This is a genomic window from Pseudomonas sp. DR 5-09 (assembly GCF_001655595.1).
Classification (GTDB): Bacteria; Pseudomonadota; Gammaproteobacteria; order Pseudomonadales; family Pseudomonadaceae; genus Aquipseudomonas; species Aquipseudomonas pharyngis.
On record NZ_CP011566.1, the window covers coordinates 1208283 to 1322451 of the forward strand.

103 protein-coding genes and 1 pseudogene (1 of these 104 running past the window's edge) are annotated in these 114169 nt (G+C 60.4%); 76 read left to right on the top strand and 28 right to left on the bottom strand.

Going from position 1 to position 114169, the window contains the following annotated elements:
* Positions 1–118: 118 nt before the first annotated feature.
* The 4 genes from PDR5_RS05340 (at position 119) to PDR5_RS29100 (ending at position 3355) form a co-directional block, all read left to right on the top strand.
* On the top strand, positions 119–841 hold the full coding sequence (locus tag PDR5_RS05340; RefSeq protein ID WP_064593682.1) for a tellurite resistance TerB family protein: 723 nt from the start codon (positions 119–121) through the stop codon (positions 839–841).
* 81 nt (positions 842–922) lie between these two features.
* A complete protein-coding gene (locus PDR5_RS30015; protein ID WP_237233804.1) occupies positions 923–1282 on the top strand; it encodes a hypothetical protein in 360 nt (119 codons plus the stop codon).
* Positions 1198–1914, top strand: a complete 717-nt coding sequence (locus tag PDR5_RS05345; RefSeq protein WP_237233805.1) for a formylglycine-generating enzyme family protein — start codon at positions 1198–1200, stop codon at positions 1912–1914. The genes PDR5_RS30015 and PDR5_RS05345 overlap by 85 nt, the downstream gene beginning before the upstream one ends.
* Positions 1915–2362: 448 nt before the next feature.
* The gene (locus tag PDR5_RS29100) at positions 2363–3355 is read left to right on the top strand and encodes a formylglycine-generating enzyme family protein (protein ID WP_082934359.1); all 993 of its coding nucleotides are present in this window, start codon (positions 2363–2365) and stop codon (positions 3353–3355) included.
* A gap of 38 nt (positions 3356–3393) precedes the next feature.
* On the opposite strand, the gene PDR5_RS05355 is transcribed toward PDR5_RS29100, so the two are convergent.
* The 4 genes from PDR5_RS05355 to PDR5_RS05370 form a co-directional block, all read right to left on the bottom strand.
* Positions 3394–5898, bottom strand: a complete 2505-nt coding sequence (locus PDR5_RS05355; protein ID WP_082934360.1) for a LysM peptidoglycan-binding domain-containing protein — start codon at positions 5896–5898, stop codon at positions 3394–3396.
* Positions 5899–5917: 19 nt separating this feature from the next.
* Positions 5918–6751 carry a DUF4123 domain-containing protein gene (locus PDR5_RS05360; RefSeq protein WP_064593688.1) on the bottom strand — a complete coding sequence of 278 codons (834 nt, stop codon included), beginning with the start codon at positions 6749–6751 and terminating at the stop codon, positions 5918–5920.
* Positions 6748–8823, bottom strand: a complete 2076-nt coding sequence (gene tssI / locus PDR5_RS05365) for a type VI secretion system Vgr family protein (RefSeq protein ID WP_064593692.1) — start codon at positions 8821–8823, stop codon at positions 6748–6750. The genes PDR5_RS05360 and tssI overlap by 4 nt, the downstream gene beginning before the upstream one ends.
* 131 nt (positions 8824–8954) lie before the next feature.
* The gene (locus PDR5_RS05370) at positions 8955–9470 is read right to left on the bottom strand and encodes an Hcp family type VI secretion system effector (RefSeq protein WP_039767797.1); all 516 of its coding nucleotides are present in this window, start codon (positions 9468–9470) and stop codon (positions 8955–8957) included.
* Between the two features lie 526 nt (positions 9471–9996).
* On the opposite strand from PDR5_RS05370, the gene PDR5_RS05375 reads away from it, so the two are divergent.
* The 14 genes and pseudogenes from PDR5_RS05375 to PDR5_RS05445 all read left to right on the top strand — a co-directional run bounded on the left by PDR5_RS05375 (position 9997) and on the right by PDR5_RS05445 (position 25301).
* Complete coding sequence (locus PDR5_RS05375; protein WP_039769604.1) at positions 9997–11619, top strand: methyl-accepting chemotaxis protein; 1623 nt, start codon at positions 9997–9999, stop codon at positions 11617–11619.
* On the top strand, positions 11619–12155 hold the full coding sequence (locus PDR5_RS05380) for a chemotaxis protein CheW (RefSeq protein ID WP_064593700.1): 537 nt from the start codon (positions 11619–11621) through the stop codon (positions 12153–12155). Before PDR5_RS05375 ends, PDR5_RS05380 begins: the two co-directional genes overlap by 1 nt.
* Positions 12152–13429 (top strand): CheR family methyltransferase, encoded by a 1278-nt coding sequence (locus PDR5_RS05385; protein ID WP_064593703.1) that lies wholly within the window; start codon positions 12152–12154, stop codon positions 13427–13429. Before PDR5_RS05380 ends, PDR5_RS05385 begins: the two co-directional genes overlap by 4 nt.
* Positions 13426–14109, top strand: a complete 684-nt coding sequence (locus PDR5_RS05390) for a chemotaxis protein CheW (protein WP_007954679.1) — start codon at positions 13426–13428, stop codon at positions 14107–14109. The genes PDR5_RS05385 and PDR5_RS05390 overlap by 4 nt, the downstream gene beginning before the upstream one ends.
* The gene (locus PDR5_RS05395) at positions 14106–16400 is read left to right on the top strand and encodes a hybrid sensor histidine kinase/response regulator (RefSeq protein ID WP_064593706.1); all 2295 of its coding nucleotides are present in this window, start codon (positions 14106–14108) and stop codon (positions 16398–16400) included. The genes PDR5_RS05390 and PDR5_RS05395 overlap by 4 nt, the downstream gene beginning before the upstream one ends.
* Positions 16397–17252: pseudogene (locus tag PDR5_RS05400) on the top strand (chemotaxis response regulator protein-glutamate methylesterase). The gene PDR5_RS05395 and the pseudogene PDR5_RS05400 overlap by 4 nt, the downstream one beginning before the upstream one ends.
* A gap of 48 nt (positions 17253–17300) precedes the next feature.
* The gene (locus tag PDR5_RS05405; RefSeq protein ID WP_011332645.1) at positions 17301–18302 is read left to right on the top strand and encodes a response regulator; all 1002 of its coding nucleotides are present in this window, start codon (positions 17301–17303) and stop codon (positions 18300–18302) included.
* A gap of 106 nt (positions 18303–18408) precedes the next feature.
* Positions 18409–19504, top strand: a protein-coding gene (gene prfB / locus PDR5_RS29615) for a peptide chain release factor 2 (RefSeq protein WP_102621447.1) whose coding sequence is annotated in 2 segments (ribosomal slippage) — positions 18409–18480 and positions 18482–19504 — 1095 coding nt in all. Because the reading frame shifts where the segments join, the coding sequence is not laid out codon by codon here.
* Between the two features lie 69 nt (positions 19505–19573).
* Positions 19574–21076, top strand: coding sequence for a lysine--tRNA ligase (gene lysS / locus PDR5_RS05420; protein WP_039769614.1), 1503 nt, complete (start codon positions 19574–19576; stop codon positions 21074–21076).
* 118 nt (positions 21077–21194) lie between these two features.
* Positions 21195–21899 carry a TetR/AcrR family transcriptional regulator gene (locus PDR5_RS05425; protein ID WP_011332647.1) on the top strand — a complete coding sequence of 235 codons (705 nt, stop codon included), beginning with the start codon at positions 21195–21197 and terminating at the stop codon, positions 21897–21899.
* Positions 21900–22045: 146 nt separating this feature from the next.
* Positions 22046–22600 (top strand): hypothetical protein, encoded by a 555-nt coding sequence (locus PDR5_RS05430; RefSeq protein ID WP_064593709.1) that lies wholly within the window; start codon positions 22046–22048, stop codon positions 22598–22600.
* 33 nt (positions 22601–22633) lie between these two features.
* Positions 22634–23911 (top strand): flavohemoglobin expression-modulating QEGLA motif protein, encoded by a 1278-nt coding sequence (locus tag PDR5_RS05435; protein WP_064593712.1) that lies wholly within the window; start codon positions 22634–22636, stop codon positions 23909–23911.
* A gap of 149 nt (positions 23912–24060) precedes the next feature.
* Positions 24061–24975, top strand: a complete 915-nt coding sequence (locus PDR5_RS05440; RefSeq protein ID WP_064593715.1) for an alpha/beta hydrolase — start codon at positions 24061–24063, stop codon at positions 24973–24975.
* Entirely contained in the window at positions 24972–25301 is a 330-nt protein-coding gene (locus PDR5_RS05445; protein WP_011332651.1) for a hypothetical protein, read from the top strand. The genes PDR5_RS05440 and PDR5_RS05445 overlap by 4 nt, the downstream gene beginning before the upstream one ends.
* A gap of 67 nt (positions 25302–25368) precedes the next feature.
* Here the strand turns inward: PDR5_RS05445 and PDR5_RS05450 are convergent, their stop codons facing one another.
* The 3 genes from PDR5_RS05450 to PDR5_RS05460 form a co-directional block, all read right to left on the bottom strand.
* Positions 25369–26163 carry an OmpA family protein gene (locus tag PDR5_RS05450; RefSeq protein ID WP_039769619.1) on the bottom strand — a complete coding sequence of 265 codons (795 nt, stop codon included), beginning with the start codon at positions 26161–26163 and terminating at the stop codon, positions 25369–25371.
* 55 nt (positions 26164–26218) lie between these two features.
* Positions 26219–26623, bottom strand: coding sequence for a DUF4398 domain-containing protein (locus PDR5_RS05455; RefSeq protein ID WP_011332653.1), 405 nt, complete (start codon positions 26621–26623; stop codon positions 26219–26221).
* A gap of 365 nt (positions 26624–26988) precedes the next feature.
* Positions 26989–27333: a hypothetical protein gene (locus PDR5_RS05460; protein ID WP_011332654.1), complete on the bottom strand. Its 345-nt coding sequence runs from the start codon at positions 27331–27333 to the stop codon at positions 26989–26991.
* 214 nt (positions 27334–27547) lie between these two features.
* On the opposite strand from PDR5_RS05460, the gene ppc reads away from it, so the two are divergent.
* The 7 genes from ppc to PDR5_RS05495 all read left to right on the top strand — a co-directional run bounded on the left by ppc (position 27548) and on the right by PDR5_RS05495 (position 34847).
* Positions 27548–30178 (top strand): phosphoenolpyruvate carboxylase, encoded by a 2631-nt coding sequence (gene ppc / locus PDR5_RS05465; RefSeq protein WP_064600693.1) that lies wholly within the window; start codon positions 27548–27550, stop codon positions 30176–30178.
* Between the two features lie 288 nt (positions 30179–30466).
* A complete protein-coding gene (adk, locus tag PDR5_RS05470; protein WP_064593717.1) occupies positions 30467–31117 on the top strand; it encodes an adenylate kinase in 651 nt (216 codons plus the stop codon).
* Between the two features lie 93 nt (positions 31118–31210).
* On the top strand, positions 31211–31885 hold the full coding sequence (tsaB, locus tag PDR5_RS05475) for a tRNA (adenosine(37)-N6)-threonylcarbamoyltransferase complex dimerization subunit type 1 TsaB (RefSeq protein WP_064593720.1): 675 nt from the start codon (positions 31211–31213) through the stop codon (positions 31883–31885).
* A gap of 230 nt (positions 31886–32115) precedes the next feature.
* The gene (locus PDR5_RS05480; protein WP_007954720.1) at positions 32116–32424 is read left to right on the top strand and encodes a hypothetical protein; all 309 of its coding nucleotides are present in this window, start codon (positions 32116–32118) and stop codon (positions 32422–32424) included.
* The gene (locus tag PDR5_RS05485; protein ID WP_039769627.1) at positions 32424–33284 is read left to right on the top strand and encodes a DUF72 domain-containing protein; all 861 of its coding nucleotides are present in this window, start codon (positions 32424–32426) and stop codon (positions 33282–33284) included. Before PDR5_RS05480 ends, PDR5_RS05485 begins: the two co-directional genes overlap by 1 nt.
* A gap of 31 nt (positions 33285–33315) precedes the next feature.
* Positions 33316–34152: an isocitrate lyase/PEP mutase family protein gene (locus PDR5_RS05490; RefSeq protein WP_064593723.1), complete on the top strand. Its 837-nt coding sequence runs from the start codon at positions 33316–33318 to the stop codon at positions 34150–34152.
* A 2-nt stretch (positions 34153–34154) separates the two neighbouring features.
* Positions 34155–34847, top strand: coding sequence for an extensin-like domain-containing protein (locus tag PDR5_RS05495; RefSeq protein WP_064593726.1), 693 nt, complete (start codon positions 34155–34157; stop codon positions 34845–34847).
* A gap of 4 nt (positions 34848–34851) precedes the next feature.
* On the opposite strand, the gene PDR5_RS05500 is transcribed toward PDR5_RS05495, so the two are convergent.
* Positions 34852–35466 (bottom strand): hypothetical protein, encoded by a 615-nt coding sequence (locus PDR5_RS05500; protein ID WP_064593729.1) that lies wholly within the window; start codon positions 35464–35466, stop codon positions 34852–34854.
* 93 nt (positions 35467–35559) lie between these two features.
* On the opposite strand from PDR5_RS05500, the gene PDR5_RS05505 reads away from it, so the two are divergent.
* A complete protein-coding gene (locus PDR5_RS05505; RefSeq protein WP_064593732.1) occupies positions 35560–36342 on the top strand; it encodes a class I SAM-dependent methyltransferase in 783 nt (260 codons plus the stop codon).
* A 46-nt stretch (positions 36343–36388) separates the two neighbouring features.
* Here PDR5_RS05505 and PDR5_RS05510 read toward each other — a convergent pair whose 3' ends face one another.
* Complete coding sequence (locus tag PDR5_RS05510) at positions 36389–37024, bottom strand: TetR/AcrR family transcriptional regulator (protein ID WP_007954739.1); 636 nt, start codon at positions 37022–37024, stop codon at positions 36389–36391.
* 94 nt (positions 37025–37118) lie between these two features.
* Here PDR5_RS05510 and PDR5_RS05515 point away from each other — a divergent pair, with 94 nt between their 5' ends.
* Together PDR5_RS05515 and PDR5_RS05520 are read left to right on the top strand one after the other, a co-directional pair.
* Positions 37119–38219, top strand: coding sequence for an efflux RND transporter periplasmic adaptor subunit (locus PDR5_RS05515; protein WP_064593735.1), 1101 nt, complete (start codon positions 37119–37121; stop codon positions 38217–38219).
* 6 nt (positions 38220–38225) lie between these two features.
* Positions 38226–41294, top strand: coding sequence for an efflux RND transporter permease subunit (locus PDR5_RS05520; RefSeq protein WP_064593737.1), 3069 nt, complete (start codon positions 38226–38228; stop codon positions 41292–41294).
* Between the two features lie 681 nt (positions 41295–41975).
* Here the strand turns inward: PDR5_RS05520 and PDR5_RS05525 are convergent.
* The 3 genes from PDR5_RS05525 to plsB are packed head-to-tail and all read right to left on the bottom strand — an operon-like array spanning position 41976 to position 45646.
* Complete coding sequence (locus PDR5_RS05525) at positions 41976–42665, bottom strand: DUF4197 domain-containing protein (RefSeq protein WP_064593740.1); 690 nt, start codon at positions 42663–42665, stop codon at positions 41976–41978.
* A 26-nt stretch (positions 42666–42691) separates the two neighbouring features.
* Entirely contained in the window at positions 42692–43090 is a 399-nt protein-coding gene (locus PDR5_RS05530) for a YbaY family lipoprotein (protein ID WP_064593743.1), read from the bottom strand.
* 51 nt (positions 43091–43141) lie between these two features.
* Positions 43142–45646 carry a glycerol-3-phosphate 1-O-acyltransferase PlsB gene (gene plsB / locus PDR5_RS05535; protein WP_064593746.1) on the bottom strand — a complete coding sequence of 835 codons (2505 nt, stop codon included), beginning with the start codon at positions 45644–45646 and terminating at the stop codon, positions 43142–43144.
* Between the two features lie 237 nt (positions 45647–45883).
* On the opposite strand from plsB, the gene PDR5_RS05540 reads away from it, so the two are divergent.
* A complete protein-coding gene (locus PDR5_RS05540; RefSeq protein WP_007954750.1) occupies positions 45884–46093 on the top strand; it encodes a cold shock domain-containing protein in 210 nt (69 codons plus the stop codon).
* Between the two features lie 122 nt (positions 46094–46215).
* On the opposite strand, the gene PDR5_RS05545 is transcribed toward PDR5_RS05540, so the two are convergent.
* The 4 genes from PDR5_RS05545 to PDR5_RS05560 all read right to left on the bottom strand — a co-directional run bounded on the left by PDR5_RS05545 (position 46216) and on the right by PDR5_RS05560 (position 51319).
* The gene (locus tag PDR5_RS05545) at positions 46216–46593 is read right to left on the bottom strand and encodes a hypothetical protein (RefSeq protein WP_039769649.1); all 378 of its coding nucleotides are present in this window, start codon (positions 46591–46593) and stop codon (positions 46216–46218) included.
* A gap of 75 nt (positions 46594–46668) precedes the next feature.
* Positions 46669–47478, bottom strand: a complete 810-nt coding sequence (locus tag PDR5_RS05550; RefSeq protein ID WP_064593749.1) for a putative RNA methyltransferase — start codon at positions 47476–47478, stop codon at positions 46669–46671.
* Positions 47478–48629 (bottom strand): succinyl-diaminopimelate desuccinylase, encoded by a 1152-nt coding sequence (gene dapE / locus PDR5_RS05555; protein ID WP_064593754.1) that lies wholly within the window; start codon positions 48627–48629, stop codon positions 47478–47480. The genes PDR5_RS05550 and dapE overlap by 1 nt, the downstream gene beginning before the upstream one ends.
* A gap of 98 nt (positions 48630–48727) precedes the next feature.
* The gene (locus PDR5_RS05560; RefSeq protein WP_064593757.1) at positions 48728–51319 is read right to left on the bottom strand and encodes a glycosyltransferase; all 2592 of its coding nucleotides are present in this window, start codon (positions 51317–51319) and stop codon (positions 48728–48730) included.
* 274 nt (positions 51320–51593) lie between these two features.
* Between PDR5_RS05560 and tcdA the strand changes: the two genes are divergently transcribed.
* Positions 51594–52412, top strand: coding sequence for a tRNA cyclic N6-threonylcarbamoyladenosine(37) synthase TcdA (gene tcdA / locus PDR5_RS05565; protein ID WP_039769652.1), 819 nt, complete (start codon positions 51594–51596; stop codon positions 52410–52412).
* A 25-nt stretch (positions 52413–52437) separates the two neighbouring features.
* Here tcdA and PDR5_RS05570 read toward each other — a convergent pair whose 3' ends face one another.
* The 4 genes from PDR5_RS05570 to PDR5_RS05585 all read right to left on the bottom strand — a co-directional run bounded on the left by PDR5_RS05570 (position 52438) and on the right by PDR5_RS05585 (position 55621).
* Positions 52438–52842, bottom strand: a complete 405-nt coding sequence (locus PDR5_RS05570) for a SufE family protein (RefSeq protein WP_064593760.1) — start codon at positions 52840–52842, stop codon at positions 52438–52440.
* Positions 52839–54044 carry an aminotransferase class V-fold PLP-dependent enzyme gene (locus PDR5_RS05575; RefSeq protein WP_064593763.1) on the bottom strand — a complete coding sequence of 402 codons (1206 nt, stop codon included), beginning with the start codon at positions 54042–54044 and terminating at the stop codon, positions 52839–52841. Before PDR5_RS05575 ends, PDR5_RS05570 begins: the two co-directional genes overlap by 4 nt.
* A gap of 148 nt (positions 54045–54192) precedes the next feature.
* On the bottom strand, positions 54193–55227 hold the full coding sequence (gene dapD / locus PDR5_RS05580) for a 2,3,4,5-tetrahydropyridine-2,6-dicarboxylate N-succinyltransferase (protein WP_007954762.1): 1035 nt from the start codon (positions 55225–55227) through the stop codon (positions 54193–54195).
* A 31-nt stretch (positions 55228–55258) separates the two neighbouring features.
* Positions 55259–55621 carry an ArsC family reductase gene (locus tag PDR5_RS05585; protein ID WP_003222107.1) on the bottom strand — a complete coding sequence of 121 codons (363 nt, stop codon included), beginning with the start codon at positions 55619–55621 and terminating at the stop codon, positions 55259–55261.
* A gap of 181 nt (positions 55622–55802) precedes the next feature.
* Here PDR5_RS05585 and PDR5_RS05590 point away from each other — a divergent pair, with 181 nt between their 5' ends.
* The gene (locus PDR5_RS05590) at positions 55803–57434 is read left to right on the top strand and encodes a Na+/H+ antiporter (protein WP_064593765.1); all 1632 of its coding nucleotides are present in this window, start codon (positions 55803–55805) and stop codon (positions 57432–57434) included.
* 22 nt (positions 57435–57456) lie between these two features.
* Here the strand turns inward: PDR5_RS05590 and PDR5_RS05595 are convergent, their stop codons facing one another.
* The 5 genes from PDR5_RS05595 to map all read right to left on the bottom strand — a co-directional run bounded on the left by PDR5_RS05595 (position 57457) and on the right by map (position 63980).
* Complete coding sequence (locus PDR5_RS05595; RefSeq protein ID WP_064593769.1) at positions 57457–58131, bottom strand: hypothetical protein; 675 nt, start codon at positions 58129–58131, stop codon at positions 57457–57459.
* A 178-nt stretch (positions 58132–58309) separates the two neighbouring features.
* The gene (locus tag PDR5_RS05600; RefSeq protein WP_064593776.1) at positions 58310–59044 is read right to left on the bottom strand and encodes a peptidase M12; all 735 of its coding nucleotides are present in this window, start codon (positions 59042–59044) and stop codon (positions 58310–58312) included.
* A gap of 167 nt (positions 59045–59211) precedes the next feature.
* A complete protein-coding gene (dapC, locus tag PDR5_RS05605; RefSeq protein ID WP_064593779.1) occupies positions 59212–60411 on the bottom strand; it encodes a succinyldiaminopimelate transaminase in 1200 nt (399 codons plus the stop codon).
* Between the two features lie 43 nt (positions 60412–60454).
* Positions 60455–63157 (bottom strand): [protein-PII] uridylyltransferase, encoded by a 2703-nt coding sequence (locus PDR5_RS05610; protein ID WP_064593782.1) that lies wholly within the window; start codon positions 63155–63157, stop codon positions 60455–60457.
* A 40-nt stretch (positions 63158–63197) separates the two neighbouring features.
* Entirely contained in the window at positions 63198–63980 is a 783-nt protein-coding gene (gene map / locus PDR5_RS05615; RefSeq protein ID WP_039769663.1) for a type I methionyl aminopeptidase, read from the bottom strand.
* Between the two features lie 374 nt (positions 63981–64354).
* On the opposite strand from map, the gene rpsB reads away from it, so the two are divergent.
* From rpsB to ispD, 23 genes are all read left to right on the top strand, one after another.
* A complete protein-coding gene (rpsB, locus tag PDR5_RS05620; protein WP_008052780.1) occupies positions 64355–65092 on the top strand; it encodes a 30S ribosomal protein S2 in 738 nt (245 codons plus the stop codon).
* 190 nt (positions 65093–65282) lie between these two features.
* Positions 65283–66146 carry a translation elongation factor Ts gene (gene tsf / locus PDR5_RS05625; RefSeq protein WP_064593783.1) on the top strand — a complete coding sequence of 288 codons (864 nt, stop codon included), beginning with the start codon at positions 65283–65285 and terminating at the stop codon, positions 66144–66146.
* Between the two features lie 211 nt (positions 66147–66357).
* Positions 66358–67101, top strand: a complete 744-nt coding sequence (gene pyrH, locus PDR5_RS05630; protein WP_011332683.1) for a UMP kinase — start codon at positions 66358–66360, stop codon at positions 67099–67101.
* Positions 67098–67655, top strand: a complete 558-nt coding sequence (gene frr / locus PDR5_RS05635; protein WP_011332684.1) for a ribosome recycling factor — start codon at positions 67098–67100, stop codon at positions 67653–67655. The genes pyrH and frr overlap by 4 nt, the downstream gene beginning before the upstream one ends.
* Before the next feature lie 14 nt (positions 67656–67669).
* On the top strand, positions 67670–68425 hold the full coding sequence (uppS, locus tag PDR5_RS05640; RefSeq protein ID WP_007954779.1) for a polyprenyl diphosphate synthase: 756 nt from the start codon (positions 67670–67672) through the stop codon (positions 68423–68425).
* Positions 68425–69231, top strand: coding sequence for a phosphatidate cytidylyltransferase (locus PDR5_RS05645; protein WP_064593785.1), 807 nt, complete (start codon positions 68425–68427; stop codon positions 69229–69231). Before uppS ends, PDR5_RS05645 begins: the two co-directional genes overlap by 1 nt.
* On the top strand, positions 69228–70418 hold the full coding sequence (gene ispC, locus PDR5_RS05650) for a 1-deoxy-D-xylulose-5-phosphate reductoisomerase (RefSeq protein WP_064593787.1): 1191 nt from the start codon (positions 69228–69230) through the stop codon (positions 70416–70418). Before PDR5_RS05645 ends, ispC begins: the two co-directional genes overlap by 4 nt.
* 53 nt (positions 70419–70471) lie before the next feature.
* A complete protein-coding gene (gene rseP / locus PDR5_RS05655) occupies positions 70472–71824 on the top strand; it encodes a sigma E protease regulator RseP (RefSeq protein ID WP_064593789.1) in 1353 nt (450 codons plus the stop codon).
* A gap of 74 nt (positions 71825–71898) precedes the next feature.
* The gene (gene bamA / locus PDR5_RS05660; RefSeq protein WP_039769675.1) at positions 71899–74289 is read left to right on the top strand and encodes an outer membrane protein assembly factor BamA; all 2391 of its coding nucleotides are present in this window, start codon (positions 71899–71901) and stop codon (positions 74287–74289) included.
* A gap of 45 nt (positions 74290–74334) precedes the next feature.
* The gene (locus PDR5_RS05665; protein ID WP_003222140.1) at positions 74335–74838 is read left to right on the top strand and encodes an OmpH family outer membrane protein; all 504 of its coding nucleotides are present in this window, start codon (positions 74335–74337) and stop codon (positions 74836–74838) included.
* 3 nt (positions 74839–74841) lie between these two features.
* Complete coding sequence (gene lpxD / locus PDR5_RS05670) at positions 74842–75897, top strand: UDP-3-O-(3-hydroxymyristoyl)glucosamine N-acyltransferase (RefSeq protein WP_064593791.1); 1056 nt, start codon at positions 74842–74844, stop codon at positions 75895–75897.
* Between the two features lie 106 nt (positions 75898–76003).
* Complete coding sequence (gene fabZ / locus PDR5_RS05675; protein ID WP_003222142.1) at positions 76004–76444, top strand: 3-hydroxyacyl-ACP dehydratase FabZ; 441 nt, start codon at positions 76004–76006, stop codon at positions 76442–76444.
* Positions 76441–77217 carry an acyl-ACP--UDP-N-acetylglucosamine O-acyltransferase gene (gene lpxA, locus PDR5_RS05680; protein WP_007954792.1) on the top strand — a complete coding sequence of 259 codons (777 nt, stop codon included), beginning with the start codon at positions 76441–76443 and terminating at the stop codon, positions 77215–77217. The genes fabZ and lpxA overlap by 4 nt, the downstream gene beginning before the upstream one ends.
* A gap of 2 nt (positions 77218–77219) precedes the next feature.
* A complete protein-coding gene (lpxB, locus tag PDR5_RS05685; protein ID WP_064593792.1) occupies positions 77220–78350 on the top strand; it encodes a lipid-A-disaccharide synthase in 1131 nt (376 codons plus the stop codon).
* Between the two features lie 11 nt (positions 78351–78361).
* The gene (rnhB, locus tag PDR5_RS05690) at positions 78362–78988 is read left to right on the top strand and encodes a ribonuclease HII (RefSeq protein ID WP_064379016.1); all 627 of its coding nucleotides are present in this window, start codon (positions 78362–78364) and stop codon (positions 78986–78988) included.
* A gap of 76 nt (positions 78989–79064) precedes the next feature.
* Positions 79065–82586: a DNA polymerase III subunit alpha gene (dnaE, locus tag PDR5_RS05695; RefSeq protein WP_039769683.1), complete on the top strand. Its 3522-nt coding sequence runs from the start codon at positions 79065–79067 to the stop codon at positions 82584–82586.
* 139 nt (positions 82587–82725) lie between these two features.
* Positions 82726–83673, top strand: a complete 948-nt coding sequence (locus tag PDR5_RS05700; protein WP_011332694.1) for an acetyl-CoA carboxylase carboxyltransferase subunit alpha — start codon at positions 82726–82728, stop codon at positions 83671–83673.
* Between the two features lie 146 nt (positions 83674–83819).
* Positions 83820–85148, top strand: coding sequence for a tRNA lysidine(34) synthetase TilS (tilS, locus tag PDR5_RS05705; protein WP_064593794.1), 1329 nt, complete (start codon positions 83820–83822; stop codon positions 85146–85148).
* Positions 85149–85422: 274 nt separating this feature from the next.
* A complete protein-coding gene (locus PDR5_RS05710) occupies positions 85423–87054 on the top strand; it encodes a CTP synthase (RefSeq protein WP_011332696.1) in 1632 nt (543 codons plus the stop codon).
* Between the two features lie 5 nt (positions 87055–87059).
* Positions 87060–87905: a 3-deoxy-8-phosphooctulonate synthase gene (kdsA, locus tag PDR5_RS05715; protein WP_007954807.1), complete on the top strand. Its 846-nt coding sequence runs from the start codon at positions 87060–87062 to the stop codon at positions 87903–87905.
* A gap of 156 nt (positions 87906–88061) precedes the next feature.
* Positions 88062–89351 (top strand): phosphopyruvate hydratase, encoded by a 1290-nt coding sequence (eno, locus tag PDR5_RS05720; RefSeq protein ID WP_064593797.1) that lies wholly within the window; start codon positions 88062–88064, stop codon positions 89349–89351.
* A gap of 171 nt (positions 89352–89522) precedes the next feature.
* Positions 89523–89801: a cell division protein FtsB gene (ftsB, locus tag PDR5_RS05725; RefSeq protein WP_003222158.1), complete on the top strand. Its 279-nt coding sequence runs from the start codon at positions 89523–89525 to the stop codon at positions 89799–89801.
* Positions 89798–90505 (top strand): 2-C-methyl-D-erythritol 4-phosphate cytidylyltransferase, encoded by a 708-nt coding sequence (gene ispD, locus PDR5_RS05730; RefSeq protein WP_064593799.1) that lies wholly within the window; start codon positions 89798–89800, stop codon positions 90503–90505. The genes ftsB and ispD overlap by 4 nt, the downstream gene beginning before the upstream one ends.
* Here ispD and PDR5_RS05735 read toward each other — a convergent pair.
* Positions 90502–91398, bottom strand: a complete 897-nt coding sequence (locus PDR5_RS05735) for a LysR substrate-binding domain-containing protein (RefSeq protein ID WP_007954817.1) — start codon at positions 91396–91398, stop codon at positions 90502–90504. The two genes, ispD and PDR5_RS05735, sit on opposite strands and share 4 nt — an antisense overlap.
* 116 nt (positions 91399–91514) lie before the next feature.
* Here PDR5_RS05735 and PDR5_RS05740 point away from each other — a divergent pair, with 116 nt between their 5' ends.
* The 8 genes from PDR5_RS05740 (at position 91515) to rpoS (ending at position 98721) form a co-directional block, all read left to right on the top strand.
* On the top strand, positions 91515–92627 hold the full coding sequence (locus PDR5_RS05740; RefSeq protein ID WP_007954819.1) for an S-(hydroxymethyl)glutathione dehydrogenase/class III alcohol dehydrogenase: 1113 nt from the start codon (positions 91515–91517) through the stop codon (positions 92625–92627).
* A 55-nt stretch (positions 92628–92682) separates the two neighbouring features.
* The gene (gene fghA, locus PDR5_RS05745) at positions 92683–93528 is read left to right on the top strand and encodes an S-formylglutathione hydrolase (protein ID WP_064593801.1); all 846 of its coding nucleotides are present in this window, start codon (positions 92683–92685) and stop codon (positions 93526–93528) included.
* A gap of 43 nt (positions 93529–93571) precedes the next feature.
* Complete coding sequence (gene ispF / locus PDR5_RS05750; RefSeq protein ID WP_064593803.1) at positions 93572–94045, top strand: 2-C-methyl-D-erythritol 2,4-cyclodiphosphate synthase; 474 nt, start codon at positions 93572–93574, stop codon at positions 94043–94045.
* Positions 94042–95100, top strand: a complete 1059-nt coding sequence (truD, locus tag PDR5_RS05755) for a tRNA pseudouridine(13) synthase TruD (protein ID WP_064593805.1) — start codon at positions 94042–94044, stop codon at positions 95098–95100. Before ispF ends, truD begins: the two co-directional genes overlap by 4 nt.
* Positions 95088–95837 carry a 5'/3'-nucleotidase SurE gene (gene surE / locus PDR5_RS05760; RefSeq protein WP_064593809.1) on the top strand — a complete coding sequence of 250 codons (750 nt, stop codon included), beginning with the start codon at positions 95088–95090 and terminating at the stop codon, positions 95835–95837. Before truD ends, surE begins: the two co-directional genes overlap by 13 nt.
* Before the next feature lie 41 nt (positions 95838–95878).
* A complete protein-coding gene (locus PDR5_RS05765; protein ID WP_170844894.1) occupies positions 95879–96514 on the top strand; it encodes a protein-L-isoaspartate(D-aspartate) O-methyltransferase in 636 nt (211 codons plus the stop codon).
* 211 nt (positions 96515–96725) lie between these two features.
* Positions 96726–97607 carry a peptidoglycan DD-metalloendopeptidase family protein gene (locus PDR5_RS29105; protein ID WP_082934363.1) on the top strand — a complete coding sequence of 294 codons (882 nt, stop codon included), beginning with the start codon at positions 96726–96728 and terminating at the stop codon, positions 97605–97607.
* A gap of 106 nt (positions 97608–97713) precedes the next feature.
* Positions 97714–98721 (top strand): RNA polymerase sigma factor RpoS, encoded by a 1008-nt coding sequence (gene rpoS / locus PDR5_RS05775; RefSeq protein WP_007954831.1) that lies wholly within the window; start codon positions 97714–97716, stop codon positions 98719–98721.
* 489 nt (positions 98722–99210) lie between these two features.
* Here the strand turns inward: rpoS and fdxA are convergent, their stop codons facing one another.
* Positions 99211–99534 carry a ferredoxin FdxA gene (gene fdxA / locus PDR5_RS05780; protein WP_007908827.1) on the bottom strand — a complete coding sequence of 108 codons (324 nt, stop codon included), beginning with the start codon at positions 99532–99534 and terminating at the stop codon, positions 99211–99213.
* 163 nt (positions 99535–99697) lie between these two features.
* Entirely contained in the window at positions 99698–102280 is a 2583-nt protein-coding gene (mutS, locus tag PDR5_RS05785) for a DNA mismatch repair protein MutS (RefSeq protein WP_064593811.1), read from the bottom strand.
* Between the two features lie 210 nt (positions 102281–102490).
* On the opposite strand from mutS, the gene PDR5_RS05790 reads away from it, so the two are divergent.
* The 14 genes from PDR5_RS05790 to PDR5_RS05855 form a co-directional block, all read left to right on the top strand.
* Positions 102491–103228 (top strand): LexA family transcriptional regulator, encoded by a 738-nt coding sequence (locus PDR5_RS05790; protein WP_064593813.1) that lies wholly within the window; start codon positions 102491–102493, stop codon positions 103226–103228.
* A 523-nt stretch (positions 103229–103751) separates the two neighbouring features.
* Entirely contained in the window at positions 103752–104090 is a 339-nt protein-coding gene (locus tag PDR5_RS05795; protein WP_064593815.1) for a phage holin family protein, read from the top strand.
* A gap of 74 nt (positions 104091–104164) precedes the next feature.
* Positions 104165–104686, top strand: coding sequence for a hypothetical protein (locus tag PDR5_RS05800; RefSeq protein WP_064593817.1), 522 nt, complete (start codon positions 104165–104167; stop codon positions 104684–104686).
* 3 nt (positions 104687–104689) lie between these two features.
* Positions 104690–105298 carry a phage baseplate assembly protein V gene (locus tag PDR5_RS05805; protein ID WP_064593819.1) on the top strand — a complete coding sequence of 203 codons (609 nt, stop codon included), beginning with the start codon at positions 104690–104692 and terminating at the stop codon, positions 105296–105298.
* Between the two features lie 14 nt (positions 105299–105312).
* On the top strand, positions 105313–105645 hold the full coding sequence (locus tag PDR5_RS05810; protein ID WP_007954853.1) for a hypothetical protein: 333 nt from the start codon (positions 105313–105315) through the stop codon (positions 105643–105645).
* Entirely contained in the window at positions 105642–106637 is a 996-nt protein-coding gene (locus tag PDR5_RS05815; protein ID WP_064593821.1) for a baseplate J/gp47 family protein, read from the top strand. The genes PDR5_RS05810 and PDR5_RS05815 overlap by 4 nt, the downstream gene beginning before the upstream one ends.
* The gene (locus tag PDR5_RS05820) at positions 106634–107269 is read left to right on the top strand and encodes a phage tail protein I (protein WP_064593823.1); all 636 of its coding nucleotides are present in this window, start codon (positions 106634–106636) and stop codon (positions 107267–107269) included. The genes PDR5_RS05815 and PDR5_RS05820 overlap by 4 nt, the downstream gene beginning before the upstream one ends.
* Positions 107270–109993, top strand: a complete 2724-nt coding sequence (locus tag PDR5_RS05825) for a phage tail-collar fiber domain-containing protein (RefSeq protein WP_237233808.1) — start codon at positions 107270–107272, stop codon at positions 109991–109993.
* Positions 109993–110529 carry a DUF4376 domain-containing protein gene (locus tag PDR5_RS05830; RefSeq protein WP_082934365.1) on the top strand — a complete coding sequence of 179 codons (537 nt, stop codon included), beginning with the start codon at positions 109993–109995 and terminating at the stop codon, positions 110527–110529. Before PDR5_RS05825 ends, PDR5_RS05830 begins: the two co-directional genes overlap by 1 nt.
* A 101-nt stretch (positions 110530–110630) precedes the next feature.
* Complete coding sequence (locus PDR5_RS05835; RefSeq protein ID WP_064593825.1) at positions 110631–110816, top strand: hypothetical protein; 186 nt, start codon at positions 110631–110633, stop codon at positions 110814–110816.
* 2 nt (positions 110817–110818) lie between these two features.
* Entirely contained in the window at positions 110819–111985 is a 1167-nt protein-coding gene (locus PDR5_RS05840) for a hypothetical protein (protein ID WP_064379034.1), read from the top strand.
* Positions 111985–112491 (top strand): phage major tail tube protein, encoded by a 507-nt coding sequence (locus tag PDR5_RS05845; protein ID WP_007964324.1) that lies wholly within the window; start codon positions 111985–111987, stop codon positions 112489–112491. The genes PDR5_RS05840 and PDR5_RS05845 overlap by 1 nt, the downstream gene beginning before the upstream one ends.
* Positions 112492–112644: 153 nt before the next feature.
* Positions 112645–113226, top strand: coding sequence for a phage tail assembly protein (locus PDR5_RS05850; protein ID WP_064593827.1), 582 nt, complete (start codon positions 112645–112647; stop codon positions 113224–113226).
* 128 nt (positions 113227–113354) lie between these two features.
* Positions 113355–114169: the beginning of a phage tail tape measure protein gene (locus tag PDR5_RS05855; protein ID WP_064593828.1), read on the top strand. The gene runs 1387 nt beyond the window's last position; only the first 815 of its 2202 coding nucleotides appear in the window; the start codon lies at positions 113355–113357; its stop codon lies beyond the right edge, outside the window.

Genomic DNA, 114169 nt, shown 5'->3' on the forward strand with positions numbered 1-114169 from the left:
CGAAGGGCTGCCGTGGGCCAGGCAACATCTGGAAGCACACTCGCAACCAGGTGACGGGCACTTTCGAACTAGGCTGAGGGCCTTATTGATCCGGATAACCCCTGTTTGGAGACGGAACATGAACACCCGTGGATTGCTCGATCAACTCCTCAAGTCCGGCCAGGATCTGTTGCAGAACAAGGCGGGCGGGGCGCAGAACAAACCGGCGGCCGGTGGTTTGGGCGGCTTGCTGGGCGGATCTTCCAGTAACGGCGCACTCGGCGGCTTGCTGTCGGGCGCAGGCGGCGGTGCCCTGGCGGCCGGCGCCATGGGCCTGCTGCTGGGCAGTAAAAAGGCCCGTAAGGTTGGCGGTAAAGTCGCCCTCTACGGCGGCCTCGCCGCCCTGGGCGTGATCGCCTACAAAGCCTATGGCAACTGGAACGCCCAGAAAGGCACCGCCCCACAAAGCGAACCGCAAACCCTCGATCGCCTGCCACCGGCGCAAGTCGAACAACACAGCCAGGCCATCCTCAAAGCCTTGGTCGCCGCCGCCAAGGCCGACGCCCACATCGACGACCGCGAACGCCAACTGATCGAAGGCGAATTCACCAAGCTCGACAACGATCAGGAACTCAAGCACTGGCTCCACGCCGAACTCAACAAACCCCTCGACCCCACCGACGTCGCCCGCGCGGCAAGCACGCCGGAGATGGCCGCCGAGATGTACGTGGCGAGCGTGATGATGGTGGATGAGGAAAACTTCATGGAGAAGAGCTATCTGGATGAACTGGCGCGGCAGTTGAAGCTGGAGCCGGGGTTGAAGGTGGAGTTGGAGAGGCAGGTGAGGGTGGCTTTGGTGTAAGCGGAGGTATTCAGGTTTTTATGAGACAGGGCAGGGGATGTTAAGGTTTGGCCTTTGACGCACCTTATAAGGATATTGCCCGTGTTACGTCAGTTTTTGCTCGCCCTCCCGGCCATGTTTTTTCTGGCCGGTTGCGGGGCCGAGTCCGGCTCATTGCCCGTCAGCATGAGCCTGACACTGGAAAAAGTCGCGTCGATTGCGGAAACTATTAAAACCAAGTATCCGAACCTGTCCAGCGAGATGCGCGAAAAGGTCCTCAACACTGTAGTTCAGTCGATTGACAACATGGTGTTTGTCGAAGGTGGCCAGTTTGATATGGGCGACTTTGGATGGGCTTGCGAATACGATGAAAAAATGTGTGTACGTGGCCTTGCGGGCAAGAGCCGGAGCAGCTTTGTCAAATCAGTCGTAACGGTGATGATGACTTTGTTCATTCGGTAAATTTAAGCTCTTACTATCTCTCTAAATATCAAACTACTGTGCGTGATTTTGATGTGTTTTTTACAGCGCAGGGCAAGGAGGTGTTTGATGTTAAATTTCGAGAGAGAGAAGAGTTAAAGAGTATGTATTCTCCCAAGCTTCCTGCTCCGACCAAGACATGGCAAGAAGCAAAGAACTACTGTTTGTGGATAGGTGGTATTAGTGGTTATGCAGTAGATCTGCCAACCGAAGCGCAATGGGAATTTGCTGCCAGGAGTCGGGGTGCGCATATATTGTTTACAACTAATAGTGGAAGTCTGGATTACGGTAAGAATTTTCCGATTGAAGGGGTGGGGGAGACGTTCTTCGTTGATAGGTTTCTTCCCAATTCGCTAGGTCTTTATAATATGTCCGGCAATGCAACCGATTGGGCAAATGATTGCTATGGCAAGGACTACTATGAAAACTCTCCAGTCGATAATCCGCAAGGCCCAGAAACCGGGAAGCAGAAAGTAAAGCGCGGCTCAAATTACCCGGAGGCGCCATTGTCGGCCGCTGCTGTTGTTAGGCGCTGGCCTGAGAATCCAAATGAGGAAGCGTATTATCCGGGCACGAGTTTTCGCTGTGCAATTCAAACAGATAAGCCGCTTTAAACAACAAAAGGCGAAGGATTTATTTTAAATGTGTCAATCAGTCACCTTTTTTATCGTCGAAGTCCTTGTGGCCGCTGACTAAGCCGACAGCCTCATCAATGGTCACGCACGTCAACTGATCGACGAATTCACCAAACTCGACAATGATCAGCAACTCACACCCTGGCATCACACCAAACCCAATCACCCCTTGAGCCTGCCGACGTTGCGCATGGCGAACACGCCGGAGATTGCAGGGGAGGTGTATGTGCCGAGCGTGATGATAGGAATGGAGAGGTGGTATCTGGATGAGCTGGCTCGGCATTTGAGCTGGGGCCGGGGTTGAAGGTTGAGCTGGAGAGGCAGGGAAGGGTTGGCTTTGGTGTAAGCAGAGGTATTCAGGTTTTTGTGAGATACGGCAGGGGATGTTAAGGTTTGGCCTTTGACGCACCTTATAAGGAAATTGCCCGTGTTACGTCAGTTTGTGCTTGCCCTCCCGGCCCTATTTTTTCTGGCCGGCTGCGAGGCCGAATCCGGCCCATTGCCAGTCAGCAAGAGCCTGACACCGGAAAAAGTCGCGTCGATTGCGGCGACCATCAAAACCAAGTACCCCGACCTCTCTACCGATCTGCGTGAAAAGGTCCTCAACACCGTAGTGCAGTCGATTGACAATATGGTGTTTGTCGAAGGTGGCCAGTTTGATATGGGCGACTTTGGCTGGGCTTGCGAATACGACGAAACGGATGTTTGCACCTGGCCTTGCGGGCAGAAGCCCGAGCAGCTTTGTAATATCAGTCCAAATGGCGATGACGATTTTGTGCATTCGGTTAAATTGAGCGGGTATTACCTTTCTAAGTTTCAAGCTACTTTGAGAGATTTTGATCTGTTTTTCGTAGTGAATAATAAACCGTTGTTTGATCAGAAGTATCGAGAGCGTGAAGACTTAAAGTTTCGTTATCAGCCGGATTTACCTGCCCCTACTCAAGACTGGCAAGAGGCCAGCGACTATTGTCAATGGCTTGGCGACCTTAGTGGTTATGCAGTGAGACTGCCAACTGAGGCGCAATGGGAATATGCTGCTCGCAGTCGTGGGCAGCATTTGTTATTTCCTACAGATACTGGGAGTTTAGATTATGGAAAAAATTTTCCTCTTGAAGATGAGGAGAATAATTTCCCAGTTGATCGCTTTGCACCTAATTCTCTAGGTATATACGGTCTTTCCGGCAACTCAACTGATTGGGTTAGCGACTGGTACGGAAAATACTATTACAAAAACTCTCCTCATGAGAATCCACTAGGACCAGAGTTCGGTACTCAAAAAATCAGACGTGGCTCAACTGTTTTAGAAGCTCCATTATCTGCTGCTCCAATGATTCGTCGTTGGGCTGCAAGCTCTCCACAGAAATATCATACGAGTGATACGAGCTTTCGGTGTGCAGTTCAAACAGATGGGCCTCTGTAATTTTCGTGACTTTGTGGGCGCCCTTTTGGGCGCCTTTTTTAAGCTAGACCGTTATATAAATTACTTCTCTTTGCAGCGATCAACGTCTTTTCTTTTCGCCATGGTAGGCCGGGATTCCATGCGAGCATCCCCGCTGGCCTGCTTGTTGACTCGTTATTGACTGCCAAGGACTTGATGAAGCGATTGAACTGTTGTTGTTCGGCTCCGTCGAGTAATGCATTAATTCGATTTAAGCTCTTCATGGGTTCGACTTTTTCTCCACCTTTCGAGCAGTGCTCAAGTACTTGGATGAAATGCCGCCAGCTACTGAGGTGTGAAAGCAGAAGGATAACAGCCTTTTCTTGATCCTCTGCCCAACTCTCAACAAAGCTTTCAGTCAAAAGATAAATCATTGGGCCAATTGTTTCGGGAGGCAGAATATTTAGAGGGATTCTTTTGTTGTTGACATTTATGGCTTGGTTTTTGAGCAGGTAACTGGCCATTTTTTGTGCTTCTAGTTTCGTGGCTTCGCGGTTTTGCCACCAGGTCGCCATATCTCGCGCGCTGTCAGAGAAAGCCTTACCCAGTGCTTCTCCGGGATGAGTAACTATTTGGAAGAGACCTCTAGCTATGTAGTTGAAAGCATCTTTTGTTACTGCTAGTTGGTAGTGGAAGTCAGCTTTGGATAATGCGCTGCACAGCACATATGCTAAATCTCCAATTTTTTCTATATCTAAAACTGTACCAAAGCCACCACCTGCACCCGGTCCAAAAACTAAGCTTGCCTTGCAATTAATTGCCAATCGGTCTGCGCGAATTTCAATCCCAAAATCAAAACTCGCCCCGATTCCAAGTGCGACATTCCCCTCCGCCTTGATTTCCACCAGACTCGACCAGTCCGTACTCCCACTGTCATTCGCCTGTCCGGGCGTGATCTTGCCCACGCCTTGTTTGGTGGAATCAAGCCACTTCAATGTTCCGGTTACGGTTCCGCCACCTTGAACGCCCGCGAATGCGTTGCCCTTCAGGCCGAGGCTGCCACCGCGTTTCTTGTCGACGGCCAGGTCGGGCGTACTCAACAGCGCGGTCACACCGGAGGCTTCTGCTTCCTTGGGTTTGTATTGGGCTTTGGCACCTGCCTGGCCTTGCGCGGTGGCGCCAAGGAAGCAAGACAATTCCACCTTGCCGTCGAGCCGGAAGATGCCTATGTCGCTGACCACTTCCTTGCCTTCGGCATTGCGGTACGGCATGCGCACCACGTAGCCACCCTGGTCGGGAAAGTAGCTCTTGAGTGCAACGGAGCCTTCGGCCAGAGAGATTGCTGCGCTGCCTTTGACGCCGAGTTCGATGTTGCCTTTGCCGGGTTCCCAACTGTTGATACCGGCACTGGCCGTGGCGGCAAAACGGAACGCGTGGGCTTCGGCCGACACGGCGTACATCGCAGAGTCCGCTTCGTTGGAGGTCCAGGAGCATTCTTTGTGCAGTGCGTTGAGCAGGTTGTCGTCCTTGCTCGTCCACGATGTGAATTTGGCTTCCAGGCTGCCCAGAGGGCTGGTTTTGCGACCATCAGTGACCGCCGTACGGATGTCTTTGATCAGATCCTTGGCCAGATTCTTGTCCAGTGGTTTGCCTTGCATCACCCTGGTAGGGACTTTGACACTCCAGGTGAGTTGTTCTCGGGTGCGTACCGGAATGTAGTGGCGGCGAGACGGGTCACGGAAGGAAATGTATTCGACCACCGTAATCCCGGTTTTGACCTGCTTGCCTTTCTGGGTGTCCGAGGCTTTCCCTTTGCCATGTTTGATGTCTGGTGCTGCACCGTTGGCACTGGTGGAGCTGTCGCCGGCTTCGGCTTTGCCTTGTGCGGCAATCCGGTTGCGCAGTGACTGAATCTCCGCGTTGAGCTCGGCAACTTTTTTGGCTTGCAGGCCTTCCCAGTTGGTCTCCAGATAGTTGCCTTCGAACGCGGGCTGCGGCTTGTAGCGCTGATACCAGTCACGGGCCTTTTGCACGGTCGCCAGTTGGCCTTGCAGATCCTCCTTGCGCTCGATGACAGTTTTCGGTTTTTCCACCGGGGGAGGGGAGCGTTGCAGCAGGCCTGCTTCCTCGGCCTTCGCGTTCCAGTCATCTTTGACACAACGCGAGCAGGAGCACCCCGCCTGAGGATCCTTGGTCTTGGCGCATTTGCTGGCTTCGGTCGCCTTGGCCAGATTCTGATGCAGCTCGTCCATGAGTTTTTTGACGAGGTCGCTCTGCTGCTTGAGGTCTTTCGACTCTTTTTCAGTCAGTACGTAAAAGTGTTCATCTCCGGTGATGTGTACGACATCGACCAGTTCGTCCTTGCACTCGACGGCACCTTTTACAGCCGTTGTGCTTTGGTTGTCGGCGTGTTTGGGTGGCGGCAGGGCTTTTGCTGCAGGTAATTTCAGAACCCAGCCGACCTTGATGTGATTGGGATCTGTGATGATCGGGTTCAGTCCCCGAAGATCCGCCACGGAGCATTTGTTGGCGGCGGCAATGCTGCCAAGAGTGTCGCCGCTCTTAACGGTGTAGGTGTCGCTCATTGCGCATCGTCCTTGTGATTCACAGGCTTTCCAATTGCATCAACTTGTCGCCTAGCGCGACGTCGTCACGCGCCAGTAATTCGGCGGCCGGTGACTGATCCCAGAAACTGTCGCCACGCTGGATGGCGACTCGAAGCCATCGCTCCTGGTCGGCCATTTGCTCGTAGCCCATGTCCTGTCCGGCCAGCAATTGGCGGTGGACGAATTCGACGGCGTCCTCCGTGGGCAAGACTTCCTGATAATCGTCGGCAAAACGGGTCGCAATGACCTTTAGCCTGCCCTGCTCGATCAGCGCCTGGCGCTCCGGGCTCAAATGCAGCCAGCCCGGAGCCTGAGTTTCCGTTGAAGCGCTTTGAGGCGACTTGGCGTAATACCGCCAGCCGATCTCATTGCGCCAGGCTATGCCACTGAAGGGGCCGATGAATTGGGCTTTTTCAGCTTCGCTGAGGCTGAATAGCAGAGGCTCCAGCCAGCGCGGTTCATAGAAGCGCATCATTTGCTGAGGGTCTTCATCGGTTTTCACGGTCAGCAGACTGCGCCAGTGTTCAATGCCCTGATCCAGCAAGGCCGGATCACTCAACCAGGCGACACACCCTGCATCGGATTGCTCCAGCAGTTTGCTGGCGTAACTCGCAGCCGAATGCTTTTCCGGGTACATGACTACGTAGGGGCCAGCAGGCTGGAGCTCGGCGTAAGGCGTGTTTGTAAACAATGGAATACAGCTGGGCCTGGATTGTTCTTCACCTCGAAACAGGTGGCTCAGCAGGTCCGGATCAAAACTGCGATCCAGAATCAGGCACATTGCCCCGGTTGTCGTAGGCTGCTCGAAAGGTGACTGGATGGAGGTAATCATGCTGACGCTCCCGTCTGGTGAACCGGACAGCACCCGGTCGCGTCGAGATGACATGACGGCGTCGGCAACAGCACGCCTGCCTTTGACTGTGCCTTGAAGGAGCCGAGGGAGGGTTTGACGACTTGGCCAGCCTTGTCCGCATCCGCCTGTTTCAGCACGCCCGGCATCAGTGGGGCGGCGCCGGTGCCGCTGCCCGGTCCACCACCGGAGTTGATGTTGATCGCCGGCCCGCTCATGGTCACGCCGCCGCCATCGATCTTGATGAAGCTGCCACCGCCTACCAGCGTCAGTTCGGCCCCGGCTTCCAGCACCACCTTCATGCCGCTGCTGAGGTGAATTTCCTGGCCGGCGTCGATGAATTGCCCGGTGCCGATCTTGATGTGCTGGTTCACGCCCACGGTCAGGTGGTCGTTGGCGCGTGCTTCGACTTTGCGGTCTTCGTAAACCGTGTGGTGTTCTTCGGCCTTAAATTCCGTGTAGCTGTTCTTTTCCACGACGTCGTGGCGTTCGTTGCCGACGCGGATTTTCTGGTCGTGTTCGATGTTTTCGTCCCAGTCGCGCTGGGCATGGAGGAAGATCTGTTCCTGGCCTTTCTTGTCTTCGATGCGCAGTTCGTTGAAGCCGCCGCCACCCATCGAGCTCAGGGTCTTGAAGGTGGTGCGGGTCTTGTTCGCCGGCAGGGCGTAGGGGACGGTGTTTTCCTTGTGGTACAGGCAGCCGCTGATCAGCGGCTGGTCGGGGTCGCCTTCGAGGAAGGTCACCAGCACTTCCATGCCGATGCGCGGGATGGCGATGCCGCCGTACTGGGCGCCGGCCCAGGCGCTGGAGACGCGCAGCCAGCAGCTGGTCTTGTCGTCGGCCTGGCCGTCGCGGTCCCAGTGGAACTGGACTTTCACGCGGCCGTATTCGTCGCAGTGGATTTCTTCGCCTTTTGGGCCGGTAACCACGGCGCTCTGGCTGCCGAGGATGCGCGGTTTCGGGTGGCGCAGGGGCGGGCGGTTCGGCACGTCCCACGGGGTGGCCTGAAAGCGGTTGCGGTAGCCCTGATGGAAATCGTCTTTGAGCGCGGTGGTGTCGCTGGTGACCGACTCTTCCAGCACTTGCGGCTGCTTGCCTTCGTGCAGGACTTCGGTGAGCAGCCACAGGTCATTCCACTTGGCCTTCGGGTGTTCTTTGAGTGCGAGGAAATGGCCGCTGACCAGCAACGGCTGGTCGCTCTTGCCTTCGGCGAGCTGGAAGTCGCTGCGGTGGCGTTCGAGGGCGCGTTTGGCCAGGTGCTTGCCGCGCTCGCGGTCGACGAAACGGCCCGGGTAATCGTAGTCCTCGAGGTCGGGCAGGGCGTCGCCGCGGTTTTCGCTTTCCAGCGTCAGGCGCGGTTTTTCGAAGTCGTAGTCGCGGCGGGTGGTGCGGCTGGTACGGGTTTCCAGGCGCAGGTCGAAGCGTTTGATCACCGGGTTGCTGGCGACCATGCCGGAGTCCTGCTGATAGGCCACCGGCGCCAGTTTCTTGAACACCGTCTGGTCGTCGCCGAACACCAGTTTGTGGCCCGTGGCGCTGTGCTGGAAGTGGTAGTGAATGCCTTCTTCTTCGCACAGGCGCTGGATGAAATGCAGGTCCGATTCGTCGTATTGCACGCAGTAAATGCGGTCGGGGTAGATCGAGCCGGTCTGGAAGGCGTAGGCGTTGCCCTGGATGCCGTGTTCTTCGAGCACCTTGCCGATGATTTTCGGCACGCTGAGGTTCTGGAAGATCCGCTGGTTGATCCGGTGCGCCAGGTACGCCAGTTGCGGGCGCAGGGTCACGGAGTAGCGCGTCAGGCGCTTGCCGGAATCGCCTTGCGCGGCGCGGTAGATCAGGCCGTGGATACCGCTGCCGTCGGGCGACAGCTGCAGGAAGGCCGGTTTGTGCAGCAGGGTTTCGAGGTCCAGCGACGGCTGCTCACTGACCAGCTCCACCTCGAACACAAAAGGCTGGCTGATGGCTTCCCGACCGGTGAGGGTAAACACCTGGAAATCGGCGGAAAGACCTTCGATGGTCAGGGCAAAGTGGGTTTCATTGGCCGGCGCGAACATCCCTTGTTCCTCGTGCTGTACAGCGGCGTTCGTCGATTACCGTCAAGCGGTTCAACGCACGCGAAATTCTGGAGGGGCGTAAACAACATCGACCAGCAGAGCTGGCCGATGCTTGTAACGATCAGCCGTAATTAAACGACTGGAGCACGCCAGTCATCGGAACCCGAAGTACCGGATACTTCGTGGGTCCAGGTGATTTTGCGGTAGGTGAACTGCACTTCTTCCAGGTGGGTGAAGTGGGCGTTCGATGGATCCTGGCAGTTGTGCATCTTGTTGTTGATGGCGACGATGATCGCGTCTTCCAGTTTGGTGGTGTAGTAGTGCTCTTGGGTACCTTGAGCCGAAGTGCGGTACCACTGGATAACGATTTCGCTCATGCGCTCGCCCGAGGTCAGGGCAGCTTGCAGCAGTGGCGAAGCCTTGTCGTAGACCTTGGTGATGATCACTGGCTTGTGAACGCGCTGACCGGTTGGCTGACCGGATTGCGGGTCACGCGGGATGATCACGTCGTGGCTGAAAGCCTGAACCATAACCTGGTCTTCGTGGCCTTCCTGGTAGGTGTTGCCAACGGAGTCGGCGGTGAAGGCGCCGGCAGTGATCAGGCCTTGTTTTTCGCCGGTAACCGACATGTACGCTGGTGTTGCCATGGGATGCTCTCCTTGCGGATAAAGTTAGGGTGCCCGGGAGGCGAAATCGCCCGGTGGGTGCCTGACTGTTATCAAGGAGCGTGCCAGCTTTTGCCACGTCCCCGGGAGCCGGGGACTTCACCGCTCTGGCTCGCGTGTTTGAGCGTTTTTTGAACAGCGATGAAAGCAAAAGTGCGCAACTTCTTGCGCAGTACTGCGCAAGAAGTTGCGCACTCGGCTACAGGCGACGGTAACCGGGGGCTGTAGCGAAATAAGGCGGCGATTTCGCGAATCAAGTGCGCAAGAAGTTGCGCACCATGGCACATGGCTACTGCCTCTTCGGATCATCTAAAACTGAAATGACCAATCCATCGCCCCTTTTTGCCATTGCGTCACTGGCACGCCACCCTCCGATTCCTTGAAAGTCCCAGTCCAGAGCCCGTCGTGTTTTATGACCGGAAGGCCTGGGCGCGGCAAACCGTCTTATAAATGAAACACCGCCCTCAGCTATACTCCCCCGCATTTCGACCCGCCCCGAGGACTGACTGTGAAGAACTGGACGTTGCGCCAACGCATTTTGGCGAGCTTTGCGGTGATTATCGCCATCATGCTGTTGATGGTGGTCGTCTCGTATTCGCGGCTGCTGAAAATCGAAGCCAGTGAAAACAGCGTCCGTGACGACGCGATTCCCGGCGTCTATTACAGCTCGATGATTCGTGGCGCGTGGGTCGACAGTTATCTGCAAACACAGGAACTGCTGGGTCTCAAGGAAGGGCAGGGCGTCAGCAGTGAAGATGCGGCCGATTACAAGGCTTTCGAATCTCGGCTTCAGGAACAGATGGCCAATTATCGTGGCACGGTGGTGACGGACGAGGACAAGCTCGAATTCGCGGCGTTCGAGAAATATCACGACGCCTACCTGAAAATTCAGGATGCGGTGCTCGATCTGCACAAACGCAATCTGGAAGCCGACGCCGTCAAGCTGTTCCACGAACAACTGACTCCGACCTGGTACTCGGGCCGGATGAAGCTCAACGACATCATTGGCGAGAACAAGAAAGTCGCTGACAAGGCCATGGCCAACATTGATGAGGCCGTGGCGGCGGCCAAGGTCAGCATGTTCGTCTCGCTGCTGGTGGCCGTGCTGGCGGCCGGTTTCTGCGGTCTGCTGCTGATGCGCGCGATCATGGCACCGATGAACCGCATCGTGCAGATCCTCGACATCATGCGCACCGGCGATTTGAGCAGCCGCTTGAACCTCGACCGCAAGGACGAGTTCGGTGCCGTGGAAACCGGCTTCAACGACATGATGACCGAGCTCACCTCGCTGGTGTCCCAGGCCCAGCGCTCGTCGGTACAGGTCACCACCTCGGTGACCGAGATCGCCGCCACCTCCAAGCAGCAACAGGCGACCGCCACCGAAACCGCTGCGACCACCACTGAAATTGGCGCGACATCCCGCGAAATCGCGGCAACCTCTCGCGACCTTGTACGCACCATGACTGAAGTCTCCACCGCCGCCGATCAGGCCTCGGTGCTGGCCGGTTCCGGGCAACAAGGCCTGGCGCGGATGGAAGACACCATGCACTCGGTGATGGGCGCGGCGGATCTGGTGAACGCCAAACTGGCGATCCTCAACGAGAAGGCCGGCAACATCAATCAGGTGGTGGTGACCATCGTCAAGGTCGCCGACCAGACCAACCTGCTGTCCCTGAACGCCGCGATCGAAGCGGAGAAGGCTGGTGAATATGGCCGTGGTTTCGCGGTGGTCGCCACTGAAGTGCGGCGTCTGGCGGATCAGACTGCTGTCGCCACTTATGACATCGAACAGATGGTCCGCGAGATCCAGTCGGCGGTGTCCGCCGGGGTGATGGGCATGGACAAGTTCTCCGAGGAAGTACGGCGCGGCATGGCTGAAGTGCAGCAGGTCGGCGAGCAACTGTCGCAGATCATCCATCAGGTGCAGGCGCTGGCGCCGCGGGTGTTGATGGTCAACGAAGGCATGCAGGCCCAGGCCACCGGCGCCGAGCAGATCAACCACGCGCTGGTGCAGCTGGGTGATGCCAGCAGCCAGACCGTCGAATCGTTGCGTCAGGCCAGTTTCGCCATCGACGAACTGAGCCAGGTGGCCGTGGGCCTGCGCAGCGGCGTTTCGCGATTCAAAGTCTGATGAGCGAAATCACCGCCAAACGCAGCGCTGCGCCGGTGGCGAAGCAGGCGTTGTTCCTGCTGTTTCGCATCGGCAGCGAACGCTACGCCTTGCGTGCCACGGAAGTGGCCGAAGTGCTGCCGCGCCTGCCGTTGAAGCCGATTGCCCGGGCGCCGCACTGGGTGGCGGGGGTGTTCGCCTACCGTGGCACAGTGGTGCCGGTGATCGACCTCAGTGCCCTGACCTTCGGCCATCCTGCGCAAGCGCGCACCAGCACACGACTGGTGCTGGTGCATTACCGAGCGGATGACTCGCAACCCTCGCAATGGCTGGGCCTGATCCTCGAACAGGCCACCGATACCCTGCGCTGCAACCCGGCTGATTTCCAGCCGTACGGCCTCGACAATCGTCAGGCGCCGTACCTGGGCCCGGTGCGTGAGGATGCGCAGGGGCTGGTGCAGTGGGTGCGGGTCAACGACTTGCTGGACGAGTCGGTGCGCACGTTACTGTTCCCGACACCGCCGCTGGATCCGGCGCGGCTTGAGGAGCAGCCATGAGCAGCGACCAGCGCTTCTTCGATTTCCTCAAGGAACGCATCGGCCTCGACGTCGCTTCGGTCGGGCCGGCGATCATCGAACGGGCCGTGCGCCAGCGCATCACCCTGTCGCAAACGGTGAATGCCGATGAGTACTGGCAGACCCTGCAAGGCTCGCGGGATGAACAGCAGGCGCTGATCGAAGCGGTGATCGTCCCCGAGACCTGGTTTTTCCGTTACCCGGAATCCTTCGCCACGCTGGGCAAACTGGCGCGCAAACGCCTGGGTGAACTGAACAACATGCGTGCGCTGCGCATCCTCAGCCTGCCGTGTTCCACCGGTGAAGAACCCTATTCGATTGCGATGGCCTTGCTCGATGCCGGCCTCAAGCCCCATCAGTTCAAGGTCGATGGCATGGACGTCAGCCCCTTGTCAGTGGACAAGGCGCGGCGGGCGCTGTACGGCAAAAACTCGTTTCGCGGCCAGGAACTGGACTTTCGCGAGCGGCATTTTTTCGCCGAGAACGAGGGCTTTCGGGTGAATGAAATCGTCCGCGAGCAGGTGCGCCTGCAGGTCGGCAACGTGCTCGATCCGTCATTGCTGGTCAACGAGCCGCCGTTCGATTTCGTGTTCTGCCGCAACCTGCTGATCTATTTCGATCAGCCGACCCAGCAGCAGGTGTTCGCCGTGCTCAAGCGCCTGACCCATGTCGATGGCGTGCTGTTTATCGGCCCGGCCGAGGGCAGTCTGCTTGGGCGGCTCGGCATGCGTTCGATCGGGATTCCACAGTCTTTCGCCTTCAGCCGTCACAGCGATCCACAACCCGAACCGTTACCGATGCCGACCGCGATTGCGCTGCCGTTGCCTGCGCGCCAACCGCTGCGCAGCACGCCACCGCCGCCGGTGCGCAACCGTCCGTTTGCTGGCGTGACGCCTTTGCCGGCGACGGCTAAGAGCACCAACCCCGAAGCGGCGACCTTGCTGGCCAACATCGCCGCCCTGGCCAACGAAGGCAAAAGCGCCGAAGCCCGGTCCGCGTGCGAACAGTATTTGCGCAGCCATGAGCCGGTGGCCCAGGTGTTTTACTGGCTCGGCCTGCTCAGCGATGTCGCCGGCAGCGCCTTCGAAGCCCAGGGCTTTTACCGCAAAGCGTTGTACCTCGAGCCGCAACACCCCGAAGCCCTGATGCACCTGGCCGCCTTGCTGCAAGCCCAGGGCGACACGGCCGGCGCCAGACGATTGCAGGAGCGCGCCGCCCGCAGCGACCGCACCGCCGACAGTGAGCGTAAACGATGATCCCGTCCGACACCTTGAACGTCACCCACGAAGACGCCCGGGCCATCGACGATTGCTGGAACCGCATCGGCATCCATGGCGACAAGTCCTGCCCGCTGCTGGACGAGCACATCCATTGCCGCAATTGCTCGGTGTATTCCGCCGCCGCCACGCGCCTGCTCGACCGCTATGCGTTGCAGCAGGACGAGCGCGATCCGGTGGCGACCCAGGTCGAAACCGAGCTGAAGACCCGGTCGCTGCTGATGTTCCGCCTCGGCGAAGAATGGCTCGGCCTGGCCACCCGCAGTCTGGTGGAGGTCGCGCCGTTGCAGGCGATTCACTCGCTGCCGCACCAGCGCTCCCGGGCCTTGCTCGGCGTGGCGAACGTGCGCGGTGCGCTGGTGGCGTGCCTGTCGCTGGTTGAACTGCTCGACCTCGACAGCAACGCGGCCCCGGCGACCGGCGCGCGGATCATGCCGCGCATGCTGATCATCTCGGCCCAGGGCGGGCCGGTGGTGGTGCCGGTGGACGAAGTCGACGGGATTCACGCCATCGACGAGCGAATCCTCGACGCCGCGTCGCGGTCCGGCGCACAGGCCAGCGCCAAATACACCCGAGGCGTGTTGCCTTTCAAAGGTCGCAGCCTGCGTTGGCTGGATGAAGAACAGTTGCTGTCCGCCGTGTCCCGGAGCCTCACATGACCCCCGAGCAAATGCGCGACGCCTCCTTGCTCGAGCTGTTCAGCCTCGAAGCCGAAGCCCAGACCCAGGTGCTCAGCGCCGGGCTGCTGGCGTTGGAGCGCAACCCGACCCAGGCCGATCAGCTCGAGTCGTGCATGCGTGCGGCGCACTCCTTGAAAGGCGCGGCGCGGATCGTCGGCATCGACAGCGGCGTCAGCGTCGCCCACGTGATGGAAGATTGTCTGGTCAGTGCGCAGGAAGGACGGTTGTTCCTGCGTCCGGAACATATCGACGCGCTGTTGCAGGGCACCGACTTGCTGATGCGCATTGCCACCCCGGCCAACGGCCCGCAACCGGCGGACATCGAGGCTTATGTGGCGTTGATGGGCGGATTGCTCGATCCGACGGCGCCGCCACTAGTGCCCGCCGCTGCGAGTGCGCCGCTGATGGCTGAGTTGCAGCTTCAGCCACCGTCGGTGGCGGAGCCTGCGCCGGTTGAAATCCCGGTCGAGGTTGCCGAACCGGAACCCGCGCCGCGCAAGAGCAAACGCGCCACCGAAGGTGGCGAGCGGGTGCTGCGGGTCACCGCCGAACGTCTGAACAGCCTGCTCGATCTGTCGAGCAAATCCCTGGTGGAAACCCAGCGCCTCAAGCCGCACCTGGCCACGATGCAGCGCCTCAAGCGCATGCAGAGCAACGGTCTGCGGGCACTGGAGAGTCTCAATGTGCACCTCAAGGAACATGCCCTGAGCCTTGAAGCTCAGGAAGCGCTGGAGGATGCGCGGCGTTTGCTCGCCGAATCCCAGCAACTGCTGGCAGAAAAAAACGCCGAACTCGACGAGTTTGCCTGGCAGGCCAGCCAGCGCGCGCAAGTGCTTTACGACACCGCACTGGCCTGCCGCATGCGGCCGTTCGCCGATGTGCTGTCCGGGCAGGTGCGGATGGTGCGCGACCTCGGTCGCAGCCTCGGCAAGCAGGTACGGCTGGAGATCGAGGGCGAGAAGACCCAGGTCGACCGCGATGTGCTGGAGAAACTCGAAGCCCCGCTGACGCACCTGCTGCGCAACGCGGTCGATCACGGCATCGAAACCCCACAGGAACGCCTGCTCAAGGGCAAGTCCGAGGAAGGCCTGATCCGTCTGCGCGCCTCGCATCAGGCCGGTTTGCTGGTACTGGAACTGAGCGACGACGGCAACGGCGTGGATCTGGAAAAGGTCCGCCGCAGCATCGTCGAGCGCCAGTTGTCGCCCGCGGAAACCGCCGCCCAGTTGAGTGAAGAAGAACTGCTGACCTTCCTGTTTCTGCCGGGTTTCAGCCTGCGGGACAAGGTCACCGAAGTGTCGGGTCGCGGCGTCGGCCTCGATGCCGTGCAGCACATGGTCCGCCAGTTGCGCGGCGCGGTGGTGCTGGAGCAGACGGCGGGCGAGGGCAGCCGTTTCCATCTGGAGGTGCCGCTGACCCTGTCGGTGGTGCGCAGCCTGGTGGTGGAAGTCGGCGACGAGGCCTACGCTTTCCCGCTGGCGCACATCGAGCGCATGTGCGACCTGGCGCCGGAGGACATCGTGCAGGTCGAAGGGCGCCAGCATTTCTGGCACGAGGGCCGACATGTCGGGCTCGTCGCGGCCAGTCAGTTATTGCAACGTCCGGCCAGTCAGAACAGCGGCGATACGCTGAAAGTCGTGGTCATCCGCGAGCGCGATGCGATCTACGGCGTGGCGGTCGAGCGCTTCATTGGCGAGCGCACGCTGGTGGTGCTGCCGCTGGACGAGCGGCTGGGCAAGGTGCAGGACATTTCCGCCGGGGCCTTGCTCGACGATGGCTCGGTGGTGCTGATCGTCGATGTCGAAGACATGCTGCGGTCGGTGGACAAACTGCTCAACACCGGGCGTCTGGAGCGCATTGCCCGCCACGGCCATCAGGCGGCAGAAGCCGCGCGCAAGCGGATTCTGGTGGTCGACGACTCGCTGACCGTGCGCGAACTGCAACGCAAGCTGCTGCTCAATCGCGGCTACGACGTCGCCGTTGCGGTGGACGGCATGGACGGCTGGAACGCCCTGCGCTCCGAGGATTTCGATCTGCTGATCACCGACATCGACATGCCGCGTATGGACGGCATCGAGCTGGTCTCGCTGCTGCGCCGCGACAACCGTCTGCAATCGCTGCCGGTGATGGTGGTGTCCTACAAGGATCGCGAGGAAGATCGCCGCCGTGGACTGGACGCCGGGGCCGACTATTATCTGGCCAAGGCCAGTTTTCATGACGATGCCCTGCTCGACGCAGTGGTTGAGCTCATCGGAGGAGCGCGGGCATGAAGATCGCAATCGTCAACGACATGCCCCTGGCGGTGGAGGCCCTGCGTCGCGCGCTGGCCTTCGAGCCGGCGCATCAGGTGCTGTGGGTCGCCAACAACGGCGCCGAAGCGGTGCGTCTGTGCGCGGAAAACACCCCGGACCTGATCCTGATGGACCTGATCATGCCGGTGATGGATGGCGTCGAGGCCACCCGGCGGATCATGGCCGAGAGCCCGTGCGCGATCGTCATCGTCACCGTGGACCGCCAGCAGAACGTGCACCGGGTGTTCGAAGCCATGGGCCATGGCGCGCTGGACGTGGTCGACACCCCGGCCATCGGCGGTGGCAATCCTCAGGAAGCGGCGGCGCCGCTGCTGCGCAAGATCCTCAACATCGGCTGGCTGATCGGCGAGAAAACCGCCCGCTCACGTCCGGCACCTGCGACACCACGCAGTGCCGCCTCGCGCCAGCGGCCTGGACGTGCGTCTGGCCCGCGAAGGCGAACCGCCGCAGGCCGGCGCGGTGCTGCTGGCCGGCACCAACCACCATATTCGTTTGCTCAAGAACGGCACGCTGGCCTACACCGCCGAGCCGGTCAACGAGATCTACCGCCCCTCGATCGACGTGTTTTTCGAAAGCGTCGCCAATTACTGGAACGGTGACGCAGTAGGGGTTTTATTGACAGGGATGGGACGCGACGGGGCGCAAGGGCTTAAGCTCATGCGCCAACAGGGTTACCTGACCATCGCGCAGGATCAGCAAAGCAGTGCGGTGTACGGCATGCCCAAGGCCGCAGCGGCCATCGACGCGGCCGTAGAAATCCGTCCACTGGAAAAGATAGCGCCACGATTGCTGGAGATATTCCCCAAATGAATACGTCCATCGGCAATCCTGGCCCCCGCAGCACTCAGGTGACCGCCCATGAATGACTTACAGATCGATGACATCAAAACCGACGAGAACGCCGCCATGGTGTTGTTGGTGGACGATCAGGCGATGATCGGCGAAGCCGTGCGCCGTGGGCTGTCGAATGAAGAGAACATCGACTTCCACTTCTGCTCCGACCCGCATCTTGCCGTGGCCCATGCGGTGCGGATCAAGCCGACCGTGATCCTGCAGGATCTGGTGATGCCGGGCCTCGACGGTCTGAGCCTGGTGCGCGAATACCGCAATCACCCGGCGACCAAGGACATTCCGATCATCGTCCTGTCGACCAAGGAAGACCCGCTGATCAAGAGCGCGGCGTTCTCCGCCGGGGCCAACGATTACCTGGTGAAACTGCCGGACAACATCGAGCTGGTGGCGCGGATCCGCTATCACTCGCGCTCCTACATGACATTGCTGCAACGGGACGCGGCCTACCGCGCGTTGCGGGTCAGCCAGCAGCAATTGCTCGACACCAACCTCGTCCTGCAGCGACTGATGAACTCCGACGGCCTGACCGGGCTGTCCAACCGCCGGCACTTCGACGAATACCTGGAACTGGAATGGCGCCGCTCGTTGCGCGACCAGAGCCAGTTGTCGTTGCTGATGATCGACGTCGATTACTTCAAGTCCTACAACGACACCTTCGGCCACGTCGAAGGCGACGAGGCCTTGCGCAAGGTCGCTACGGCAATCCGCGAGGCCAGTGCCCGGCCGTCCGATCTGCCGGCGCGTTATGGCGGCGAAGAATTTGCGCTGGTGCTGCCCAACACCTCGCCGGGCGGGGCCCGACTGGTGGCGGAAAAGCTGCGCCAGACGGTCGCGGCGCTGAAGATTCCGCACAATGCCCCGGCCGAAGGCTCGAGCCTGACCATCAGCATCGGCCTGGCGACGATGGTGCCGGAGTCGGGCAGCGACTGCCGGTTGCTGATCTCGGCGGCGGACCGTGGCCTGTACCTGGCCAAGAACAACGGGCGCAATCAGGTGGGGATCGAATGAACCATCGGGTTCATTCGCCGCAAGAGCCGCCGGACGGGCTGCCGTGACAGCTTGATTACGTTATACTCGCCGGCTTTCAAAAGTTCGCCAACGAGTGCTGCCCGTCATGGAAATCAACCCGATCCTGAACACCATCAAGGACCTGTCCGAGCGCTCCGAAACTATTCGGGGGTATCTTTGACTACGATCAAAAGCATGAGCGTCTGATCGAAGTCAATCGCGAGCTTGAAGATCCTGCCGTCTGGAACAAACCTGAATACGCCCAGGAACTGGGCCGCGAGCGCGCTGCGCTGGCGCAGATCGTCGATACCCTCGACGAACTGAACGGTGGCCTGGCCGATTGCCGCGAGCTGCTGGACATGGCCGTTGAAGAGAACGACGAGGGCGCGGTCAACGACGTCGTCGAAGTCCTTCAAGGTCTCGAAGAGTCGCTGTCCAAGCTCGAATTCCGCCGTATGTTCAGCCACGAGATGGACCCGAACAACGCCTACCTGGACATCCAGGCCGGTTCCGGCGGCACCGAAGCCCAGGACTGGGCCAACATCCTGCTGCGCATGTACCTGCGCTGGGCCGACAAACGCGGTTTCGACGCGACCATCATGGAGCTGTCGGCCGGTGAAGTCGCCGGGATCAAGGGTGCGACCGTGCACATCAAGGGCGAATACGCCTTTGGCTGGCTGCGTACCGAGATCGGCGTGCACCGTCTGGTGCGTAAGAGCCCGTTCGACTCCGGCAACCGTCGTCACACCTCGTTCTCCGCGGTTTTCGTCTCGCCAGAGATCGACGACAAGGTGGAAATCGAAATCAACCCGGCAGACCTGCGGATCGACACCTATCGTTCCTCCGGTGCCGGTGGTCAGCACGTAAACACCACCGACTCGGCCGTACGTATCACCCACGTACCGACCAACACCGTGGTGAGCTGTCAGAACGAACGTTCCCAGCACGCCAACAAGGACACCGCCATGAAAATGCTGCGGGCCAAGTTGTACGAGCAGGAAATGCAGAAGCGCAACGCCGCGTCCCAGGCCCTGGAAGACACCAAGTCGGATATCGGCTGGGGTCACCAGATCCGTTCGTATGTGCTCGATGCGTCGCGGATCAAGGATCTGCGCACCAACATCGAACGCAGTGACTGCGACAAGGTACTCGACGGCGACATCGACGAATACCTGGAAGCCAGCCTGAAATCGGGGCTGTAAGCTTTCAACCGACCTCAAGTCCCCCGTCGCCGGCGGGGGCAACGAACCTGTGATGGAAAATTTAAAGACATGAGCGACCTACAACTCGATCCGCAAGCCCTGCAACAGGAAGAAAACTCCCTGATCGCTCTGCGCAAGGAAAAGCTTGCTGCCGAGCGCGCCAAGGGCAATGCCTTCCCGAACGACTTCCGCCGCGACAACTACTGCGATGCGTTGCAGAAACAGTACGCGGACAAGACCAAGGAAGAGCTGGCAGAGGCTGCGATCCCGGTCAAGGTTGCTGGTCGCATCATGCTCAACCGTGGCTCGTTCATGGTGATCCAGGACATGACCGGTCGCATCCAGGTCTACGTCAACCGCAAGACTCTGTCCGAAGAAACCCTGGCCGCGGTGAAAACCTGGGACATGGGCGACATCATCGCCGCCGAAGGCACCCTGGCCCGTTCCGGCAAGGGCGACCTGTACGTCGAAATGACCAGCGTGCGCCTGCTGACCAAATCCCTGCGCCCGCTGCCGGACAAGCACCACGGCCTGACCGACACCGAACAGCGCTACCGTCAGCGCTACGTTGACCTGATCGTCAACGAAGACGTGCGCCAGACCTTCCGCGTTCGCTCGCAAGTGATCGCGCACATCCGCAGCTTCCTGATGAAGCGCGACTTCCTCGAAGTCGAAACGCCGATGCTGCAGACCATTCCTGGCGGCGCCGCAGCCAAGCCGTTCGAAACCCACCACAACGCGTTGGACATGGAAATGTTTCTGCGTATCGCGCCGGAGCTGTACCTCAAGCGTCTGGTGGTTGGCGGCTTCGAAAAAGTGTTCGAGATCAACCGCAACTTCCGTAACGAAGGCGTTTCGACTCGTCACAACCCTGAATTCACCATGTTGGAGTTCTATCAGGCTTACGCCGACTACGAAGACAACATGGACCTGACCGAAGAACTGTTCCGCGAACTGGCGCAGCTGGTTCTGGGCAGCACCGACGTGCCGTACGGCGACAAGGTGTTCCACTTCGGCGAGCCGTTCGTGCGCCTGTCGGTGTTCGACTCGATCCTCAAGTACAACCCAGAGCTGACAGCCGATGACCTGAACGACATCGACAAGGCTCGCGCCATCGCCAAGAAGGCCGGCGCCAAGGTGCTGGGCTTCGAAGGTCTGGGCAAGCTGCAGGTGATGATTTTCGAAGAGCTGGTCGAGCACAAGCTGGAACAGCCGCACTTCATTACCCAGTATCCGTTCGAAGTGTCGCCGCTGGCTCGTCGCAACGACGACAACCCGAACGTCACCGACCGCTTCGAGCTGTTCATCGGCGGCCGTGAAATCGCCAACGCCTACTCCGAGCTGAACGACGCGGAAGACCAGGCCGAGCGTTTCATGGCGCAGGTGGCCGACAAGGACGCCGGCGACGACGAAGCCATGCACTACGACGCCGACTTCGTTCGCGCGCTGGAGTACGGCATGCCGCCGACGGCCGGTGAAGGTATCGGCATCGACCGTCTGGTGATGCTGCTGACCAACTCCCCGTCGATCCGCGACGTGATCCTGTTCCCGCACATGCGGCCGCAAGCGTAAGTGTTTCAATAAAAAAGCCGCCTGAAATGGGCGGCTTTTTATTGCCTGTCTGGTACAAACGTATCAAATGGTTAATTTTGAAGAAAACAACAGAGGTATGCCTGTCGTGATCGGTGCAATGGCTCAAGAGGGTGCAGCGGGAATCGCCACTGCGGTCGCTGAAAGTGTTCAGTACCAGGGCCGCAAGGCCAGCCGGCAGGGCAGTGAACAGCGTCGACAGGACATTCTCGATGCGGCGATGCGCATTGTCGTGCGCGACGGCGTACGCGCCGTGCGTCATCGGGCGGTGGCCGCCGAGGCCGGTGTGCCATTGTCGGCCACCACGTATTACTTCAAGGACATCGATGACCTGCTCACCGATACCTTCGCCCAGTACGTCGAGCGCAGCGCGGCCTACATGGCCAAGCTGTGGATCAACAACGAAGGCCTGTTGCGTGAAATGGTGGTCAGCGGCGACGGCAGCCCGGAGTCGCGTTCGCAACTGGCCGACGATATCGCGCGTTTGATGGCTGATTACGTGCATCGGCAACTGGTCAACCGTCGCGAGCATTTGATGGCCGAGCAGGCGTTCCGTCAGGAGGCGCTGCTCAACCCGCGTCTGGCGGAACTGGTGCGTTCCCATCAGCAGATTCTGTTGCAGGGCACCTGCCAGTTGTTCCAGGTATTGGGCTCACGCGAGCCACAGCAGGATGCCAAGGTGTTGACGGCGATTATCGGACGGATGGAATATCAGGGCCTGCTCAACGACGCCGAGCCTTTGGCCGAAGAGGACATGCTCGGCATTCTGACGCGCTATATGCACCTGGTACTCGCGTCGGTGTAACACCAAACCTGTGGGAGCGAGCCTGCTCGCGAATGCGGTCTGACATTCAACATCTTTGTTGCCTGACACCCCGCATTCGCGAGCAGGCTCGCTCCCACAAGGGATCACGGCGATTTTCAGGGCCGTGTATTCATAGGGAGTGTCGAATGAAAGCCTGGCGTGGCGTGCTGATCGCCTTGTCGTTCCTGCTGCTCAGCGGATGTCTGGTGACCTTCAAGGAGCCGCTGCCCGCCAGTGAACCGGCGCCCAAGGGCCTGCTCGGCCAATGGTCGAGCACCAATGCCTGGGGCGAGCCGATGAATCTGGAGCTGACGCGCCTGGGCAACGACCGCTATCAGGCGGTTGCTTATTTCAAAGCCAAACCCCGGGAGCGTGAAGCCTATCCGTTCACGGTGTCGCGCCACGGCAACCGCTGGTACCTGTCGGCGAAAGTGCCGGCGCAATACGGCGGGCACTTCACCATCGCCGGCTTCGAGATCACCGACAAGCGCGAACTGGTGATCTACAACCTCGACCTCGAACAGATCAACCAGGCCATCGCCCAGAAAGCCCTCGACGGCCAGGGCTTCCAGACCGATGACGGCGAGGGCGTGCAGGTCGACAGCCCGCTTGAAAAGGTCTTTGCTTACCTCGACGACCCGGCCAATTCCGACGTTTTCGTCGAAGCGGCGCGCTATCAGCATCAGGCCAAAGCCAAATAATTCAGTTCGTCACGTTTTCTACAGGAGTTTCGGGTGGACGATTACCAGCAGACGATACGCATTCTGTCCGATCGCATAGTGCTGGCGCAGACGCCGATCCGCGTGCTCGACGCGGTCAAGTGGGACGAGAACATCCGCAAGGGTTTCCTCAAGGCCAAGGGCAAGGAATTGCCGGCGGTGGATCGCGACTACTACCTCAACCGGCCGCTGTCCTTCGACTCAAGCAAGGTGAAGCTGGAATTCCAGAACATCGAGCGCGACATCACCCGTCAGCTCGGCCAGTTCAACCCGGTCGGCCAGATCATGCGTCGCATGTGCAAGGAATACCGGATGGTGGTGCGCATGCTCGAAGCGCGCGGCACCGAGGATTTCGGCCTGATTTCCCAGGAACTGTACGGCGCCGCGTCCGATGCGTTCCACGCCGGTGACCCGACCCTGGCCGACCTCGGCCTGATGATGTCGGACTATCTGAACAACATCGACGGCCGTGGCGACCTGAAGGACGAACCGAAGATCCTCACCGCCAAGGACGCCGTGCACCTGCTGCAAACCCGCCTGAACAAGGTGTTCGGCGAGGCCGAGGAAACCATCCGCGTGTTCGAGTCCGACGGTATCGTCGCCGATGCGGCGGCGGGTGCTGACTACATCAAGATCCGCACCGACGCGATGTTCAACGACCGCGACGTGCGCGCGCTGGAAGTCCACGAAGGCCTAGTGCACGTCGGCACCACGCTCAACGGTCTGAACCAGCCGATCTGCACCTTCCTGTCCAAGGGGCCGCCTTCGTCGACGGTGACTCAGGAAGGCCTGGCGATCCTGATGGAAATCATCACCTTCGCCTCCTACCCGAGCCGCCTGCGCAAACTGACCAACCGCACCCGCGCCATTCACATGGTCGAGGAGGGCGCGGACTTCCTGCAGATTTTCGAGTTCTTCCGCGAGCAGGGCTTCGAGATGGCGGAAAGCTACGGCAACGCCAGTCGGGTTTTCCGTGGTTCGACGCCGACCGGTCTGCCATTTACCAAAGACTTGTCCTACCTCAAGGGCTTCATCATGGTTTACAACTACATTCAGTTGGCCGTGCGTAAGGGCAAGCTCGAGCAGATCCCGCTGTTGTTCTGTGGCAAGACCACGTTGGAAGACATGCGAACCCTGCGTCAGCTGGTGGACGAAGGATTGGTGGTGCCGCCGAAGTACCTGCCGGACCAGTTCCGCGACATGAATGCGTTGTCGGCGTGGATGTGCTTCTCCAACTTCCTCAATCACTTGAGCCTGGACCGGATCGAAGCGGATTACTCCAACATCCTGTAACCAACCAATATTCCTTGTGGGAGCTAGCCTGCTAGCGATGGCGGTCAACGTTCAAAAGTGAAGTTGCCTGACACGCCGCCATCGCGAGCAGGCTCGCTCCCACAGGTTTGATCTGTGTTCCAACCAGAATTTTTGCGAGGTTTCACCGGATGAGAATCCTCGGCATCCTTTGCCTGCTCCTGACCCTCGACGGTTGCAGTTCCTTGCTGTTCTACCCCGAACCGGGTCAGCTTTTCACGCCAGAAAAGGCCAAACTCGAATACCGCACCGTCACCCTGACCACCGCCGACGGCCTCAAGCTGAATGCCTGGTGGCTGCCGGCCAAACCCGGGGTTGAGGTCAAGGGCACGGTGCTGCACCTGCACGGCAACGGCGGCAATTTGCCGATGCACCTGGGCGGGAGCTGGTGGTTGCCGAAGAACGGCTATCAAGTGCTACTGGTGGACTATCGCGGTTACGGTTTGTCCGAGGGCGAACCGAGCCTGCCGGCGATCTATCAGGACATTGATGCCGCCTTCGCCTGGCTGGACAAGGCGCCGGAGGTCAAAGGCAAACCGCTGGTGCTGCTGGGCCAGAGTCTCGGCGGGGCAATGGCCGTGCACTGGCTGGTGCAACATCCGGAAAGGCAAAAACAGCTCAAGGCCCTGGTACTCGACGGCGTGCCCGCCAGTTACCGCAGCGTCGGCCAATACGCCCTCAGCACCTCATGGCTGACCTGGCCGTTTCAGGTGCCGCTGTCATGGCTGGTGCCGGACAGCGACAGTGCGATCAACGCCATGCCGCAGCTCAACGGCGTGCCGAAACTGATCTTCCACAGCCTCGACGATCCGCTGGTGCCCCTTTCCAACGGCATCCGTCTGTATCAAGCTGCGCCGCCACCGCGTGTGCTGCAGCTGACTCGGGGCGGGCATGTGCAGACCTTCGGCGACCCGGTCTGGCGTCAGGTGATGCTGCGCTACCTCGACGATCCCGAACACTTCAACGGCCTGCGCCGCCTCGGCGAGATCCCGAATTATCCAACACCCCCGAATTCTGAAGACGAACCACCAGAGAGTCCGCAATGAGTGAAGAACGTAACGCCATCCCGCTGATCATCACCGGCATCTGCAGCATCCTCGGCACCGTCGGCGCCCTGTGGTACTACGGCTACCTGCACTTCGCCAAACCCGAGGATGCGTTGCTGCTCAACGACTTCACCATGCTCAAGACCGTTCCCGGCGAAGACTACAAGGTCTCCCTGACCCCGGCGCCGCAAGTGGCGCAATGCATCGATGGCGTGCTGGTGCTGTTCGACACCGAACAGAAAGGCCTGACCGGGGTGCTGGTCAACAGTCAGAAAAAGGCTGTGCGCTGCATGGGCCAGGAGACGCCGCAGAAGCTCGAAGAGTAAATCTGCGACGGACAAAAAAGCCCCGCCTGATCACTCAGGCGGGGCTTTTCATTTACCGCTCAGCGAATCAGTGCGCGGTCGAGCTAACGGCCGAACGCGGCATCACTGGCTGGTTGTCGTTGGAAATGGTCACTTCCACGCGACGGTTCATCGCACGGCCCGAGACCGAGGTGTTATCCGCCACCGGGTATTCCTTGCCATAACCCTGTACGACGATACGCGACGGGTCTACACCCATCTTGATCAGCGCAACCTGCACCGAAGTCGCGCGACGCTCGGACAGCGACTGGTTGTAGCTCGCGGTACCGGTGCTGTCGGTGTAGCCCTCGACGATCACTTTACGATCAGGGTTTTCCTGGAGGAACTGCGCCAGTTTGTTGATGTTCACCAGACCGCTGGATTTCAGGTCGGCCTTGTTGGTGGCGAACAGCACATCACCGAAAGTCACCAGCGTGCCGCGATCGGTCTGCTTGGCGTTGAGGCTGTCCTGCAGCTGTTTGATCTGCTGATCGCGGGCATCCAGACGGGCCTGGGCACGTTGGGCGGCGGCGTTCTTCAGGTTGTTTTCAGCGGTGCGCAGAGCGATGGTCTGCTTGGCCACTTCTACGCGCTGGTTAGTCAGATAAGCCAGTTGATCGACCTTGGCGGCGTCTTCTTTATCCAGATAAGCCTTGTCGGCCTTGTCCAGATAGTCGCTGGCGTCCTTAGTTTCCAGCGCTGCGACCTTGCTTGCCTGCGGGTTGGCCTGCAGGCCGGCGTAGTTGGTGCGTGCCTGTTCCAGGTTCGGGTTGGGCGGCGTGGAGCAGGCAGCCAGGGCAACGCTTGCAGCCAGGAGAGCGGGGATCATCAGTTGTTTACGCATAATCGTTCGTCCTTTATATCGATAAGAGTTTCAGCCTTGCGGTCGGGATGCGCGCTTACTGCACTGGGCGCTGACTTTCCTGACGCAGTTCCTGAACACCTTTCTGGGAATCCTTCACAGCCAGTTCGGCCTTGGCTGCCTGAGCCTTGCGTTCGGCAACGCGGGCATCCCACTCGGCCTGCTCGGACAAGCGACGGGCTTCGTCATACTTCTTGTCGTGCATGGCGATTTCGGCTTGCTTCAGCTTGTCCTGAGCCTGCTTCATCTCCACGGCGGCGAACTCGGTACCGCCAGCGCTGACCGCGCTGTTGACTGCCGATTGAGTGACGGCGTATTGCTCGGTCGGTGGATTGCCGGCACAACCGGCCAGCACGAAGCTGGTGCCGATGGCCAGAGCAGCCAGTTTCAGACCGCGCAGGTGGGAGAACGAGGTTTGGGTCTTCATGGTCTTCAACTCCATTGGTTAACTCCTTGGAAGCTTCGAAATCCATCCTGGTCGAGGAGTGACAACCGTCATGTGTCAGCGCGTTTTGAAACGCTCGTTCCAGGCGTGGTTACCTGTTCCGACCGAAGGCATTTTTCAAAAGTTCAGAAAAGATGGCCCATCGCCAAAAAAAACTTTGACCGAACGGACAGGGCTCTAAACCGGGAACTTTGGCGGTGGGCAGAGGTACGCGCGGGCGAGAAACGGCGCAAAAGCGGAGGGGGGACACAGTCCCTGTGGGAGCTGGCTTGCCAGCGATGAGGCCATCAAATACAGCACATGTGCTGCTGAACTGACGCCATCGAGGGCAAACCATTCCCACCGTTCTGAAGGGTCAGGAATCAGTGTTTCTGCTTCCCGGCAGCAGCCGACAAGTCATGTAGATGACGCCGCGACAACGCGAGAAAACGCGGGGTCGGGCCGACATCCTCATACAGCGGATCGCCTTCTTCGTCGGTGGCGACCACGGTCGAGCCTTTCACATACGGCAGGCTCGCTTCGAACTCCTCGAGGGCGGCGCCGATCAGCTCGCCGAGCAGTTCTTCGGCATGGCGTTTGGGGTACATTTCGGCAATCGCCGCCAGCCGTGCGGCGGCTTCCACGTCCAGATGAATCGTGTAGCCGGTATCGGTCAGGCGACCCTTGGCGGTTTCTTCCCAATGCTGGGCGAGTTCACGGATTTTCATAAAAACCTCATGTCGCACCTGCTCATGGCAGGTCTTGGTGAGTGTCCGGCGTCTGCCGGCGGCAAGCCGTTGTGCGGCTTACTGTTGAGACTAGCTTCAACCCTCAAGGTTTAAAGTCCCTTCGTCGTCTGCTTGTAAGAAGCGTTCCAGAGCGGCACTCTCTGTTCATCCACTCACTTGCGATCCGTCACCGATTACTGCTGGAGAGATGCTGATGACCGATATTGATGCACGCTTGCGCGAAGACGTTCACCTGCTCGGTGAGCTGTTGGGCAACACCATTCGTGACCAGTACGGCGAGGCGTTTCTCGACAAGATCGAGCAGATTCGCAAGGGCGCCAAGGCCGACCGGCGCGGCTCGATGGACGCCGAACTCAGCGCCAGTCTCAATCAATTGAGCGAAGACGAACTGCTGCCGGTGGCGCGGGCCTTCAACCAGTTTCTCAACCTGGCGAACATCGCCGAGCAGTACCAGCTCATTCATCGCCGGGAAGAGACCCAGGCCGCGCCGTTCGAGTCCCGCGTGCTGCCGGAACTGCTCGCCCGCCTGCGCAACGAAGGGCACAGCGCCGAATCCCTGGCCCGGCAACTGGCGCGGCTGGAAATCGAACTGGTGCTCACCGCGCACCCGACCGAAGTGGCCCGGCGCACGCTGATCCAGAAGTACGACGCGATTGCCGCGCAGCTCGCGGCTCAGGATCATCGCGACCTGACCACGGCCGAACGCGAGCAGATCCACAACACCCTGCAACGCCTGATCGCCGAAGCCTGGCACACCGAAGAAATCCGCCGCACCCGGCCGACTCCGGTGGACGAGGCCAAGTGGGGGTTTGCGGTGATCGAGCATTCGCTGTGGCAGGCGATTCCCCACCATATGCGTAAGGCCGATCAGGCGCTGTTCGCCGCCACCGGTTTGCGCTTGCCGCTGGAAGCCGCGCCGATCCGCTTCGCTTCGTGGATGGGCGGCGACCGTGACGGCAACCCGAACGTGACCGCTGCCGTGACCCGCGAAGTGCTGTTGCTGGCACGCTGGATGGCGGCGGATCTGTACCTGCGTGACGTCGATCACCTGGCCGCCGAACTGTCGATGCAGCAGGCCAGCGAAGCGCTCAAGGCCCGGGCCGGCGACAGTGCCGAGCCGTATCGGGCAGTGCTCAAACAATTGCGTGAACGGCTGCGCGCCACACGTAACTGGGCTCATGCATCTTTGACGGCGACCACGCCGGCGCCTGCCGATGTGCTGCACAACAACCGCGACCTGCTCGATCCGCTGGAGCTGTGTTTCAACTCGCTGCACGAATGCGGCATGGGCGTGATCGCCGACGGGCCGTTGCTCGATTGCCTGCGCCGGGCCGTGACCTTCGGTCTGTTCCTGGTGCGACTCGATGTGCGTCAGGACTCGTCCCGCCATAGCGCGGCCATGACCGAAATCACTGATTACCTCGGCCTCGGCAAATACGAGGAGTGGGACGAAGAACAGCGCATCAGCTTCCTGACCCGCGAACTGCAAAACCGTCGGCCGTTGCTGCCGGCGCATTTCAAACCCTCGGCCGACACCGCCGAAGTGCTCGCCACCTGCAAGGAAATCGCCGCCGCGCCGGGCGCTTCGCTGGGCTCCTACGTGATCTCAATGGCCGGTGCCGCTTCCGATGTGCTCGCGGTGCAGTTGCTGCTCAAGGAATCCGGCGTACTGCGGCCGATGCGCGTGGTGCCGCTGTTCGAAACCCTCGCCGACCTCGACAACGCCGGCCCGGTGATCGAACGCCTGTTGCTGCTGCCGGGGTACCGCGCGCGCCTGCAAGGCCCGCAGGAAGTGATGATCGGCTATTCCGACTCGGCCAAGGACGCCGGCACTACCGCCGCGGCCTGGGCGCAGTACCGGGCGCAGGAGCGGCTGGTGGAAATCTGCCGCGAGCAACAAGTCGAACTGCTGCTGTTCCACGGTCGCGGTGGCACCGTGGGCCGTGGCGGCGGCCCGGCGCACGCGGCGATTCTGTCGCAGCCGCCGGGTTCGGTGGCCGGACGTTTCCGCACCACCGAGCAGGGGGAAATGATTCGATTCAAATTCGGCCTGCCGGACATCGCCGAGCAAAACCTCAATCTGTATCTGGCGGCGGTGCTCGAAGCGACCCTGTTGCCTCCGCCGCCACCGACTCCCGAATGGCGGCATCTGATGGACGAACTGGCCGCCGACGGCGTCGCTGCTTACCGTGCGGTGGTGCGGGAGAATCCGCAATTCGTTGAGTATTTCCGCCAGTCCACACCGGAGCAGGAGTTGGGCCGCTTGCCATTGGGCAGCCGTCCGGCCAAGCGCCGTGCTGGTGGCATCGAAAGCCTGCGGGCGATTCCGTGGATCTTCGGTTGGACCCAGACCCGCCTGATGCTGCCGGCCTGGCTCGGCTGGGAAACCGCACTGAACAATGCGCTGGAGCGCGGCGAAGGCGAGTTGCTGGGGCAGATGCGCGAGCAGTGGCCGTTCTTCCGCACCCGCATCGACATGCTGGAAATGGTGCTGGCCAAGGCCGACGCCGATATCGCGCTGTCCTACGACGAGCGTCTGGTGGAGCCGGAGTTGCTGCCGTTGGGTGCGCACTTACGCGACCTATTGTCGCAGGCCTGTTCCGTTGTCCTCGGCCTGACCGGTCAGTCGCAGCTACTGGCACATAGCCCAGACACCCTGGAATTCATCCGTCTGCGCAACACCTACCTCGACCCGCTGCATCTATTGCAGGCCGAGTTGCTGGCGCGTTCGCGGCAGCAGAATGTCGAGCAGGGCAGCCCGGTGGAACAGGCGTTGCTGGTGTCTGTGGCGGGGATTGCCGCCGGTTTGCGAAATACCGGCTAAGGTTTTCTGCGTGGGGCGGGGCACCCGGGGCGAACCTCGGGTGCCGTTTATTGACTGTAGGAAAAATGCGGTCAGGCGACAGTTAATGATGGGGTTGCGACTTGGGGAACCGCGTCGCAAGGTCGCGGCGGGCGCCGGTTTCTCCGACTTTTGGCGTCTTGTGTGGGCGCAGCCTGCTGTGTATCTTGATCAGCCTTTGGCCGTTTGGGCGGCCACGACCCGTTTTATGAGATTGGCCCCACGAGGCGAATCCATTGTTTTTTATATAAAAAATTGAGGAGCACATCGATGCGCGTCATTCTGCTGGGAGCTCCCGGGGCCGGTAAAGGTACTCAGGCTAAGTTCATCACCGAGAAATTCGGCATTCCGCAAATCTCCACCGGCGACATGCTGCGTGCTGCGGTCAAGGCCGGCACCGAGCTGGGCATCAAGGCCAAGAGCATCATGGATGCCGGAGGCCTGGTGTCGGATGACCTGATCATCGCGCTGGTCAAGGACCGTATCGCTCAAGCCGATTGCGCCAAGGGTTTCCTGTTCGATGGCTTCCCGCGCACCATTCCTCAGGCTGAAGCGCTGGTGACTGCCGGTGTCGAGCTGGACGCCGTGGTCGAAATCGCCGTTGAAGACGAAGAAATCGTTCAGCGTATCGCCGGTCGTCGCGTTCACGAGGCCAGCGGCCGCGTTTACCACATCGTCTACAACCCGCCGAAACTGGCCGGCAAAGACGACATCACCGGCGAAGAGCTGGTGCAGCGCAAGGACGACACCGAAGAAACCGTGCGTCATCGCCTGTCGGTCTACCATTCGCAGACCAAGCCGCTGGTGGAGTTCTACCAGAACCTGTCCGCCAAAAACGGTGGCAAGCCGAAGTACAGCCATATCCCTGGCGTCGGTTCGGTTGAAGCGATCACTGCCAAGGTGCTTGAAGCCCTGAGCTGAAAAACCTGATCCGCTGCATCATCCACGGCCCGCTTGCGGGCCGTAGTTGTTTATACTGGCGCACTTTTCCCCACCTGATTTACGGACACATCGATGAGCACCTTGCTGGCCCTGGACACCGCGACTGAAGCTTGCTCCGTTGCCTTGCTGCATGACGGCAAGGTCACGAGCCATTACGAGGTGATCCCGCGCCTGCACGCGCAGAAACTGCTGCCGATGATCCAGCAACTGCTGGCCGACGCCGGCACCACCCTGCAAGCGGTGGACGCCATCGCCTTCGGCCGTGGCCCGGGCGCATTCACCGGTGTGCGGATTGCCATCGGCGTGGTGCAGGGCCTGGCGTTCGCGCTGGATCGCCCGGTGTTGCCGGTGTCGAACCTGGCCGTGCTGGCGCAACGGGCTTATCGCGAACACGGCGTGAGCCAGATCGCGGCCGCCATCGATGCGCGCATGGATGAGGTGTATTGGGGCTGCTACCGCGAGACGGCCGGGGAGATGCGTCTGGTCGGCGCCGAGGCGGTGCTGCCGCCGGAAGTCGCTGCGCTGCCGGACGATGCTTCGGGTGACTGGTTCGGTGCCGGCACGGGCTGGGGTTATGGCGAACGCATCGCTGTAAACCTGAGCGGATCCGATGCCGGCATGCTGCCCCATGCCGAAGACCTGCTGACCCTGGCGCGATTTGCCTGGGAGCGCGGTGAAGCGATTCCGGCAGACGATGCCCAGCCGGTTTACCTGCGCGACAAAGTGGCCACCCCCAAGGCTCGTTGATCTTCGAAATCAAGTTTTCCCAATCGCGAGCAGGCTCGCTCCCACATGAGTGTCGCAAATCATGTGGGAGCGAGCCTGCTCGCGATGCGCTCATCGGCAAACGCCAATCGTCCGTTTCTAACCCCGCGCTTTAAACCTTTTGTCTTTTATGTGTTCTAGTTATCACTCGGCGATTTGCTAAGTCGGTCAGGTGCCGCTAAATTGCCATCATCGATACCGAGCATGACTTTATGCGTATAGACGGCGTTTCCACTCATTCCTACCCCATCAAGCGCAAGCCTCGCAAAGGCAATCCGGCGCTGGATGAGTCCGTCGACGATATCGACGGCGAGCTGGAATTCCCGACCGAAGAGCAACTGGCTGCCCGTGCCGCCAAAGCCACCGCGCAACGCCTGAGCAATCTGCCCGCCCGTCAACAAGACATGATTTATCACCGCGCGATGAAGAAAAGCGTGGCTATGGCCCTGGCCAGCTACCTGAGCACCGCCGGTTTTGTCGATTGGGATGCAGACGTGCTGGGCCTCGATCTGTACATCTGATGGATTTGCCTTACTACCTCGGTTGCCCGTCCTGGAGCGAAAACGCCTGGCGCGAGTATCTGTATCCGGTAGACGCCAAGACCTCCGATTTCCTCGGACTCTATTCACAAGTGTTCAACGCCGTGGAAGGCAACACGACCTTCTACGCCAGCCCGTCGCCGGCCACCGTGCAGCGTTGGGCCGAGGTGATGCCGGAGCACTTTCGCTTCACTGCCAAGTTTCCCGGTGACATCAGCCACAGCGGCGATTTGCGCGATCAACTGACTGCCGCCGAAACCTTCCTCCAGTTGCTCAAGCCGCTCGGTGAGCGCGTCTCGCCAATGTGGCTGCAACTGTCGAAAAGCTTCACCCCGCACCGCTTGCCGGAGCTCGCCGCGTTCATCGATGCGCTGGATTGTCCGCTGGCGGTGGAAGTGCGCCACGAACAGTTCTTCGCCAAGGGTGAGAGTGAGCGACTGCTCAACCGGCTGCTGCTGGATCGCGGTGTGGAGCGCATCTGCCTCGATCCGCGCGCACTGTTCAGTTGCCTGTCCACCGAATCGTCGGTGATCCACGCCCAATCGAAAAAGCCCCGCGTACCAACGCGTCCAGCAGCGTTCACTCAATTCCCGCAGGTGCGCTTCATCGGCCATCCGGAGCTTGAGGCCAACGACCCGTTCCTGGTGCCGTGGGTGGCTAAAATCGCCGAGTGGATCGAAGAGGGCCGCACGCCGTACATCTTCCTGCACACCGCCGATAACATTCTGGCGGCGAAGCTGGCGCAACGTTTTCACGCACAACTGATGCAACGTTTGCCTGGCCTGCGACCTTTGCCTGAGCTATACAGAGAACCCGCCGCCGAGCAACTTGGCCTGCTCTGAGGCGGAATTTTTCCTGCCCAGGAGCCTGCCGATGGATGCCCAAGCCCGTCAACAACAAGCCCGTAAAGCCGAAGCCTTCAAAGCCCTGCACGAACGCCCCGGGATTTTCGTGATTCCCAATCCGTGGGATGCCGGTTCCGCGAAGATGCTCGCCAGTCTCGGCTATCAGGCGCTGGCGACCACCAGCGCCGGTTATGCGTTTTCCCAAGGCAAGCCCGATGGTGGCCTGAGTCTCGACGATACGCTGGCCAATGTCCGGGCGATTGTCGCGGCCACGGATTTGCCGGTGGCGGTGGATCTGGAAAACGGCTTCGCCGACGCCCCGGCCGAATCGGCACAAAGTCTGATTCGCGCCGCCGAGGCGGGCGCCGTGGGTGGCTCGATCGAAGATGCCACCGGCCGGGAAGACTCGCCGATCTACTGCTTCGAACACGCGGTGGCACGGATCGAAGCCGCCGTCGCTGCCGTGCGCACCTTGCCGTTTCCCTTCACCCTGACCGCTCGAGCGGAAAACTACCTGCACGGCAATCCCGATCTCAACGACACCATCCGCCGCTTGCAGGCCTTTGCCGAAGCTGGCGCCGATGTGTTGTACGCGCCGGGCCTGCGCACCGCCGAAGAAGTCCTCGCGGTAGTGCGCGCAGTGGCGCCGAAACCGGTCAATGTGTTGATGTCCGGCGGCTTGAAACTGACCGTGCAGGAGCTGGAAGAAATGGGCGTGAAGCGGATCAGCACCGGCTCGGCGCTGGCACTGGCGGCATTGGGTGAGTTTTTCCGCGCGGCTGAAGAAATCCAGCAGTCCGGCACCTTCACCTTCACCTCCCGTTCGATGCCGTACGCCAAGGCCAATCAATTCTTCAAGGGATGAGCATGGGGCGCTGGCTGCTGTTAGCAGGCCTGCTGATCATCGGTGGCGGGCTAATCGGCGTCTGGCGCGGTTGGCTCGATGTGCCGCCGCAGTGGAACCCGTGGGCGCCACTGGACGTGCAGGCGACGCCCAACTGGCTCACGGGCTACAAGTTGATGCGCCTGCGCAGCGATCCGGCCCTGTGCGCACAGGCGCTGGGCAGCTCTGGCCTGAGGGTTTCGCCACAGGCCGACAGTCCCGATGCCAAATGCCCGCTGATCGGCGCTTTGCGCGTGCAGGGCGGCGGGGTGGGGCTCAGCAGCAGCTTTCTCGCCAGTTGCCCGTTGGCCGTGGCGTTCGCGATGTTCGAGCACCATACGCTGCAACCGGCGGCGCAGCAGGCCTACGGTCAGTCGGTGGCGCGGGTCGATCACCTCGGCAGCTTCGCCTGCCGCAATGTCTACAACCGCGATAGCGGCGCGCTCAGCCGCCATGCCAGTGCCGATGCGCTGGACATCGCCGGCTTCCGTCTGGCGGATGGTCGCGCGATCAGCGTGCTCAAGGATTGGCCGAAGCAGAACCGGGACGCGCAGTTTCTACGTCAGGTGCGCGACGGTGCGTGCGAGGTGTTCAGTGTGGTGTTGAGTCCGGAATACAACGCCGCCCATCGCAATCACTTTCATGTCGATGTCGGGCGCTGGAGCGTGTGTCGCTGAGGGATCAGGCGGCGATGCGCAGGTTCTGCTGAACGATCGGGCGCACCCAGCCGTTATCGAAGTCCAGGGCTTTCTGCTGCTCGACGATGGCTTCCGGCGGGAATGGCGGGTACGGCTGCAGCAGATCCAGGTCGAACTCGGCAATCGGCAGGTACAGCGGTTTTTTCTGCGGGGCAGGGCCTGGCTCCGGAATCGGCTGGCCGTTGTTGATCACGACCGGGCGAACCCAGCTGCTGTCGAAATCCTGCTGCTTTTGCTGAGTCTTGATTTCTTCTGGCGGGAACGGAGGGTACGGCTCGGCCAGTGTCATGTCGATTTCGGCGATCGGCAGGAACAGCGGCTCCGGCGGACGCACCTCGGTTTCCACCACATCGCATTCGCGCTGGCTGACGATGTGCGCGTGCAGTTCGCTGCCGACAGTCGGTTCTTCAGGGCTTTCCAGGTCAACCGGTGGAAACGTGCCGCAGGCCGGCACCACATCACTCGATTGCTCGGCCAGTGCCTGGGCAAAAAAATCCTGCCACAGGTGGCTGACGCCGCCCAATGCTTGAGTGTTATGACGGCTGAAATCGCCTGTGGGCGAAAGGTAGCCAATCGATGTGGGAAGAATGCCTGACATTTTTTTCGGTTGACGCTCAGCTCTGGCAAAATGCGCGTTGATTGGGTTATCGGCGGTTTTTGCCGATCCTTAACTTTTTTGAGCGTGTTTTCCATGATTGAGCAACCCGCGGCCTGCCGCATCCATGTCGAGGCCCTCGGCCCGACGTTCGAAGCGCAGGCCGAGCAGTGGGCGCAGCGCCTGAACCTGCCGTTGCAGGTGGCTGACGGCGAGTTTGCCCTGCAGGTCGGCGAGCAGGGTTTGCAGCTGCAACAGCTGGGGCCGGATGCGCCGGGGCCGGTGCGGGTGGACTTTGTCGAGGGTGGCGCGGCCCATCGCCGGTTGTACGGCGGTGGCAGCGGGCAGATGATCGCCAAGGCGGTCGGCATCGCCCAAGGCGTGCGTCCTCGGGTGCTGGATGCCACGGCAGGGCTGGGCAAGGATGCGTTCGTGCTGGCCAGTCTCGGTTGCGAGATGAGCCTGATCGAGCGCCAGCCATTGATCGGCGCGTTGCTGGAAGATGGTCTGGCCCGTGCGGCTGAAGACTTCGAGGTGGCGCCGATCGTGGCGCGGATGAAGCTGCTCAAGGGCAACTCCATCGACGTGATGCGCAATTGGGAGGGCGAGCCGCCGCAGGTGATCTACCTCGACCCGATGTTCCCGCACCGTGAGAAAACCGCGCTGGTGAAGAAGGAAATGCGCCTGTTCCGCCCGTTGGTAGGCGATGACCCGGATGCACCGGCCTTGCTGGAAGCGGCGTTGGCGCTGGCCACGCACCGGGTGGTGGTCAAGCGCCCGCGCAAGGCGCCGTGCATCGAAGGGCCGAAGCCGAGCCATGCGCTGGATGGCAAATCCAGCCGCTATGACATCTACCCGAAGAAAGCGCTCAAGGCCTGAGCCGTCGCATAAGGAAAATCCCACGCATGGCGTGGGATTTTTGTTTTCAGGGTCGAAAGGCCCGCATGAACAGCCCGACCACTTCCTGCACATGACTTTCCGCCGCCTCGCCGGTCAGCGGCTCACCGCAGCCGTACAACAGGCGGAAATTCCCGGCGCCCTTGATCAGGCAAAAGAAGTGTTCGGCGGCGTTGTGCGGGTTGTCGATGCTCAGCACGCCGGTTTCGTGGATCCGCCGCAGCAAACGTTCCATGCCCTGCACCATGCGCTGAGGGCCGGCCTCGAAGAAGATCAGCGACAGCTTCGGATCCTGGCTACCCAGCGCCATGATCAGACGATGCAGGTTCACCGATTCATCGCTGTTGATCAGGTGGTGAAAGCCTCGCGCAATGTTCAGCAACACATTTTCCACCGCGATGCCGTCCGGCAATTCGAAGAACAGCGGCGGCAATTGCTCCTCGCATTTGGCCACCACGGCGGCAGAGAACAGCGTCTCCTTGTCGTTGAAATGGCTGTAGACCGTCAGCTTCGACACCCCGGCCTCGGCGGCCACCGCGTCCATGCTGGTGTTGGCATAGCCATGACTCAGAAACAGGATTTTCGCCGCCTCGAGGATCGCCTGGCGCTTGGCCGGATCCTTCGGTCGGCCCGGGCCGTTTGGAGTGGAAAGATTGTTCGACATTCTTCGCTTTTAATACTGGACTGGTGAGTTTGCTATTAATAACATACCGGCCAGTATAATTATTCCAAGCCTCCTTAGCGAAAGGTCCTTCACCATGTTCCGCCATGCGTTGTCCTTTGCGGTGCCAGTCAGTCTGGCGTTTTTGTTGTCGGCATGTGGCAAGGAAGAGGTAACGCAAGTCAGCGTGCGACCGGCCATGGTGGTGCAGCCAGAGCCTTCGGCGCAGGCGATGGAAAGTTATCCGGGTGAGGTTCGCGCCCGCTACGAACCCGATCTGGCGTTCCGCATCGGCGGCAAAGTCAGCCGACGACTGGTCGAGGAAGGCCAGCGCGTGAAGGCCGATCAGCCACTCGCCGAGCTCGATCCGCAGGATGTACGCCTGCAACTGGAAGCCACCCGGGCCCAGGTTGCGGCCGCCGAAGCCAACCTGAACCTGGTGCGCGCCGAGCGTGACCGTTACAAGACCCTGATGGAACGGCAGATGGTCAGCCGCTCGGCCTACGACAATGCCGAAAATCTCTACCGCTCCGGCGAAGCCCGCCTCAAACAGATCAAAGCCGAATTCAACGTCTCGACCAATCAGGCCAGTTACGCCGTGCTGCGCGCGCCCCAGGATGGCGTGGTGGCCAAGCGTTCGGTGGAGGTCGGGCAGGTGGTTGCCGCCGGGCAGACCGTTTTCACTCTCGCCACTGACGGCGAACGGGAAGTGCTGATCAGCCTGCCGGAGCAGAGCTTCGGCCGCTTCAAGGTTGGCCAGCCGGTCTCTGTGGAGCTATGGACGCAACAGAACCAGCGCTTTGCCGGGCAGATCCGCGAGTTGTCCCCGGCGGCCGATCCGAAATCCCGCACCTTCGCCGCACGCATTTCATTCACCGCCGGCAAGGTCCCGGCAGAACTGGGCCAGAGCGCCCGGGTCTTCGTGCAGACCGCCGATGTCATCCCGCTGTCGGTGCCGCTCTCGGCACTGACTGCCGAAAACGGCGCGACCTACGTGTGGGTCGTCAGCGCCAACAACACCCTGAAAAAGACCCCGGTGCGCGTCGGCCCGTTCGGTGAGAAAACCGTGCCGGTGCTCGAAGGCCTGAACGCCAGCGACTGGGTGGTCGCCGCTGGCGTTCACGTATTGCTGGAAGGGCAGCAGGTGCGTCCGGTGGATCGCTCCAACCGCGTGGTCAATCTGGCGGACAAGGAGTAATCCCCGATGGGTTTCAATCTTTCCGCCTGGGCGCTGCGCAATCGCCAGATCGTACTGTTCCTGATGCTTTTGCTGGCGATTGTCGGTGCCTTGTCCTACACCAAGCTCGGCCAGAGCGAAGACCCGCCGTTCACCTTCAAGGCGATGGTCATCCAGACCCGCTGGCCCGGCGCAACGGCTCAGGAAGTCTCGCGCCAGGTTACCGAACGCATCGAAAAGAAACTGATGGAAACCGGCGAGTACGAGCGGATTGTTTCGTTCTCGCGCCCCGGTGAATCCCAGGTCACGTTCATTGCCCGCGACTCGATGCATTCGGTGGAGATTCCGGATCTCTGGTATCAGGTGCGCAAGAAAGTCAGCGACATTCGCCAGACCCTGCCGCCGGGCATTCAGGGGCCGTTTTTCAACGATGAGTTCGGCACCACCTTCGGCAATATCTATGCGCTGACCGGCGACGGTTTCGACTACGCGGTGCTCAAGGATTACGCCGACCGCATCCAGATCCAGCTGCAACGGGTCAAGGACGTGGGCAAGGTCGATCTGCTCGGTTTGCAGGACGAGAAGGTCTGGGTCGAATTGTCCAACGTCAAACTCGCCACCCTCGGCTTGCCGCTGGCAGCCGTGCAGCAGGCGCTGGAGGAACAGAACGCGGTGTCCACCGCAGGGTTTTTCGAAACCGGCAGCGAGCGTTTGCAGCTGCGGGTGTCGGGGAATTTTCAGACAGTCGACGAGATCAAAAACTTCCCGATCCGGGTCGGGGATCGTACGTTCCGCATCTCCGATGTCGCTGACGTGCGGCGCGGTTTCAACGATCCTCCGGCACCGCGCATGCGCTTCATGGGCGAAGACGCCATCGGCCTTGCGGTGGCGATGAAGGACGGCGGCGACATTCTGGTGCTGGGCAAGGCTCTGGAAATCGAGTTCGCCCGCATCCAGAAAAACCTCCCGGCCGGCATGCAATTGCGCAAGGTCTCCGATCAGCCCGCAGCTGTGAAAACCGGCGTCGGCGAGTTCGTCCAGGTGCTGGTCGAAGCGCTGGCCATCGTGTTGCTGGTGAGCTTCTTTTCCCTCGGCGTGCGCACCGGCATGGTGGTGGCGCTGACCATTCCGCTGGTGCTGGCGATGACGTTCGCCTGCATGTATTACCTCGGCATCGGCCTGCACAAGATTTCACTCGGTGCGTTGGTACTGGCGCTGGGTTTGCTGGTGGACGACGCGATCATCGCCGTAGAAATGATGGCGATCAAAATGGAGCAGGGCTTTGACCGGATCAAAGCCGCCAGTTACGCCTGGACCAGCACCGCGTTCCCGATGCTCACCGGTACGCTGATCACCGCCGCCGGTTTCCTGCCAATTGCCACGGCGCAATCAGGCACCGGCGAATACACCCGCTCGATCTTCCAGGTGGTGACCATTGCTCTGCTCGCATCCTGGGTGGCGGCCGTGGTGTTCGTGCCGTATCTGGGAGAAAAACTCCTGCCGGATCTGGCGAAAATTCACGCGGCCAAACACGGTACGGCTGACGGCCACACTGATCCCTACGGCACGCCGTTCTACCAACGGGTACGGCGTCTGGTGGAGTGGTGCGTACGTCGGCGCAAAACCGTGATCGTGCTCACCGTGCTGCTATTTGTTGCGTCGCTGGCGTTGTTCCGGTTCGTGCCGCAGCAGTTCTTCCCGGCGTCCGGGCGACTGGAGCTGATGGTCGATCTGAAGCTTGCCGAGGGCGCCTCGCTGGCCAATACCACGGCCGAAGTCAAACGGCTGGAAGCGATGCTCAAGGATCACGCTGGCATCGACAACTATGTCGCTTACGTCGGCACCGGTTCGCCACGTTTCTATCTGCCGCTGGATCAACAACTGCCGGCGGCGAGCTTCGCCCAGTTCGTCGTTCTGGCGAAAACCATCGAGGAGCGCGAAGCGCTGCGCACCTGGCTGATCGACACGTTGAACGAGCAGTTCCCGGCCTTGCGCTCGCGGGTCACGCGCCTGGAAAACGGCCCACCGGTCGGTTATCCGGTGCAGTTCCGTGTCACCGGCGAGCACATCGAGGAAGTCCGTGCTTTGGCGCGCAAGGTGGCGGCCAAGGTGCGCGAGAACCCGCATGTGGTGAATGTGCATCTGGACTGGGAAGAGCCGAGCAAGGTCGTGTACCTGAACATCGATCAGGATCGCGCCCGGGCGCTGGGTGTGAGCACGGCGAATCTGGCGAAATTCCTCCAGAGTTCGCTGACCGGCTCCAGCGTCAGCCAGTACCGCGAGGACAACGAACTGATCGAAATCCTCCTGCGCGGCACCGTGCACGAGCGCACCGAATTGTCGTTGCTGCCGAGTCTGGCGGTGCCGACCGACAACGGTCGCAGCGTCGCGCTGTCGCAGATTGCCACGCTGGAATATGGCTTCGAGGAAGGCATCATCTGGCACCGCAATCGTCTGCCGAACGTGACCGTGCGGGCGGACATCTATGGCAAGGAACAACCGGCAACGCTGGTGAAGCAGATCATGCCGACGCTTGATCCGATCCGCGCCGAATTGCCGGACGGCTATCTGCTGGATGTCGGCGGTACGGTGGAGGATTCGGAGCGTGGACAGAAGTCGGTGAACGCCGGGGTGCCGATGTTCATTGTCGTGGTGCTGACGTTGCTGATGGTGCAGTTGCGCAGTTTTTCGCGCACGGCGATGGTGTTTCTGACGGCGCCGCTGGGGTTGATCGGGGTGACGCTGTTTCTGCTGGTGTTCCGTCAGCCGTTCGGGTTTGTGGCGATGCTCGGGACGATCGCTCTGTCGGGGATGATCATGCGTAACTCGGTGATTCTGGTGGATCAGATCGAGCAGGATATTACGGCGGGGCTCAGGCCTTGGCAGGCGATTATCGAGGCGACTGTGCGGCGGTTCCGGCCGATTGTGTTGACGGCTTTGGCGGCGGTGTTGGCGATGATTCCGCTTTCTCGCAGTGTGTTTTTTGGGCCGATGGCGGTGGCGATTATGGGGGGGTTAATTGTTGCTACTGCTCTGACGCTTTTGTTTTTGCCGGCGTTGTATGCGGCTTGGTTCAGGGTTCGCAAGGAGGCTTGAGGCTGTTTGAGCTTGGCGGCCTTTGAGCCGGCCAGGCTCTGGGTGTTTTGGGTACATATCCGTTGCTGCGGTAACGGCTTCTTATGGTTTCGCCCTTACGGCGAGTCCCTTTGGCAAACGCCCCAAAGGAACCAAAGGTCTGGGCCCCGGCGTTCGGCCCCTCGCTGGGGCTCGGGGTTCCTTCGTTCCGGGATTCATCCGGGGGCATCGCCTCCGGTTTGCTTCGCTGCACCTCCTCTCGATGTGTTCGACTTCGTCGAACGGCGCTGCGCGCCTACCCCCGGATAAATCCCTCCACTCAGCCGGCCGAAGGGGCCGGCACGTCAAAAGCGGTACTCGAGCTAACGCTCATTGTGTTGAGTGGTGGAAAGCCAAAGCCAAAGCGGGAGGGAGGGGAATAGAGCGGTATGTGTTTTAAAACCCGAGTTCACCTCGGTATTTCACGTCGGCGTACCTCTCCCAAACAACTCGGTCAGTCCCCTCTCCCTCGGGAGAGGGCTAGGGTGAGGGGGCTTCTTGAGTCGTTCAACAAAGCTTCGGAGCACCAGAAAGCTCTTGAGCGTTTTGTTCAGTTTTGCGATCTCAACCTAAGCTTTGGATGAGTTCGCTCCACAAATCTGACCCCATGAAAAAGCCCGCTGAACCTGTAAAGATCAGCGGGCTTTTCATTGCACGAAAGAGTTAAAGCGTACCAAACACTTTTTTCGCCAGACTCGTCGCCGCCGCGGCCGGGTTTTTGCGGATGGTTTCTTCCTGTTTGCCGATCATTTCGAACAGGCCGTTGAGCGCTTGTTCGGTCACGTAGCTTTCGATGTTGGCGCTCTTCGCATCCACTACGCCGAAGGTTGCGGCCTGGCCGGCGAAGGCGTTGTATTTCTGGGCTACGCCGACCTTGTCGGTCGCCTGTTTGACGATCGGCAGGAACTTGGTGCGGATCTGTTCGCGGCTGGATTTTTCCAGGTATTGAGTAGCGGAGTCGTTGCCGCCGCTGAGGATGCCTTTGGCGTCTTCCACGCTCATTTTCTTCACGGCGTCGACGAGGATCGGCTGGGCCTGGGTGACGGCGGTTTCCGCGGCCTTGTTCATGGCGGTTTCCAGTTCTTCAACTTGAGCGCCCATGCCGAAGGCTTTCATCTTGCCGGCGACTTTCCCGAGTTTGCCCGGCAGTTCGATCTTCACGTCCGGGTTGTTGCTGAAACCGCCCGGGGTGCCGAGTTGTTTGACGGCCAGTTGCGCGCCCTGGGTCAGGGCATCCTTGAGGCCACCGGTGGCGTCGCCTTGCGACAGGTCGCTGAGGGACAGGGCCAGTGCGTTGGCGGAGATCATCAGGCCCGCGCACAGGCCGGCGAAGCGAAGGGTAGGACGGAGCATGAGAGCTTCCTTGTTTGAAAAGGGCGTTAACGGGCCGAGTCGACGCGGATCTTCAGTGGCTGTGTATCCTTGCCATCAAGCTGCACGGCATGGTTTTCGGTGGTGATGAACATCAGCTCGCCGTTGACTTCAATGCGCGCGCTGACCGAGTAGCGGTGGCCGGGTTTGACCTGGGCCGGATCGTAGCTCAAGTGGAACGGCAGCGGCACCTGGCCTTTGACCGGGCCTTTCTGTTCGTCGAGTACCACGGCCGGAGCGTCGGCCAGCGAAACGTCCTGCAGGCTTACGCTCAAGGTCGCACTGGGTGGCAGGGCGATGCGTTGCAGGTAGAACACTTCGCCCTCGAGGCTGACCTTGCCGGCCGGAGAGGTCGACTGGCAGGCGCTGAGCAGCGTGGCGGCGGCAAGAAGGGAAAGTTTTTTCATCGGAGATCTCCGTATCGACGGCGCCAGAAGAAGCCTGGCGCCTGTAGGAATTTAGTCGCTTTGCACAGGGGCGGCGGGCTGATCGGCCGCATCTTCACTGCGGTGCAGTGCCACCTGACGGATCGACAAGCGAATCTCCGCCGGCAACACCCGTTTGGCCGCGCCTTCGGCCAGTTCGCCGAGCAGTTCGTGGTAGCTCAACTTGCCGGCTTCGTCGCGGCGCAGCACGTCGAGGTCGAGCATTGTCTGGATGAAGTGGCGGAACAGGCTCTTGTCGAAGAACTCCGGTGCGTTCAGGCCGTGCAGAATCGACAGGCGCTGGGCCATGACCGTGCACAGGTCTTCCAGCTCTTCGGCGCTGATGCTGTTCTGGCCGCTGTTGAGCAGCAGGGAAACCGTCATGTAGAAGCGTTGCAAGGTTTGGGCGATGCTCTTCGACAGCAGGGTCAGCAGCACGAAATGCCGCGAGCTCGGTGCCGGGCGCAGGTACACGTCTTTCTCGAAACGCAGCAGGCCTTGTTCGACGAACGCTTCCAGCCACTGATCGATCACCGCGTCCAGTTCGTCCAGGGTCCAGCGGATGAACAGCTCCGATTGCAGATACGGATACAGCGCGCGGGTGTAGCGCAGGATCTGTTCGCGGCTCATGCGCGAGGTGCTCTGGAAGAAGCTCGCCAGCAGCGCCGGCAGGGCGAAGATGTGCAGCACGTTGTTGCGGTAATAGGTCATCAGGACGGCATTCTGCTCGTCCAGATATAGAATCTTGCCCAGCGCATCGTTCTGCTCGGACAGCAGATCCATGTCCTTCACATGCTCGATCAGCGCGCGGCCATCGCCTTCCGGCAAGGTGGTGTGCGGTGAGTATGGCACCTTGCGCAGCAGCGCCAGATACAGATCCAGCACCCGCGCCATGGCCCGATCATCCAGCGCCAGGCGGGTGGTCGACAGCAGCGCCAGCGCCACCAGGTTGACCGGGTTGATCGCCGCCGCTTCGTTCAGGTGCTGCGCGACTTTTTCGCCGAGGCGATTGGTGGTTTCGTTGAGCCACGCCGGCTTGTACTGCGGGCCGAGTTCCTGCTGGCGCCAGTCGGGCTGTTCGCTGTCGAGGAATTCCGCCAGTTTGATCGGCTCGCCAAAGTTCACCGCCACTTGGCCGAAGCGCTGCTTTAGCGCGCCGATGACTTTGAAGATGTCGAAGATCGATTCTTTCTTCTTGCTCGCGCCACGCAGCTCGCCGAGGTAGGTGCGGCCTTCGAGCACGCGCTCATAACCGATGTACACCGGCACAAACACGATCGGCATCCGCGACGAACGCAGGAAGCTGCGCATGGTGATTGCGAGCATCCCGGTTTTCGGTTGCAGCATGCGCCCGGTACGCGAGCGACCGCCCTCGACGAAGTACTCGACCGGGAAACCTTTGGTGAACAGGGTGTGCAGGTATTCGTTGAACACCGAGGTGTACAGTGGATTGCCCTTGAACGTGCGGCGCATGAAGAACGCGCCGCCACGGCGCAGCAGGCTGCCGATCACCGGCATGTTGAGGTTGATCCCGGCGGCGATGTGCGGCGGGGTCAGGCCATTGCGGAACAGCAAGTACGACAGCAGCAGATAGTCGATGTGGCTGCGGTGGCACGGCACGTAGATCACTTCGTGACCCTGGGCGACCTTCTGCACGCCTTCGATGTGGTTGACCTTGATCCCGTCGTAGATCTTGTTCCAGAACCAGCTCAGCACCACTTCCAGAAAACGGATCGCGGTGTAGGTGTAGTCCGAGGCGATCTCGTTACCGTAGCGCAGCGCCTGGGCCTTGGCTTTTTCCGGGGAGATGTTTTCGCGCTCGGCTTCGTCGAGGATCGCTTGCTTGACCAGCGGCTGGTTGAGCAGGCCTTTGACCAGGTTGCGGCGGTGGGAAATGTCCGGACCGATCACTGCAGCCTTGAGGTTGCGGAAGTGCACCCGCAGGATCCGCTGGGCCATGCGCACCGTGCGCTCGTGGCCCTTGTTGTGTTCGATCAGTTCGCGCAGGTGGATCGGTGCGGAGAATTGCACGCGGGTCTTGCGCCCCAGAATCATGATGCTCAGCAGGCGACGCAGACGCCCGGTGACGGCCCAGCTGTCGGCGAACAGCAGTTTCCACGGGCTGTTTTCGCTGTCCGGCGACTGGCCCCAGAACACGCTGACCGGAATGATCTGCGCGTCTTCGGCAGCGTTCTGGCTGAGGGCGCTGACCAGTCGGGTCAGGGTCGGCGGTGCACCGCGCTTGTCCTGGCGACCGAGCCAGTCCGGGTCCGGCGTCAGGTAGAAAAACGCCGCCGGTTCGATCAGCGAACCCACGGACACCGGCAGCACCGGGCGCGGCAGGCCGGCCTTGGTGCACTCGGTGTCGACCACCGCCAGATCAGTCAGCGATGGATTTTGCAGGACGTAGAACACCGGACGACTGCGGTCGAGGTTGAGGGTGAACGACGACTGGTTGATCGTCTCGGAGCGAACCCAGAGATACAACAGTCGGCGCAAGGTGCCAAACACAAGACGGCGGAACGGGGAACGGGTCATACGGCTTCTGCGTGAGTGGATAAACCGAGCGTTTGCTCGGGAGGGCGATAGTGTGCCGGATTAGCGGAAAATCGGCAAAAAAGCGGCGAAGTAATCTCCTGTTGAGAGTTTTGCCGCCTGTCATATACTCGGCGATCTGTCGCCGGGGCCCTTTTATGGACGTCGGACGCAGGCTGACGTTCCGCAAAGGCTTTCCTGCGAAAAGCCTGTTCAATAATAAAAAAGGAGTACGAACAGATGGCAACACGTGAAACCGGCAACGTGAAGTGGTTCAACGACGCCAAGGGCTACGGCTTCATTCAGCGCGAAGACGGGGTGGACGTGTTCGTGCACTACCGCGCGATCCGTGGCGAAGGCCACCGGTCACTGACCGAGGGCCAGCAGGTTGAATACGCGGTGGTGGAAGGGCAGAAGGGGTTGCAGGCTGAAGACGTTGTAGGCCTGTAATGATCGTTCCCACGCTCTGCGTGGGAATGCCTCAATGGACGCTCTGCGTCTGCTTTGGGACGCGGAGCGTCCCGGCTGCATTCCCACGCGGAGCGTGGGAACGATCAATAAACTGCGTTAATTCAAGCGGTTTTCCAGGTGATCTCTTCTTCACCATCGGCGCTGATCCGGATCCAGCGATCCGCCGTTTCTTCACCTTCTTCCTCGACCCACGTCCCCGGCGCACAGCGCACTTCGACGTTCAGCGCGGCAAAGGCTGCCCGGGCGCAGGCGATGTCGTCGTCCCAAGGGGTTGCATCGCTTTCCAGGTACAGGCTGTTCCACTTGCCCACGGCTTTCGGCAGCCAGGTCACCGGGATGTTGCCGGCCTTGCACTTGTACGTCTGACCTTTCTGTACCCAGTCGCTGCACGGGCCGAGGGCGGCGCCCAGCCAGGCGGAAATGGCCTTGTGGTCGACGTCGGCGTCTTTCAGGTAAATCTCGATGTCCGGTTGGCGCATGGATATCCTCACTGCGGGTCTGAAAAATCCATTCGCGGATTTAGCCGGCCCCGGGTCGTTGCCCGGGACCAAAAGTTATTGAAGAACGAAATAATCGTAGCGCATCGAGACCGTGGTCACGAACGGCTCGGCCTGTTCGATCACCGCCGCGCGGCGCTCGGCACTGGCGCGCCAGCCGTGGGGCGTCATCGCCAGCAGGTTGGCGCGATCCTCGGGCTTGTCCAGCGTCAGTTTGAATTCCAGGGTTTCACTGTGCGCCAGCGCCATGCCTTCCGGCACCAGGGCCAGGTGCTTGTCGTCGGTGTATTCGCGCACTTCGTCGTACAGGCGTTCGCGCAGTTCCATCAGGTGGCCGCTGGTCGGGCCGACTTTCATCAGACCGCCGCCGACGCTGAGCAGCCGCTTGGCCTCTTCCCAGTCCAGTGGACTGAAAACGCTGGCCAGAAACTGGCAGCTGCCGGAGGCCAGTGGCACCCGGGCCATGCTGGCAATCAACCAGGTCAGCGCCGGATTGCGTTTGCAGGCGCGTTTGACCGCTTCCTTCGAGATATCCAGCGCGTAGCCGTCAGCATCGGGCAAAGCCTCGGCGATCTGCGCGGTGTAGTAACCCTCGCCACAACCGATATCGACCCAGCGCGCCGGCGCATAACTCGCCGCCAGCTCCGCCAGACGCTTGGCCACCGGCGCGTAATGCCCGGCGTTCAGAAAGTCGCGGCGGGCCTCGACCATCGCCTGATTGTCACCGGGATCGCGGCTGTTCTTGTGCTGCACCGGCAGCAGGTTGAGGTAACCCTGGCGCGCACGGTCAAAGCGGTGGCCGGCGGGGCAGACCACGCCGTTGTCCACCGCGTTTAGCGGTTCACTGCAGATCGGGCACGCGAGCATCAGACGAGCAACTTGATCAGGGTCTGGTAGTAGATCTCGGTCAGCACGTCGAGATCGGCCGCCAGCACGCGCTCGTTGACCTGGTGGATGGTTGCGTTGACCGGGCCCAGCTCAACAACCTGCGTACCCATGGTCGCGATGAAACGACCGTCGGAGGTGCCGCCGCTGGTGGACGCCTTGGTCTCGCGGCCAGTGATGTCCTTGATGCTCGACGACACCGCGTCGAGCAGCGCACCCGGCTCGGTGAGGAATGGCAGACCGGACAGCGCCCAGTCGATGTGCCAGTCCAGGCCGTGCTTGTCGAGGATGTCGGCGACGCGTTTCTGCAGCCCTTCAACGGTCGACTCGGTGGAGAAGCGGAAGTTGAACACCGCCACCAGATCGCCCGGAATCACGTTGGTCGCGCCGGTGCCGGAGTTGACGTTGGAAATCTGGAAACTGGTCGGCGGGAAGAAGTCGTTGCCGTGATCCCAATGCTCGGCGGCCAGCTCGGCCAGAGCCGGGGCAGCGAGGTGGATCGGGTTCTTCGCCAGGTGCGGATAGGCGACGTGGCCCTGGACACCGCGCACGGTCAGTTTGGCGCCGAGGGAGCCGCGACGACCGTTCTTCACCACGTCGCCGACCAGCGTGGTGCTCGACGGTTCGCCGACGATGCACCAGTCCAGACGCTCGTTACGGGCTGCCAGGCGCTCGACCACAGCCTTGGTGCCGTGATGCGCCGGGCCTTCTTCGTCGCTGGTGATCAGGAACGCGACCTTGCCCTTGTGATCCGGGTAGTCGGCGACGAAGCGCTCGGCGGCGACTGTCATCGAAGCCAGGCTGCCTTTCATGTCCGCCGCGCCACGGCCGCAGAGCATGCCGTGCTCGTCGATCACTGCGTTGAACGGGTCGATCTGCCACGCAGTAACCGGGCCGGTTGGTACCACGTCGGTGTGGCCAGCGAAGCACAGCACCGGGCCGTCGCCTTTGCCGTGAGTCGCCCAGAAGTTATCCACATCTTCGATGCGCATCGGTTCCAGCTGGAAACCGGCATCGCCCAGGCGCTGCATCATCTGCTTCTGGCAATCGGCGTCGACCGGCGTCACGGACGGACGGCGGATCAGGTCGATGGCGAGTTGAAGGGTCGGCGAAAGGTCGGCGTGGGCCGTCATGGAAAACTCCGAAAGCTGGGGGGCAAGGCGCGCAAAATGGCGGTTATCTTAAAGCAAAACGGCGACCATTGGCCGCCGTTTAGTGCATCGGTGAGGATTTAGACCACCGGTGCCGGTTCAGGCGCAGCCGCAGGTTTTGGCAGCGACGACAGGAACGCCATGATCAGCGCCGCCACGTACGGCAGCGACTGCACCAGCAACATGGCCACCCAGAAGCGCATGTCGTTGCTCGGAATGCCCTGCACCAGGAAGATCCCCAGCGCCGCGCCCCACAACAGCAGCATGATGAACAGCTCTTCCCGGGCTTCGGAAATCGCCACCCAGAAGCCATGGTTGTCGGCGTTTTTCGGGGTGCGGAAGAACGGAATGCTGCTGGTGAAGAAGCCGTACAGCACCGCTTTGGCGATGGTGTGCGACAACGCCAGACCGGCCAGTGCCGCGCAGAATGCATCCTTGAGGTTCACGCCCACGGCGCGACGGTAGAGGAAGATGATCTTGCCGACCTTGAACACGAACAGCGCCAGTGGCGGGATCGCGAAGATCAGCAGCGGTGGGTCGACCCGTTGCGGCACGATGATCATCGCCGCCGACCACAACAGCGCGCCGACGGTGAAGAAGATGTTCATGCCGTCCGCCACCCAAGGTAGCCAGCCTGCGAGGAAGTGGTAACGCTGGCCGCGAGTCAGCTCGGTGTCTTTGCCGCGCAGCAGGCTGCGGGTGTGACGCTTGATGATCTGGATCGCGCCGTAGGCCCAGCGGAAACGCTGCTTCTTGAAGTCGATGAAGGTGTCCGGCATCAGACCCTTGCCGTAACTGTCGTGGTAATACGCCGCCGACAGGCCTTTCTCGAATACCCGCAGACCGAGTTCGGCGTCTTCACAGATGCACCAGTCGGCCCAGCCCAGTTCTTCCAGAACCGAACGACGGGTCATGGTCATGGTGCCGTGCTGGATGATCGCGTCGCGGTCGTTGCGGGTGACCATACCGATGTGGAAGAAGCCTTTGTATTCGGCGTAGCAGAGCTTTTTGAAGGTGCTTTCGTTCTGGTCGCGGTAATCCTGCGGCGACTGCACCACGGCGATTTTCGGGTCGGCGAAGTGCGGCACCATGTGCTTGAGCCAGTTCGGGTGCACGCAGTAGTCGGAGTCGATCACCGCGATCACTTCGGCGTCCTTGGCGGTGTGCGGGATCAGGTAGTTCAGCGCGCCGCCCTTGAAACCGGCCAGGGGCGAGACGTGGAAGAACTTGAAGCGCGGGCCGAGCGTTTCGCAGTAGTCGCGCACCGGTTCCCAGACCGCCGGGTCCTTGGTGTTGTTGTCGATGATCAGGACTTCGAAGTCCGGATAGTCGAGGTTGGCCAGGGCGTTGAGGGTCTGTTTGACCATCTCCGGCGGCTCGTTGTAGCAGGGCACGTGGATCGAAACTTTCGGGCGGTAATCAGAATCGCCGACCACCGGCAGGAATTCACGCCGGCGTTTGTGAATCCACACCGCTTCGGCCAGTTCGTGGGCCTCGGTCAGCAACACGATGAACACCCCGAGCGCACCGAGCGCCAGCAGGAAGCCCACCGTCAGGCTGAACCACGTGCTGTATTGCTGGCTGTAGTCGTAGCCGATCCACACCAGCACCGAACCGCAGAGGAACGCGATAAAGGTCAGGAAGGTACGACCGCGCTGACGCAGGGCCGAGCCGTCGATCATCAGCAGGGTCAGCGACAACAGCGCCAGCACCACCGAACCGATGGCCAGCACGCGCCATTGCGGGATCGCCACCACCGGACCTTCGAAGTTGAATTTCTGCTGGCGTGCGGCGTTGAACACGCCCCAGTAAGCGCCGACCGAACCTTCGTCGCTGGCCTTCCACGGCTGGTCAAACGCTTCGATCACGAAGTAGTTGAAGCCCTGGCGGTTGAGTTTGTTGACCAGCGTGCGCAGGTAGATCGCCTGATCCGCCGGCGACGCATCGGCGCCACCGCGCATGCGGCCGTTGCTCGGCCAGCCCACTTCGGACAGCAGCAGCGGTTTTTTCGGGAACATCTTTTTCAGGTCGCGGGCGCGGTCGAAAACGAACTGCCCGGCCTTGTCCACCGGAATGAATTCCCAGTAGGGCAGAACGTGGGCGGCAATCAGGTCGACGTGTTTGGCCAGTTGCGGGTATTTCTCCCAGATATGCCATTGTTCGGAGGTGGTGACCGGTACCTTCACCGCTGCACGGACACGATCCAGCAGGACGATCAGGGCCTCAGGCGTGATTTCCTCCCGGAACAGTGCTTCGTTGCCGACCACCACGCGAACCACACTGCGCGAAGAGTTGGCCAACTCGATAGCTTTAGCGATCTCCCGCTCGTTGCGCTCCTGGTCGGGGCTGATCCAGATCCCCAGGGTCACGCGCAGACCGAATTCTTCCGCCAGTTTCGGGATGTCCTGCAGGGAACCGTCGACCGAGTAGATGCGGATGTTGTCCGTCAGCTTGCTCATGATCTCCAGGTCGCGGCGCATTTCATCGTCGGTCGGATACTGATCCTTCTGTGGGAACTGTCCCTGCTGGAACGGTGAATAGGAGAAACCGGAGATCTGCTCCGGCCAGTTCGGCGCGGAGACGGGGCGGTTGATCAGCGCCCAGAAACCGGTGAACAGGGCGGCGATTGCCAGAACCACCACCAGGTTGAGTCCAAATTTACGCGATGACATAGCTGTGTCGGGTTCCAAAGGCTGTGGAACGAAGGGTCGGCTGGTTGACGCCAGGAGGGCGCGCATCCTACACCGGCAGTTCGCCGAGTCCTACAAGAGACAGGGAAATGCCGGATGTTGGGCAATCCAACCTGACTTAAGTTCTTTCGTTTCAGCGTGTAAGACAAATCTTTGTTACGTACAGCTTCAATTAAAGCAGGCGCGTTCGCCGTTCATAGCGCAAAGATGCTCTTGGCCGCCGACGGCCCTATAATGCGCGCCGGTTTTCAGGGTAATGGTCATGAGTACAGAAGATCCGCGGTTTGCAGGCATCGCCCGTTTGTATGGCATCGAGGGCCTCGAGCGCCTGCGTGCAGCCCATGTGGCGATTGTCGGCGTCGGCGGCGTCGGTTCCTGGGCGGCGGAAGCCATGGCCCGTTGCGGGGTGGGCGAGATTTCCCTGTTCGACCTCGACGACGTCTGCGTCAGCAACGCCAACCGCCAGTTGCACGCGCTCGACAGCACCGTCGGCAAACCCAAGGTCGAGGTGATGGCCGAGCGTCTGCGCGGGATCAACCCGGACTGCAAGGTGCACGCCGTGGCGGACTTCGTCACCCGCGACACCATGGCCGAATACATCACGCCGAATATCGACTGCGTGATCGACTGCATTGATGCGGTCAATGCCAAGGCTGCGCTGATCGCCTGGTGCAAGCGCCGCAAGATCCAGATCATCACCACCGGCGGCGCCGGCGGGCAGATCGATCCAACGCTGATTCAGGTCTGCGACCTCAACCGCACCTTCAACGACCCGCTGGCCTCGAAAGTGCGCTCGACGCTGCGTCGTGACTACGGCTTCTCGCGCACAGTGACTCGCCATTACAGCGTGCCGTGTGTGTTCTCCACCGAACAGCTGCGCTATCCGAAACCGGACGGCAGCATTTGCCTGCAGAAGAGTTTTGTCGGCGACGGCGTGAAGCTGGACTGCGCCGGCGGGTTTGGCGCGGTGATGATGGTGACGGCGACGTTCGGCATGGTCGCGGCGACCAAGGCTGTGGACAAGATTGTGGCGGGCGTTCGGCGCCCGGCGGATCGGGTCAAGCCTCAGGCCTGAAGCATAGGGCTGCCCAGCAGCCCTTTTACTGCGCCAGCTCGTTCATCCGCTGCAGCACGGCATTCAAGCCATTGCTGCGCGAAGGCGACAACTGCCGCGACAGTCCCAACTGATTGAACCAGTCCGGCAGATCCACCTGCTGCAACTCGCCCGCGGTCAAGCCGTTGACCCGTAACAGCAACAACGCCACCAACCCGCGAATCATCCGCGCATCGCTGCCTGCTGCGAATTGCCAGTGACCGTCGCGCAACTCTCCAACCAGCCACACCTGGCTTTCACAGCCGTGCACGCGGTTGGCCTCGCATTTGTCCGCATCGCTCAGCGACGGCAGACGATCACCGAACTGCATCAACAGCCGCGCCCGTTGTTCCCAGCCAGCGGCGTTCTGAAACGTTTGCAGCGCGTCGGCGGCCTCGACCGGCAGGCTCATCGCAACAACTCCAGCGCCTGATCCAGCGCTTCAAAGAACCGCTCCAGATCTTCGGAATCGTTGTACAGCGCCAGCGACACGCGAATCGCCCCGGCCAGTTCGAAACGCTTGAGCAACGGCATCGCGCAGTGATGCCCGGCACGCACGGCGATGCCCTGTTCGGTCAGCAAGTGCGCCAGATCGGCGTTGTGCACGCCTTCGACGACAAAACTGGCCAACGCCAGTTGCGGCTTGCCCAGCAGACGAATGCCATTGCGGGCGGCGAGACCGCGTAACAGGTAATCGTGCAGCGCGGCTTCGTGGGCGGACACGGCGTCCTGATCCAGACCGGCCAGATAATCGAGGGTCGCGCCGAGGCCGATCACGCTGGCAATCGGCGGCGTTCCCGCTTCGAAGCCCAGTGGCGCCGGGCGGAAACGCGCATCGTGATAATTGGCTTCCAGCACCATTTCGCCACCGAACTGCCACGGGCGCAGTTGTTCGAGCGCTGCGTTGCGCCCGAACAGCACGCCAAGGCCATCGGGGCCGTACAGCTTGTGGCTGGAAAACACGTAAAAGTCGCAACCCAGCGCCTGCACGTCATGCCGGCCGTGGACCACGCCTTGAGCGCCATCGACCACGGTCAGCGCGTTGTGCGCCTTGGCCATCGCCAGCAACGCCGGCAACGGTTGCCAGGCGCCCAGTACGTTGGACAACTGGCTGACCGCCAGCAAGCGAGTGCGCGGACCGATCAGGTGAACGGCAGCAGCGAGGTCGATGACCCCGTCATCGTCCAGCGGCAGGATCACCAGTTTCAGGTCGCGACGTTGTGCCAGTTGCTGCCACGGCAGCAGATTGGCGTGATGCTCCAGGGCGCTGATGACAATTTCATCGCCTGGAAGGAAAAGATGTTCCAGGCCGTAAGCCAGGAGATTCAGCGCGCTGGTGGCGCCGTGGGTGAAGATGATCCGCCCGCTGTCACCGGCATTCAGCCACTGGGCAACCTTCAGGCGGCTGTCCTCGAACGCCTGCGTGGCGTGGGCGCCGGGCAGATGCTGGGCACGATGCACGTTGGCCGCGCCATTGGCGTAGTAATGCGCCAGCGCGTCGAGCAGGGCCTGGGGTTTTTGCGTGGTGGCGGCGTTGTCCAGATAGGTCTGGTCTTGCCTTTGCAGGGCGGCGATGGCCGGGAAATCGGCGCGCCAGGGGGAGGGAATCATCATCTGTTCAGCCCTGTGAACTTGGGCGGGTGTACACCGAACCTTGTGGGAGCGGGCTTGCCCGCGAATGCGTCGTGTCAGTCAAAATGAAGGGTGACTGACACACCGTCTTCGCGAGCAAGCCCGCTCCCACAGGAGGTCACAGCGGCGCTTAGTTGTGAGCGTGCAGTGCTTCGTTCAGTTCGATCGCCGATTTGTGGGTTTTGCATTCCACGGCACCGGTTTCCGAATTGCGACGGAACAGCAGATCGGTCTGACCGGCCAGTTCACGGGCCTTGACCACTTTGACCAGGTTGTTGTGCTCGTCCAGCAGCGCGACCTTGGTGCCAGCGGTCACGTACAGGCCCGACTCGACGGTGTTGCGGTCGCCCAGGGGGATACCGATACCGGCGTTGGCGCCGATCAGGCAGCCTTCGCCGACCTTGATCACGATGTTGCCGCCGCCCGACAGGGTGCCCATGGTCGAGCAGCCGCCGCCCAGGTCCGAACCCTTGCCGACGAAGACGCCAGCGGAGACGCGGCCTTCGATCATGCCCGGGCCTTCGGTGCCGGCGTTGAAGTTGATGAAACCTTCGTGCATCACGGTGGTGCCTTCGCCCACGTAGGCGCCCAGACGCAGACGTGCGGCGTCAGCGATACGCACGCCGGCCGGTACCACGTAGTCGGTCATTTTCGGGAACTTGTCCACCGAGAACACTTCCAGCAGCTCGCCGCGCAGACGGGCTTCGAGTTGCAGCTCGGCCAGTTCGCTCAGGTCGATCGCGCCCTGGCTGGTCCAGGCCACGTTCGGCAGCAGCGGGAAGATCCCGGCCAGGCTCACGCCGTGCGGCTTGACCAGGCGATGGGACAGCAGGTGCAGCTTGAGGTAAGCCTCAGGGGTCGAAGTCAGTTGCGCGTCTTCGGCCAGCAGGGTGGCGACCAGCGGCTTGTGGCTTTCGGCCAGGCGGGTCAGCAGCTTGCCTTGCACCGCGTCGATGCCTTTCACGGCTTCAGCCAGTTGCGCAGCCTGTGCGGTGGTGAAGGTGATGGCCTGGTTGCCTTCGGTGTAGCCGAGGATCGGTGCAACTGCGGCAACCAGTTCGGCCGAAGGGTTCAACAGCGGCTGGGCGTAGAACACTTCCAGCCACGCGCCTTGACGGTTCTGGGTGCCGACGCCGAAGGCGATACTGAACAGGGAGTTGGACATGTGAATACCTCTACAAAAAGTGACGGGCTGCTTACTTGAGCGCGGCCGCGTAGATGTCTGGCTTGAAGCCAATCAGGGTTCGGTCACCGAGATCGAGCACCGGGCGCTTGATCATCGAGGGTTGAGCGAGCATCAGTTCGATGGCTTTCGACTGGTCGAGATCGGCTTTGCGTTCGTCGTCGAGTTTGCGAAAGGTCGTGCCTGCGCGGTTCAACACCGTTTGCCAGCCATGCTCGTCGCACCATTGGGTCAGGTGCTCGCGGTCAATGCCGGCGGTCTTGTAATCGTGGAAGTCATAGCTGACAGCGTGTTCATCGAGCCAGGTGCGCGCCTTTTTCATGGTGTCGCAGGCTTTGATGCCGAAAAGGTGCAACGTTTTGCTTGAAACGGTCAAGGAATTGCCCCCTTTACAGGTGCTGGAAAAAAATGGTGTCGGATTATGCCATGACCAGACGGTTTCGCGGCGCCGAGGTTGCTTTTGCTGAGGGGGCTGCGACATAGGTGCAACGGTCACGCACAGCCTAAGCGGCTAATATGGCAGTTCAACGCTGTCGATTGTCCGGGATTTCCGCTTTATGCAAACCGCTTATACCGTCCTGATTCTGCTGATGCTGGTCAGTGTCTCGCGCCTGATTGGACGGGTGATTCCGCTGCCGCTGCCACTGGTGCAGATCGCCGCCGGTGCCTTGCTGGCCTGGCCGACCCTCGGCCTGCACGTGGCTCTTGATCCGGAGCTGTTCCTGTTTCTGTTCCTGCCACCGCTGCTGTTTTCCGATGGCTGGCGCATGCCCAAGCGGGAATTGTGGCGTCTGCGCGGGCCGGTGCTGACACTGGCGGTCGGGTTGGTGCTGTTTACCGTGGTCGGGGCGGGCTACTTCATTCATTGGCTGCTGCCGACGATTCCCTTGCCGGTTGCCTTTGCGCTGGCGGCGGTGCTGTCGCCAACGGATGCCGTGGCCGTCTCGGCCATTTCGCAGAACCGCTTGCCCACACCATTGATGCACATGTTGCAGGGCGAGGCGCTGATGAATGACGCGTCGGGCCTGGTGACGTTCAAGTTCGCCCTGGCCGCGGCGGTGACCGGTGCGTTTTCCCTGGCCAACGCCAGCCTGACCTTCGTGCTGGTGGCGGTCGGCGGCCTGGCGGTGGGTGTGGCGCTGAGCTGGCTGGTTGGTCGGTTGCGCGCCTGGATGATCGCCCGGGGCTGGGACGATCCGGCGACCCACGTGGTGTTCATGTTGCTGTTGCCATTCGCCGCTTACGTGCTGGCCGAACGGCTCGGCGCGTCGGGCATTCTTTCGGCAGTGGCGGCGGGGATGATGCAGAGCTGGCTCGATCTGCTGCCGCGCCAGACCAGCACGCGATTGCTCAATCGCAGCGTCTGGTCGTTGCTGGAGTTCGCCTTCAACGGCCTGATCTTCCTGCTGCTCGGTCTGCAACTGCCGGACATCATTAAAGCGGTGGTCAGCCACGAGACCTCGTTATGGCCGACCCTGTTCTATCGCTGTCTCGATGTGGTGGCGATCTTCCTGGCGCTGGTGCTGTTGCGCTTCATCTGGGTGCAAAGCATCTGGCGGCTGTCGGTGCTGCTGCGTCGCTTGCGCGGCAAGGGTGATCTGACGCAAGTGCCGACCGCCCGTTCCTGCTGGTTGCTGACCGTTGGCGGTGTGCGCGGTGCGGTGACCCTGGCGGGTGTGATGTCGGTGCCGATGCTGATGGGCAGCGAGGTGTTTCCCGAGCGCGACCTGCTGATCTTCATCGCCGCCGGGGTAATTCTGTTGTCGCTGGTGGCGGCGTGTATTGCGCTGCCATTGCTGTTGCGTGGTATCGAAAAGAGCCCGGACGACAAGCGTCGTCAGGAAGTCCGTGACGCCTGGCGCAAGACGGCGGAAGCGGCGATTCACGCGCTGGAAATCGAAGAGGTCAACCCGCAGGACGCCGCGCAAGCCGCGCTGGCGGCGGAACTCAAGGCGCGGATCATGTCCGAGTACCGCCATCAGCTGGAGGTGTTCAACGATTCCGCCGAAGCCCAGGCATTGGCGTTCCAGATGGATCTGCTTGAACGCCGCTTGCGCCTCAAGGCATTGCGGGCGCAGCGCCTTGAGTTGTACAGCCTCAGTCGTCAGCATCAGATTGGTGATGACGTTTTACGGGAAGTGTTGGGAGAACTGGATTTGAGTGAGGCCAATCTGGGGCAGGTCAAATAATCCAGGAGGCCCGGTCCACCGATTACGCCGTTTGTGCAGCAGGGTACGGATAGACCTTTGCCATGAAGGCCTTGTCTTTTTCACTGAGCACTCGATTCAGATAAATCTTGAAATCGCCGTGGGTCCAGTCCTGGCGAACGGGGTAATGCATGATCGATTTCGGATCGTAAGGCGAATAGTCGAACGAGCCGGCATCGAGCAGGTTGAAGTAGCGTTCATCGACAGACTGGCGCGCGTAATCGTCTTCATCGGCGTCTTCGGCCACGCCGTGTGAGGCGTAAACCGCAGGTTTGTTCCAGGGAATGTTTGACTCCGGGTGCAGGTGCTCATGTTCGGCTCCCAATGCGTGCCCGAACTCATGCATGACATTGGCGGCGAAGAACGCTGGTGCTCGCAGGTCCGGTGACAGCCTCATGGTCGGGTCTGGCGCTTCGACCAATAGGGCGTTGTTACCGATGACAGACCAGTAAATACCGGGCTCGCTTTTGATACGAATATCCCCTGAGTCGCCCTCGACAAAATCGAACTTCAGGTTGATGTGAGGCAGCCAGTTGCTCGCTGCGGTTTTGACAGCCTCTTTGAACGCCTGGTCGCCATTCAGAAAGGCAATTCGCAATGTCTGGCCAGGCGTCCAGAAGTGAGCCGGTTTGCCGGCTGCGCGTTTTTTTCGGCGGGACTGGGTGATTGTTTGAATCATGTTCAAGTGTCCTTACTTTCAGGAAATAATTAACGTGTCCAGCAACTCGATGAGTTCGGGTGGTGAAGTTATTGTTGATCGTGAAAGTATGAAAGTTGTTTGATGTAAGTAGGTGTGTGTTCAATCCAGGTTCGTCAGGCGTTGCACCTGACGAATATTGTTATTTTGAGGCAGGCATTTATTTCGGATAAAGCAGTTTCATCAATTGTTTGTCTTTTTTACTGATCTTGCGGTTGATCGGGACTTGCCAGTTGCCGATGGTCAAATCGTTCGATACGGGATGGTGCATGATGGATCGCCTGTCGTAGTTCGTATAAAGCGCATCCAGCGTATCGAAGGACGCGAACAGATTGCGGTCGACCTGTTCGCGGGTCAGCGGATTCATTTCCCGATTTCGGTAAAACGCGTACACCTTGGGTTTGTCCCACGGAATATTGGCTTGAGGGTGCTGATGTTCGTGCAGGGCCCCCAGCACATGGCCGAACTCGTGAACCACGATGGTTTCGAAATCGGCATGTTCCGGTTTGACGCCCAGATTCATCGTCGGATGGTCGGGATGAATCAATAGCGCATCAGTGCCGAGCACCGAACTGTTGTTATTGTTCCGAGTGGCGATGCGGATATCACCTTTCAGATCGTCGACGAATTCAAACTTGAGGTTGATATAGGGCAGCCATTTACAGGCCGCCTTGATAATCGCGGCCTTAAGGTCTGCGTCGGGTGCATCCATGAATGCGATTTTTAACGTGCGGCCATTTGCCCAGAGTTTCGAGTAATTGATCACGGAGCGTTTGCGGCGTGAGCCGGGTGCGCTGTGTGTACCGGCATTTGCCGGATTCTCGTTGATGGCGGCTGTGTAAGCGGCCTGATCGTCAGGCCATTGAATCAGTTGGCAATCCAGAAGTTCTTTCATTGTTCACTTCTTCCATGAAGTTAGAGTTGGCGTTGGTTCACGCGCAGCGAATAGCGCGACTCAAGACTAACGTCTGGCCGGCACAGGAATGGGGTACAAAAAACAGGGGAAGTGTTACGTGATATTTGACCACCCGTGCCGGATTGGCCGGCACGGGCATTCAGACATTACTTGTGGCGCAGGACGAAGTCGCGAATACGCTCGGCAGCCTCGACGCACTCCGCCAGCGGCGCAACCAGTGCCATCCGCACGCGCCCGGCGCCCGGATTGACGCCATCGACGTCGCGCGACAGGTACGAGCCCGGCACCACGGTCACGTGTTCTTCGGCAAACAGATCCCGGCAGAACGCGGCATCGTCGCCTTGCACATTCGGCCACAGATAGAAGCTACCATCAGGGCGCTGCACGTCCATCACCGGGCTGAGGATCGCCAGCACGGCATCGAATTTCTCGCGATACAGCGCACGGTTGGCGCGTACATGCACTTCGTCATTCCACGCTGCGACGCTGGCGAGTTGGGTCTGAACCGGCATCGCGCAGCCGTGGTAAGTGCGGTACAGCAGGAAGCCCTTGAGGATGTCGGCGTCGCCGGCGACGAAACCGGAACGCAGCCCCGGCAGGTTCGAGCGCTTGGACAGGCTGTGGAACACCACGCAGCGCTTGAAGTCTTGGCGGCCCAGTTCTGCGCAGGCACTGAGCAGGCCCGGCGGCGGGGTTTGTTCGTCGAAGTACAGTTCGCTGTAGCACTCGTCGGCGGCGATCACGAAGTCGTATTCGTCGGCCAGGGCGATCAGCTTTTTCAGCACGTCGACCGGAATCAGCGCACCGGTCGGGTTGCCTGGCGAGCAGAGGAACAGGATCTGGCAGCGCTTCCAGATCTCCGGCGATACGGCGTCGAAATCCGGATTGAAGCCGTTCTCGTCCAGGCACGGCAGGTAATGCGGCTTGGCCCCGGCGAGGAACGCTGCGCCTTCGTAGATCTGATAGAACGGGTTCGGGCTGACCACCAGTGCGTCGTCGCCACGGTTGACCACGGTCTGGGTGAAGGCGAACAGCGCTTCACGGGTGCCGTTGACCGGCAGCACGTTGCGCGCCGGGTCGATCCAGCCGCTCGGTACGTTGAAACGACGTTCGCACCAGGCCGCGATGGCTTCGCGCAGGGCCGGGATGCCGAGGGTGGTCGGGTACACCGCCATCTGATCCAGATTGTTGGCCAGCGCCTCGGCGACGAAGCTTGGCGAGCGATGCTTCGGTTCGCCGATGGACAGCGCGATCGGGCGCTTGTCCGGGTTTGGCGTAACGCTGCCGAGCAGGGCGCGGAGCTTTTCGAACGGGTAGGGCTGAAGCTGGGACAGAGCGTTGTTCATCGGTGCGGGATCTCGTGCAAAGCGGTTGAATCCGGGCGCGCAATCAAATGCTGATGCGCGACAGTTTGATATCGGGTTCCTGATTGACGCTCAACTGTTCGACGATGGCATCCTGCAAACGGCTGCACAGCAGCGGGTCGGACAGCGGTTGATTGTGGGCGTCGGTGATGAAGAACACGTCTTCCACCCGCTCGCCCAGGGTGGCGATTTTGGCGTTCTGCAGCGACAGGTCGAACTCGAGGAAAATCCCGCCGACCCGTGCCAGCAGGCCTGGACGATCCGGCGCAGTGAGTTCCAGTACGGTTACCGGACGCTGGGCGTCGTTGTGGATCGTCACCTGCGGGGCGAACGCAAAATGCTTGAGCTGGCGCGGCACCCGACGCTGGATGATCGTCGGGTAGTCGGCCGGGTTGCGCAGGGCTTCGGTCAGTCCCTCGCGAATCTGCTTGACCCGGACCGGATTGTCGCCGATCGAGTCGCCATCGGTATCGAGCACGATGTAGGTGTCGAGGGTGAACTGGCTGCTGGACGTGATGACCCGGGCGTCGTGAATGTTCAGGTTGAGCTGATCCATCGCAGCCACGGTCACGGCGAAGAAGTCGTGCTGGTCCGGCGCATAGATGAAGATCTGCGTGCCGCCCTCGAATTCTCGCTGGGTGGTTTCCTTGATCAGCACCAGCGGGCCGCCGTCAGCCGGTTGCTGGAGAATGGCGTCGGTGTGCCAGGCCACATCGCCGGCGGTGTGGCGCAGGAAGTAGTCGTCGCCCAGCTGCGCCCACAACTGCTCGACGTCATCCGGGTCGGTGCCGCCGCGCACCAGAATGTCCAGTGCTGCGCTCTGGGTCTGGCGGATCTGTTCTTCGCGATCCACTGGGTTCTCCAGGCCGCGGCGCAGTGCACGCTTGGTCTCGGTGTAGAGCTGGCGCAGCAGACTGGCGCGCCACGAGTTCCACAGCGTCGGGTTGGTCGCGTTGATGTCGGCCACGGTCAGCACGTACAGGTAGTCGAGACGGGTTTCGTCACCGACCGCCAGCGCGAAGTCGTGGATTACCTGCGGGTCGGACAGGTCCTTGCGCTGGGCGGTGGTCGACATCACCAGGTGGTTCTGCACCAGCCACACGATCAGGCGGCTGTCCCACACCGGCAATTGATGGCGCTGACAGAACGCTTCAGCGTCCACGGCACCAATTTCCGAGTGATCACCATGCCGGCCCTTGCCGATGTCGTGGTACAGGCCGGCCATATAAATGAGTTCAGGCTTGGGCAGCTTGGCCATGAGCTTGGCGGCCAGCGGGAATTTCTCCGACACCTGGGTGTACTGCAATTTGCGCAGATGTTTGATCAGGTTCAGCGTGTGCGCATCGACCGTATAGATGTGGAACAGGTCGTGCTGCATCTGCCCGACGATGAAGCCGAACTCCGGCAGATAGCGCCCGAGAATGCCGTAACGGTTCATCCGCCGCAGGTTGCGGTGGATGCCGATCTTGCACTTGAACAGTTCGATGAACAGGCTGGTGTTGCGGATATCGTTGCGAAAGTTGTCGTCGATCAGGTGACGGTTTTCCCGCAGCAGACGAATGGTGTCGGCGCGTACGCCTTTGATTTCCGGCTGCTGGGCCATCAGCACGAAGATCTCGAGCATGGCGAACGGCGTACGGCGGAACACATTGTCGTTGCGTGCCTCGATGTAGCCGTCGTGCAGCTGGAAGCGCGAGTTGATCGGCTGTGGCGGCGCTTCGTCTTCCGGGGCGAGGATGACTTCCTCGAAGTGCTGGATGATCAGGTCGCTGAGCTGGGCAATGCTCATCACCACCCGGAAATACTGCTGCATGAAGTTTTCGACGGCCTGTTTGGCGTCGTCGCCTTCAAAACCCAGCAGCCCGGCAATGGTGCGCTGATGATCAAACAGCAGGCGGTCTTCGGAGCGACCGGCCAGCATGTGCAGGGCGTAACGCACTTTCCAGAGGAATTCTTGAGAGGACGCCAGCAGGGCGTTTTCACTCTCGACCAGAAAGCCTTCGCCGGCCAGGGCACGCAGGTTCAGGGTGCCGTACTGACGACGGGCTACCCACAGAATCGTCTGAATATCCCGTAGTCCGCCGGGCGAGCCTTTGACGTTGGGTTCGAGGTTGTATTCGGTGTCGTTGTACTTGTGGTGGCGAGCCTTCTGCTCGGCGCGTTTGGCCAGGAAGAACTCCTTGCTCGGCCACATGTGTGCAGTGCTGGTGACGTCGAGCATGCGCTGGCGCAGGCGCTCGGGGCCGCAGATGGTGCGGCTTTCCATCAGGTTGGTGACCACCGTCAGGTCGGCGCGCGCCTCTTCGGCGCATTCGTCCACCGAACGAACGCTCTGACCGACTTCCAGGCCAATGTCCCACAGCAGGGTGAGAAAACGCTCGATGGAATCGCGGAAGATTTCGTGGTCGGCGCTGTCCAGCAGGATCAGCAGGTCGATGTCGGAGTAGGGGTGCAATTCACCGCGACCGTAGCCGCCGACCGCGACCAGCGCGATGTCGGCGTCTTCGCTCCAGTCGAACTGGTCCCAGGCCTTTTGCAGGATGTTGTCGACGAACCACGCCCGGTCTTCTATCAGCCGCCGGATGTCGCGACCGGCCCGAAAACGTGCATCGAGCACTTCGCGGGCCTGGCGGATCGCCTTCTTGAACGCCGCGATGGGACTCGCTTTCAGGGCCAGTTCAGCCTGGAACTGGCCGCGGTCGAAGAGTTCGGGATCAACCTGCGGCATCGATTGGCTTTCCTTCTATAGGCTGGGAACGGTGTCTGGGTCAGGCCGAGATGCGCGGGATCGTGTCGTCGCTGCGCAGGGTGAAGATCTCGTAGCCGGTGTCGGTGACAAGCAAAGTGTGTTCCCACTGTGCCGACAGCTTGCGATCCTTGGTGATAGCGGTCCAGCCGTCGCCCAGTACTTTGGTGTCGGCCTTGCCCTGGTTGATCATCGGCTCGATGGTGAAGGTCATGCCGGCCTTCAGTTCCATGCCGGTGCCGGCACGGCCGTAGTGCAGGATCTGCGGTTCTTCGTGGAACACCTTGCCGATGCCGTGGCCGCAGAATTCACGTACCACCGAGAAGCCGTTCTTTTCCGCGTGCTTCTGGATGATTTCGCCGATGTCGCCGAGGCGGCAGCCGGGTTTGACGATCTCGATCGCCTTGTACATGCATTCCTGGGTGACCTGCGACAGGCGCTCGGCCCAGACCGGGACGGTGCCGACGTGGAACATGCGGCTGGTGTCGCCGTGGTAACCGTCCTTGATCACGGTGACGTCGATGTTCAGGGTGTCGCCGTTTTTCAGCGGCTTGTCGTTCGGGATGCCGTGGCAGACCACGTGGTTGATCGAGGTGCAGATCGACTTCGGGTAGCCCTTGTAGTTGAGCGGGGCAGGGATGGCCTGCTGGACGTTGACGATGTAGTCGTGGCAGATCTGGTTCAGCTCATCGGTGGTCACGCCAGGCTTGACGTGCTCGGCAATCATTTCCAGCACATCGGCGGCCAGTTTGCCGGCGACACGCATGCCAGCGATGTCCTCGGGGGTTTTGAGGGTGACGGTCATACAGGCTCTCTCTGCGCTCGACGGCGCTTGCTGATACGAACAGGGGCGCGGCTGTTGATTTGGCGGCCCCGAAAAACGCGATTCTAACAGACCAAAGGCGCAAATCCGCGCCTGCGTGCATCGCTTCTCTCTATACAATGCGGCGCATTGTCCCGATTCCAAGGGGCTGGCGCGCATGTCCCTGACGCGATTGCAGATTCCGGGTTCCGTTTGCGTCGCCCCTGTGGTATAAAATGCGCCGCTTTCCGGGGATAGCTCCGGGAGCATTAACCCACACACGTGTCGACACGATGGCCTGGGTGCCTTTGATCCTCGGATCAATGGTTGGTCATTGGGATACGTGGAGGCCCAACCCGACTTATCAAGGAACTATCATGTCCCAAGTCAACATGCGCGATATGCTGAAGGCCGGTGTGCACTTCGGTCACCAAACCCGTTACTGGAATCCGAAAATGGGTAAATACATTTTCGGCGCGCGTAACAAGATTCACATCATCAACCTTGAAAAAACCCTGCCAATGTTCAACGAAGCTCTGACTTTCGTAGAGCGTCTGGCCCAGGGCAAAAACAAGATTCTGTTCGTCGGCACCAAACGTTCCGCTGGCAAGATCGTTGCTGAAGAAGCAGCACGTTGCGGTTCGCCGTACGTCGATCACCGCTGGTTGGGCGGCATGCTGACCAACTTCAAGACCATTCGTGCTTCCATCAAGCGTCTGCGTGACCTTGAAGTACAAGCCGAAGACGGTACTTTCGCCAAGCTGACCAAGAAAGAAGCGCTGATGCGCACTCGCGATCTTGAGAAGCTGGATCGCTCCCTGGGCGGCATCAAGGACATGGGCGGTCTGCCAGACGCACTGTTCGTGATCGACGTTGACCACGAGCGCATCGCGATCACCGAAGCCAACAAGCTGGGCATCCCGGTCATCGGCGTTGTCGATACCAACAGCAGCCCGGAAGGCGTTGACTACATCATCCCAGGCAACGATGACGCAATCCGCGCTATCCAGCTGTACATGGGTTCGATGGCTGACGCAGTCATCCGCGGTCGCAACAACGTTGCTGGCGGTACTGTAGAATTCGCAGCTGAAGAAACTCAGGCTGCAGCTGAGTAATTGACGCCCTGGCGTTGACTCAGTAAGCAAAAAGGGGGCTTGGCCCCCTTTTTGCCACCTCGAAAACCATCTGTCGGCAGCGCAGCTACAGCATCTGTAACGTGCAGCGGCTACAAACAGGTTCGGGAAGAATTGAACGCCCGTTCGATCGGGTGGAATGGTTGAAAACCTATCCAAGAGGAATTTGAAAATGGCAGCAATTACTGCAGCGTTGGTCAAAGAACTGCGCGAACGTACCGGCGAAGGCATGATGGATTGCAAGAAAGCCCTGGAAAAGGCTGGCGGCGACATCGAAAAAGCCATTGATGACATGCGCGCTTCGGGCGCCATCAAGGCTGCCAAGAAAGCTGGCAACGTTGCCGCTGAAGGCGCTATCGCCATCAAGGACGACGGCAAGGCTGCCGTTCTGATCGAAGTCAACTCGCAGACCGACTTCCTGGCTCTGCAGGACGACTTCAAAAACTTCGTTGCTGCCAGCGTTGACAAAGCATTCGCTGACAAGCTGACCGATGCAGCTCCGCTGATCGCTTCTCAAGAAGCCGCTCGCGAAGCACTGGTTGCCAAAGTAGGCGAGAACGTCAACATCCGTCGCCTGGTGCGCGTAGAAGGCGACGTAGTCGGCACCTACCTGCACGGCAACAAGATCGGTGTTGCTGTTGTCCTGAAAGGCGGCGACGTCGAGCTGGCCAAAGACATCGCGATGCACGTTGCTGCAAGCAACCCTGAGTTCCTGCTGCCTTCGCAAGTCTCCGACGAAGCGATCGAGCGTGAAAAGGCTGTGTTCCTGCAGCTGAACGAAGAAAAAATCAAAGGCAAGCCAGAAAACATTGTTGAGAACATGGTCAAAGGCCGTATCAGCAAGTTCCTGGCAGAAGCAAGCCTGGTTGAGCAGGCGTTCGTCAAGAACCCTGAAATCAAGGTTGGCGAGCTGGCCAAGAAAGGCGGCGCTGAAATCGTTTCCTTCACCTACTTCAAAGTAGGCGAAGGCATCGAGAAGCCGGTCGACAACTTCGCTGAAGAAGTTGCTGCCCAGCTGGCTGCCGCCAAGCAATAAGACGGTTTTTCAACTGTCGCCCGAAAGAGGCTGCCCGCTCACGCGCGCAGCCTCTTTTCAGATAGGGTTACCAATTTTTTATTGGTTTCCCCTTGGAACTGACTTACAAAGCCATGTTCCGATGGCGCTGAAGCAGCGCCAAGCTAGAGTGAACGCCAGCTGTAAACAGCTCGCAAAGAATTTTTAAAATACGCCGCAGGAGAGATTCGCAATGGCTCAGCAGGGCAGTGGTTATCAGGCTCGCTATAAACGCATTCTACTCAAGCTTAGCGGCGAGGCCCTGATGGGCTCGGAAGAGTTCGGGATCGATCCGAAAGTGCTCGATCGCATGGCGCTGGAAGTCGGCCAACTGGTCGGCATCGGCGTTCAGGTCGGTCTGGTGATCGGCGGTGGCAACCTGTTCCGCGGTGAAGCGCTGAGCAAGGCCGGCATGGATCGGGTCACGGGCGACCACATGGGCATGCTGGCCACTGTGATGAACGCCCTGGCCATGCGCGACGCGCTGGAACGTGCCAATATCTCCGCCATCGTGATGTCGGCCATCTCCATGGTCGGTGTAACCGATCACTATGACCGTCGCAAGGCCATGCGCCACCTGAACTCCAAGGACGTGGTGATCTTCGCGGCCGGTACCGGCAATCCGTTCTTTACCACGGATTCGGCAGCCTGCCTGCGCGCTATTGAAATCGACGCTGATGTCGTGCTCAAGGCGACCAAGGTCGATGGCGTCTACACCGCTGACCCGTTCAAAGACCCGCATGCCGAGAAGTTCGATCATCTGACATACGATGAAGTACTGGATCGCAAGCTGGGTGTAATGGATCTGACGGCTATCTGCCTGTGCCGCGATCACAAGATGCCGCTGCGCGTATTTAACATGAACAAGCCGGGCGCCCTGCTGAACATCGTGCATGGTGGCGCTGAAGGCACTCTGATCGAGGAAGTCCAACAATGATCAACGAAATCAAGAAAGACGCTAAAGAGCGCATGACGAAGTCCGTTGAGTCCCTGGCTCACAACTTCGGCCGTATCCGCACCGGTCAGGCGCACCCGAGCATCCTGGAAGGCGTGATGGTGCCTTACTACGGCGCTGATACCCCGATCAAACAAGTGGCCAACATCACCGTCAAGGATGCCCGTACCCTGCAAGTCGTTGCGTTCGAGCGCAACATGCTGGGTGCCGTGGACAAGGCCATCGGCAGTGCAGGTCTGAACCTGAACCCTACTAACCTGGGTGAGTTGCTGCTGATCAGCATGCCGGCCCTGACTGAAGAAACCCGTCGCGGTTTCACCAAGCAGGCGCGTGATGTGGCTGAAGACGCTCGTGTTGCCGTGCGCAACATCCGTCGCGATGCCAACAGCTCCCTGAAGGATCTGGTCAAGGAAAAGGAAATCAGTGAAGACGAAGAGCGTCGCGCAGCCGGCGAGATCGACGATCTGACCAAGAAGTTCGTGGCTGAAATCGACGCCAAGCTGGCCGAGAAAGAAAAAGACCTGATGGCCGTATAAGGGTCGAGTTTTAAATGGACAAGACCAAGCAGACTGCGCCGTCCGCGGTGCCGCGCCATGTCGCGATCATCATGGATGGCAATAATCGCTGGGCGAAAAAACGCTTCATGCCGGGTGTCGCCGGGCATAAAGCGGGCGTGGACGCTGTACGGGCGGTGATCGAGGTGTGTGCCGAGGCCAAGGTCGAGGTGCTCACCCTGTTCGCTTTTTCCAGTGAAAACTGGCAGCGCCCGGCCGATGAGGTCAGTGCTTTGATGGATCTGTTCTTCAAGGCGTTGCGTCGTGAGGCCAAGCGCCTGAACGACAACAACATCAGTCTGCGCATCATTGGTGACCGTACGCGGTTTCATCCTGAGCTTCAGGCAGCCATGCGTGAAGCCGAAGCGATGACCGCCGGTGCCAACCGTTTCATCCTGCAAATCGCTGCCAACTACGGCGGTCAGTGGGACATAGCGCAAGCGGCACAGCGTCTGGCGCGTGAGGTTCAGGCCGGGCATTTGCGGCCGGAAGACATCACCCCGGATCTGCTGCAGACCTGTCTGGTCACTGGTGATCTGCCGTTGCCTGATTTGTGCATCCGCACCGGCGGCGAGCATCGCATCAGCAACTTCCTCTTGTGGCAGTTGGCCTACGCCGAGTTGTACTTCTCCGACCTGTTCTGGCCGGACTTCAAACACGAAGCCATGCGCAATGCGCTGGCCGATTTCGCTTTGCGCCAGCGTCGCTTCGGTAAAACGAGCGAGCAGGTCGAAGCTGGAGCCCGGGTTTAATGCTTAAACAACGCATCATCACTGCACTGATTCTATTGCCGATCGCCCTGGGTGGTTTTTTCCTGCTCGAAGGGTCCGGTTTTGCCCTGTTCATCGGGCTGGTCGTGAGTCTGGGTGCCTGGGAGTGGGCGCGCCTGGCCGGCTTCACCGCGCAGGCATTCCGTGTCGGCTACGCGGCGGTGGTCGCGCTGATGCTGTTCGTCATGTACATCCTGCCGGGGCTGGCACCATGGGTGCTGGGCGCGTCGGTGATCTGGTGGGTGCTGGCGACCTGGCTGGTGCTGACGTATCCGCGCTCCAGCGAGCATTGGTCCAGCGCCGCCGCCAAGCTGGTAATCGGTTTGCTGATTCTGTTGCCTGCCTGGCAAGGGCTGATGTTGATCAAGCAATACCCGCTCGGTAACTGGTTGATCATGGCGGTGATGGTGCTGGTCTGGGGGGCTGATATCGGGGCGTACTTCTCCGGTCGTGCGTTCGGCAAGCGCAAGCTGGCTCCGCAAGTCAGTCCCGGCAAAAGCTGGGAGGGCGTGTATGGCGGTCTGGCGTTAAGTCTGGTCATCACCACGTTGGTCGCGCTGTTCCGTGACTGGACGGTGGCACAACTGTTCAAGGGTTTGATCGGTGCGGCGGTGATTGTCTTCATCTCGGTGGTGGGCGATCTGACCGAAAGCATGTTCAAGCGCCAGTCCGGCATCAAGGACAGCAGTAATCTGCTGCCCGGCCATGGTGGTGTACTGGATCGCATCGACAGCCTGACGGCGGCGATCCCGGTATTCGCGGTGCTGTTGTGGATGGCGGCGTCGTGAGTCGCCCACAGCAGATTACCGTCCTGGGCGCGACCGGTTCGATCGGTCTGAGCACCCTGGATGTCATCGCCCGGCATCCGGAGCGTTATCAGGCCTTCGCCCTGAGCGGTTTTACCCGCCTGAGCGAACTGTTTGCCCTGTGTGTCCGTCATCTTCCTAAATATGCTGTAGTGCCGGAGGTCGGCGCCGCTCGCAACCTGCAGGATGATTTACGAGCCGCGGGCCTGCCGACGCAGGTGCTGGTCGGCGAGGAAGGATTGTGTCAGGTCGCTGCGGCACCCGAGGTGGATGCCGTCATGGCCGCCATCGTCGGCGCTGCCGGCCTGCGCCCGACTCTTGCGGCAGTCGAGGCGGGCAAGAAGATTCTTCTGGCCAACAAGGAAGCGCTGGTCATGTCCGGCGCCTTGTTCATGCAGGCCGTGCGCAAGAGCGGTTCGGTCCTGTTGCCGATCGACAGCGAACACAACGCGATTTTTCAGTGCATGCCGCAGGACTTTGCTCGCGGGCTGAGTAACGTTGGGGTCCGTCGGATTTTGCTGACGGCTTCCGGTGGTCCGTTTCGTCAAACGCCGATGGCCGAACTGGCGCATGTTTCACCGGATCAGGCCTGTGCGCACCCGAACTGGTCCATGGGGCGCAAGATTTCGGTGGATTCGGCCAGCATGATGAACAAGGGGCTCGAACTGATCGAGGCCTGCTGGTTGTTCGATGCCAAGCCATCGCAAGTCGAAGTGGTGATTCATCCGCAGAGCGTGATTCACTCGCTGGTCGATTATGTGGACGGCTCGGTGCTGGCGCAGTTGGGCAATCCCGATATGCGCACGCCGATTGCCAACGCCCTGGCCTGGCCAGAGCGCATTGATTCGGGCGTGGCGCCGCTGGATCTGTTCGCTGTGGCGCGCCTGGATTTCGAAGCTCCCGACGAGGAGCGTTTCCCGTGCCTGCGCCTGGCGCGGCAGGCCGCCGAGGCGGGAAACAGTGCCCCGGCCATGCTCAACGCGGCGAATGAAGTGGCGGTTGCCGCGTTTCTCGACGGACGGGTTCGCTACCTGGAAATCGCGAGTATCATCGAGGAAGTCTTGAATCTCGAGCCTGTGGTGGCGCTGGATGATCTCGATGCGGTGTTCGCCGCTGATGCAACCGCCCGGACATTGGCCGGGCAGTGGTTGAGTCGTCACGGCCGATAGGTCTTGCAATACATGGCTTCACGCGGCACTGGACAGGATTGCGGAGAAAGTAGATGAGCGCGCTCTATATGATTGCCGGCACCCTGATCGCTCTGGGTGTGCTGGTCACCTTTCACGAATTCGGCCACTTCTGGGTCGCGCGTCGCTGTGGCGTCAAGGTTCTGCGTTTCTCCGTTGGCTTCGGCATGCCGCTGCTGCGCTGGCATGACAAGCAGGGTACGGAGTTTGTAGTCGCCGCGATTCCGCTGGGTGGCTACGTCAAGATGCTCGACGAGCGCGAAGGCGAAGTGCCGGCCGATCAGCTTCATCAGTCATTCAATCGCAAGTCCGTGCGTCAGCGCATCGCCATCGTCGCGGCCGGCCCTGTGGCCAACTTCCTGCTCGCGCTGGTGTTCTTCTGGGTGTTGGCCATGCTCGGTAGCGAGCAGATTCGTCCGGTCATCGGTTCGGTGGAGTCCGGCAGCATCGCTGCGACAGCGGGGCTGAGCGCTGGTCAGGAAATCGTCGCCATCGACGGTGAGCCGACCTCGGGCTGGGCTGCGGTCAACCTGCAGTTGGTCCGACGCCTGGGGGAAAGCGGCTCACTGCAATTGATGGTGCGCGAGCCTGGCTCCACGGCTGACTCACCTCGTGAGCTGGCGCTCGATAAATGGCTCAAAGGGGCTGACGAGCCGGACCCGATTCGCTCCCTCGGTATTCGTCCTTGGCGCCCGGCATTGCCGCCGGTGCTGGCCGAACTTGATCCGAAAGGCCCGGCCCAGACAGCCGGGCTGAAAACCGGCGATCGTCTGCTGAAACTGGATGGCAAGGCGCTGGATGACTGGCAGCAGGTGGTCGATACCGTTCGTACGCGTCCTGATACCAAAATCGTGCTGCGCGTCGAGCGCGACGGTGTTCAAATCGACGTCCCTGTGACATTGGCTGCGCGTGGCGATAAAAAGTCGCCAAGCGGTTACCTTGGGGCGGGCGTGAAGGCTGTCGACTGGCCGCCGGAAATGATTCGCGAGGTCAGTTACGGGCCTTTGGCGGCGATTGGCGAGGGTGCCCGTCGTACCTGGACCATGAGCGTACTGACGCTGGATTCACTGAAGAAAATGCTCTTCGGCGAGCTCTCGGTAAAAAACTTGAGTGGACCGATAACCATTGCTAAAGTGGCGGGCGCTTCTGCCCAGTCGGGCGTCGCTGATTTCCTGAATTTCCTTGCTTATCTGAGTATTAGCCTGGGGGTTCTGAATTTGCTGCCCATTCCTGTACTGGATGGGGGGCATTTGTTGTTTTATCTGATCGAGTGGGCGCGTGGTCGTCCCTTGTCGGATCGGGTGCAAGGTTGGGGGATACAGATCGGTATCAGCTTGGTGGTCGGGGTGATGTTGCTTGCTCTGGTCAACGATCTGGGTCGTCTGTAACGCTTCGCTGAATTGCGAATCTGCCGCATTTTGCGGCAGTTTGTTTATTGCCAGTTGGAATAAGAAAGGACTTCATGAAACGTCTGCTGCTAACTGCGGTTCTCACCGTATTGATGATCGCCGAAGTTCACGCCGAGTCCTTCACTATCTCTGATATTCGCGTCAATGGCCTCCAGCGGGTCTCCGCGGGTAGCGTCTTTGGTGCCTTGCCGTTGAACGTCGGCGAGCAGGCGGATGATCGTCGCCTGGTGGAATCCACTCGTGCGCTGTTCAAAACCGGTTTCTTTCAAGATATCCAGCTGGGCCGCGAAGGCAACGTTCTGGTGATCACGGTCGTCGAGCGTCCCTCGGTCGCCAGCATCGAGATCGAAGGCAACAAGGCGATCTCCACCGAAGACCTGATGAAAGGCCTCAAGCAATCCGGTCTGGCCGAAGGCGAGATCTTCCAGCGCGCGACCCTCGAAGGCGTGCGTAACGAGCTGCAACGTCAATACGTTGCACAAGGTCGTTACTCGGCTACCGTCGATACCGAAGTGGTCTCGCAGCCGCGCAACCGCGTCGGCCTGAAAGTGAAGATCAACGAAGGCACCGTCGCCGCCATTCAGCACATCAACGTGGTGGGCAACACGGTTTTCCCCGAGGAAGACCTGACCGACCTGTTCGAACTGAAAACCACCAACTGGCTGTCGTTCTTCAAGAACGACGACAAGTATGCCCGTGAAAAACTGTCCGGTGACCTGGAGCGTCTGCGTTCCTACTACCTGGACCGTGGCTATATCAACATGGATATCGCTTCGACCCAGGTGTCCATCACCCCGGACAAGAAGCACGTCTACATCACCGTCAACGTCAATGAAGGCGAGAAGTACACCGTTCGTGACGTCAAGCTCAGCGGTGACCTGAAAGTCCCTGAGGACCAGGTCAAGTCGCTGTTGCTGGTGCAGAAGGGTCAGGTGTTCTCGCGCAAGCTGATGACCACCACTTCCGAACTGATCACCCGTCGTCTGGGTAACGAGGGTTACACCTTCGCCAACGTCAACGGCGTGCCACAACCGCACGATGAAGATCACACCGTCGATATCCTGTTCGCTGTCGATCCGGGCAAGCGTGCCTACGTCAACCGCATCAACTTCCGTGGTAACACCAAGTCCGAGGACGAAGTGCTGCGTCGTGAAATGCGTCAGATGGAAGGTGGCTGGGCTTCGACCTACCTGATCGACCAGTCCAAGACCCGTCTGGAGCGTCTGGGCTTCTTTAAAGAAGTCAACGTCGAGACCCCGGCTGTGCCAGGTGTCGATGACCAGGTTGACGTGAACTACAGCGTTGAAGAGCAGGCTTCCGGTTCGATCACCGCCAGCGTCGGTTTCGCCCAGAGTGCCGGTCTGATCCTCGGTGGTTCGATCACCCAGAACAACTTCCTCGGTACCGGTAACCGCGTCAGCGTCGGCCTGACCCGCAGCGAATACCAGAGCCGCTACAACTTCGGCTACGTTGACCCGTACTGGACCGCCGATGGCGTGAGCCTGGGTTACAACGCTTTCTATCGCACCACCGACTACAAAGACCTCGATGTCGACGTAGCGAGCTATGCGGTAGACAGCCTGGGTGCCGGCGTGAACGTGGGCTACCCGATCAGCGAGACTTCGCGTCTGACCTTCGGCCTGTCCGCTCAGCAGGACAAGATCAAGACCGGCCAGTACACCGTTGACGAGATTTTCGACTTCGTTAAGCGTGAAGGCGACAACTACCTGAACTTCAAGGCTTCGGCCGGCTGGTCCGAGTCGACCCTGAACAAGGGTGTGCTGCCAACCCGTGGTCGTTCCCAGAGCCTGACCCTGGAAACCACCATTCCAGGCAGCGATCTGTCGTTCTTCAAGCTCGATTACCGTGGCCAGTTGTTCCAGCCTTTGAGCGAGAACTACACCATGCGCCTGCACACCGAGCTGGGCTATGGCGATGGTTACGGTTCGACCGACGGCTTGCCTTTCTATGAAAACTACTATGCTGGTGGTTTCAACTCGGTTCGTGGCTTTAAAGACAGCACGCTGGGTCCACGCAGTACCCCTAGTCGTGGCGCCGGTGTGACCGGTAACGCCGGTACGTTGCGTGACCCGGATCAGGATCCGCTGCCGTTCGGTGGCAACGTGTTGATCCAGGGTGGTGTCGAGGTGTTGTTCCCGCTGCCATTCGTCAAGGATCAGCGTTCGCTGCGTACTTCGGTATTCTGGGACGTGGGTAACGTATTTGACTCCAAGTGCGAGAAGACTACCAACGCGACTGTCGGCTCGACTTCTGCCACTCAGTGCAACGACATCAGTCTGAGCAACATGGCCAGCTCCGTCGGTGTCGGCGTGACCTGGGTCACCGCACTGGGCCCGCTGAGCTTTGCACTGGCGATGCCGATCAAGAAACCGGATGAAGCTGAAACTCAAGTGTTCCAATTCTCCCTGGGCCAGACGTTCTAAGCGTCTGACCCAAGACAACGACAATGGATTTTGTAGGAGTGCATCGTGCGTAAGTTGACTCAATTGGTTCTCCTGGCCTCCGTACTGGTGGCAGGCCCGGCATTTGCCGACATGAAAATCGCCGTCCTGAACTATCAGATGGCTCTGCTGGAATCCGACGCGGCGAAGAAGTACGCCGTGGATGCCGAGAAGAAGTTTGGCCCGCAACTGACCAAGCTCAAGACCCTGGAAAGCAGTGCCAAGGGCATTCAGGATCGTCTGATGGCCGGTGGCGACAAGATGCAGCAAGGCGAGCGCGAGCGTCTGGAACTTGAGTTCAAGCAAAAGGCTCGTGACTTCCAGTTCCAGTCCAAGGAGCTGAACGAAGCCAAGGCTGTTGCCGACCGCGAAATGCTCAAGCAACTGAAGCCGAAACTGGATAGCGCAGTGGAAGAAGTCATCAAGAAAGGTGGTTTTGACCTGGTGTTCGAGCGTGGCGCAGTGATCGATGTCAAACCTCAGTACGACATCACGCGCCAGGTTATCGAGCGCATGAATCAGCTGAAGTAACCCATGACCGTGACTATCAAGCTCGGCCAGTTGGCCGAGTTCCTCGGCGCCACCCTGAGTGGCGACCCCGAGAAGCAAATCACTGGGCTAGCCACCTTGCAGGAGGCTGGCCCAGCTCAGTTGAGCTTTCTGGCAAACCCCCAATACCGTAAATACCTGGCTGGCTCGCAGGCCGCAGCCCTGTTGCTCAAGGCTGCCGACGCGGAAGGTTATGCCGGTAATGCGCTGGTGGTGCCGGATCCTTACCTGGCTTACGCACGCATTTCCCATCTGTTCGATCCGAAACCCAAGGCTGTTGCCGGCGTTCATTCGACTGCCGTGATCGCCGAGGACGCCGTGGTCGATCCGAGCGCCAGTGTCGGTCCCTTCGTGGTGATCGAAGCCGGTGCTCGAATTGGCGCGGGTGTGACACTCGGCGCGCATTGCGTTGTCGGTGCGCGCAGTGAAATCGGCGAGGGCGGCTGGCTGGCCCCGCGAGTCACGCTGTATCACGATGTGCGGATCGGCAAGCGGGTGGTGATCCAGTCCGGCGCCGTGCTCGGCGGTGAAGGCTTCGGTTTTGCCAACGAGAAGGGTGTCTGGCAGAAGATCGCCCAGATCGGCGGCGTGACCATCGGTGACGATGTAGAGATCGGCGTGAATACCGCCATCGACCGCGGTGCGCTGGCCGATACCGTGATCGGCAACGGCGTGAAGCTCGACAACCAGATTCAGATCGCCCACAACGTGCAGGTCGGTGACCACACCGCCATGGCCGCGTGCGTGGGGATTTCCGGCAGCACCAAAATCGGCAAGCACTGCATGCTCGCCGGGGGTGTTGGCTTGGTAGGGCACATCGATATTTGCGACAACGTATTCCTGACCGGGATGACCATGGTGACCCACTCGATTACCGAGCCGGGTGCCTATTCTTCCGGCACAGCCATGCAACCGGCGGCCGAATGGCGCAAAAGCGCGGCCCGTATTCGTCAGCTCGATGACATCGCGCGACGTTTGAAACAGCTGGAAAAGCGCTCCGGGGAAGTGACCCCTGGCGGTAATGCTTCATCTGAAGGCTGATACCATTTCCATATCAAGTGTGCACAGCCTCTGGACTGCCTCCTTGACTTGCTAGAGGAGTGCGCGTCAGTCGCGCTCCCAATCTTTACATAGGCTTCCCCCCGAAATGATGGACATCAACGAGATTCGCGAATACCTGCCTCACCGTTACCCGTTCCTGCTGGTGGACCGGGTAGTGGAGCTGGATACGGAAGGCAAGCGCATTCGCGCCTACAAGAATGTCAGCATCAACGAACCGTTCTTCAATGGTCACTTCCCTGCGCACCCGATCATGCCGGGCGTGCTGATCATCGAAGCCATGGCTCAGGCTGCCGGGATCCTCGGTTTCAAGATGCTTGACGTGAAACCGGCCGACGGCACCCTTTATTACTTCGTCGGCTCCGACAAACTGCGTTTCCGCCAGCCAGTGCTGCCGGGGGATCAGTTGATCCTCGAAGCCAAGTTCATCAGCTGCAAGCGTCAGATCTGGAAGTTCGAATGCCAGGCTTCGGTCGACGGCAAACCGGTCTGCTCGGCTGAAATCATCTGTGCGGAACGCAAGCTATGAGTTTGATTGACCCTCGCGCAATCATCGATCCGTCAGCCGTGTTGGCTGATGGCGTCGAGGTCGGCCCGTGGTCGATCATCGGTGCAGGTGTGGAAATCGGCGAGGGTACGGTCATCGGGCCACACGTGATCCTCAAAGGTCCGACCCGTATCGGCAAGCACAACCGCATCTACCAGTTTTCCTCGGTAGGCGAAGACACGCCGGACCTGAAATACAAGGGCGAGGAAACCCGTCTGGTGATCGGTGACCACAACGTCATCCGTGAAGGTGTGACAATCCACCGTGGCACCGTTCAGGATCGTTCCGAAACGACTCTGGGTGATCACAACCTGATCATGGCCTATGCTCACATCGGACATGACAGCGTCATCGGCAACCACTGCATTCTGGTCAACAACACCGCGCTGGCCGGCCATGTGCACGTTGATGACTGGGCAATCCTGTCCGGTTTCACCCTGGTTCATCAGTACTGCCACATTGGCGCCCACAGCTTTTCCGGCATGGGTACAGCGATCGGCAAGGACGTCCCGGCGTTCGTCACCGTATTCGGCAACCCGGCCGAAGCGCGCAGCATGAACTTCGAGGGCATGCGCCGTCGCGGTTTCAGCGAAGACGCCATTCACGCGCTGCGCCGTGCGTACAAAACGGTGTATCGCCAGGGACTGACCGTCGAGCAGGCGCTGGCCGAACTGGCCGAGCCGTCCGCCCAGTTCCCGGAGGTCGCGATGTTCCGTGACTCCATCCAGTCGTCGACCCGCGGCATCACCCGCTGACCATGGCTAATCTGCGTATTGCGCTGGTGGCGGGGGAGGCTTCCGGTGACATTCTGGGCGCAGGCCTGATGCGTGCCCTCAAGGCACAGCACCCTGCGGTGGAGTTCATCGGTGTCGGTGGCCCGCTGATGCAGGCCGAAGGCCTGACATCCTATTTTCCGATGGAGCGTCTGTCGGTCATGGGCCTGGTGGAAGTCCTGGGACGCTTGCGTGAACTGCTCAAGCGCCGCAAAGACCTGATCGCTACGCTTATCGCTGAAAAACCGGATGTGTTCATCGGCATCGACGCACCGGATTTCAACCTCAATATCGAACTCAAGCTACGTCAGGCCGGAATCAAGACCGTGCACTACGTCAGCCCATCGGTGTGGGCGTGGCGGCAGAAGCGGGTGCTGAAGATCCGCGAAGGCTGCGACCTGATGCTCACGCTGCTGCCGTTCGAAGCCAGCTTCTACGAAGAGAAGGGCGTGCCGGTGCGGTTCGTCGGCCATACGCTGGCCGATACCATTCCGCTGGAGGCTGATCGCGCCGCCGCGCGTGCCGAACTCGGTCTGCCGGACGGTCCGCTGGTGGCTTTGATGCCGGGCAGCCGGGGCGGCGAAGTCAGCCGTCTGGGTGCGTTGTTCCTTGATACCGCCGAACGCTTGCGGGCCATGCGCCCGGGTGTGCGTTTCGTCATCCCGTGCGCCAGCCCCGAGCGTCGTGCCCAGCTTGAAGAATTGCTGGCTGGCCGCGATCTGCCAGTGACCCTGCTCGATGGCAAATCCCATCTGGCGCTGGCGGCGTGCAACGCGGTTCTGATTGCATCCGGTACTGCCACGCTGGAAGCGCTGCTGTACAAGCGCCCGATGGTCGTGGCGTACCGTCTTGCGCCGCTGACGTTCTGGATTCTCAAACGCATGGTCAAGAGTCCGTACGTCTCCCTGCCGAACCTGCTGGCCCAGCGACTGCTGGTGCCGGAATTGTTGCAGGATGATGCGACGGTCGAGGCGCTTGCCCAGACCCTGTCGCCATTGATCGACGGTGGCGAAGAGCAGACCCGTGGCTTCGACGAGATCCATCGCACTCTACGCCTGGACGCTTCCAATCAGGCGGCTGACGCCGTTCTGAACCTGATCGGGCAAACACGATGAGCAAGACAAGCATGCAGATGGGTCTGGATTTCACCCTGGTCGCCGAAGTCGAAGAGCTGGTGGCCGGCGTGGATGAAGTCGGTCGCGGTCCGTTGTGCGGAGCAGTCGTCACCGCAGCGGTGATCCTCGATCCGAATCGGCCGATCCTCGGTCTCAACGACTCGAAAAAACTCACCGAAGCCAAGCGCGAAAAGCTCTACGACGAAATCTGCGAGAAGGCGCTCAGCTGGTGCATCGCCCGCGCCGAGGTCGAAGAAATCGACGAGCTGAACATCCTTCACGCCACCATGCTGGCGATGCAACGCGCGGTCGCTGGCCTGCACATCCAGCCGAAACTGGCGATGATCGACGGCAATCGCTGCCCGAAACTGCCGATGCGTTCCGAAGCGGTGGTGCAGGGCGACGGCAAGGTGCCGGCGATTGCAGCGGCATCGATTCTGGCCAAGGTCAGCCGCGACCGCGAGATGGCGGCGTTCGAATTGATCTACCCGGGTTACGGCATCGGCGGCCATAAAGGCTATCCGACCCCCGTTCATCTGGAAGCGCTGTCACGCCTCGGGCCGACGCCGATTCACCGGCGTTCGTTTGCCCCGGTGCGTCAGGCTTACGAAGCGCTGGAAGGCCTGACGCAGGTTTAGCGGCAAGGCTGATGTTTTGTTCGGGGCCCGGTACAATCCGGGCCTTGTTGTCTCTATGTAACTGGACAGGATCACTATGCCGGCTTCATTCGTTCATCTACGCCTGCACACTGAATACTCCCTGGTCGATGGGCTCGTGCGGATCAAGCCGCTGGTCAAGGCCCTGACCGGCATGGGCATGCCGGCCGTTGCGGTGACCGACCAGAACAACATGTGTTCGCTGGTCAAATTCTATAAAAACACCATGGGTGCCGGGATCAAGCCGATCTGCGGCGCCGACCTGTGGCTGTCGAACAAGGACCCGGATGGTCCGCTGAGCCGCATCAGCCTGCTGGTCATGAATGCCCAGGGCTATCGCAACCTGACCGAATTGATTTCCCGTGGCTTCATCGACGGTCAGCGCAACGGCATGGTCATCATCGAGCGCGAGTGGGTCGCCGAGGCCAATGAAGGCCTGATCATGCTGTCCGCCGCGAAGGAAGGCGAGATCGGCATGGCCATGATCGGCGGCAACCCCGCCGAAGCTGAAACCCTGGCGCGCGAATGGATGGCAGTGTTCCCGGATCGCTTCTATCTGGAAATCCAGCGCACCAATCGTCCGAACGACGAAGAACAATTGCACGGCGCCGTGGCCCTGGCCGACAAGCTCGGCGCGCCGCTGGTAGCCACCAACGACGTGCGCTTCATCAAGCAGGAAGACTTCGCCGCCCACGAAACCCGCGTCTGCATCGGTGAGGGCCGGGCTCTCGACGATCCGCGGCGTTCGAAGAACTACAGCGACCAGCAGTATCTGAAAAGCGCCGAGGAAATGGCCGAGCTGTTCAGCGACCTGCCGGATGCGATCGAGAACACCGTCGAGATCGCCAAGCGTTGCAACATTGATGTGAAGCTGGGCAAGCACTTCCTGCCGGATTACCCGATTCCCGATGGCATGACCATCGACGAGTATTTCCGCAAGGTCTCGTTCGATGGGCTGGAAGAACGCCTCAGCGTGCTGCTGCCCAAGGACACCACCGAGGACTACGAGGCCAAGCGTCAGGTCTACGTTGACCGGCTGAATTTCGAGCTGGATATCATCATCCAGATGGGGTTCCCCGGTTACTTCCTGATCGTGATGGACTTTATCCAGTGGGCCAAGAACAACGGCGTGCCGGTGGGTCCTGGCCGGGGGTCGGGTGCCGGATCGCTGGTGGCCTATGTACAGAAGATCACCGACCTCGACCCACTGGAATATGACCTGCTGTTCGAACGTTTCCTCAACCCGGAACGGGTATCGATGCCCGACTTCGACGTCGACTTCTGCATGGATGGTCGCGACCGGGTGATCGACTACGTGGCCGAAAAGTACGGCCGCAACGCGGTGAGCCAGATCATCACCTTCGGTTCCATGGCGGCGAAGGCTGTGGTCCGCGACGTTGCGCGGGCCCAGGGCAAGTCGTTCGGCCTGGCCGATCGCCTGTCGAAGATGATTCCGTTCGAAGTCGGCATGACCCTGGAAAAAGCCTACGAGCAGGAAGAAATCCTGCGCGACTTCATCAAGGTCGATGAAGAAGCGGCGGAAATCTGGGAGATGGCGCGCAAGCTCGAAGGTGTGGTGCGTAACGTCGGTAAACACGCCGGTGGTGTGGTGATCGCGCCGACCAAGCTGACCGACTTCTCGCCGATCTATTGCGACGAGGCCGGCGACGGTCTGGTGACCCAGTTCGACAAGGACGACGTCGAGGCGGCCGGTCTGGTGAAGTTCGACTTTCTCGGCCTGCGGACCCTGACGATCATCGACTGGGCGCTGAAGACCATCAACCGTGACCGCGCCAAGGTCAACGAACCGCCGCTGGACATCGCGTTCATCCCTCTGGATGACAAGCCGACTTATCAGCTGCTGCAAAAAGCTGAAACCACCGCGGTGTTCCAGCTTGAATCCCGCGGCATGAAAGAGCTGATCAAAAAGCTCAAGCCCGACTGCCTCGAAGACCTGATCGCACTGGTGGCCCTGTTCCGTCCGGGCCCGCTGCAATCGGGCATGGTGGATGACTTCATCAACCGTAAGCACGGTCGCGCGGAGCTTGCGTATCCGCACCCGGATTACCAGTACGAAGGTTTGCAGCCGGTACTGGCGCCGACGTACGGCATCATCCTGTATCAGGAACAGGTGATGCAGATCGCCCAGGTCATGGCCGGTTACACCCTCGGTGGTGCGGACATGCTGCGTCGGGCGATGGGCAAGAAGAAACCCGAGGAAATGGCCAAGCAGCGCGGCGGTTTCATTGAGGGTTGTGCGTCGAACAATATCGACGCGGATCTGGCCGGTAACATTTTCGACCTGGTGGAAAAATTCGCCGGTTACGGCTTCAACAAATCCCACTCCGCCGCCTACGGCCTGGTTTCGTACCAGACCGCCTGGCTGAAAGCCCACTACCCGGCGCCGTTCATGGCCGCGGTACTGTCGGCGGATATGCACAACACCGACAAGGTTGTGACCTTGATCGAAGAAGTGCGCACGATGAAGCTGCGCCTCGACGCGCCGGACGTGAACACCTCGGAGTTCAAGTTCACGGTGAACGACGAAGGCCGCATCGTGTATGGCCTGGGCGCGATCAAAGGTGTCGGTGAAGGCCCGGTGGAAGCGATCACCGAGGCCCGTCAGGCCGGTCCGTTCAAGGATCTGTTCGACTTCTGCGCCCGGGTCGACCTCAAACGCATCAACAAACGCACGCTGGACGGTCTGATCCGCAGCGGCGCGCTGGATCGCCTCGGCCCGTACTTCCATGACGAGCAAAAGGCTTACCAGGCCAATATCGACCGCAACCGCGCCGTGCTGCTGGCGGCGATGGAAGAGGCGATCAAGTCGGCCGAGCAGACCGCGCGCACCCGCGACAGTGGTCACGCCGACCTGTTCGGCGGGTTGTTCGTCGAGGAAGACGCGGACGTTTACGCGGTCCACCGCAAGGCGAAAGAGCTGACCCTCAAGGAACGGCTCAAAGGTGAAAAAGACACCTTGGGCCTGTACCTGACCGGCCACCCGATCGACGAATACGAAGGCGAAATCCGCCGTTTCGCCCGCCAGCGCATCATCGACCTGAAACCGGCCCGGGACACCCAGACCGTGGCGGGGATGATCATCGCCCTGCGGGTGATGAAGAACAAAAAGGGCGACAAGATGGGCTTCATCACCCTCGACGACCGCTCCGGGCGGATCGAGGCATCGCTGTTCGCCGATGCGTTCCACTCCGCGCAATCGCTGCTGCAGACCGACGCAATGGTGGTGGTCGAAGGCGAGGTCAGCAACGACGATTTCTCCGGAGGCCTGCGCCTGCGGGTCAAGCGGGTGATGAGCATGGAAGATGCACGCACCAATCTTGCCGAGAGCCTGCGCCTGAAGTTGCAGACACAGGATCTGAAAGGCGATCAGCTACGCTGGTTGGGTGATTTGCTCAAGCGTCATCGCGGTGCGTGCCCGATCACCATGGAATACACCAGTCCCGATGCGAAGACCTTGCTGCAGTTTGGCGAGACCTGGCGGATTGACCCGGCGGATGCCTTGATTCAAGCCCTGCGTGACCAGTTCGGGCGAGACAACGTCTTCCTCCAATACCGTTGACCGGGAGGTGCCATCAAAGCGCCTGCCCACAACCTGAATTTTTAATCTCGACCTCAGCGCGCCTCTCCCTTAAGGTAGGGCGCGAATAGACAACCGGCCGGCCCAAGCTCATTTGGGACACGACCCAAGACGGACGCCTATGAACCCGAATTTTCTAGATTTCGAACAGCCGATCGCCGACCTGCAAGCCAAGATCGAAGAGTTGCGCTTGGTCGGTAATGACAATTCGCTGAATATCGGCGATGAGATCTCCCGCCTGCAGGACAAGAGCAAGACGCTGACCGAAGACATCTTCGGCAAGCTGACCAGCTGGCAGATCGCACGTCTGGCGCGTCACCCGAAACGTCCTTACACCCTGGACTACATCGAGCACATCTTCACCGAGTTCGACGAACTGCACGGTGACCGTCACTTCTCCGACGACGCGGCCATTGTGGGCGGCGTGGCACGTCTGGAAGACCAGCCAGTGATGGTGATCGGTCACCAGAAGGGCCGTGAAGTGCGTGAAAAGGTACGCCGCAACTTCGGCATGCCGCGTCCGGAAGGTTACCGCAAGGCCTGCCGCCTGATGGAAATGGCCGAGCGTTTCAAGATGCCGATCCTGACCTTCATCGACACCCCGGGCGCGTACCCTGGGATCGATGCTGAAGAGCGCAACCAGAGCGAAGCGATCGCCTGGAACCTGCGCGTCATGGCCCGCCTGAAAACCCCGATCATCGCCACCGTGATTGGTGAAGGTGGTTCCGGCGGTGCACTGGCGATCGGCGTGTGCGACCAGTTGAACATGCTGCAGTACTCGACCTACGCGGTGATCTCGCCGGAAGGCTGCGCTTCGATTCTGTGGAAAACCGCAGAGAAGGCGCCGGATGCTGCTGAAGCGATGGGCATCACCGCCGAGCGTCTGAAAGGTCTGGGCATCGTCGACAAGGTGATCAGCGAGCCTCTGGGCGGCGCCCACCGTGATCCGGCCGCTGCCGCAGCATCGATCCGCGCCGAGCTGAGCTCGCAACTGGCGATGCTGAAGAAGTTCGACAACGAAGCGCTGCTCAAGCGTCGTTATGATCGTCTGATGAGCTACGGTCTCTAAGTCGAGCCGTTTCGGCCAACGATGCAAAACACTGTGGGAGCGGGCTTGCCCGCGAATGCGATGTAACATTCAACAATTGTGTTGGCTGTTTCATCGCTTTCGCGAGCAAGCCCGCTCCCACATTTGGTTTGTGAAAAGGTAGAAAAATGGGTCAGCCCTCGATTGATTTGCCTTCCAGGCTTCTGCGCAATCTCATGCCCTGGCTCGGTGCTTCCCATTGGCGCATCGCCTTCTCCGGCGGCCTCGACTCCACCGTTCTGCTGCACCTCCTGGCCAATCTCGCCAAAACCGAATCCCTTCCGGCGCTAAGCGCCATTCATGTTCATCACGGCCTTCAGGCTGCGGCCGATGCGTGGCCGGCGCATTGTCAGGATGTCTGCGACGAACTGTCGGTGCCGTTGCAAGTGCAGCGTGTGCAGGTGCAGCCGGGGGCGAGTGTAGAGCGCGCGGCACGGGATGCTCGCTATGCGGCGTTCAGTGCGGCGACTCAGGCCAATGATGTGCTGCTGACCGGGCAGCATCGCGATGATCAGGCTGAAACGCTGTTGTTCCGTCTGCTGCGTGGCGCCGGCGTGCGTGGGTTGTCCGGAATGCCGGCCACGCGAGCGCTGGGGCAGGGCAGTCTGGTGCGGCCGTTGCTCGACGTCACACGTGCCGAGCTGGAAGCCTATGCGCAGGACCACGGCTTGCGCTGGGTCGAGGACCCTTCGAATCAGGATCGACAGTTTTCGCGCAACTATCTACGGCATCAGGTTCTGCCGTTGCTGAGCGGTCGCTGGCCTCAGGCGCACGCCAGCATGGCCCGCAGCGCGGCGCATCTGCGTGAGGCGCAAGGTTTACTCGATGAGCTGGCGCAAATCGATCTGGCTACTGCGAAATTGCCCGCTGAGTTCGAGTGGTCGGGATTGCCATCGCTGGAGTTTGCGGCCATCGCGAAATTGTCCGATGCCCGTCAGCGAAATGCACTCGGCCACTGGCTTCAGCCGCTGACCCGACTGCCGGATACCGACCATTGGTCGGGTTGGGTCGATGTGCGTGACGCCGGCAACGATGCCTCGCCGATCTGGCGTCTGGCGGATGGCGAGCTGCACCGAAGCGCCGGTCGCCTGTGGTGGCTCAGCGGACAATGGTTGCGTACACCGGTGGTCAGCGGCGACTGGCACGAGCCGTTGCTGGCGCTACGCTTGCCCGATAACGGACGTGTCATGTTCAGCGGTCAGACTCCCGCCGGGCCGCTGCAAGTCCGCTATCGGCAGGGCGGCGAGGTGATGCATCTGGCGGATCGCGGTCATCGTGATCTCAAGCGCCTGCTTAATGAGCGCGCGGTGCCGGGCTTCGTGCGTGGCAGATTGCCGCTGCTGTTTCGCGGTGAAGAATTGCTCGCCGTGGCGAACCTGCCGGGGCTCGACGGCCATGTGCTGGAAGGCTGGCGATTGCATTGGCAGCCTTCGGACGAAGATCAAGGTTTGAGATGAAGGGGGCATTCCGGTAGACTACGCTCCCTTCTTGATACAACTTCTGTGGATTCGCCTGAATTGCAGGAGTTGCCGATTACCAAGCAGTCTTTGCTGGGCGATTCCAAAAAATGTGTAGCGAGCAACGTACCGGTGTTTTCACTTCCGGTCTGTCCCAACGCGGCGGTTTTTTTGAAAGGTGCACTGTGATTAATGCAGGTGATCGGGGGCTTCGGCCTTCCTTCGCTTTCCCCGGCGGCTCGGACCGCTTTAACGCAGACTTCTAGGGTTTTTCATGACGCGCTACATATTCGTCACGGGCGGTGTTGTTTCTTCTTTGGGGAAAGGCATTGCATCGGCTTCATTGGCGGCCATCCTGGAGGCGCGGGGGCTTAAGGTCACCATGCTGAAGCTGGATCCGTACATCAACGTCGACCCGGGCACCATGAGCCCGTTCCAGCACGGTGAAGTGTTCGTCACCCACGACGGCGCCGAGACCGACCTGGACCTGGGCCACTACGAGCGGTTCATCCGCACGACCATGACCCAGAACAACAACTTCACCACCGGCCGTGTCTACGAGCACGTGCTGCGCAAAGAGCGCCGTGGTGACTACCTGGGTGCAACCATCCAGGTGATTCCGCACATCACCGACGAAATCAAGCGTCGCATCATCAAGGGCGCCGGCGATGCCGACGTGGCGCTGGTGGAAATCGGCGGTACCGTGGGTGACATCGAATCGCAACCGTTCCTCGAAGCCATCCGCCAGCTGCGTGTGGAAGTCGGCTCCAAGCGCGCGATGCTGATGCACCTGACCCTGGTTCCGTACATCGCCACCGCTGGCGAGACCAAGACCAAGCCGACCCAGCACTCCGTGAAGGAACTGCGTTCGATCGGCCTGCAACCAGACGTGCTGATCTGCCGCTCCGACCATCCGGTGGATGTGTCGTCGCGTCGCAAGATCGCGCTGTTCACCAACGTTGAAGAGCGTGCGGTGATCTCCCTGGAAGACGTCGACACCATCTACAAGATCCCGGCCGTACTGCACGCCCAGGGTCTGGACGATTTCGTCGTCGAGCGTTTCGGCCTGCAATGCAATGGCGCCGACCTGTCCGAGTGGGAAAAGGTCGTCGATGCCAAGCTGAACCCGGAGCACGAAGTCACCATCGCGATGGTCGGCAAGTACATGGAGCTGCTGGATGCCTACAAGTCGCTGATCGAAGCGATGAGTCATGCCGGCATCACCAACCGCACCAAGGTCAACCTGCGCTACATCGATTCCGAAGACATCGAGAACCAGGGCACCGCGCTGCTGGAAGGCGTCGACGCGATCCTCGTACCGGGCGGCTTCGGTCTGCGCGGCGTGGAAGGCAAGATCACTGCCGTTCAGTACGCTCGCGAAAACAAGGTTCCGTACCTGGGTATCTGCCTGGGCATGCAAGTGGCGGTCATCGAGTTCGCCCGTAACGTGCTGGGCTGGAAAGACGCCAACTCCACCGAGTTCGATCGTGCCAGCGGCCATCCGGTTGTCGGCCTGATCACCGAGTGGGAAGACGCTACCGGTGCCGTTGAAGTGCGTACCGAAGCGTCCGACCTGGGCGGCACCATGCGCCTCGGCGCTCAGGAATGCCTGCTCGAAGCCGGCTCCAAGGTGCACGACTGCTACGGCAAGGATGTGATTGTCGAACGTCACCGTCACCGTTACGAAGTGAACAACAACCTGCTGCCGCAAATCATTGAAGCCGGCCTGAAGATTTCCGGTCGTTCTTCCGATGCCGCGCTGGTTGAAGTGGTCGAAGCGCCGGATCATCCATGGTTCGTCGCTTGCCAGTTCCACCCTGAGTTCACCTCGACGCCACGCGATGGCCATCCGCTGTTCAGCGGCTTCGTCAAAGCGGCATTGGCTCAACACCAGAAGAAGGCGTAACCACGATGGCACAGAAGATCATCCGCGTCGGCGACATCGAGATCGCCAACGACAAACCCATGGTGCTGTTCGGCGGCATGAACGTGCTGGAAAGCCGTGACATGGCCATGCAGGTTTGCGAAGAGTACGTGAAGGTCACCGAAAAACTCGGTATCCCTTACGTGTTCAAGGCCAGCTTCGACAAGGCCAACCGTTCTTCTGTGACCTCCTATCGCGGTCCTGGCCTGGAAGAGGGTATGCGCATCTTCCAGGACATCAAACAAGCCTTCGGTGTGCCGATCATCACCGACGTCCACGAGCCTGATCAGGCTGCGGTCGTCGCCGAGGTCTGCGACATCATCCAGCTGCCGGCCTTCCTGTCGCGCCAGACCGATCTGGTCGTCGCGATGGCCAAGACCAATGCCGTCATCAACATCAAGAAAGCCCAGTTCCTCGCGCCTCAGGAAATGAAACACATCCTGAACAAGTGCGTGGAGGCGGGTAACGATCAGTTGATCCTCTGCGAGCGCGGTTCGAGCTTCGGCTACAACAACCTCGTGGTCGACATGCTCGGCTTCGGCATCATGAAGCAGTTCGAGTACCCGGTATTCTTCGACGTGACCCATTCGCTGCAGATGCCTGGCGGTCGTTCCGATTCCGCCGGCGGTCGCCGCGCCCAGGTCACCGACCTGGCCAAGGCTGGCATGAGCCAGTCGCTGGCGGGCCTGTTCCTCGAAGCGCACCCGGATCCCGACAACGCCAAATGCGACGGCCCTTGCGCCTTGCGTCTGGACAAACTGGAGCCATTCCTGGCCCAGCTCAAAGCCCTGGACGAACTGGTGAAGAGTTTTCCGACGGTAGAAACCGCGTAAACCTCAATTCTCCGGTAAAGTACCGCACGATTTGTCGCTCATGCCCTCGGGTATGAGCGTTGTCGTCTGCAAGCTGCCCGCTGCACACCACTTGCCGACGGTAAAAAGATTTCCTCTAGCTGCGTCGTTTTCGTCAACTTTGGAGTGTTTACAACAATGGCAAAAATCGTCGACATCAAAGGTCGTGAAGTTCTCGACTCCCGTGGCAATCCCACCGTGGAAGCGGACGTGCTTCTCGACAACGGCATCATCGGCAGCGCCTGTGCGCCGTCCGGTGCATCCACTGGCTCGCGTGAAGCGCTCGAGCTGCGTGATGGCGACAAGAGCCGTTACCTGGGCAAGGGCGTGCTCAAGGCGGTAGCCAACATCAACGGTCCGATCCGCGATCTGCTGCTGGGCACCGACCCAAGCGACCAGAAAGCCCTGGATCACGCGATGATCAAGCTGGACGGTACTGAAAACAAAGCGACCCTGGGCGCCAACGCCATCCTCGCCGTATCCCTGGCTGCGGCCAAGGCGGCTGCGCAAGATCAGGACCTGCCGCTGTACGCACACATCGCCAACCTGAACGGCACTCCGGGTGTGTACTCGATGCCGGTTCCGATGATGAACATCATCAACGGTGGCGAACACGCCGACAACAACGTCGACATCCAGGAATTCATGGTTCAGCCGGTTGGCGCCAAGTCCTTCTCGGAAGGTCTGCGCATGGGCACCGAGATTTTCCATCACCTCAAAGCTGTGCTGAAGGCCCGTGGCCTGAGCACCGCCGTCGGTGACGAAGGTGGTTTCGCGCCGAACCTGGCGTCCAACGAAGACGCACTGAAAGTGATCTCCGAAGCTGTTGCCAACGCCGGTTACAAGTTGGGCACCGACGTGACCCTGGCTCTGGACTGCGCAGCCAGCGAATTCTTCGAAGACGGCAAGTACAACCTGTCCGGCGAAGGCCAGGTGTTCACCGCTGAAGGTTTCGCCGACTACCTGAAAGGTCTGACCGAGCGTTACCCGATCATCTCGATCGAAGACGGTCTGGACGAGTCCGACTGGGCTGGCTGGAAGATCCTCACCGACAAGATCGGCGAGAAGACCCAACTGGTCGGTGACGACCTGTTCGTGACCAACACCAAGATCCTGAAAGAAGGCATCGATAAAAAGATCGCCAACTCGATCCTGATCAAGTTCAACCAGATCGGCACCCTGACCGAAACCCTGGAAGCCATCCAGATGGCCAAGGCTGCCGGTTACACCGCCGTGATCTCGCACCGCTCCGGCGAAACCGAAGACTCGAGCATTGCCGACCTGGCCGTGGGTACTTCGGCTGGCCAGATCAAGACCGGTTCGCTGTGCCGTTCCGACCGTGTTTCCAAGTACAACCAACTGCTGCGTATCGAAGAGCAGTTGAATGGCAAGGCCAAGTACAACGGTCGCAGCGAGTTTCGCGGCTGAGCAGTAAATGATAGAAAGACACCGGATTGTGTCGGAAAAGTCGTGACAGCGATGGATTTGCCACTAATCTGATGCCTTATATGCACAAGCCTGGATATTCCAGGCTTCGTGCTATCAGATGCTTCAAAGTTTTGGCGTGGCTGTCTTTTTTCACTGGATACCTGATATTCGATGCGCAGTCCTTACTGGTTGTTTCTCGTTTTGCTCTTGCTGCTGGCCGGTCTGCAGTACCGCCTGTGGGTGGGCAATGGCAGTCTGGCGCAAGTCGCCGAACTGAATCAGCAGATTGCTGATCAACACGCCGAGAACGAAGCCTTGTTGGAGCGCAACCGGGTGATGGACGCTGAAGTCAGCGAGTTGAAGAAGGGCATGGAGACCGTTGAAGAGCGGGCTCGTCACGAACTGGGCATGGTCAAGGACGGCGAGACCCTTTACCAGTTGGCCCAATGATCGACTCCCTGCCGGCCTTCTGGGCCGTGATTCCTGCCGCGGGCGTCGGTGCCCGAATGGCCGCGGACCGTCCCAAGCAATACCTGCAACTGGGCGGGCGCACAATTCTCGAACACAGCCTCGGCTGTTTCCTCGATCACCCGAGCCTCAAGGGCCTGGTGGTCAGTCTTGCCGTTGATGATCCTTATTGGCCGAACCTGGCCAGCGCCAGCGATCCGCGTATTCAGCGGGTCGACGGTGGTGCCGAACGTTCCGGCTCGGTGCTCAACGCCTTGCTGCATCTGCATGCGCAAGGTGCCGACGACGAGGACTGGGTGCTGGTGCACGATGCGGCACGACCGAACCTGAGCCGTGACGATCTCGACAAATTGCTTACTGAACTGGCGAACGATCCGGTCGGCGGCTTGCTGGCCGTGCCGGCGCGCGACACCCTGAAACGGGTCGACAAGCACGGTCGTGTGGTGGAAACCGTGGATCGCAGCGTGATCTGGCAGGCCTACACGCCGCAGATGTTCCGCCTCGGTGCCTTGCACCGTGCACTGGCCGACAGTCTGGTGGCTGATGCTGTGATCACCGATGAAGCCTCGGCAATGGAGTGGGCCGGCATGGCGCCGCGTCTGATCGAAGGTCGTGCGGACAATCTCAAGGTCACTCGGCCTGAAGATCTGGAATGGCTGCGCCAGCGCTGGACCAACCGTCGTTAAATCCGATACTCAGGCCGTTCGGCCAAACCTTCCTTGAGAAAGTCCACCAGTTTGCGCACCTTCGGCGACAAGTGCCGCTGCTGCGGATACAACGCCCACACCGCTGTATTCGGCGGTTGATGCGCCTCCAGTAAAGAAATCAACGCGCCGCTGTGCAGATGCTCCAGCACGTAATAGTCCGGCAACTGACACAGTCCGACGCCTTGCAGTGCGGCATCCAGCACCGCTTGCCCACTGTTGCAGCGCCAGTTTCCCTGTACCCGCTGGGAAAATTCCCGCCCGTTTTGTTCAAGCTGCCAGATGTCCGAGCTGCCGATCAGGCAATTGTGCCGTCCCAGTTCCGACAAACTGTGTGGGCGCCCGTACCGTTCCAGGTAGGAAGGCGACGCACACAGATACATGCGCCGGGGTGCCAGTCGGGTCGCTACAAGCCGGGAATCCTGAAGTCGACCAAGACGGATCGCCAGATCCAGGCCTTCATGCACAAGATCGAGCTGGCGGTTGGTCAATTCAATGTCGATGCGCAGTTGCGGGTAGTGCCCCATGAACCGGGTCACCAGCGGCACGATGAAGCGTTCGCCATAGGCCACGGCGCAGGTCATGCGCAGCATGCCTTTGGGTTCGCTGGTCAGATCGCCGACTGCACGCAACGCTTCTTCACGACCGTCTTGCAGACGCTGGCAATGTTGCAGGAAAGTCTGACCCGCCTCGGTCAGCGTGACGCGTCGGGTACTGCGATACAGCAGTCGCGTCTGCAAACGCTCCTCCAGCCGTACGATTTGGCGACTGATGTGCGAGGAGGAAACGCCCAGGCGTTCCGCAGCGGCAGTGAATTGGCTGCATTCGGCAACGGCGACGAACTCGTCGATGCCTTCCCAGCGGTTTTCGGACATGGGGATTATCCCTGTATGGCAATAATGTTTTGCTTTTGCCCGGATTATTCATCAAGCAGCGCTGAACTACACTGACCGTCTGGTTTTTTATTCAATGGATTCACAGGAGAGTCAGCATGATCAAGTCGCGCGCCGCCGTTGCCTTCGAGGCCAAGAAGCCGCTGGAAATCGTAGAAGTCGATGTCGCCATGCCCAAGGCCGGTGAAGTATTGCTGCGCGTGGTGGCTTCCGGGGTTTGCCACACTGACGCTTACACCCTGTCCGGCGCGGACCCGGAAGGTATCTTCCCGTCGATCCTCGGCCACGAAGGCGGCGCCATCGTTGAAGCGATCGGCGAAGGCGTGACCTCGGTGGCCGTCGGCGACCATGTGATTCCGCTGTACACCCCGGAATGTGGCCAGTGCAAATTCTGTAAGTCGGGCAAGACCAACCTGTGTCAGGCCATTCGGGCCACCCAGGGCAAGGGCCTGATGCCGGACGGCACTTCGCGCTTTTCCTACAAGGGCCAAACGATTTTCCACTACATGGGTACTTCGACCTTTTCCGAATACACCGTGCTGCCGGAAATCTCCGTGGCCAAGATCTCCAAGGATGCACCGCTGGAAAAGGTCTGCCTGCTCGGTTGCGGCGTGACCACCGGTATCGGTGCGGTGATCAACACCGCCAAGGTGAAGCCGGGTGACACCGTGGCCATCTTCGGTCTCGGCGGCATTGGCCTGTCGGCCGTGATCGGTGCAGTGAAGGCCAAGGCCTCACGGATCATCGCCATCGACATCAACCCGGCCAAGTTCGAAATCGCCAAACAATTGGGCGCTACCGACTGCGTGAACCCGAAAGATTTCGATCGTCCGATCCAGGAAGTGATCGTCGACATGACCGACGGTGGCGTCGACTTCTCCTTCGAATGCATCGGCAACGTGCAACTGATGCGCGCGGCCCTCGAGTGCTGCCATAAAGGTTGGGGTGAGTCGGTGATCATCGGTGTTGCCGGCGCCGGCCAGGAAATCGCCACCCGTCCGTTCCAACTGGTGACCGGTCGCGTCTGGCGCGGTTCGGCGTTCGGTGGCGTGCGTGGCCGGACCGAACTGCCAAGCTATGTCGACATGGCGCAAAGCGGCGAAATCCCGCTGGATACCTTCATCACCCACACCATGGGCCTGGAAGACATCAACAAAGCCTTCGACCTGATGCACGAAGGCAAGAGCATCCGCACCGTCATTCATTTCTGATCAATCGCGATACGACGGCTGCCGATGTGCAGCCGTGGCTGCGTAGGAGTCTTACATGAGTCTGGAAAACATCTCCTGTCAGAAAAGTTTCGGCGGTTGGCACAAGCGCTATCGCCATCGCTCCGAAGTGCTGGGCTGCGACATGGTGTTTGCCGTGTATCTGCCGCCCCAGGCAGAGCAGGGCGGCAAGCTGCCGGTGCTGTACTGGCTGTCGGGCCTGACCTGCACGGACGAGAACTTCATGCAGAAGGCCGGTGCCATGCGCATGGCGGCTGAACTGGGGCTGATCATCGTGGCCCCGGACACCAGTCCGCGCGGCCCGGATGTACCGGGTGATCCCGACGGGGCCTGGGATTTCGGTCTCGGTGCCGGGTTTTATCTGAATGCCACGCAGGAACCCTGGTCGCGGCACTATCGGATGCATGACTACGTTGTGCAGGAATTGCCGTCACTGGTTGAAGCGCATTTCCCGGCGTCGGACAAACGCAGCATCAGCGGCCATTCCATGGGTGGTCACGGTGCGCTGGTCTGTGCGTTGCGCAATCCGGGGCGTTATCAGTCAGTGTCAGCGTTCTCGCCGATCAATAATCCGATTGATTGTCCGTGGGGCCAGAAAGCGTTCTCCCGCTATCTGGGCGAAGACCGTTCGAAGTGGCGCGAGTGGGATGCCTGTGCGCTGATCGCCGAGGCGGACGAAAAGCTGCCATTGCTGGTCGATCAGGGTGACCGCGACGATTTCCTCGCCACCCAACTCAAACCGGAAGCCCTGCAACAAGCCGCAAAACAAGCGGGCCACCCGCTGACGTTGCGTCTGCAACCGGGCTACGACCACAGCTATTTCTTCATCGCCAGCTTCATTGACGACCACTTGCAGCATCACGCGCGCGCCCTCAAGGCCTAATGCAGGTAGAATCACGCCCTGACAAAATTCGGGGCGTTTTTTTATGCGTATTGGCCACGGCTATGATGTGCACCGTTTCGCTGAAGGCGATTTCATTACTCTGGGCGGCGTGCGAATCGCACACGGCTTCGGGCTGCTCGCTCACTCCGACGGTGACGTCCTGCTGCACGCCTTGAGCGACGCCTTGCTTGGCGCGGCGGCGCTGGGTGATATCGGCAAGCATTTCCCGGACACCGACCCGCAATTCAAGGGCGCCGACAGCCGAGTGTTGCTGCGTCACGTGGTCAGTCTGATCCACGCCAAAGGCTGGAAGGTCGGCAACGTCGACAACACCATCGTTGCCCAAGCGCCGAAAATGGCCCCTCATATCGAATCGATGCGCGCGCTGATTGCCGCGGATCTGCAAGTAGAACCGGATCAAGTGAACGTGAAAGCCACCACCACCGAGAAGCTCGGCTTCGTCGGTCGCGAAGAAGGCATTGCCGTGCATTCCGTTGCCTTGTTGCTGCGCGCATGAACGAACTGCAACTGCTCGGCCCGCGGGCCTATGGCGATGCCCTCGGCACCGCGGTCCTGAAAGCCATCGCCGAAGATTTCCAGGTCGATGAAGTCCTCGACATTCCGTTCAGCGGTAACGGCGAGCACCTGTGGATCTGGGTCGAGAAGCGCGGCCTGAATACGGAAGAGGCCGCACGCCGTATCGCCAAGGCCGCCGGCGTGCCGCTACGCACGGTGAGTTACGCCGGTCTGAAAGACCGTCAGGCGCTGACCCGGCAGTGGTTCAGCGTGCAATTGCCGGGCAAGGCCGATCCGGATCTGTCGGCGGCGGAAAACGACACGCTGAAAATCCTCAAGACCACTCGCCACAAGCGCAAGCTGCAACGCGGTGCGCATTCGGCCAACGGTTTCACGCTGCGTCTGACTCAGTTCAATGGCGACAAGGCCGCCATCGACGAGCGTCTGCAACTGATTGCCAAACAGGGCATCCCGAATTACTTCGGCGCCCAGCGTTTCGGCCATGACGGTGGCAACGTTGTCGATGCCCGCTCCTGGGCCGCGCGCAAGGCACTGCCGGAGCAGCGCAATGTGCGCTCGCGCCTGCTGTCGACCGCGCGCAGTTTTCTGTTCAATCAGGTGCTCGCAGCACGGGTCGCCGATGGCACCTGGCAGCGTGCCCAGGTCGGCGATCTGCTGGCGTTCACCGATAGCCGCAGCTTTTTCCCGGCCGGTGAAGCCGAGTGCAGTGATCCGCGTCTGGCGATTCTCGACCTGCACCCGACCGGTCCGCAGTGGGGCGAAGGTGACTCGCCGGCGGCCGGGGTTGTCCATGATCTGGAGCAGGGGATTGCCGCACGCGAGGCGGATCTGCGCGATTGGTTGATTAATGCCGGTATGAGCCACGAACGTCGCATCCTGCGGCTGCCCATTGGCGGGTTGACGTGGCATTATCCCGAGCCTGACATTCTGCAACTGGAATTCGTCCTCCCGGCCGGATGCTTCGCCACCGTATTGGTGCGCGAACTCGTTGATCTGGTGCCGGTGGGGCAGACGGACAGCCCATGCGTATTCTGATTTCTAACGACGATGGGGTGACTGCGCCCGGTCTTGCCGCGCTTTATGCTGCGCTGGCGGATTACACCGAGTGCGTGGTTATCGCCCCGGAACAGGACAAGAGCGGTGCCAGCAGTTCGCTGACACTCGATCGTCCGTTGCACCCGCAATACCTGGCCAACGGCTTTATCAGCCTCAATGGTACGCCGACCGACTGCGTTCATCTGGGGCTCAATGGTTTGCTTGAACGTGAGCCGGACATGGTGGTGTCGGGGATCAACCTGGGCGCCAACCTGGGTGATGACGTGCTGTATTCCGGGACCGTGGCAGCCGCCCTCGAGGGCCGCTTTCTCGAGCGCCCGTCGTTTGCCTTCTCGCTGGTTTCGCGGCAGGTCGACAACCTGCCCACGGCCGCCTACTTTGCGCACAAACTGGTCGAAGCCCATGCCGGGCTCGATCTGCCTCCGCGCACGGTATTGAACGTGAATATTCCGAATCTGCCGATCGATCACATTCGCGGCATTCAACTGACCCGTCTCGGCCATCGCGCCCGTGCGGCGGCGCCGATGAAAGTCGTGGACCCGCGCGGCAAGGCCGGTTACTGGATTGCAGCGGCAGGTGATGCGGAAGACGGCGGGCCGGGCACCGATTTCCACGCGGTGATGCAGGGTTACGTATCCATCACTCCGTTGTTGCTCGATCGCACCTTCAATGATGCCTTCAGAGGTCTCGACGGCTGGCTGGAGGGGCTCAATTAATGGCTCGTGAACAAGACGACAGGCTGCGCAGCGGCATCGGGATGACGTCCCAGCGAACCCGCGAGCGCCTGATCCAGCGTCTGTATGAAGAGGGCGTTTCCAACGCCAGCGTGCTGGAAGTGATCCGTCGCACCCCGCGGCACCTGTTCGTCGATGAAGCGCTGGCGCACCGGGCCTATGAGGACACCGCGCTGCCGATCGGCAACAACCAGACCATTTCCCAGCCTTATATGGTTGCGCGCATGAGCGAGCTGCTGCTGGAGGCCGGGCCGTTGGATAAAGTGCTGGAGATCGGCACTGGTTCCGGTTACCAGACAGCGGTGCTATCGCAACTGGTCGAGCGGGTGTTCTCGGTGGAGCGCATCAAGGTGCTGCAGGATCGGGCCAAGGAACGCCTGGTCGAGCTCAACTTGCGCAACGTGGTGTTTCGCTGGGGCGATGGCTGGGAAGGCTGGCCGGCGCTGGCGCCGTACAACGGCATCATCGTCACGGCAGTCGCCACCGACGTGCCTCAGGCGTTGCTCGACCAACTGGCACCGGGCGGGCGGATGGTGATCCCGGTCGGCTCTGGTGAAGTGCAGCAATTGATGCTGATCGTGCGTGAAGAAAACGGCTTCTCCCGACACGTTCTGGGGGCGGTGCGTTTCGTGCCATTGCTTAATGGCCCGCTGGCCTGAGCATTTGTTCGAAGCCGCTGAATTCCTTTCGCGCGTGCCTGTCTTACAGCGGCAGCGAGTGTTTAAACAGGACGGATCGTCTACAAGCAAACGTGTGCGCCGAGCGATAGCGCTTCTATAAAGGTAAAGCCGGTTGCGCCCGTTATACTTGCGAAGTTTCATGCCGGAATCGGTATTCCACATTTTTCAGCCACCACAAAGGGAGCGGCGGGTGAGTCTCACAGTCATTGCGCAGCGTATGGGTAACACGAGCTTTCAGCGCCTGGTGACTGGCCTTGTCTTGAGCACCTTGCTGGTCGGTTGCTCCAGCACAAAATCGAGCAACGTTCGGGTCGTCGATCGCAACAATACGGTGGCCCAGCGTCCGGTCGTGACGACCGGGCAGTATGTAGTCCGTCCGGGCGATACCCTGTTTTCCATCGCTTTTCGCTACGGCTGGGACTACAAAGCCCTCGCCGCCCGGAACAATATTCCTACGCCATACACGATACATCCGGGTCAGACGATTCGCTTCGACGGCCGTACCGGTTCAACGTCGACGGCGGTCGTCAGCAACTCCGGTTCTTCAGCGTCTTCGTCCAGCAAAACCACGGTTATCCGGCGCCAGGCAAATGGCACGACAACCACCACAACCACGGGTTCCGGTGCGGCTTCGACGACGGTTGTACCGTCCGTCGCCAACAAGGCAACACCCGCTCCACTGCCTCCACCGGGCCCGGCCCCGACCGGCTGGGGATGGCCATCTAATGGCATTCTCATTGGAAAATTCTCTTCAAACGGTAGTTTGAATAAAGGAATTGATATCGCCGGAGATTTGGGACAGCCTGTTTTAGCTGCGTCTGATGGGACGGTGGTATACGCCGGGAGTGGCTTAAGGGGCTACGGCGAATTGGTCATCATCAAACACAGCGAAACCTACGTCAGTGCTTACGGACACAACCGTCGGCTGTTGGTACGGGAGGGGCAGCAGGTCAAGGTCGGACAGACAATTGCCGAAATGGGGTCAACGGGTACAGACCGGGTGAAACTGCATTTTGAGATTCGCCGACAAGGTAAACCTGTAGATCCGCTGCAGTTCCTGCCAAGACGTTGATTTGCAGACCAGCCTGTTCCGTCACGTAGAGGGGACAGGCTCCAGCGTTGCCAAGGATAAAGGCGTCGCTTGAGCTTGGGGTCGAACTCACCAAAGGACTATAACAATGGCTCTCAGTAAAGAAGTGCCGGAGTTTGACATCGACGATGAGGTTCTCCTGATGGAGACCGGCATCGATTCGGATTCGATGTCGAATGATGAAGGGGCTGCTCCACCTTCCGTTCGTGCCAAATCCAAACACTCCGCTTCACTTAAACAACATAAGTACATCGATTACACTCGGGCACTTGATGCCACGCAGCTGTACCTCAACGAAATCGGCTTTTCCCCTCTGCTCTCCCCGGAAGAAGAAGTTCATTTTGCGCGCTTGTCGCAAAGTGGCGATCCTGCCGGGCGCAAGCGCATGATCGAAAGTAACCTGCGGCTGGTGGTCAAAATCGCCCGGCGTTACGTCAATCGGGGGCTGTCGCTGCTGGATCTGATCGAAGAGGGCAACCTCGGATTGATCCGCGCGGTGGAAAAGTTCGATCCCGAGCGCGGCTTCCGCTTCTCGACCTACGCGACCTGGTGGATCCGTCAGACCATCGAACGCGCAATCATGAATCAGACCCGGACCATCCGGTTGCCGATCCATGTAGTCAAGGAGCTCAACGTGTACCTGCGGGCTGCACGGGAGCTGACGCAAAAGCTCGACCACGAACCTTCACCCGAAGAAATTGCCAACCTGCTGGAAAAACCGGTGGGCGAGGTCAAGCGCATGCTGGGCCTGAACGAGCGGGTTTCTTCGGTCGACGTCTCGCTGGGTCCGGATTCGGATAAAACCCTGCTCGACACCCTGACGGATGACCGTCCGACCGATCCGTGCGAACTGCTGCAGGATGACGACCTGTCGCAGAGCATCGATCAATGGCTCTCGGAGCTGACCGACAAGCAACGCGAAGTGGTGGTACGCCGCTTCGGTCTGCGCGGTCACGAGAGCAGCACGCTGGAGGATGTAGGCCTGGAGATCGGCCTGACCCGGGAACGGGTGAGACAGATCCAGGTGGAAGGCCTCAAACGCCTTCGGGAAATTCTCGAGAAAAACGGCCTGTCGAGCGAGTCGCTGTTTCAATAAGCCGCCCGCCTGACCGCTATGCAGAAAGCCCCGACTGGTTCGGGGCTTTTTGTTTGTGTGCTGAAAGCGGGAGGCATTCCCACCTTGTAGGTTTGCGCTGTAAGCCTTTGCTGACTGTATCGTAAGTGTTCGTTATTTTTACACTGCTGCCGAAGGCGATTGCGCTCATCGATGATCAATAAGATATTGATTTATATGGTTATTTTTGAATGTTAAGGGCTTATGACAACAGGTTCATGCGCTGAGAGCCGGTTGCCTCCTGCGGGGAACTCGCTAGTATCTGGGTTGTGTCGACGGATAGACACGCCCTTCAAGGAAGAGGGGAATGGACATCGCAGGACGCGATTCATCAGGACGATGAAAAGGAACACAGGGAATAGGGAAAAAATGTGGGCGGGTCAAACCGCCCCTTTTTTTGCCTGAAGAAAAGCCAAACCCGCAAAAATAAAAAGGCCCGCGAGGGGCCTTTTCATTCGAACGCGGGACAGATCAGCGTTCGAGGTCTTTGATCTTGCCTTTGACGCCATCCCACTCTTCGGCATCCGGCAGCGATTCTTTCTTCTCGGTGATGTTCGGCCAGATTTCGGCCAGCTCGACGTTCAGCTGAATGAATTCCTGCATTTCTTCCGGAACTTCGTCCTCGGAGAAAATGGCCACGGCCGGGCATTCCGGTTCGCACAGGGCGCAGTCGATGCACTCATCCGGGTGAATCACCAGGAAGTTCGGGCCTTCGTAAAAGCAGTCCACCGGACAGACTTCTACGCAGTCGGTGTACTTGCACTTGATGCAGTTGTCGGTGACGACGAAGGTCATTTCTAATTTTCTCCTCAGGCGGCGGCAGCGTTGCCCCTTCACGGTTGGGGTCGCCAGGTTCGGGAGCGATGTCTGCCAGCCAGGCTATTAGCCAGCAGCATCCCAAACCGCGCGAGATTCTAACAGCTTGAAGCCGTTTGCGTTATATCCGGTTCGTCGGTGCTTAGATCCGGTTCTTTAGTGCATAGAGCATTTCGAGTGCACGACGCGGTGTGACGTCATCCAGATCCAGCTTGGCCAACTCATCCAGCACCGGGTGCGGCAGGCTGGCGAACATGTCGCTCTGCTGCGGCGTCGCCGGTTTGCCCTTGACGGCCGGTTTTGGCGCCTCATGCGGCAGCGCGGTATCTTCCAGGCGGCTCAAGTGCTCACGAGCACGTACGATCACTTCGCTTGGCACACCGGCCAACTGTGCGACCGCGAGGCCGTAACTCTGGCTTGCCGGCCCCGGCAACACATGGTGCAGGAACACGATGCGTTCGTTGTGCTCGGTAGCGTTGAGGTGCACGTTGGCCACCAGCGGTTCGGCTTCCGGCAACACAGTCAGTTCGAAATAGTGTGTCGCGAACAGAGTATAGGCCCGCAATTGCGCCAGACGCTCAGCCGCTGCCCAGGCCAGGGACAGGCCGTCGAAGGTGCTGGTGCCGCGACCAACTTCGTCCATCAGTACCAGGCTGCGCTCGGTAGCGTTATGCAGAATGTTCGCGGTCTCACTCATTTCCACCATGAAGGTCGAACGCCCACCGGCGAGGTCATCGCTGGAACCGATCCGGGTAAAGATCCGGTCCACCAGCGACAGTTCGCAACTCGCTGCCGGCACAAAGCTGCCGATATGTGCCAACAGCACGATCAGTGCAGTCTGGCGCATGTAGGTGGATTTACCGCCCATGTTCGGACCGGTGATCACCAGCATGCGGGTGTTGTCGTCCAGGCTCAGGTCGTTGGCCACGAACGGTGTGGTCAGTACTTGCTCGACTACCGGGTGACGGCCCTGGGAGATGCGCATGCACGGTTCGCTGACGAAGGTCGGGCAATTCAGGTCGAGATTCAGCGCGCGTTCGGCGAGGTTGCTCAGCACGTCCAGTTCGGCGAGAGCCGAGGCGGTGTCCTGCAATGGGGGCAACTGGCTGATCAGATCTTCCAGCAATGCTTCATAAAGCATCTTCTCGCGGGCCAGGGCACGGCTCTTGGCCGACAGTGCCTTGTCTTCGAACTCTTTCAGCTCTGGCGTGATGAAGCGCTCGGCACCTTTGAGGGTCTGACGGCGAATGTAATCTGCGGGCGCCGACTCGGCCTGCTTGCTCGGCAGTTCGATGAAGTAACCGTGGATGCGGTTGTAGCCGACTTTCAGGTTGGCGAGGCCGGTGCGGGCCTTTTCCCGGGCTTCCAGATCAATCAGGAACTGGCCGGCGTTTTCGCTCAGCGACTGCAGCTCGTCGAGCTCGCTGTCGTAACCGGTTTTCAGCACGCCGCCGTCGCGGATCACCGCCGGCGGGTTGTCGATGATGGCTTTTTCCAGCAGCGCCGCCAGTTCCGGGTAAGTGCTGGTGGTGGTCGCCAGGCGTTGCAGGTGCGGCGCTTCCAGGTCAGCCATTGCCACTTGCAGTTCAGGCAACGCGCCGAGTGCATCACGCAGGCGGGCGAGGTCGCGAGGGCGGGCATTGCGCAGGCCGATCCGTGCCAGGATCCGCTCGATGTCGCCGATTTCCTTGAGTTGCGGTTGCAGGTTTTCAAAGCGATAGCGATCGAGCAGGCAAGTGATCGAGGTCTGGCGCGCCAGCAACACGGTCAGGTCGCGCAGTGGACGGTTGAGCCAGCGGGTCAGCAAGCGGCTGCCCATGGCGGTCTGGCAACGGTCGACCACCGATTGCAGGGTGTTGTCGCGGCCACCGGCCAGGTTGGTGTCGAGTTCCAGGTTACGGCGGCTGGCGCCGTCCAGCACCACGGTGTCGTCCAGCCGTTCATGACGCAGGCTGCGCAGATGGGGCAGGGCGGTGCGCTGGGTTTCCTTGGCATACGCCAGCAGGCAACCGGCGGCACCGATCGCCAGAGTCAGGGTTTCGCAGCCAAAACCTTTCAGGTCCTGGGTGGAGAATTGCTGGCAGAGACTTTTCAGCGCCGAATCACGCTCGAAATCCCACGGCGCGCGGCGACGAACGCCACGGCGTTTTTCCGCCGGCAGATCCTTCGGCCAGTCATCCGGGATCAGCAACTCGACCGGGTTGACCCGCTCCAGCTCCGCCAGCAGGTTTTCCCAGCCCTTGATCTCCAGCACGGTGAAGTTGCCGCTGGTGATGTCCAGCACCGCCAGGCCGAACAGGCGCTCGTCGCCCAGCACCGCCGCGATCAGGTTATCGCGACGCTCATCCAGCAACGCCTCGTCACTGACCGTACCCGGGGTGATGATCCGCACCACCTGACGTTCCACCGGGCCTTTACTGGTGGCCGGGTCGCCGACCTGTTCGCAGATCACCACCGACTCGCCGAGCTTGACCAGCTTCGCCAGGTAGCCTTCCGCCGCGTGATACGGAATCCCGCACATCGGAATCGCCTGACCCGCCGACTGCCCGCGCGCGGTCAGGGTGATGTCCAGCAACTTGGCCGCCTTCTTCGCGTCTTCGTAGAAGATCTCGTAGAAGTCGCCCATGCGGTAGAACATCAGCTGGTCCGGGTGCTGATTCTTCAGGCGCCAGTACTGCTGCATCATCGGGGTGTGGGAGGACAGGTCGGAGACGGCTTTATTCATCGGATTGTCAGGCAACTCGTTCAAAGGTGTGGGGCAAAAGCGCGGCAGTGGCCGGGCTTTTCCGCGATGGGCGCAAGGTTACCATGGGCGGTCTGTCGGACGCAGGCATCGCGGCCGGGTGACAGCTATATGGCGCAAAAAGCTCGACTATGCACGATTTATGCAAATCAGCATTTGTCTTCGCGAAAAACTTCAAGCACTATGCGCGTTATGCAAAAACGCAACGTATCTACCGTCTTAAGAGCACTGCTCGACCAGCACGGGATCTCCCCCACGGAGCTCCACCGTCGCACCGGCGTGCCTCAATCCACGCTCTCGCGGATTCTCAGCGGGAAGATCGTCGATCCTTCGGATAAACACATCTCGAAGATCGCCGAATACTTCGCCGTGAGCACCGATCAGTTGCGCGGGCGCGCGGATGTTGCGCCCGTCGCCGCCAACGGCGGACGCGACGAGTTGCATTCCGAACTCAAGGACATAAGCCTGTGGGACGACGACACCCCCGTCGATGACGACGAGGTGTCGGTACCCTTTCTTCGCGAGGTTGAATTGGCTGCTGGATCAGGAAGATTCGTCATCGAAGAGAGCGAACGCTCGAGCCTGCGCTTCGGCAAGCGCAGCCTGCGCCATAACGGTGTGCAGTTCGATCAGGCCAAATGCGTGACGGTACGGGGCAACAGCATGTTGCCGGTGCTGCGCGACGGCGCCACGGTCGGGGTCAATGCCGGCAAGTGCGGGATCGGCGACATCATCGATGGCGACCTTTATGCGATCAACCACAACGGTCAACTGCGGGTGAAGCAGCTCTATCGCCTGCCTACCGGTATCCGCCTGCGCAGCTTCAACCGCGATGAACACCCGGACGAGGACTACAGCTTCCAAGACATGCAGGAAGAGCAGATCGTCATCCTCGGTCACGTCTTCTGGTGGGGCATGTACGCCCGGTAACCTGATTCCTTTCTGACAAAACCCGCCTAGGCGGGTTTTTTTTTCGCCTGTAGAAAACCCGCCAACCCTTGAATGGCGGGGCTTTCATGCATTCGCGCATTTTAAGTGCATAAATAAATGCATTTACGCATTGACTGTATATGCATCCATGCATATTCTTGCCACCAAGCCGCTCGACAAAGCGGCTGGTAACAACAGCTCTTTAGTTCCACAAGAACAGGCAGCGATGAACCGGCCTCAACGGTTCAGAGGGTTGGCAACTGACCCGGGTGTGCAGCGTAAAGCACCAGAAGCAGTTATCCGGCGGGCAGGGACCGCGGTCGGAAAAACAATTTGAATGGACTCGTACCGCGCCAGTAGCGCCGAAAAGTCAGCTTCCTTCACGTACACAGAATTGAAGGAAGGCGAAGGAGCGCATTACTGAAAAGCCCGGCGAGCTGCCGGGCTTTTTGGAATGCCTACCTCAAGAGAAACCGATTGAACCCAACACACACTATTCATCCATCACACCAGGAGGCGTGACATGACAAACGAGCAACAAGCGTTGGCGGACATGCCGATCTGGCTGGTCATTCTGCTCGCCTTGGTGGGCGGCGTATCCGGCGAAATGTGGCGCGCTGACAAGGAGGGCGCCCGCGGTTGGGCGTTGATCCGGCGTCTGGCTTTGCGTTCCGGGGCCTGCGTTATCTGCGGGGTGTCGGCGATCATGCTGCTGTATGCCGCCGGTATGTCCATCTGGGCCGCGTGCGCGATCGGTTGCCTGACGGCCATGGCCGGCGCCGACGTGGCCATCGGTCTTTATGAACGCTGGGCTGCCAAGCGCATTGGCGTCTGCGAAATCCCGCCCCGCGACTCACAGTAAACCCTTCACTTTCCTGCCTCGCTGCACTGCGTGCGGCGGGACTTCGCGTGGACATCAGAAAAAGGAGGTCAAGCATGCCCACACCGATCCAGCAGCCTTCGCAGCTGTTCACGGCGATGGCGACAGCCTTGCGCAACAGCGCCGAGCTGAACGTGCAGGTCGGCAATCACGATGACTTCACGGCCCCCGGCGACAAGGCCTGGGTGTTGATCGACATCGAGCGAAACGCACCGGGGGAGCGCGCCGCCAACGGACGCATCGCTCACGTGCTGACGCTGTCGCTGCAAGTCATTCCGGCGCTGTCCGCCACGGCGTTTGCTGCCTGCGACCTGATCGCCGCCTTAAAGAGTCTGGTCACCGACAACCGCTGGGGCTTGCCCGGCGATCAATGCGATCTGCCGATGAACATCGATGGAATGCCGTCATTGCTCATCCGCGCCGACCAGCCGAACAAAGCCTGGACCCTGTCGTTCAACCAGACCCTCTACCTCGGCCCGACCCTGCTGGACGACCCGCTCGGTACACCGAAATTCGCCCGCACCTGGGAAGTCAGCGACATCGACGATCCCGACCAATACACCACGCTGGAGGCCTGACCGATGTTCGACGCGTTACTGCGAATGCAGCTGGGTCCGATCATCGAGCGCCTGGCGGAGATGGAAGCGGAGATCGAAGACCTGCACCGGCGCGCCGAGAGTTATTGCCGCATCGGTATCTGTCAGGACGTCGACGCCGCCAGTAACACCTGCAGGGTCAGCCACGGTGGATTGCTCACCCCGGCCATCAAGTTCTTCAACCCGAGTGCCGGCGCGCAGAGCGAGTCGCGGATCCCGACGGTGGGCGAACAGTGTCTGCTGTTCAACTACGGCAGCGGTGAAAGCGGCGCGCAAAGTGTGGCGCTGTTCGGCCTGAACAGTGACCGTTTTCCACCGACCTCGACGGTGCCGACGTTGACTCGTCGTGTTCATCAGGATGGCAGCGAAAGCGGCTACGACGACGCGACGCACACCCTGCATTGGCAAAACGGTCCGGCCGCCTTCAACGGTTCTCGCGAGTCGCTTGAGCTGAGCATCGGGCCGGCACGGCTGGCGATGACCCCGCAAGCGATCAACCTGCAACTGGGCGCCGTCGGCCTGACCATCGACGCCTCTGGCGTGCACTTCAGCGGTCCGCTGGTGGATCACCAGGGCCGCGTCATCAGCCCCTGAATCAAGAGCTTCCCATGATCGGAATCGATAGAGACAGCGGGGCCACGGTCGACGACTGGCTGCAATTCGTGCAGCGCGCGACCCGGGCCCTGACCACGCCGCTGGGCACCCGGCAAAAACGGCCTTTGTACGGTTCGCTGATCCCCACGCTGCTGGGGCAGAACCTGGGCGACGACATCCTGTTACTCGCCCAGAGCCACGCGGCCCAGGCGTTCTACAACCCGCAAAACGGCATCGGCGATTTCCAGCCCGGCGTGATCGTCGCCACCCGACAGGGCGCCGGTTTGCTGCTGCGTTTCGCCGGCACCTGGAAAAACCGCCAACAGACTTTCGAGGTCGTGACATGAGCATGTTGATCCCCGGCCAGAATCAGTTGGCCGAACCCTCCTTGATCAAGGTCGATGCCTTCGAGGATCTGCTCGCCGAGTTCAAGACCTTCGTGGTCGAGTACGTCGGCGCACGTTCGCCGCAGAGCGCGGAAAAGCTCAAGACCAGCCTGGAAAACGAAAGCGAACTGCTGACCTTGGCTCTGGAGGCCTTTTGCGTTCGCCTGCAAACCCACGAACGCAAATACAACGCCCGGATCAAGCAGATGCTGGCGTGGTGGGCCACCGGCAGCAACCTTGATGCGCGGCTGGCGGACATGGGCCTGGAGCGACAGTTGCTCGATCCGGGTGACCCGGCGGCATTCCCGCCGGTGCCAGCGATCTACGAGAGCGATGATGACGCCCGGCTGCGCTATTACCTGGCGCCCCATGCGCCGGCGGCGGGTTCGCGGATGCAGTATCGTCGCGAGGTGTTCACCCTCGGCGAACGGCCGGCGGTGAAAGTCGAATCCACCGATGCGGGTGTCGTGAACGTCACTTACACCTTCGCCCCGGATGGCCTCGCCGCGCAGGTCAAGGATGGCAATGGTCGCCGCACCGCGCCCGGCGAAGTGCAAGTTACCGTGCTTGCCCGCGAGGGCGACGGTACACCGTCCCCGACGCTGCTCGAAGGTGTACGCCAACACTTTGCCCGGCCCGATGTTTGTCCGGAGACGGACAAGGTCACAGTCAAAGGCGCAGAGATTCAGCGCTACACAATCCGCGTCGTGGCAAAGATCAATTCGGGCCCGGATTCGGGTCTGACCAAGGTCGCCGCGCAGCAGCATTTGCAGGCCTACGCCGACAGTTGCCATCGCCTGGAAGGCCGGGTCGATCCGAGCTGGATCGACTACACGCTGCACAGCGCCGGCGCCGTGCAATTGCAGATTCTTGAACCGCTGACGCCCATCGTCTGCAGCGCATTTCAAGCGCCGTACTGCACGGCGGTCGAAGTCGAGGTGCAGACGCTATGACCGATCAGACACCGCGTCCGACCCTGCTGCCAGCCAACAGCTCGGCGCTGGAACGGGCCCTCGACATCGGCTTCGGCGCATTGCTTGATCGCGTCGCGCCGCCGTTTCCCGAACTGATGAATCCGGCCTCGACACCCGTTGCGTTCCTGCCGTATCTCGCAGCGGATCGCGGGGTGGCCGAATGGAGCACCGACGCACCGGAAGCGGAAAAGCGCCTGACCGTCGAACTGGCCTGGCCCACCGCGCGCCAGGCCGGCACTCGCAAGGCGCTGGAGAACGCCGCCAAGGGGTTGCAGCTCAGGCCGGAAATCCGCGCCTGGTACGAGCAGACACCGCCCGGCGAGCCTTACAGCTTTTCCGTGCGAGCCTTCAGCGAACAACCCTACAGCGAAGAAATCGACACCCGTCTCGACCGACGCCTGGCTGATGCCAAGAGCGAGCGGGACGTGCTGTCGGTGTCGGTCGGCCTCAGCGCCTTCGGCAATCACGTCATCGGCGCCGCGACCTTCTGCGGTGAGCTGACCACGGTTTATCCGGTGTTCCTCGAAGGGCTCGAGACATCTGGCGAGGCCTTCATGGCGGCTGCGCTGTACACCGTCGAAACATCCACTATTTATCCTCAGGGGGCCTGAATGGCTGACTATTACACCCTGCTCACCAACGCAGGGATTGCCTACGAAACCGCCTGCAAGGCAGCGGGCGTACCGATCAAGTTGACGCAGATTTCCGTCGGCGACGGCGGCGGCGCGGTCTACAACCCGGCCGCGACGGCTACTGCGCTGAAACGCGAAGTCTGGCGCGGACCGCTCAACGCGCTGTTCCAGGACGAGAAGAATCCGAGCTGGCTGCTCGCCGAAGTGACCATCCCGCCGGACGTCGGTGGCTGGTATGTGCGTGAAGCGGGTCTGTGGACCGACACCGGCATTCTCTATGCCATCGTCAAATATCCGGAATCGTTCAAACCGGTGCTGGCCACGTCCGGCTCGGGCAAAGAGTTCTACATCCGCTCGATTTTCGAGACCAGCAATGCCTCGCTGGTGACGCTGCTGATCGATGACACGGTGGTCAAGGCCACACGTGCGTGGGTCATGAGCTACCTCGCCGAAGAACTCGGCAAACTCGACGGCAAACAGTCGGTACGTGTCGCCGCCACCGCCAACGTGGTGTTGAACGGTGCGCAGCAGATCGACGGCGTGGCGGTGATTGCCGGCGACCGTGTGCTGCTGCCGAACCAGACCCTGGCCAAGGACAACGGTCTGTGGATCGTGACCAACGGCGAATGGGTTCGGGCCAACGATGCCAACATCAGCGCCAAGGTCACACCAGGCCTGACGGTGATGGTGGAAGAGGGCACGCTCAACGGCGATTCGCTGTGGCACCTGACCACCAATGCGCCGATCACTCTTGGCACTACTGCACTGACATTCAAGATGCTGGCAGGGCGCACCGGGATTGCTGCCGGGACTTACAAAAGTCTGAGCGTCGACGAATATGGCCGCGCGACAGCCGGGTCGAATCCCGACACGCTGGCCGGTTTTGGCATCAAGGACTCATACACCAAGGCTGAAGTCGAAGCGCTGATTGCCAAGGCGTCCGCTTTGCCGGTGGGTTCGATTGTGGCGTTCCCTGTCGATACGCCGCCACCGGGTTTCCTGGAGCTGGATAACAGCGTCAAGAGCAGCGCGACTTACCCTGACTTGAGCGCCTATCTGGGCGGCAAGTTCAACAAGGGGGATGAGGGTGTCGGGAATTTCCGCTTGCCTGAGACGCGTGGGGAGTTTTTGCGCGGTTGGGATCATGGGCGTGGGGTGGATGGCGGACGTGCTCAAGGAAGTTCTCAGACGGATAGTCTGAAGGCTCACTACCATTTCCTTCCGACAGGCTCGGGAGGTGGACAGGCCGTTGACCCGAACGGAGAGATTCCGACAGTAGTGTTGAAGGATACGGCTGCTGACTGGGTATTGCGTACGGAAGGTGACAATGCTGAGCTGAGTATCGGTCGTGTAAGAACCTATAACTTCGGCGCCGCTACAGAAACCCGCCCCCGCAACATCGCCGTCATGTGGTGCATCAAGGCCTGGAACGCTCCGGTCAATCAGGGAAACATCGACGTCGCCGCCCTGACCGCCGAACTGGAGAAAATGAAATCGGCGGTACCGGTGGGCGCCCTGATGCCGTTCCCAGCTGGCGTGGTGCCGCCTGGCTATCTGGAAGCGGACGGCAGCCTGTTTCAGGATGCGCTCTATCCACACCTTGCCGCTTACCTGAACAAGAAATTCAACATTGCCGGTGACGACGCGAGCTATACGCGGCTACCGGATACGCGTGGTGAGTTCTTGCGTGGCTGGGACCATGGGCGAGGTGTCGATGCGGGTCGAGCATTGGGCAGCTATCAACTTGATGCGCTGCAAAACATTACAGGGTCTATGACGGCCAGTAATGGTGTGCAACTCGCTGGCGGCGCATATGGAGCTTTCAATATCCAGACCAACGGCGCGGTTTCTCTGCCGGGTGGTGGGGCGACAAACGCGCCCATCTCGATGGTCTTTGACGCATCAAGAGTCGCGCGAACTTCAACCGAAACTCGGCCGCACAACTTGGCGGTGATGTGGTGCATCAAGGCCTGGAACACACCGGTTAACCAAGGAACGATTGATATCGCCGCGCTTGAGCAGCGGGTGATTAAAAACGAGTTTGGACGCCTTCTGAATATTCAGAAATTCACGGAAAACGGCACCTACATTCCGACGCCGGGGATGAAGAAGGTGAGGATTCGAATTGTGGGCGCTGGTGCAGGATCTGGCGGTGCGTCTGCTACGGCAGCTGGCCAAGTCTCGGCGTCTGGTGGTGGCGCGGCTGGTGGCTATGCGGAAGCGTTACTTACGGCAGCGGACATTGGCGCGAGTCAGTCGGTAATCGTAGGGCTCGGCGGGATCGCTGGAACGGCTTCAGGCACAACAGGAACCAGTGGCGGTACAGGCGGCGCCACCTCGGTGGGGGCACTGTTGTCTGCCCCGGGCGGTCTGGGGTCAATCTTTTCTATTGCTGTATCGACGGTAGGTTATGCCTTGTACGTGGGCGGCTATCCGGGGGCGCCATCCTCTGGAGGCAATTTACTCAACATGCCTGGTGCGCCTGGATATCCCGGTATATCCGTCAATGGGTCGACTCTGGCTGGTCATGGCGGTAGCGGACCACTTGGTGCAGGGGGAAGTGGGTACGGTATCGGCGCTTCGATTCAGAACGGTACGGGATACGGGGGCGGTGGTGGTGGTGTGGCCAACGGCCCATCTATGGCAGCGCGCAACGGCGCACCGGGCGCTGGCGGTGTTGTGATTTTCGAGGAATACGCCTGATGAAAAAATACGCCCTTCTTTACATGGGTAAGGCCGTTCAGTTGTTCGAAACCGACGGCGACATAAAGACGATGTTTCACCCGGATATGAATTGGATCGAATGCCCCGGCGAGGTCGAAGAGGGTTGGCTGTACGACGGCGAGCGTTTTGCGCCAGAAGGCGTTCCGGTGGTCTCGCTGGATGAACTCAAGGCCGCTGTGGCGGCTGAGCGCTTCGCTCGGGAGGGCGTCGGCATTGTCGTCGGCAGCCTGCAAATCGAGACAACCCGCGACAGCCAGGCGCTGATCGCAAGCATGGGGCTCTCAGCCATTTTCGATCCTGAATACCGCTGCAATTTCAAAACAACGAAAGGATTCGTCGAGATTGGCGCTGCGCAAATCATCGATATTGCGAAGGCAGTACGGGCGCACGTCCAGGCTTGCTTTGACCGGGAGCTGACGTTGTTACGCGCAATCGAGACAGGCGAGTACCACGACGAAATGCTTACCGAGGGTTGGCCGGACTCATCGTCTGCCGATACCGCAGATCTCAAATAAACGCCCCGCATCCCGGGGCGTTTTCTTTCCCCCAAAAAACACTCAACACCCACCAAGCCCCCACCCAACGAGGGGCTTTCCCGTTTATGGAGAAACGAAAAATGGCAACCCGCCAAACCTACACCGTGCTCGTTCCATTCCCCACCGGCGGTGGGCACTGGTCGAGCGTCGGCCAGGAACTCGATCTGCTCGATGTCGAGGCCAGTGCGCTGCACAGCGCCGGTCGACTGGAGCTGAAAACAACTACCACCAAGGCCGTGAAGGCCGCTGCCAAGAAGGCTGACTGACTATGGCTGAGGTTCTGAACTTCGAGCACAACGGCATTACCGTCAATGCCACCGAATCCCCCGAGGCCATGGGTGGCCTGGGTGACAACGTTATCGGTCTGGTCGGCACCGCGCCGAAAGCCGATCCGCTGATTCCGCGCAACGCACCGTTTCGCATCAACAGCTTCACCACCCACGCGCTGCTCGATCCGACAGGTTCGGAAGAGGGCACCCTGTACCACGCCGTTTACCAGATCCTCAAAGTGGTCAAGGTGCCGGTCTACGTGGTGATCGTCGAAGCGGGCGCGACTCCGGCCGATACCGTTAACGCCGTGATCGGCGGTGTTGAGCCGGCGACCGGCCGCAAGCTCGGTCTGGCGGCACTGGGCAGTGTCCCGGAAGACCTGACCATCATCGGCGCACCGGGCTTCACCGGCACCAAGGCGGTGGCCAGCGAGTTCGCCTCGTTCGGCAAACGCATCAAGGCCCGTGTGGTGCTGGACGGCAAGGACGTCTCGGTCGCCGATCAGGTGCTGTACAGCCAGGAACTGGGCGGTGCCGACCTCGGTTTCGACCGTTGCCTGGTGGTGCACAACATGCCGGCCGTGTACTCGAAAGCCGCGAAGAAAAACGTATTCCTCGCGCCATCCAGCCTGGCGATCGCCGCGCTGGCCAAGGTCAAGCAATGGGAAAGCCCGGGCAACCAGGTGACCTACGCCGAAGACGTGTCGCGGGTCGTTGAGTACAACATCCTCGACACCTCCACCGAAGGCGATCTGCTCAACCGCTACGGCGTCAGCTATTACGCCCGCACCATCCTTGGCGGCTTCTCGCTGCTGGGCAACCGCTCGATCACCGGCAAGTTCATCAGCTACGTCGGTCTGGAGGACGCCATTAGCCGCAAGCTGGTGAAGGCCGGCCAGAAAGCCATGGCCAAGAACCTGACCAAGTCGTTCATGGATCAGGAAGTCAAACGCATCAACGACTGGCTGCAGACCCTGGTCGCCGACGAAACCATTCCCGGCGGCAGCGTGTATCTGCACCCGGAACTCAACAGCGTCGAGAAGTACAAGAACGGCACCTGGTACGTGGTCATCGACTACGGCCGCTACGCGCCGAACGAACACATGGTTTATCAACTCAACGCCCGCGATGAAATCATCGAGCAGTTCCTGGAGGACGTTCTCTAATGTTTACCAACCGCGTAAGACAGGCCATCGCGGCCACCCTGCAAGGCCTGCCGCTGTCGGCGACCGTGGAGGAATTCACTCCGCCGAAGATCGATTTCGACATGGAAAACATGACGGGCGGGCGCTTCATCGTCGAGGAAATGGCCAAGAGTGCCAAGCCGCTGAATGCTCAGATCAAACTGCAGGGCACGGGCGCAGAAGTGTTGCTCGCCATGGGTGTGAAACTGGGCGACGACATTCTGCTGAACGTGCGTGAAGCCGGTCAGGATCAGGACGGCAATACCTGGTTCACGTATCACACCATCGGCGGCAAGCTCAAAACCATGGGTGAAGACGCAATCAAGATGGGCGGCAAAGCCCTGACGACGCTGGACTTCTCCTGCCGCACCTACAACCGCCTGGAAAACGGCGTGCCGGTGATCGACATCGACGTGCGCACCCAGAAGTTCGTGCTCAACGGCGTCGATATCCTCGGTGATGCCCGTCGTGCGGTGCTGATGCCGTAAGCCTCGGCCGGAAAAGCAAGACCCAACCCTGTGGGAGCGAGCCTGCTCGCGATGAAGCCATCACATTCAACATCAATGTTGACTGACCCGCCGCCATCGCCAGCAGGCTGGCTCCCACAGGTTGTACCCAAGAATCACCAAGGAATTCCTTTCATGTCGTGGATGCCACCCAAGCATGACCTGTTGTCGCCGATTACCGGTGACGACGGCTCGCAGATCGAATCGATCCAGCTCAAGCCGCTGTTCTACGCCGCCCAGAAAGAAGCACTGGAACGCGCCGGCGACGACGAAGACGACCAGTTCTTCGAACTGGCGCTGCTGGCCACCGGCTTGTCAGTCAAGGAACTCGACCAGCTCAAGCGCCCGGACTACGTGACCATCGCGCAGTACGTGCACGAATTCTCGACCCGTCCGGCATCGTTCTTTCTCGAACAGGTCGAAGACGCGGAAAAATCCGACGATCCCGACCAGGTGCAACTGCTGCAACCGCTCGCCGTCACCGGTCGCACCGTGACCTCGCTGAGCCTGGAAATGCCGGCGCTGCGGGCCACCAAAGTGATGAAGAAACTGAAAACGGCCAAGGAACGCGCCGAGTTCATCACCGCCCATTGCACCGGCCTGATGATCCCCGATCTGGCCCTGTTGAGCGTGCCGGACTGGACGCAATTGCAGGTGCGCATCGACGATTTTTTAAACCAGCCGGCGGCCTTCTTTCAGAACGCGACATCGAAGTAATCCTCGATATCGTGCCGCTCATTTACCCGGTAAGTGAGGCGGAAATTCTGGAGTGGGACGCCGAAAAGGCGTTGCGCCGCTACGACATAGCGATCACTCGCCTTGGCGTGAAACAGGAGTAGAGCGGCATGGCAGATAGCAAATATGCGCTCGTGAATGCCAGTGACACCGCAGGCGAAACGTTCGGCAATGTCGGCCTGAGCACAGCAGCGGTGAGGGCAGGCGCTGGGCAATTTGCGGTGGATCAGAACAGCGGCCTCCGCCAGGCGCTGCTCACGGCAAGCAGCAAAATCGTTTTGCTGACAACGGCAATTGATGCATTGAGCGTGACGCTGTCCGCTCTGCGTTCGTTGTCGCAGACAGCGAATGCCGGAGCGAAGAGTGAGCCGTCCGGCGGGCAGAAAACGCCGGAAAAATCCTCTGGAGGCGCTGAACTTCCCGAGACACGCAAGTCGGCTATGGCTATGGATTCGGCCGCCGCGGCTCTCAGCAGTGTGGCGCAGCTTTCCCGCGATGACGGGAAGGACATGGCACTGTCGAGCCTGAAAATGGCCAGTGCGACATTGGTGGCCGCAGGAGGTACTACCGGGGTCGAACTGGTCAAGATGGAAGCGCTGGCCGCCAAAGCGGGAATCGGCAGCCAGACGGCCAATGTTGCGGACAGAAAACGGGAGTTGCTGACCTTTGCCAGCGACGCGGCGATTACCGCATCAGCGTTCAAGGTCACGGGCCTGGAAGCGGGCGAGATGATGAAGGTCTGGCGCACCTCGATGAAGCTTGATCGAGATCAATCCCTGGATCTGGCGGATGCGGTCAACCATCTTGGCAAGATGCCCGGAGATGTCCAGGCGGCTGATATCGGTTCTGTTCTGCAGCAGTCGGGCGAGGCGGCGGTCACCGCAGGTTTGCAACCTGAACAGGCGGCAGCACTGACAGCAGCGTT

What these genes read in the sequence shown, in the direction of transcription:
- PDR5_RS05340 (WP_064593682.1), top strand. Translation starts at nt 119, where the DNA reads ATGAACACCCGTGGATTGCTCGATCAACTCCTCAAGTCCGGCCAGGAT.
- PDR5_RS05355 (WP_082934360.1), bottom strand. Translation starts at nt 5,898, where the DNA reads ATGAGCGACACCTACACCGTTAAGAGCGGCGACACTCTTGGCAGCATT.
- PDR5_RS05360 (WP_064593688.1), bottom strand. Translation starts at nt 6,751, where the DNA reads ATGATTACCTCCATCCAGTCACCTTTCGAGCAGCCTACGACAACCGGG.
- tssI (WP_064593692.1), bottom strand. Translation starts at nt 8,823, where the DNA reads ATGTTCGCGCCGGCCAATGAAACCCACTTTGCCCTGACCATCGAAGGT.
- PDR5_RS05370 (WP_039767797.1), bottom strand. Translation starts at nt 9,470, where the DNA reads ATGGCAACACCAGCGTACATGTCGGTTACCGGCGAAAAACAAGGCCTG.
- PDR5_RS05380 (WP_064593700.1), top strand. Translation starts at nt 11,619, where the DNA reads ATGAGCGAAATCACCGCCAAACGCAGCGCTGCGCCGGTGGCGAAGCAG.
- PDR5_RS05385 (WP_064593703.1), top strand. Translation starts at nt 12,152, where the DNA reads ATGAGCAGCGACCAGCGCTTCTTCGATTTCCTCAAGGAACGCATCGGC.
- PDR5_RS05390 (WP_007954679.1), top strand. Translation starts at nt 13,426, where the DNA reads ATGATCCCGTCCGACACCTTGAACGTCACCCACGAAGACGCCCGGGCC.
- PDR5_RS05395 (WP_064593706.1), top strand. Translation starts at nt 14,106, where the DNA reads ATGACCCCCGAGCAAATGCGCGACGCCTCCTTGCTCGAGCTGTTCAGC.
- PDR5_RS05405 (WP_011332645.1), top strand. Translation starts at nt 17,301, where the DNA reads ATGAATGACTTACAGATCGATGACATCAAAACCGACGAGAACGCCGCC.
- lysS (WP_039769614.1), top strand. Translation starts at nt 19,574, where the DNA reads ATGAGCGACCTACAACTCGATCCGCAAGCCCTGCAACAGGAAGAAAAC.
- PDR5_RS05425 (WP_011332647.1), top strand. Translation starts at nt 21,195, where the DNA reads ATGGCTCAAGAGGGTGCAGCGGGAATCGCCACTGCGGTCGCTGAAAGT.
- PDR5_RS05430 (WP_064593709.1), top strand. Translation starts at nt 22,046, where the DNA reads ATGAAAGCCTGGCGTGGCGTGCTGATCGCCTTGTCGTTCCTGCTGCTC.
- PDR5_RS05440 (WP_064593715.1), top strand. Translation starts at nt 24,061, where the DNA reads ATGAGAATCCTCGGCATCCTTTGCCTGCTCCTGACCCTCGACGGTTGC.
- PDR5_RS05445 (WP_011332651.1), top strand. Translation starts at nt 24,972, where the DNA reads ATGAGTGAAGAACGTAACGCCATCCCGCTGATCATCACCGGCATCTGC.
- PDR5_RS05450 (WP_039769619.1), bottom strand. Translation starts at nt 26,163, where the DNA reads ATGCGTAAACAACTGATGATCCCCGCTCTCCTGGCTGCAAGCGTTGCC.
- PDR5_RS05455 (WP_011332653.1), bottom strand. Translation starts at nt 26,623, where the DNA reads ATGGAGTTGAAGACCATGAAGACCCAAACCTCGTTCTCCCACCTGCGC.
- PDR5_RS05460 (WP_011332654.1), bottom strand. Translation starts at nt 27,333, where the DNA reads ATGAAAATCCGTGAACTCGCCCAGCATTGGGAAGAAACCGCCAAGGGT.
- ppc (WP_064600693.1), top strand. Translation starts at nt 27,548, where the DNA reads ATGACCGATATTGATGCACGCTTGCGCGAAGACGTTCACCTGCTCGGT.
- adk (WP_064593717.1), top strand. Translation starts at nt 30,467, where the DNA reads ATGCGCGTCATTCTGCTGGGAGCTCCCGGGGCCGGTAAAGGTACTCAG.
- tsaB (WP_064593720.1), top strand. Translation starts at nt 31,211, where the DNA reads ATGAGCACCTTGCTGGCCCTGGACACCGCGACTGAAGCTTGCTCCGTT.
- PDR5_RS05480 (WP_007954720.1), top strand. Translation starts at nt 32,116, where the DNA reads ATGCGTATAGACGGCGTTTCCACTCATTCCTACCCCATCAAGCGCAAG.
- PDR5_RS05485 (WP_039769627.1), top strand. Translation starts at nt 32,424, where the DNA reads ATGGATTTGCCTTACTACCTCGGTTGCCCGTCCTGGAGCGAAAACGCC.
- PDR5_RS05490 (WP_064593723.1), top strand. Translation starts at nt 33,316, where the DNA reads ATGGATGCCCAAGCCCGTCAACAACAAGCCCGTAAAGCCGAAGCCTTC.
- PDR5_RS05495 (WP_064593726.1), top strand. Translation starts at nt 34,155, where the DNA reads ATGGGGCGCTGGCTGCTGTTAGCAGGCCTGCTGATCATCGGTGGCGGG.
- PDR5_RS05500 (WP_064593729.1), bottom strand. Translation starts at nt 35,466, where the DNA reads ATGTCAGGCATTCTTCCCACATCGATTGGCTACCTTTCGCCCACAGGC.
- PDR5_RS05505 (WP_064593732.1), top strand. Translation starts at nt 35,560, where the DNA reads ATGATTGAGCAACCCGCGGCCTGCCGCATCCATGTCGAGGCCCTCGGC.
- PDR5_RS05510 (WP_007954739.1), bottom strand. Translation starts at nt 37,024, where the DNA reads ATGTCGAACAATCTTTCCACTCCAAACGGCCCGGGCCGACCGAAGGAT.
- PDR5_RS05515 (WP_064593735.1), top strand. Translation starts at nt 37,119, where the DNA reads ATGTTCCGCCATGCGTTGTCCTTTGCGGTGCCAGTCAGTCTGGCGTTT.
- PDR5_RS05520 (WP_064593737.1), top strand. Translation starts at nt 38,226, where the DNA reads ATGGGTTTCAATCTTTCCGCCTGGGCGCTGCGCAATCGCCAGATCGTA.
- PDR5_RS05525 (WP_064593740.1), bottom strand. Translation starts at nt 42,665, where the DNA reads ATGCTCCGTCCTACCCTTCGCTTCGCCGGCCTGTGCGCGGGCCTGATG.
- PDR5_RS05530 (WP_064593743.1), bottom strand. Translation starts at nt 43,090, where the DNA reads ATGAAAAAACTTTCCCTTCTTGCCGCCGCCACGCTGCTCAGCGCCTGC.
- plsB (WP_064593746.1), bottom strand. Translation starts at nt 45,646, where the DNA reads ATGACCCGTTCCCCGTTCCGCCGTCTTGTGTTTGGCACCTTGCGCCGA.
- PDR5_RS05540 (WP_007954750.1), top strand. Translation starts at nt 45,884, where the DNA reads ATGGCAACACGTGAAACCGGCAACGTGAAGTGGTTCAACGACGCCAAG.
- PDR5_RS05545 (WP_039769649.1), bottom strand. Translation starts at nt 46,593, where the DNA reads ATGCGCCAACCGGACATCGAGATTTACCTGAAAGACGCCGACGTCGAC.
- PDR5_RS05550 (WP_064593749.1), bottom strand. Translation starts at nt 47,478, where the DNA reads ATGCTCGCGTGCCCGATCTGCAGTGAACCGCTAAACGCGGTGGACAAC.
- dapE (WP_064593754.1), bottom strand. Translation starts at nt 48,629, where the DNA reads ATGACGGCCCACGCCGACCTTTCGCCGACCCTTCAACTCGCCATCGAC.
- PDR5_RS05560 (WP_064593757.1), bottom strand. Translation starts at nt 51,319, where the DNA reads ATGTCATCGCGTAAATTTGGACTCAACCTGGTGGTGGTTCTGGCAATC.
- tcdA (WP_039769652.1), top strand. Translation starts at nt 51,594, where the DNA reads ATGGTCATGAGTACAGAAGATCCGCGGTTTGCAGGCATCGCCCGTTTG.
- PDR5_RS05570 (WP_064593760.1), bottom strand. Translation starts at nt 52,842, where the DNA reads ATGAGCCTGCCGGTCGAGGCCGCCGACGCGCTGCAAACGTTTCAGAAC.
- PDR5_RS05575 (WP_064593763.1), bottom strand. Translation starts at nt 54,044, where the DNA reads ATGATGATTCCCTCCCCCTGGCGCGCCGATTTCCCGGCCATCGCCGCC.
- dapD (WP_007954762.1), bottom strand. Translation starts at nt 55,227, where the DNA reads ATGTCCAACTCCCTGTTCAGTATCGCCTTCGGCGTCGGCACCCAGAAC.
- PDR5_RS05590 (WP_064593765.1), top strand. Translation starts at nt 55,803, where the DNA reads ATGCAAACCGCTTATACCGTCCTGATTCTGCTGATGCTGGTCAGTGTC.
- PDR5_RS05595 (WP_064593769.1), bottom strand. Translation starts at nt 58,131, where the DNA reads ATGATTCAAACAATCACCCAGTCCCGCCGAAAAAAACGCGCAGCCGGC.
- PDR5_RS05600 (WP_064593776.1), bottom strand. Translation starts at nt 59,044, where the DNA reads ATGAAAGAACTTCTGGATTGCCAACTGATTCAATGGCCTGACGATCAG.
- dapC (WP_064593779.1), bottom strand. Translation starts at nt 60,411, where the DNA reads ATGAACAACGCTCTGTCCCAGCTTCAGCCCTACCCGTTCGAAAAGCTC.
- PDR5_RS05610 (WP_064593782.1), bottom strand. Translation starts at nt 63,157, where the DNA reads ATGCCGCAGGTTGATCCCGAACTCTTCGACCGCGGCCAGTTCCAGGCT.
- map (WP_039769663.1), bottom strand. Translation starts at nt 63,980, where the DNA reads ATGACCGTCACCCTCAAAACCCCCGAGGACATCGCTGGCATGCGTGTC.
- rpsB (WP_008052780.1), top strand. Translation starts at nt 64,355, where the DNA reads ATGTCCCAAGTCAACATGCGCGATATGCTGAAGGCCGGTGTGCACTTC.
- tsf (WP_064593783.1), top strand. Translation starts at nt 65,283, where the DNA reads ATGGCAGCAATTACTGCAGCGTTGGTCAAAGAACTGCGCGAACGTACC.
- pyrH (WP_011332683.1), top strand. Translation starts at nt 66,358, where the DNA reads ATGGCTCAGCAGGGCAGTGGTTATCAGGCTCGCTATAAACGCATTCTA.
- frr (WP_011332684.1), top strand. Translation starts at nt 67,098, where the DNA reads ATGATCAACGAAATCAAGAAAGACGCTAAAGAGCGCATGACGAAGTCC.
- uppS (WP_007954779.1), top strand. Translation starts at nt 67,670, where the DNA reads ATGGACAAGACCAAGCAGACTGCGCCGTCCGCGGTGCCGCGCCATGTC.
- PDR5_RS05645 (WP_064593785.1), top strand. Translation starts at nt 68,425, where the DNA reads ATGCTTAAACAACGCATCATCACTGCACTGATTCTATTGCCGATCGCC.
- rseP (WP_064593789.1), top strand. Translation starts at nt 70,472, where the DNA reads ATGAGCGCGCTCTATATGATTGCCGGCACCCTGATCGCTCTGGGTGTG.
- bamA (WP_039769675.1), top strand. Translation starts at nt 71,899, where the DNA reads ATGAAACGTCTGCTGCTAACTGCGGTTCTCACCGTATTGATGATCGCC.
- lpxD (WP_064593791.1), top strand. Translation starts at nt 74,842, where the DNA reads ATGACCGTGACTATCAAGCTCGGCCAGTTGGCCGAGTTCCTCGGCGCC.
- fabZ (WP_003222142.1), top strand. Translation starts at nt 76,004, where the DNA reads ATGATGGACATCAACGAGATTCGCGAATACCTGCCTCACCGTTACCCG.
- lpxA (WP_007954792.1), top strand. Translation starts at nt 76,441, where the DNA reads ATGAGTTTGATTGACCCTCGCGCAATCATCGATCCGTCAGCCGTGTTG.
- lpxB (WP_064593792.1), top strand. Translation starts at nt 77,220, where the DNA reads ATGGCTAATCTGCGTATTGCGCTGGTGGCGGGGGAGGCTTCCGGTGAC.
- rnhB (WP_064379016.1), top strand. Translation starts at nt 78,362, where the DNA reads ATGCAGATGGGTCTGGATTTCACCCTGGTCGCCGAAGTCGAAGAGCTG.
- dnaE (WP_039769683.1), top strand. Translation starts at nt 79,065, where the DNA reads ATGCCGGCTTCATTCGTTCATCTACGCCTGCACACTGAATACTCCCTG.
- PDR5_RS05700 (WP_011332694.1), top strand. Translation starts at nt 82,726, where the DNA reads ATGAACCCGAATTTTCTAGATTTCGAACAGCCGATCGCCGACCTGCAA.
- tilS (WP_064593794.1), top strand. Translation starts at nt 83,820, where the DNA reads ATGGGTCAGCCCTCGATTGATTTGCCTTCCAGGCTTCTGCGCAATCTC.
- PDR5_RS05710 (WP_011332696.1), top strand. Translation starts at nt 85,423, where the DNA reads ATGACGCGCTACATATTCGTCACGGGCGGTGTTGTTTCTTCTTTGGGG.
- kdsA (WP_007954807.1), top strand. Translation starts at nt 87,060, where the DNA reads ATGGCACAGAAGATCATCCGCGTCGGCGACATCGAGATCGCCAACGAC.
- eno (WP_064593797.1), top strand. Translation starts at nt 88,062, where the DNA reads ATGGCAAAAATCGTCGACATCAAAGGTCGTGAAGTTCTCGACTCCCGT.
- ftsB (WP_003222158.1), top strand. Translation starts at nt 89,523, where the DNA reads ATGCGCAGTCCTTACTGGTTGTTTCTCGTTTTGCTCTTGCTGCTGGCC.
- ispD (WP_064593799.1), top strand. Translation starts at nt 89,798, where the DNA reads ATGATCGACTCCCTGCCGGCCTTCTGGGCCGTGATTCCTGCCGCGGGC.
- PDR5_RS05735 (WP_007954817.1), bottom strand. Translation starts at nt 91,398, where the DNA reads ATGTCCGAAAACCGCTGGGAAGGCATCGACGAGTTCGTCGCCGTTGCC.
- PDR5_RS05740 (WP_007954819.1), top strand. Translation starts at nt 91,515, where the DNA reads ATGATCAAGTCGCGCGCCGCCGTTGCCTTCGAGGCCAAGAAGCCGCTG.
- fghA (WP_064593801.1), top strand. Translation starts at nt 92,683, where the DNA reads ATGAGTCTGGAAAACATCTCCTGTCAGAAAAGTTTCGGCGGTTGGCAC.
- ispF (WP_064593803.1), top strand. Translation starts at nt 93,572, where the DNA reads ATGCGTATTGGCCACGGCTATGATGTGCACCGTTTCGCTGAAGGCGAT.
- truD (WP_064593805.1), top strand. Translation starts at nt 94,042, where the DNA reads ATGAACGAACTGCAACTGCTCGGCCCGCGGGCCTATGGCGATGCCCTC.
- surE (WP_064593809.1), top strand. Translation starts at nt 95,088, where the DNA reads ATGCGTATTCTGATTTCTAACGACGATGGGGTGACTGCGCCCGGTCTT.
- PDR5_RS05765 (WP_170844894.1), top strand. Translation starts at nt 95,879, where the DNA reads ATGACGTCCCAGCGAACCCGCGAGCGCCTGATCCAGCGTCTGTATGAA.
- rpoS (WP_007954831.1), top strand. Translation starts at nt 97,714, where the DNA reads ATGGCTCTCAGTAAAGAAGTGCCGGAGTTTGACATCGACGATGAGGTT.
- fdxA (WP_007908827.1), bottom strand. Translation starts at nt 99,534, where the DNA reads ATGACCTTCGTCGTCACCGACAACTGCATCAAGTGCAAGTACACCGAC.
- mutS (WP_064593811.1), bottom strand. Translation starts at nt 102,280, where the DNA reads ATGAATAAAGCCGTCTCCGACCTGTCCTCCCACACCCCGATGATGCAG.
- PDR5_RS05790 (WP_064593813.1), top strand. Translation starts at nt 102,491, where the DNA reads ATGCAAAAACGCAACGTATCTACCGTCTTAAGAGCACTGCTCGACCAG.
- PDR5_RS05795 (WP_064593815.1), top strand. Translation starts at nt 103,752, where the DNA reads ATGACAAACGAGCAACAAGCGTTGGCGGACATGCCGATCTGGCTGGTC.
- PDR5_RS05800 (WP_064593817.1), top strand. Translation starts at nt 104,165, where the DNA reads ATGCCCACACCGATCCAGCAGCCTTCGCAGCTGTTCACGGCGATGGCG.
- PDR5_RS05805 (WP_064593819.1), top strand. Translation starts at nt 104,690, where the DNA reads ATGTTCGACGCGTTACTGCGAATGCAGCTGGGTCCGATCATCGAGCGC.
- PDR5_RS05810 (WP_007954853.1), top strand. Translation starts at nt 105,313, where the DNA reads ATGATCGGAATCGATAGAGACAGCGGGGCCACGGTCGACGACTGGCTG.
- PDR5_RS05815 (WP_064593821.1), top strand. Translation starts at nt 105,642, where the DNA reads ATGAGCATGTTGATCCCCGGCCAGAATCAGTTGGCCGAACCCTCCTTG.
- PDR5_RS05820 (WP_064593823.1), top strand. Translation starts at nt 106,634, where the DNA reads ATGACCGATCAGACACCGCGTCCGACCCTGCTGCCAGCCAACAGCTCG.
- PDR5_RS05825 (WP_237233808.1), top strand. Translation starts at nt 107,270, where the DNA reads ATGGCTGACTATTACACCCTGCTCACCAACGCAGGGATTGCCTACGAA.
- PDR5_RS05830 (WP_082934365.1), top strand. Translation starts at nt 109,993, where the DNA reads ATGAAAAAATACGCCCTTCTTTACATGGGTAAGGCCGTTCAGTTGTTC.
- PDR5_RS05835 (WP_064593825.1), top strand. Translation starts at nt 110,631, where the DNA reads ATGGCAACCCGCCAAACCTACACCGTGCTCGTTCCATTCCCCACCGGC.
- PDR5_RS05840 (WP_064379034.1), top strand. Translation starts at nt 110,819, where the DNA reads ATGGCTGAGGTTCTGAACTTCGAGCACAACGGCATTACCGTCAATGCC.
- PDR5_RS05845 (WP_007964324.1), top strand. Translation starts at nt 111,985, where the DNA reads ATGTTTACCAACCGCGTAAGACAGGCCATCGCGGCCACCCTGCAAGGC.
- PDR5_RS05850 (WP_064593827.1), top strand. Translation starts at nt 112,645, where the DNA reads ATGTCGTGGATGCCACCCAAGCATGACCTGTTGTCGCCGATTACCGGT.